The organism is Amycolatopsis sp. lyj-108, from assembly GCF_046549005.1.
Taxonomy (GTDB): Bacteria; Actinomycetota; Actinomycetes; order Mycobacteriales; family Pseudonocardiaceae; genus Amycolatopsis.
In genome coordinates, this window is record NZ_JAJPWQ010000014.1 from 171,757 (window position 1) to 282,668 (window position 110,912).

Annotated in this window: 111 protein-coding genes and 1 riboswitch (1 of these 112 running past the window's edge); of the genes, 47 read left to right on the forward strand and 64 right to left on the reverse strand. The window is 69.3% G+C overall.

The genetic code is table 11. The annotated features are described in order from the left end of the window. Positions 1 to 19, reverse strand: the beginning of a protein-coding gene (locus ACLJO0_RS37910; RefSeq protein ID WP_410584250.1) for a hypothetical protein. It extends 1,220 nt beyond the left edge of the window; the window shows 19 of its 1,239 coding nt (coding positions 1-19); it begins with the start codon at positions 17 to 19; its stop codon lies off the left edge, out of view. Between the two features lie 171 nt (positions 20 to 190). On the opposite strand from ACLJO0_RS37910, the gene ACLJO0_RS37915 reads away from it, so the two are divergent. Beyond that, complete coding sequence (locus ACLJO0_RS37915) at positions 191 to 1,846, forward strand: glutamate--tRNA ligase (protein ID WP_410584252.1); 1,656 nt, start codon at positions 191 to 193, stop codon at positions 1,844 to 1,846. A gap of 292 nt (positions 1,847 to 2,138) precedes the next feature. Here the strand turns inward: ACLJO0_RS37915 and ACLJO0_RS37920 are convergent, their stop codons facing one another. Continuing rightward, on the reverse strand, positions 2,139 to 2,852 hold the full coding sequence (locus ACLJO0_RS37920; protein ID WP_410584254.1) for a hypothetical protein: 714 nt from the start codon (positions 2,850 to 2,852) through the stop codon (positions 2,139 to 2,141). Positions 2,853 to 2,867: 15 nt separating this feature from the next. Next, entirely contained in the window at positions 2,868 to 3,701 is an 834-nt protein-coding gene (locus ACLJO0_RS37925; RefSeq protein ID WP_410584256.1) for a hypothetical protein, read from the reverse strand. A gap of 232 nt (positions 3,702 to 3,933) precedes the next feature. Between ACLJO0_RS37925 and ACLJO0_RS37930 the strand changes: the two genes are divergently transcribed. Beyond that, positions 3,934 to 4,158 (forward strand): hypothetical protein, encoded by a 225-nt coding sequence (locus tag ACLJO0_RS37930; RefSeq protein WP_410584258.1) that lies wholly within the window; start codon positions 3,934 to 3,936, stop codon positions 4,156 to 4,158. 4 nt (positions 4,159 to 4,162) lie between these two features. Here ACLJO0_RS37930 and ACLJO0_RS37935 read toward each other — a convergent pair whose 3' ends face one another. From ACLJO0_RS37935 to ACLJO0_RS37950, 4 genes are all read right to left on the reverse strand, one after another. Continuing rightward, positions 4,163 to 4,396: a hypothetical protein gene (locus ACLJO0_RS37935; RefSeq protein WP_410584260.1), complete on the reverse strand. Its 234-nt coding sequence runs from the start codon at positions 4,394 to 4,396 to the stop codon at positions 4,163 to 4,165. Positions 4,397 to 4,536: 140 nt separating this feature from the next. Then, positions 4,537 to 4,833 (reverse strand): hypothetical protein, encoded by a 297-nt coding sequence (locus tag ACLJO0_RS37940; RefSeq protein WP_410584262.1) that lies wholly within the window; start codon positions 4,831 to 4,833, stop codon positions 4,537 to 4,539. A 114-nt stretch (positions 4,834 to 4,947) separates the two neighbouring features. After that, positions 4,948 to 5,580, reverse strand: coding sequence for a hypothetical protein (locus tag ACLJO0_RS37945; RefSeq protein WP_410584264.1), 633 nt, complete (start codon positions 5,578 to 5,580; stop codon positions 4,948 to 4,950). 21 nt (positions 5,581 to 5,601) lie between these two features. Next, a complete protein-coding gene (locus ACLJO0_RS37950; protein ID WP_410584266.1) occupies positions 5,602 to 6,258 on the reverse strand; it encodes a TetR/AcrR family transcriptional regulator in 657 nt (218 codons plus the stop codon). 115 nt (positions 6,259 to 6,373) lie between these two features. Between ACLJO0_RS37950 and ACLJO0_RS37955 the strand changes: the two genes are divergently transcribed. Both ACLJO0_RS37955 and ACLJO0_RS37960 read left to right on the forward strand, forming a co-directional pair. After that, a complete protein-coding gene (locus ACLJO0_RS37955; protein WP_410584268.1) occupies positions 6,374 to 6,997 on the forward strand; it encodes an SRPBCC family protein in 624 nt (207 codons plus the stop codon). A 30-nt stretch (positions 6,998 to 7,027) separates the two neighbouring features. Further along, a complete protein-coding gene (locus ACLJO0_RS37960) occupies positions 7,028 to 7,387 on the forward strand; it encodes a hypothetical protein (RefSeq protein ID WP_410584270.1) in 360 nt (119 codons plus the stop codon). A 565-nt stretch (positions 7,388 to 7,952) separates the two neighbouring features. On the opposite strand, the gene ACLJO0_RS37965 is transcribed toward ACLJO0_RS37960, so the two are convergent. From ACLJO0_RS37965 to ACLJO0_RS37990, 6 genes are read right to left on the reverse strand one after another with little or no spacing between them, the layout of a single operon-like run. Further along, the gene (locus tag ACLJO0_RS37965; protein ID WP_125795272.1) at positions 7,953 to 8,786 is read right to left on the reverse strand and encodes an ECF transporter S component; all 834 of its coding nucleotides are present in this window, start codon (positions 8,784 to 8,786) and stop codon (positions 7,953 to 7,955) included. Next, positions 8,783 to 10,378, reverse strand: a complete 1,596-nt coding sequence (locus tag ACLJO0_RS37970) for an ABC transporter ATP-binding protein (protein WP_125795271.1) — start codon at positions 10,376 to 10,378, stop codon at positions 8,783 to 8,785. The genes ACLJO0_RS37965 and ACLJO0_RS37970 overlap by 4 nt, the downstream gene beginning before the upstream one ends. Further along, positions 10,375 to 11,487 (reverse strand): energy-coupling factor transporter transmembrane component T, encoded by a 1,113-nt coding sequence (locus ACLJO0_RS37975; protein WP_410584273.1) that lies wholly within the window; start codon positions 11,485 to 11,487, stop codon positions 10,375 to 10,377. Before ACLJO0_RS37975 ends, ACLJO0_RS37970 begins: the two co-directional genes overlap by 4 nt. After that, a complete protein-coding gene (locus ACLJO0_RS37980) occupies positions 11,487 to 12,416 on the reverse strand; it encodes an ABC transporter substrate-binding protein (protein ID WP_410584275.1) in 930 nt (309 codons plus the stop codon). Before ACLJO0_RS37980 ends, ACLJO0_RS37975 begins: the two co-directional genes overlap by 1 nt. Then, the gene (locus ACLJO0_RS37985) at positions 12,413 to 12,991 is read right to left on the reverse strand and encodes a flagellar hook-length control protein FliK (RefSeq protein WP_410584277.1); all 579 of its coding nucleotides are present in this window, start codon (positions 12,989 to 12,991) and stop codon (positions 12,413 to 12,415) included. The genes ACLJO0_RS37980 and ACLJO0_RS37985 overlap by 4 nt, the downstream gene beginning before the upstream one ends. Further along, positions 12,988 to 15,429, reverse strand: a complete 2,442-nt coding sequence (locus ACLJO0_RS37990; RefSeq protein ID WP_410584279.1) for a hypothetical protein — start codon at positions 15,427 to 15,429, stop codon at positions 12,988 to 12,990. Before ACLJO0_RS37990 ends, ACLJO0_RS37985 begins: the two co-directional genes overlap by 4 nt. A 90-nt stretch (positions 15,430 to 15,519) precedes the next feature. Continuing rightward, positions 15,520 to 15,587, reverse strand: a riboswitch (cobalamin riboswitch). A 186-nt stretch (positions 15,588 to 15,773) separates the two neighbouring features. Between ACLJO0_RS37990 and ACLJO0_RS37995 the strand changes: the two genes are divergently transcribed. Beyond that, positions 15,774 to 16,778, forward strand: a complete 1,005-nt coding sequence (locus ACLJO0_RS37995; RefSeq protein ID WP_410584281.1) for a prenyltransferase/squalene oxidase repeat-containing protein — start codon at positions 15,774 to 15,776, stop codon at positions 16,776 to 16,778. A gap of 95 nt (positions 16,779 to 16,873) precedes the next feature. Here the strand turns inward: ACLJO0_RS37995 and ACLJO0_RS38000 are convergent, their stop codons facing one another. The 3 genes from ACLJO0_RS38000 to ACLJO0_RS38010 form a co-directional block, all read right to left on the reverse strand. Continuing rightward, positions 16,874 to 17,701 (reverse strand): LLM class F420-dependent oxidoreductase, encoded by an 828-nt coding sequence (locus ACLJO0_RS38000; protein WP_410584283.1) that lies wholly within the window; start codon positions 17,699 to 17,701, stop codon positions 16,874 to 16,876. 69 nt (positions 17,702 to 17,770) lie between these two features. Further along, positions 17,771 to 20,137 carry a helix-turn-helix transcriptional regulator gene (locus ACLJO0_RS38005; protein WP_410584285.1) on the reverse strand — a complete coding sequence of 789 codons (2,367 nt, stop codon included), beginning with the start codon at positions 20,135 to 20,137 and terminating at the stop codon, positions 17,771 to 17,773. A 48-nt stretch (positions 20,138 to 20,185) separates the two neighbouring features. Beyond that, a complete protein-coding gene (locus ACLJO0_RS38010; protein WP_396554959.1) occupies positions 20,186 to 20,782 on the reverse strand; it encodes a QsdR family transcriptional regulator in 597 nt (198 codons plus the stop codon). Positions 20,783 to 20,922: 140 nt separating this feature from the next. Here ACLJO0_RS38010 and ACLJO0_RS38015 point away from each other — a divergent pair, with 140 nt between their 5' ends. Genes ACLJO0_RS38015 through ACLJO0_RS38040 form a run of 6 tightly spaced genes read left to right on the forward strand, consistent with a single transcriptional unit; the run spans position 20,923 to position 26,498 of the window. Then, complete coding sequence (locus ACLJO0_RS38015) at positions 20,923 to 21,780, forward strand: alpha/beta hydrolase family protein (protein WP_410584288.1); 858 nt, start codon at positions 20,923 to 20,925, stop codon at positions 21,778 to 21,780. A gap of 59 nt (positions 21,781 to 21,839) precedes the next feature. Beyond that, on the forward strand, positions 21,840 to 22,610 hold the full coding sequence (locus ACLJO0_RS38020) for an ABC transporter ATP-binding protein (RefSeq protein ID WP_410584290.1): 771 nt from the start codon (positions 21,840 to 21,842) through the stop codon (positions 22,608 to 22,610). Then, the gene (locus tag ACLJO0_RS38025; protein WP_410584292.1) at positions 22,597 to 23,301 is read left to right on the forward strand and encodes an ABC transporter ATP-binding protein; all 705 of its coding nucleotides are present in this window, start codon (positions 22,597 to 22,599) and stop codon (positions 23,299 to 23,301) included. The genes ACLJO0_RS38020 and ACLJO0_RS38025 overlap by 14 nt, the downstream gene beginning before the upstream one ends. 11 nt (positions 23,302 to 23,312) lie before the next feature. Next, complete coding sequence (locus ACLJO0_RS38030; protein WP_410584294.1) at positions 23,313 to 24,191, forward strand: branched-chain amino acid ABC transporter permease; 879 nt, start codon at positions 23,313 to 23,315, stop codon at positions 24,189 to 24,191. Between the two features lies 1 nt (position 24,192). Next, the gene (locus ACLJO0_RS38035; RefSeq protein WP_410584296.1) at positions 24,193 to 25,194 is read left to right on the forward strand and encodes a branched-chain amino acid ABC transporter permease; all 1,002 of its coding nucleotides are present in this window, start codon (positions 24,193 to 24,195) and stop codon (positions 25,192 to 25,194) included. Further along, positions 25,191 to 26,498 (forward strand): ABC transporter substrate-binding protein, encoded by a 1,308-nt coding sequence (locus ACLJO0_RS38040; protein WP_410584298.1) that lies wholly within the window; start codon positions 25,191 to 25,193, stop codon positions 26,496 to 26,498. Before ACLJO0_RS38035 ends, ACLJO0_RS38040 begins: the two co-directional genes overlap by 4 nt. Before the next feature lies 1 nt (position 26,499). Here ACLJO0_RS38040 and fahA read toward each other — a convergent pair whose 3' ends face one another. From fahA to ACLJO0_RS38055, 3 genes are all read right to left on the reverse strand, one after another. Further along, on the reverse strand, positions 26,500 to 27,675 hold the full coding sequence (gene fahA / locus ACLJO0_RS38045; protein WP_410584300.1) for a fumarylacetoacetase: 1,176 nt from the start codon (positions 27,673 to 27,675) through the stop codon (positions 26,500 to 26,502). Beyond that, the gene (locus tag ACLJO0_RS38050) at positions 27,672 to 28,514 is read right to left on the reverse strand and encodes a hypothetical protein (protein WP_410584302.1); all 843 of its coding nucleotides are present in this window, start codon (positions 28,512 to 28,514) and stop codon (positions 27,672 to 27,674) included. Before ACLJO0_RS38050 ends, fahA begins: the two co-directional genes overlap by 4 nt. 80 nt (positions 28,515 to 28,594) lie before the next feature. Then, complete coding sequence (locus ACLJO0_RS38055; RefSeq protein WP_125787490.1) at positions 28,595 to 29,137, reverse strand: MarR family winged helix-turn-helix transcriptional regulator; 543 nt, start codon at positions 29,135 to 29,137, stop codon at positions 28,595 to 28,597. 249 nt (positions 29,138 to 29,386) lie between these two features. Between ACLJO0_RS38055 and ACLJO0_RS38060 the strand changes: the two genes are divergently transcribed. Genes ACLJO0_RS38060 through ACLJO0_RS38070 form a run of 3 tightly spaced genes read left to right on the forward strand, consistent with a single transcriptional unit; the run spans position 29,387 to position 31,985 of the window. Continuing rightward, a complete protein-coding gene (locus ACLJO0_RS38060) occupies positions 29,387 to 30,001 on the forward strand; it encodes a DUF1989 domain-containing protein (RefSeq protein WP_410584304.1) in 615 nt (204 codons plus the stop codon). Further along, on the forward strand, positions 29,998 to 31,119 hold the full coding sequence (locus ACLJO0_RS38065) for a tRNA-dihydrouridine synthase (RefSeq protein WP_410584306.1): 1,122 nt from the start codon (positions 29,998 to 30,000) through the stop codon (positions 31,117 to 31,119). The genes ACLJO0_RS38060 and ACLJO0_RS38065 overlap by 4 nt, the downstream gene beginning before the upstream one ends. Then, the gene (locus ACLJO0_RS38070) at positions 31,116 to 31,985 is read left to right on the forward strand and encodes a polysaccharide deacetylase family protein (protein WP_410584308.1); all 870 of its coding nucleotides are present in this window, start codon (positions 31,116 to 31,118) and stop codon (positions 31,983 to 31,985) included. Before ACLJO0_RS38065 ends, ACLJO0_RS38070 begins: the two co-directional genes overlap by 4 nt. A 233-nt stretch (positions 31,986 to 32,218) precedes the next feature. On the opposite strand, the gene ACLJO0_RS38075 is transcribed toward ACLJO0_RS38070, so the two are convergent. Next, positions 32,219 to 33,784, reverse strand: coding sequence for a PucR family transcriptional regulator (locus ACLJO0_RS38075; RefSeq protein ID WP_410584310.1), 1,566 nt, complete (start codon positions 33,782 to 33,784; stop codon positions 32,219 to 32,221). A gap of 117 nt (positions 33,785 to 33,901) precedes the next feature. On the opposite strand from ACLJO0_RS38075, the gene ACLJO0_RS38080 reads away from it, so the two are divergent. Genes ACLJO0_RS38080 through ACLJO0_RS38090 form a run of 3 tightly spaced genes read left to right on the forward strand, consistent with a single transcriptional unit; the run spans position 33,902 to position 36,389 of the window. Next, positions 33,902 to 35,119 (forward strand): serine/threonine-protein kinase, encoded by a 1,218-nt coding sequence (locus ACLJO0_RS38080; protein ID WP_410584312.1) that lies wholly within the window; start codon positions 33,902 to 33,904, stop codon positions 35,117 to 35,119. Positions 35,120 to 35,175: 56 nt separating this feature from the next. Further along, positions 35,176 to 35,802 (forward strand): ClpP family protease, encoded by a 627-nt coding sequence (locus ACLJO0_RS38085; RefSeq protein WP_410584314.1) that lies wholly within the window; start codon positions 35,176 to 35,178, stop codon positions 35,800 to 35,802. Further along, positions 35,799 to 36,389 (forward strand): ClpP family protease, encoded by a 591-nt coding sequence (locus ACLJO0_RS38090; protein WP_125795249.1) that lies wholly within the window; start codon positions 35,799 to 35,801, stop codon positions 36,387 to 36,389. The genes ACLJO0_RS38085 and ACLJO0_RS38090 overlap by 4 nt, the downstream gene beginning before the upstream one ends. A 160-nt stretch (positions 36,390 to 36,549) precedes the next feature. Here ACLJO0_RS38090 and ACLJO0_RS38095 read toward each other — a convergent pair whose 3' ends face one another. Continuing rightward, the gene (locus ACLJO0_RS38095; protein ID WP_125787482.1) at positions 36,550 to 36,882 is read right to left on the reverse strand and encodes a helix-turn-helix domain-containing protein; all 333 of its coding nucleotides are present in this window, start codon (positions 36,880 to 36,882) and stop codon (positions 36,550 to 36,552) included. A 45-nt stretch (positions 36,883 to 36,927) separates the two neighbouring features. Continuing rightward, a complete protein-coding gene (locus ACLJO0_RS38100; protein ID WP_410584317.1) occupies positions 36,928 to 37,872 on the reverse strand; it encodes a GlxA family transcriptional regulator in 945 nt (314 codons plus the stop codon). A 71-nt stretch (positions 37,873 to 37,943) separates the two neighbouring features. Here ACLJO0_RS38100 and ACLJO0_RS38105 point away from each other — a divergent pair, with 71 nt between their 5' ends. Continuing rightward, positions 37,944 to 38,279 (forward strand): cupin domain-containing protein, encoded by a 336-nt coding sequence (locus ACLJO0_RS38105; RefSeq protein WP_410584319.1) that lies wholly within the window; start codon positions 37,944 to 37,946, stop codon positions 38,277 to 38,279. Here the strand turns inward: ACLJO0_RS38105 and ACLJO0_RS38110 are convergent. The 4 genes from ACLJO0_RS38110 to ACLJO0_RS38125 all read right to left on the reverse strand — a co-directional run bounded on the left by ACLJO0_RS38110 (position 38,264) and on the right by ACLJO0_RS38125 (position 40,048). Beyond that, positions 38,264 to 38,839, reverse strand: a complete 576-nt coding sequence (locus tag ACLJO0_RS38110) for a dienelactone hydrolase family protein (RefSeq protein ID WP_410584321.1) — start codon at positions 38,837 to 38,839, stop codon at positions 38,264 to 38,266. The genes ACLJO0_RS38105 and ACLJO0_RS38110 overlap by 16 nt on opposite strands. Beyond that, a complete protein-coding gene (locus tag ACLJO0_RS38115; protein WP_410584323.1) occupies positions 38,836 to 39,495 on the reverse strand; it encodes a pentapeptide repeat-containing protein in 660 nt (219 codons plus the stop codon). Before ACLJO0_RS38115 ends, ACLJO0_RS38110 begins: the two co-directional genes overlap by 4 nt. A gap of 93 nt (positions 39,496 to 39,588) precedes the next feature. Further along, on the reverse strand, positions 39,589 to 39,765 hold the full coding sequence (locus tag ACLJO0_RS38120) for a CsbD family protein (RefSeq protein ID WP_125787480.1): 177 nt from the start codon (positions 39,763 to 39,765) through the stop codon (positions 39,589 to 39,591). Positions 39,766 to 39,841: 76 nt separating this feature from the next. Then, on the reverse strand, positions 39,842 to 40,048 hold the full coding sequence (locus tag ACLJO0_RS38125) for a hypothetical protein (RefSeq protein ID WP_410584325.1): 207 nt from the start codon (positions 40,046 to 40,048) through the stop codon (positions 39,842 to 39,844). Positions 40,049 to 40,421: 373 nt separating this feature from the next. Between ACLJO0_RS38125 and ACLJO0_RS38130 the strand changes: the two genes are divergently transcribed. From ACLJO0_RS38130 to ACLJO0_RS38145, 4 genes are all read left to right on the forward strand, one after another. Beyond that, positions 40,422 to 41,318 carry a hypothetical protein gene (locus ACLJO0_RS38130; protein ID WP_410584327.1) on the forward strand — a complete coding sequence of 299 codons (897 nt, stop codon included), beginning with the start codon at positions 40,422 to 40,424 and terminating at the stop codon, positions 41,316 to 41,318. An 82-nt stretch (positions 41,319 to 41,400) separates the two neighbouring features. After that, a complete protein-coding gene (locus ACLJO0_RS38135; protein WP_410584329.1) occupies positions 41,401 to 41,928 on the forward strand; it encodes an EF-hand domain-containing protein in 528 nt (175 codons plus the stop codon). A gap of 57 nt (positions 41,929 to 41,985) precedes the next feature. After that, the gene (locus ACLJO0_RS38140) at positions 41,986 to 42,702 is read left to right on the forward strand and encodes a hypothetical protein (RefSeq protein WP_410584331.1); all 717 of its coding nucleotides are present in this window, start codon (positions 41,986 to 41,988) and stop codon (positions 42,700 to 42,702) included. After that, the gene (locus ACLJO0_RS38145; protein WP_410584333.1) at positions 42,699 to 43,787 is read left to right on the forward strand and encodes a hypothetical protein; all 1,089 of its coding nucleotides are present in this window, start codon (positions 42,699 to 42,701) and stop codon (positions 43,785 to 43,787) included. Before ACLJO0_RS38140 ends, ACLJO0_RS38145 begins: the two co-directional genes overlap by 4 nt. Positions 43,788 to 43,796: 9 nt before the next feature. On the opposite strand, the gene ACLJO0_RS38150 is transcribed toward ACLJO0_RS38145, so the two are convergent. From ACLJO0_RS38150 to ACLJO0_RS38180, 7 genes are all read right to left on the reverse strand, one after another. Beyond that, positions 43,797 to 45,050, reverse strand: coding sequence for a CHAT domain-containing protein (locus tag ACLJO0_RS38150; RefSeq protein ID WP_410584335.1), 1,254 nt, complete (start codon positions 45,048 to 45,050; stop codon positions 43,797 to 43,799). Then, the gene (locus ACLJO0_RS38155; protein ID WP_410584337.1) at positions 45,047 to 45,295 is read right to left on the reverse strand and encodes a hypothetical protein; all 249 of its coding nucleotides are present in this window, start codon (positions 45,293 to 45,295) and stop codon (positions 45,047 to 45,049) included. The genes ACLJO0_RS38150 and ACLJO0_RS38155 overlap by 4 nt, the downstream gene beginning before the upstream one ends. 1 nt (position 45,296) lies before the next feature. Next, complete coding sequence (locus ACLJO0_RS38160) at positions 45,297 to 47,225, reverse strand: hypothetical protein (RefSeq protein WP_410584339.1); 1,929 nt, start codon at positions 47,223 to 47,225, stop codon at positions 45,297 to 45,299. Positions 47,226 to 47,250: 25 nt separating this feature from the next. Beyond that, the gene (locus ACLJO0_RS38165) at positions 47,251 to 48,762 is read right to left on the reverse strand and encodes a hypothetical protein (RefSeq protein WP_410584341.1); all 1,512 of its coding nucleotides are present in this window, start codon (positions 48,760 to 48,762) and stop codon (positions 47,251 to 47,253) included. Between the two features lie 140 nt (positions 48,763 to 48,902). Next, positions 48,903 to 49,601, reverse strand: coding sequence for a Crp/Fnr family transcriptional regulator (locus ACLJO0_RS38170; protein ID WP_410584343.1), 699 nt, complete (start codon positions 49,599 to 49,601; stop codon positions 48,903 to 48,905). Positions 49,602 to 49,686: 85 nt separating this feature from the next. Continuing rightward, positions 49,687 to 50,379 carry a Crp/Fnr family transcriptional regulator gene (locus ACLJO0_RS38175; RefSeq protein WP_410584345.1) on the reverse strand — a complete coding sequence of 231 codons (693 nt, stop codon included), beginning with the start codon at positions 50,377 to 50,379 and terminating at the stop codon, positions 49,687 to 49,689. A gap of 92 nt (positions 50,380 to 50,471) precedes the next feature. Beyond that, positions 50,472 to 54,767, reverse strand: a complete 4,296-nt coding sequence (locus tag ACLJO0_RS38180; protein WP_410584347.1) for a hypothetical protein — start codon at positions 54,765 to 54,767, stop codon at positions 50,472 to 50,474. Between the two features lie 135 nt (positions 54,768 to 54,902). On the opposite strand from ACLJO0_RS38180, the gene ACLJO0_RS38185 reads away from it, so the two are divergent. Both ACLJO0_RS38185 and ACLJO0_RS38190 read left to right on the forward strand, forming a co-directional pair. Next, positions 54,903 to 55,268: a hypothetical protein gene (locus ACLJO0_RS38185; RefSeq protein WP_410584349.1), complete on the forward strand. Its 366-nt coding sequence runs from the start codon at positions 54,903 to 54,905 to the stop codon at positions 55,266 to 55,268. A 93-nt stretch (positions 55,269 to 55,361) separates the two neighbouring features. Next, positions 55,362 to 56,288, forward strand: a complete 927-nt coding sequence (locus ACLJO0_RS38190; RefSeq protein WP_410584351.1) for a hypothetical protein — start codon at positions 55,362 to 55,364, stop codon at positions 56,286 to 56,288. Here ACLJO0_RS38190 and ACLJO0_RS38195 read toward each other — a convergent pair whose 3' ends face one another. Then, on the reverse strand, positions 56,289 to 56,924 hold the full coding sequence (locus ACLJO0_RS38195; RefSeq protein ID WP_410584353.1) for a response regulator transcription factor: 636 nt from the start codon (positions 56,922 to 56,924) through the stop codon (positions 56,289 to 56,291). It abuts the gene before it with no gap. 82 nt (positions 56,925 to 57,006) lie between these two features. Then, positions 57,007 to 57,258: a hypothetical protein gene (locus ACLJO0_RS38200; RefSeq protein WP_125795227.1), complete on the reverse strand. Its 252-nt coding sequence runs from the start codon at positions 57,256 to 57,258 to the stop codon at positions 57,007 to 57,009. Between the two features lie 162 nt (positions 57,259 to 57,420). Here ACLJO0_RS38200 and ACLJO0_RS38205 point away from each other — a divergent pair, with 162 nt between their 5' ends. The 5 genes from ACLJO0_RS38205 (at position 57,421) to ACLJO0_RS38225 (ending at position 67,144) form a co-directional block, all read left to right on the forward strand. Next, positions 57,421 to 59,463, forward strand: coding sequence for a BTAD domain-containing putative transcriptional regulator (locus ACLJO0_RS38205; protein WP_410584356.1), 2,043 nt, complete (start codon positions 57,421 to 57,423; stop codon positions 59,461 to 59,463). Between the two features lie 60 nt (positions 59,464 to 59,523). Further along, complete coding sequence (locus tag ACLJO0_RS38210) at positions 59,524 to 63,177, forward strand: BTAD domain-containing putative transcriptional regulator (protein ID WP_410584520.1); 3,654 nt, start codon at positions 59,524 to 59,526, stop codon at positions 63,175 to 63,177. A 32-nt stretch (positions 63,178 to 63,209) separates the two neighbouring features. After that, complete coding sequence (locus ACLJO0_RS38215) at positions 63,210 to 64,469, forward strand: ABC transporter substrate-binding protein (protein ID WP_410584358.1); 1,260 nt, start codon at positions 63,210 to 63,212, stop codon at positions 64,467 to 64,469. 11 nt (positions 64,470 to 64,480) lie between these two features. Continuing rightward, entirely contained in the window at positions 64,481 to 65,842 is a 1,362-nt protein-coding gene (locus tag ACLJO0_RS38220; protein ID WP_410584360.1) for a GH1 family beta-glucosidase, read from the forward strand. A 63-nt stretch (positions 65,843 to 65,905) separates the two neighbouring features. Further along, a complete protein-coding gene (locus ACLJO0_RS38225) occupies positions 65,906 to 67,144 on the forward strand; it encodes a DUF222 domain-containing protein (protein ID WP_410584362.1) in 1,239 nt (412 codons plus the stop codon). Between the two features lie 444 nt (positions 67,145 to 67,588). On the opposite strand, the gene ACLJO0_RS38230 is transcribed toward ACLJO0_RS38225, so the two are convergent. The 7 genes from ACLJO0_RS38230 to ACLJO0_RS38260 all read right to left on the reverse strand — a co-directional run bounded on the left by ACLJO0_RS38230 (position 67,589) and on the right by ACLJO0_RS38260 (position 74,242). Continuing rightward, positions 67,589 to 68,416: a carbohydrate ABC transporter permease gene (locus tag ACLJO0_RS38230; protein WP_410584364.1), complete on the reverse strand. Its 828-nt coding sequence runs from the start codon at positions 68,414 to 68,416 to the stop codon at positions 67,589 to 67,591. Positions 68,417 to 68,418: 2 nt separating this feature from the next. Beyond that, complete coding sequence (locus tag ACLJO0_RS38235; protein WP_125795222.1) at positions 68,419 to 69,312, reverse strand: carbohydrate ABC transporter permease; 894 nt, start codon at positions 69,310 to 69,312, stop codon at positions 68,419 to 68,421. A gap of 71 nt (positions 69,313 to 69,383) precedes the next feature. Continuing rightward, positions 69,384 to 70,571, reverse strand: a complete 1,188-nt coding sequence (locus ACLJO0_RS38240) for an RNA polymerase sigma factor (protein ID WP_410584367.1) — start codon at positions 70,569 to 70,571, stop codon at positions 69,384 to 69,386. A gap of 5 nt (positions 70,572 to 70,576) precedes the next feature. Then, positions 70,577 to 70,930, reverse strand: a complete 354-nt coding sequence (locus ACLJO0_RS38245; RefSeq protein ID WP_410584369.1) for a YciI family protein — start codon at positions 70,928 to 70,930, stop codon at positions 70,577 to 70,579. Positions 70,931 to 70,958: 28 nt separating this feature from the next. Further along, a complete protein-coding gene (glmS, locus tag ACLJO0_RS38250) occupies positions 70,959 to 72,779 on the reverse strand; it encodes a glutamine--fructose-6-phosphate transaminase (isomerizing) (RefSeq protein ID WP_410584371.1) in 1,821 nt (606 codons plus the stop codon). Positions 72,780 to 72,836: 57 nt separating this feature from the next. Next, complete coding sequence (locus tag ACLJO0_RS38255) at positions 72,837 to 73,109, reverse strand: hypothetical protein (protein WP_125795218.1); 273 nt, start codon at positions 73,107 to 73,109, stop codon at positions 72,837 to 72,839. A gap of 56 nt (positions 73,110 to 73,165) precedes the next feature. Further along, positions 73,166 to 74,242, reverse strand: a complete 1,077-nt coding sequence (locus tag ACLJO0_RS38260) for a M20 family metallopeptidase (protein WP_410584373.1) — start codon at positions 74,240 to 74,242, stop codon at positions 73,166 to 73,168. Positions 74,243 to 74,323: 81 nt separating this feature from the next. Here ACLJO0_RS38260 and ACLJO0_RS38265 point away from each other — a divergent pair, with 81 nt between their 5' ends. Continuing rightward, positions 74,324 to 75,298, forward strand: a complete 975-nt coding sequence (locus tag ACLJO0_RS38265; RefSeq protein WP_410584375.1) for an XRE family transcriptional regulator — start codon at positions 74,324 to 74,326, stop codon at positions 75,296 to 75,298. Here the strand turns inward: ACLJO0_RS38265 and ACLJO0_RS38270 are convergent. From ACLJO0_RS38270 to ACLJO0_RS38285, 4 genes are all read right to left on the reverse strand, one after another. Next, positions 75,285 to 76,058, reverse strand: a complete 774-nt coding sequence (locus tag ACLJO0_RS38270) for a hypothetical protein (RefSeq protein WP_410584377.1) — start codon at positions 76,056 to 76,058, stop codon at positions 75,285 to 75,287. The two genes, ACLJO0_RS38265 and ACLJO0_RS38270, sit on opposite strands and share 14 nt — an antisense overlap. A 9-nt stretch (positions 76,059 to 76,067) precedes the next feature. Continuing rightward, positions 76,068 to 76,739, reverse strand: a complete 672-nt coding sequence (locus tag ACLJO0_RS38275) for a papain-like cysteine protease family protein (RefSeq protein WP_410584379.1) — start codon at positions 76,737 to 76,739, stop codon at positions 76,068 to 76,070. A 213-nt stretch (positions 76,740 to 76,952) separates the two neighbouring features. Further along, on the reverse strand, positions 76,953 to 78,515 hold the full coding sequence (locus ACLJO0_RS38280) for an adenylate/guanylate cyclase domain-containing protein (protein WP_410584381.1): 1,563 nt from the start codon (positions 78,513 to 78,515) through the stop codon (positions 76,953 to 76,955). Positions 78,516 to 78,577: 62 nt separating this feature from the next. Then, positions 78,578 to 79,381 (reverse strand): class I SAM-dependent methyltransferase, encoded by an 804-nt coding sequence (locus ACLJO0_RS38285; RefSeq protein WP_410584383.1) that lies wholly within the window; start codon positions 79,379 to 79,381, stop codon positions 78,578 to 78,580. Between the two features lie 69 nt (positions 79,382 to 79,450). Between ACLJO0_RS38285 and ACLJO0_RS38290 the strand changes: the two genes are divergently transcribed. Beyond that, entirely contained in the window at positions 79,451 to 79,912 is a 462-nt protein-coding gene (locus tag ACLJO0_RS38290; RefSeq protein WP_410584385.1) for a peroxiredoxin, read from the forward strand. A gap of 186 nt (positions 79,913 to 80,098) precedes the next feature. On the opposite strand, the gene ACLJO0_RS38295 is transcribed toward ACLJO0_RS38290, so the two are convergent. Continuing rightward, positions 80,099 to 80,803 carry a MerR family transcriptional regulator gene (locus ACLJO0_RS38295; protein ID WP_410584387.1) on the reverse strand — a complete coding sequence of 235 codons (705 nt, stop codon included), beginning with the start codon at positions 80,801 to 80,803 and terminating at the stop codon, positions 80,099 to 80,101. An 80-nt stretch (positions 80,804 to 80,883) separates the two neighbouring features. On the opposite strand from ACLJO0_RS38295, the gene ACLJO0_RS38300 reads away from it, so the two are divergent. From ACLJO0_RS38300 to ACLJO0_RS38310, 3 genes are all read left to right on the forward strand, one after another. Beyond that, positions 80,884 to 81,360 carry a DUF6194 family protein gene (locus ACLJO0_RS38300; RefSeq protein WP_410584389.1) on the forward strand — a complete coding sequence of 159 codons (477 nt, stop codon included), beginning with the start codon at positions 80,884 to 80,886 and terminating at the stop codon, positions 81,358 to 81,360. 21 nt (positions 81,361 to 81,381) lie between these two features. Further along, complete coding sequence (locus tag ACLJO0_RS38305) at positions 81,382 to 82,086, forward strand: TioE family transcriptional regulator (protein ID WP_410584391.1); 705 nt, start codon at positions 81,382 to 81,384, stop codon at positions 82,084 to 82,086. A gap of 220 nt (positions 82,087 to 82,306) precedes the next feature. Further along, positions 82,307 to 83,467 carry a S1 family peptidase gene (locus ACLJO0_RS38310; protein WP_410584393.1) on the forward strand — a complete coding sequence of 387 codons (1,161 nt, stop codon included), beginning with the start codon at positions 82,307 to 82,309 and terminating at the stop codon, positions 83,465 to 83,467. A 50-nt stretch (positions 83,468 to 83,517) separates the two neighbouring features. On the opposite strand, the gene ACLJO0_RS38315 is transcribed toward ACLJO0_RS38310, so the two are convergent. The 4 genes from ACLJO0_RS38315 to ACLJO0_RS38330 form a co-directional block, all read right to left on the reverse strand. Next, positions 83,518 to 83,997, reverse strand: a complete 480-nt coding sequence (locus ACLJO0_RS38315; RefSeq protein WP_410584522.1) for a DinB family protein — start codon at positions 83,995 to 83,997, stop codon at positions 83,518 to 83,520. 61 nt (positions 83,998 to 84,058) lie between these two features. Then, the gene (locus ACLJO0_RS38320) at positions 84,059 to 85,030 is read right to left on the reverse strand and encodes an alpha/beta fold hydrolase (protein WP_410584395.1); all 972 of its coding nucleotides are present in this window, start codon (positions 85,028 to 85,030) and stop codon (positions 84,059 to 84,061) included. Between the two features lie 13 nt (positions 85,031 to 85,043). Further along, the gene (locus tag ACLJO0_RS38325; RefSeq protein ID WP_410584397.1) at positions 85,044 to 85,508 is read right to left on the reverse strand and encodes a DinB family protein; all 465 of its coding nucleotides are present in this window, start codon (positions 85,506 to 85,508) and stop codon (positions 85,044 to 85,046) included. Next, complete coding sequence (locus ACLJO0_RS38330; RefSeq protein WP_410584399.1) at positions 85,505 to 86,098, reverse strand: class I SAM-dependent methyltransferase; 594 nt, start codon at positions 86,096 to 86,098, stop codon at positions 85,505 to 85,507. The genes ACLJO0_RS38325 and ACLJO0_RS38330 overlap by 4 nt, the downstream gene beginning before the upstream one ends. A 67-nt stretch (positions 86,099 to 86,165) precedes the next feature. On the opposite strand from ACLJO0_RS38330, the gene ACLJO0_RS38335 reads away from it, so the two are divergent. Next, entirely contained in the window at positions 86,166 to 86,738 is a 573-nt protein-coding gene (locus ACLJO0_RS38335; protein WP_410584401.1) for a helix-turn-helix domain-containing protein, read from the forward strand. On the opposite strand, the gene ACLJO0_RS38340 is transcribed toward ACLJO0_RS38335, so the two are convergent. Then, on the reverse strand, positions 86,735 to 87,337 hold the full coding sequence (locus ACLJO0_RS38340) for a response regulator (RefSeq protein WP_410584403.1): 603 nt from the start codon (positions 87,335 to 87,337) through the stop codon (positions 86,735 to 86,737). The genes ACLJO0_RS38335 and ACLJO0_RS38340 overlap by 4 nt on opposite strands. Continuing rightward, on the reverse strand, positions 87,334 to 88,437 hold the full coding sequence (locus ACLJO0_RS38345; protein ID WP_410584524.1) for a histidine kinase: 1,104 nt from the start codon (positions 88,435 to 88,437) through the stop codon (positions 87,334 to 87,336). The genes ACLJO0_RS38340 and ACLJO0_RS38345 overlap by 4 nt, the downstream gene beginning before the upstream one ends. Before the next feature lie 119 nt (positions 88,438 to 88,556). Between ACLJO0_RS38345 and ACLJO0_RS38350 the strand changes: the two genes are divergently transcribed. From ACLJO0_RS38350 to ACLJO0_RS38360, 3 genes are read left to right on the forward strand one after another with little or no spacing between them, the layout of a single operon-like run. Next, positions 88,557 to 89,435 (forward strand): ABC transporter ATP-binding protein, encoded by an 879-nt coding sequence (locus tag ACLJO0_RS38350; protein ID WP_199749061.1) that lies wholly within the window; start codon positions 88,557 to 88,559, stop codon positions 89,433 to 89,435. Positions 89,436 to 89,461: 26 nt separating this feature from the next. Further along, positions 89,462 to 90,181, forward strand: coding sequence for an ABC transporter permease (locus tag ACLJO0_RS38355; protein ID WP_410584526.1), 720 nt, complete (start codon positions 89,462 to 89,464; stop codon positions 90,179 to 90,181). A gap of 2 nt (positions 90,182 to 90,183) precedes the next feature. Next, positions 90,184 to 91,677: an alpha/beta hydrolase gene (locus ACLJO0_RS38360; RefSeq protein ID WP_410584528.1), complete on the forward strand. Its 1,494-nt coding sequence runs from the start codon at positions 90,184 to 90,186 to the stop codon at positions 91,675 to 91,677. On the opposite strand, the gene ACLJO0_RS38365 is transcribed toward ACLJO0_RS38360, so the two are convergent. The 5 genes from ACLJO0_RS38365 to ACLJO0_RS38385 all read right to left on the reverse strand — a co-directional run bounded on the left by ACLJO0_RS38365 (position 91,632) and on the right by ACLJO0_RS38385 (position 96,602). Continuing rightward, positions 91,632 to 93,080 (reverse strand): alpha/beta hydrolase, encoded by a 1,449-nt coding sequence (locus tag ACLJO0_RS38365; RefSeq protein ID WP_410584406.1) that lies wholly within the window; start codon positions 93,078 to 93,080, stop codon positions 91,632 to 91,634. The two genes, ACLJO0_RS38360 and ACLJO0_RS38365, sit on opposite strands and share 46 nt — an antisense overlap. A gap of 328 nt (positions 93,081 to 93,408) precedes the next feature. Then, on the reverse strand, positions 93,409 to 94,197 hold the full coding sequence (locus tag ACLJO0_RS38370) for an ABC transporter permease (RefSeq protein WP_410584408.1): 789 nt from the start codon (positions 94,195 to 94,197) through the stop codon (positions 93,409 to 93,411). Beyond that, positions 94,194 to 95,144 (reverse strand): ATP-binding cassette domain-containing protein, encoded by a 951-nt coding sequence (locus ACLJO0_RS38375; RefSeq protein WP_410584410.1) that lies wholly within the window; start codon positions 95,142 to 95,144, stop codon positions 94,194 to 94,196. Before ACLJO0_RS38375 ends, ACLJO0_RS38370 begins: the two co-directional genes overlap by 4 nt. 33 nt (positions 95,145 to 95,177) lie before the next feature. Next, positions 95,178 to 96,023 carry a DUF4097 family beta strand repeat-containing protein gene (locus ACLJO0_RS38380; RefSeq protein WP_125795199.1) on the reverse strand — a complete coding sequence of 282 codons (846 nt, stop codon included), beginning with the start codon at positions 96,021 to 96,023 and terminating at the stop codon, positions 95,178 to 95,180. A 51-nt stretch (positions 96,024 to 96,074) separates the two neighbouring features. Then, complete coding sequence (locus ACLJO0_RS38385) at positions 96,075 to 96,602, reverse strand: toxin-antitoxin system HicB family antitoxin (RefSeq protein ID WP_410584412.1); 528 nt, start codon at positions 96,600 to 96,602, stop codon at positions 96,075 to 96,077. Positions 96,603 to 97,055: 453 nt separating this feature from the next. On the opposite strand from ACLJO0_RS38385, the gene ACLJO0_RS38390 reads away from it, so the two are divergent. Continuing rightward, positions 97,056 to 97,622 carry a response regulator transcription factor gene (locus ACLJO0_RS38390; RefSeq protein ID WP_410584530.1) on the forward strand — a complete coding sequence of 189 codons (567 nt, stop codon included), beginning with the start codon at positions 97,056 to 97,058 and terminating at the stop codon, positions 97,620 to 97,622. Between the two features lie 9 nt (positions 97,623 to 97,631). Here ACLJO0_RS38390 and ACLJO0_RS38395 read toward each other — a convergent pair whose 3' ends face one another. After that, positions 97,632 to 98,276, reverse strand: a complete 645-nt coding sequence (locus ACLJO0_RS38395; protein WP_125795198.1) for a helix-turn-helix transcriptional regulator — start codon at positions 98,274 to 98,276, stop codon at positions 97,632 to 97,634. A 93-nt stretch (positions 98,277 to 98,369) separates the two neighbouring features. On the opposite strand from ACLJO0_RS38395, the gene ACLJO0_RS38400 reads away from it, so the two are divergent. The 3 genes from ACLJO0_RS38400 (at position 98,370) to ACLJO0_RS38410 (ending at position 102,148) form a co-directional block, all read left to right on the forward strand. Next, positions 98,370 to 100,610: an ATP-binding protein gene (locus ACLJO0_RS38400; protein WP_410584415.1), complete on the forward strand. Its 2,241-nt coding sequence runs from the start codon at positions 98,370 to 98,372 to the stop codon at positions 100,608 to 100,610. 53 nt (positions 100,611 to 100,663) lie between these two features. Then, positions 100,664 to 101,311, forward strand: coding sequence for a TetR/AcrR family transcriptional regulator (locus ACLJO0_RS38405; protein WP_410584417.1), 648 nt, complete (start codon positions 100,664 to 100,666; stop codon positions 101,309 to 101,311). Between the two features lie 171 nt (positions 101,312 to 101,482). Further along, positions 101,483 to 102,148, forward strand: coding sequence for a helix-turn-helix transcriptional regulator (locus ACLJO0_RS38410; protein ID WP_410584419.1), 666 nt, complete (start codon positions 101,483 to 101,485; stop codon positions 102,146 to 102,148). Between the two features lie 52 nt (positions 102,149 to 102,200). Here ACLJO0_RS38410 and ACLJO0_RS38415 read toward each other — a convergent pair whose 3' ends face one another. Continuing rightward, positions 102,201 to 102,782 (reverse strand): TetR/AcrR family transcriptional regulator, encoded by a 582-nt coding sequence (locus ACLJO0_RS38415; RefSeq protein ID WP_410584421.1) that lies wholly within the window; start codon positions 102,780 to 102,782, stop codon positions 102,201 to 102,203. An 81-nt stretch (positions 102,783 to 102,863) separates the two neighbouring features. Between ACLJO0_RS38415 and ACLJO0_RS38420 the strand changes: the two genes are divergently transcribed. Then, entirely contained in the window at positions 102,864 to 104,441 is a 1,578-nt protein-coding gene (locus ACLJO0_RS38420) for an MDR family MFS transporter (RefSeq protein ID WP_410584423.1), read from the forward strand. Positions 104,442 to 104,448: 7 nt separating this feature from the next. Next, positions 104,449 to 104,922, forward strand: coding sequence for a universal stress protein (locus tag ACLJO0_RS38425; protein ID WP_410584425.1), 474 nt, complete (start codon positions 104,449 to 104,451; stop codon positions 104,920 to 104,922). Here ACLJO0_RS38425 and ACLJO0_RS38430 read toward each other — a convergent pair. Beyond that, positions 104,836 to 105,804 carry a DMT family transporter gene (locus tag ACLJO0_RS38430; protein ID WP_410584427.1) on the reverse strand — a complete coding sequence of 323 codons (969 nt, stop codon included), beginning with the start codon at positions 105,802 to 105,804 and terminating at the stop codon, positions 104,836 to 104,838. The two genes, ACLJO0_RS38425 and ACLJO0_RS38430, sit on opposite strands and share 87 nt — an antisense overlap. A 72-nt stretch (positions 105,805 to 105,876) precedes the next feature. On the opposite strand from ACLJO0_RS38430, the gene ACLJO0_RS38435 reads away from it, so the two are divergent. Next, the gene (locus tag ACLJO0_RS38435) at positions 105,877 to 106,791 is read left to right on the forward strand and encodes a LysR family transcriptional regulator (RefSeq protein WP_125795192.1); all 915 of its coding nucleotides are present in this window, start codon (positions 105,877 to 105,879) and stop codon (positions 106,789 to 106,791) included. A gap of 65 nt (positions 106,792 to 106,856) precedes the next feature. Here ACLJO0_RS38435 and ACLJO0_RS38440 read toward each other — a convergent pair whose 3' ends face one another. Together ACLJO0_RS38440 and ACLJO0_RS38445 are read right to left on the reverse strand one after the other, a co-directional pair. Beyond that, entirely contained in the window at positions 106,857 to 108,014 is a 1,158-nt protein-coding gene (locus ACLJO0_RS38440; RefSeq protein WP_410584430.1) for a serine hydrolase domain-containing protein, read from the reverse strand. A 92-nt stretch (positions 108,015 to 108,106) separates the two neighbouring features. Beyond that, a complete protein-coding gene (locus tag ACLJO0_RS38445) occupies positions 108,107 to 108,466 on the reverse strand; it encodes a nitroreductase/quinone reductase family protein (protein WP_125795191.1) in 360 nt (119 codons plus the stop codon). 62 nt (positions 108,467 to 108,528) lie between these two features. Here ACLJO0_RS38445 and ACLJO0_RS38450 point away from each other — a divergent pair, with 62 nt between their 5' ends. After that, positions 108,529 to 109,170, forward strand: coding sequence for a TetR/AcrR family transcriptional regulator (locus ACLJO0_RS38450; RefSeq protein ID WP_410584432.1), 642 nt, complete (start codon positions 108,529 to 108,531; stop codon positions 109,168 to 109,170). 1 nt (position 109,171) lies between these two features. Here the strand turns inward: ACLJO0_RS38450 and ACLJO0_RS38455 are convergent, their stop codons facing one another. Continuing rightward, positions 109,172 to 109,807, reverse strand: a complete 636-nt coding sequence (locus ACLJO0_RS38455; protein ID WP_410584434.1) for a TetR/AcrR family transcriptional regulator — start codon at positions 109,805 to 109,807, stop codon at positions 109,172 to 109,174. 76 nt (positions 109,808 to 109,883) lie between these two features. On the opposite strand from ACLJO0_RS38455, the gene ACLJO0_RS38460 reads away from it, so the two are divergent. After that, positions 109,884 to 110,840 carry a zinc-dependent alcohol dehydrogenase family protein gene (locus ACLJO0_RS38460; RefSeq protein WP_410584436.1) on the forward strand — a complete coding sequence of 319 codons (957 nt, stop codon included), beginning with the start codon at positions 109,884 to 109,886 and terminating at the stop codon, positions 110,838 to 110,840. The last annotated feature ends 72 nt before the right edge of the window (positions 110,841 to 110,912 follow it).

The following is a 110,912-nucleotide window of genomic DNA, read 5'->3' on the forward strand; positions in this document are numbered from 1 at the left end:
GCGAGCTATCGGTGGTCACCGATTTCCTCCCCGAATGTCCGGCAAGCCCATTTTACCGGGAGGCACCGACGGAAAAGCACGTCTCGATCCGGCTTCGGTACCCACCCTCACCAGGCCGGGAGGCCGGACGGTTAGGCTCTTCGGTGGCGAAAACCGCCATGCACCACGACGCCGGGAGATCTGAACCGCCATGCTGGACCGAGCAGTCATCGACGCCCTCTTCCCCGCCGACCTGCCCGAGCCCGAGCACTGGGAACAGCGTTACCCCGCCCGCGAGCTCCCCGAGGGCGCCATGGTCACCCGGTTCGGCCCCTCGCCGACCGGGTTCGTGCACATCGGCGGCGTCTACGTCGCCACCATCGACCAGGACGTCGCCCGCCGCAGCGGCGGCCGCTACCTCGTCCGGGTCGAGGACACCGACCGCTCCCGCGAGGTCGAAGGCGCCATCGACCAGTTCGAGCGCGGCTTCGCCTACTTCGGCCTCGCCGCCGACGAGGACATCCACCGCGGCGGCGACTACGGCCCGTATCAGCAGTCCGAGCGCGAGCAGATCTACCTGACCTACGTCCGCCACCTGCTCCGCTCCGGCCGCGCGTACCTCGACTTCGCCACCAAGGACGAACTGGCGGCGATCACCGCCCGGCAGCAGGCGACGAAGCTGCCGACCGGCTACTACGGCTCGTGGGCCATCTGGCGCGACGCCGACCCCGCCGACGTCCAGGCCAAACTCGACGCCGGCGACCCGTACGTCGTCCGGTTCCGCGCGCCGGACGACACCGGCGCCCGCGCCCGGTTCACCGACGCCATCCGCGGCCCGCTGGAGGCCGAGGCCAACCGCAACGACGTCGTCATCCTCAAGAGCTCCGACCAGAGCCCGCGGCTGCCGACCTACCACTTCGCGCACGCCGTCGACGACCACCTCATGCGCGTCAACCTGGTCATCCGCGGCGACGAGTGGATCTCGTCGGTGCCCGTGCACCAGCAGCTGTTCGACGCGCTCGGCTTCGACCCGATCACCTACGCGCACATCGCCCCGCTGATGAAGCAGGAGGGCGGCAGCAAGCGCAAGCTGTCGAAGCGCAAGGACCCGGAAGCGAGCGTCGACTTCTACATCGAGTCCGGCTACCCCACCAAGGCCGTCCTCTACTACCTGCGCGGCCTCGCCAACGGCAGGCTCGCCGAAATGCCGCTCGACCAGGCCCTGGCCGAGCCGATCAACCTGGACGAATGCGGCGTCGCCGGCCCGCTGGTCGACCTGGTCAAACTCGACGACATCTCGGCCGACCACATCGCCACGCTGTCCGGCGCCGAGATCCTCGAAGAGGTCCGCGCCTGGGCGGAGCGGTTCGACCCCGAGCTGAAGACCGTCCTCGACGCCGAGCCGGACCTCGCGCTCCGCGCCCTCGCCGTCGAACGCGACGGCGCCGAGAACCCGCGCAAGGACCTGAAGAAGTGGAGCGAGTTCCGCGCCGTCTACGGCTTCTTCTTCCCGCAGCTGCACGCCGCCGTCGCGGGCCCCGACGACGAGCGGATCACCGCCCTCGGCGTCGACCGCGAGGTCGTCCAGGCCGTGGCGCGGGACTTCGTCGGCAGCTACCAGCAGCTCGACGACGGCCAGGAATGGTTCCAGCAGATCCGCGAGGTCGCGGCGAAGCACGGCTTCGCGAAGAACGCCAAGGAGTTCAAGAAGAACCCCGAAGGCTTCCCCGGCTCCATTCGCGAGGCTTCGCAGATCATCCGGATCGCGATCACCGGCTCGACCCGGAGCCCGGACCTGCACTCGATCACGCAGGCGCTGGGCCGCGAGGAGACGCTGGGCCGGTTCGCCGGCCTCGTAGGCGAGTGACTCGTAACCGGTAAGGACGGTTATTGAGGGGTAAGGCAAACGTGTCGTGTCTCGGGCGAGACGGCGGGCCGGGTGACGAGTGCGGCATCCAGACACGCGAGTCACGCCCTACCGAAGCCACAACCGCCCCACCGTCACCAGGAACCACATCCGACGGTAGCGAAAGCCTCCTTCACTACCCTCAGAGTAGGCAAAGAGGCCCTCACTACCAGGAGAACGCCCACGCAGAAGCGACACCGGCCCCACGCCACGACACGTTCGACTTTCCCCTCAAGAGAACCGTCCTTACCGGTTACGAGGCGGGCAGGAACTGGTCGTAGAACGCCGTCTTGATCGCGACGACCGCCTGTTCCGTCTCCCGGAACCGCTCCCGCGCCTCACTCGTGTCGATCAGCTGCACCAGCCGCAGCCCGAGCTGATCGGAATGGGTGAGCGAGAGCGGGGACGCGGCGGCGAGCGGGCGGGACTTCGCGTCGTGCACGTGGTGCGGGTAGTAGAAGACGGACCGGTCGCCGAGTACCGGGCCGATCCGGCGCCACAGTTCGCCGTACTCGACGGAGACCAGCACCTCGCCCCAGAAGCGCAGAATGGTCAGCAGTTCGACGTCGGCGTACTTCGAGTCGCCCGCCGAGGCGATCAGCTCCATCGTGGTGTCGACGCAGGCCGTCGTGGCCAGTGACTTCCGCGACCGCACCAGCGCTTCCCGCGGGACGCCCAGCGCGAGGATGTCCGCCATCATGTCCTCGCGATGCGAAGGCGTATTGCCGGGCGAAGTGGTGTCCGGGTACTCCTCACGGACGATGACGCGGGCGATCCGTTTGGACTGCTCGTCGGTGAGCAGGTCGATCGCCAGGTCGTAGGCCATGGTGAACGCCAGCGACAGGAAACGCCGCTGCAGCAGGACGGTCTGCAGACCCTCCTGCGACAGCTCGGTGACGCCACGCAGCGTCGGGTGGTTCCGGAACCGCTCGATCAAACCGTCTTCGAACTCGTCGAGTTCGCGCATCACTACACCTCTTGCTCAGAAACGGATCATGTCGATGCTTCGGTTCCAGTCGCCGAGGTCCACGTCGCGGCCGATGTCCCACAACGTGTCGAGCTCGCGCTGGATCTGTTCGCCGAGCACGGTGTCGTGCGTGCCCTCGATTTCGAACTGCGGTGAATCGATCGCCAGTTGGCCGTGCAGGAACATGCTGACCAGGTAGCGCCCGTCGGCCCGGTACACCGAAACCGAGGCCTGCGAGTTGAAGACTCGCACCTTCAGGTTGGTCTGCCGCTTCGCCAGCCGCCGGTGCAGGCGGGAGAGGGTCTCCAGGCACTCCCCGATCCCGGTGCTCACGAAGGTCTTGCCCGCGCCGTCGCTCCGGTCCAGTGCCGCTTCCCGCAGCCCCACGAGCATCGAGTTCGGGTGCAGCAGCATGATCCGCACCTGGGCGCGCCGGTCGACGATCGCGGCTTCCAGTTCCTTTTCCAGGCGTTGCAGGTTGGGGATCCAGGTGTTCAGGATCGTCACCTGCTTGGCCTTCGCGATATGCGCGGCGAACTCGTCGTCCGGGAAGCGTTTGTGCACCTCGACCACACCGCCGTAGTGCGAACGGCGGCGGCTCGCGGCGATGGTGTCGATGTCGAGGCCGGCGAGGCGATCACGGATGTCTTCCAGCGCGCGCAACGGGGTCAGCTCGATGAGCAGCACCACGACCACGCCGCTGACCATGATCAGGGTCAGGGTGCTCACGCCCTTCGGCGCCACTTTGTCCAGCAAGCCGAGTTGTTCCGCGATCCCGACCGCGAAGCCGACCACCGCCAACCCGCCGAGACTGAGCAATTCGAGCCAGCGACGCATTCTGCGGAGCATTCACCCTCCGGGATCCGGCAGCCTTGGCCCTTATGTTCCCACGATCTTCGACAGTGATTGTGATCGGGGTCACCGCTTTGGCGCTTTGCCATTCTTTCTGCGGATTCATCCGAAGAATCGAATTCGACGCGGGAATCCGCAGCACGAAGGGTGCACGTCACAAAGAAGACGTGAAACGCGCGGGCCCCGACAGGCGACTTACCCGGTACGCAAGTACGGAAAGTTGTGGTCGATGAGCGCTGATCGTGTTGTCCAGTTGCACTGGGAGTTCCGCCACGTGGCCGGCGACGGCCGCACGGCGCTGTCCTACCCGGGGATCTCCGTGACCCGGAGCAGGTTGGGCGAGATCGTCGACCGTACTTGGCTACCGGTCGGGGAAGAACCCACCTTCGACGACGACGAGGCCTTGATCGCCGTGCTGCACGCCGCGTGGCGTTGGACCAGGCCGGCCGCGTAGGTCTTTACCCCTCGCCGGATTTGTACCGGCGCTGGAGTTCCTCTTCCTGCTCACGCGGTGACTTCTCCACCCAGCGCCCGTGGACGAGGTCGTTCTCCGTGTAGTCGGCACGTCGTGAAGCCCAGTCCGGCAACATGAACTTGCGGCTCCCGCCGCGTCCGCGATCGCGCAGATCGGTGAGAACGGCGATGCCGATCACCAGGACGAGTACCCCGAGCGCTATCCAGATTCCGACCATGTCCGCTCCCCCGCAGATGAAGTCGTTTCCGTCAGGTTAGCGCCGAACGACTCGTGAGCGGACATCTTTTTCGGGAAGTGCCGAAATGGAGCATGACGGTCTCCCCGATATCCATGGGATACCGGGGAGACCGGGGGCGGTCAGCCCCGGGCGTTCGGGTCGATCGCGTCGCCGGCGAGTCCGGTGGCGGTGTCACCGAGGGCACCGGTGGAGTCGACGACGCCCTGACCGGCCGCGGTGGCCGAGTCGACGGCGTCCTGGCCCGCGGCGGTGGCGTTCTCGGCGAGCCCCTGGCCGGTCTCGGCCAGTCCGCCGGCGGACTGGGTGACCTGGTCGGCGGCGCCGGAAAGGTCGACGCCGGTCAGTTCACTGACCTTGTCGCCCGCGCCGCCAAGGAGTTCGGCGGCCTTTTCCTTCAGCGAGTCGAACAGGCTCATCTGGGGTACTCCTCGGATCGATCGTGCAGAGGCGGCTGAAGGTTCACCGTACAGGACAAATCGGTCACGGTGCGCTGCCCCCGCCGCTCCGGACAGGTGAATACCGCGAGGAATTCAGCGGCAGGGCGGCCGGTAGCGGTCGATCGAAAGACCACGGAAGTCGAGCTTGTTCGGGGTCTTGCCGACGAAGACCAGCCCTCGCGCTTCGGCCAGCGCCGAGGCGAAGGAGTAACCGGGCGCACCCAGCTCGGGCAGCGTCGTCCACGCGTCGGCCTTGAAGCTGAAGAACTTCTTCACGATCTTCCCGCCGGTCGACGGCACCTTCGTGAGCCACTTGTCGCCGCCGCTCCAGTGCGAGGCCGGGCGTAGCTGGACGTAGAGATCGTCGGTCGCGCTGTAGGTCATCCAGAAACCGGCGGATTTCGAGAGATCCGCTTGCGCTTCGAACTGATTCCCCAGCCACACCACGACCACGTGCCATTCGGCGTTGAGGAAGGTCACCTTGGCCGCGTAACCGCCGCGTTCGCGGACGAGCAGGCTGCCGGTCGGCGGAATCGTGGTGCCCTCACCGGAAGCGAGCCAGTGCTGCAACCGGTCGATCGAGGGGGTGGCGCATTCGCAGCCGTGCCGCGGCGGATGCCCGCCGGACGCGTTCGCGACGACACCGGGGCCGATCAGCGAAGCCAGGAGCACCGACGCGATCACCGCGAGCGTACGACCGAAAGGAACCCCGGATCCTTTGCGCATCCGCGGAAGTTAGCACAACGATCACGAGGATTGGGGCGCTCCGGCGAGCAGATCGTCCAGCTCCGCGGCGAACAACAAGGCGGGGTCGAATCCCATGCCGTCGAAGTGCCCGGCCAGTTCGAGGGACAGGACACCGTGGAGCCGGGTCCAGAACGTCACGGCACGGCGGAGAACAGCGGACCGCACCGGCGAATCACCCGCCCATTCGCGATGGTCCTCGAGATGACCGTCGAACGGCGTCACCCGTCCGTCGTCCGGGCACGCGGCATGGACCTCGATCAGCGCGGCCATGATCTCGTTCGAGATCGCCGTCGTGTCGCCGGGCGCGCGATAGCCGGGGATCGGAGTTCCGTAGATGAACAGGTATCGCTGTGGATCCGCCAGCGCCCATTCCCTGACGGCGTAGGCGACTTCGGCCACGCCACCGGACGCGGCGGCCGCCTGGACGGTGTCGGCGAGGCTTCGATAGGCGTCGCGGATGAGGTCCGTGACGAGGTCGTCGCGGCAGGCGAAGTACCGGTACAGCGCAGGGCCGCTCATGCCGACGTGTCTGGCGATCGCGTTGAGGGACAACGCGGACACGCCCGCCGTGGCCAGTTGCTCCCACGCGTACCGCTTGATCTCCGCGCGCACCTGGGCCCGGTAACGCTCACGCGAGGTCTTCCCATCCGTGTCCATCGACCCCTCCCTCCTGACGGTTAGAGGTTATCACTTTCCCTATTGACACTCACCCTGTCACGGTTATAGCTTCTAACTATCGCAAGAGTCACTAAGCAGATGATGGAGAAGGACCATGCCGGACACCAAGACCCGCCGCCGCACCGTCGCCAGGGCCGCCGCGCTCGCGCTCCCCTTGGCGATCGGCCTCCTGGGCGGCGCCGTCACCCCCGCTCAGGCCGCCACGCCGACGCCGCTTTCCTGCCAGGGCAAGACCATCGACACGAAGGCCCCGATCCACTACCGCACCGAGACCCTGATCAACGCTCCCCTGAGCAAGATCTGGCGGCTTCAGACCGACGTCGAACGCTGGCCGTCGTGGCAGGAGCCGGTGCTGAGCAGCAAACGCCTGGACCGGGGCCCGCTCCGGAAGAACTCCCGGTTCCGCTGGACCACCCCGGCACCGCCCACGGCCACTACGCCCGCCACCACGTTGTCGATCACCTCGACCGTCCACCAGCTCCAGCGCGGCAAGTGCATCCGCTGGAGCGGGCCCGCGATCGGCGAAGGCCTCAGCATCGACAACGGCATCCACGTCTGGAACTTCACCGAGGTCAAGGGCGGTGTCCTCGTCCGCACCGAGGAGAACTGGTCCGGCGCCCAGGTCGAGGCCGACGTGCCCACCGCGACCAAATTCCTCGGCTGGGGCCTCGAAGCCTGGCTGAAGGACCTCAAAGCCACCGCCGAATCCCACTGCTGACCCGCACCCGCGAACCTCCGGAGGAAACCGATGTCCACCCAGACGCTCGACCGCGAAACCGTCACCCGCCGTGCCCCGCGCTCCGTCCTCATCTCGGCCTGGGCCGTGCCGATCATGATCCTCGGCCAGTTCGCGATGATCGCCATCGTGCCGGTCGCCCTCATCCTGATCGGCACCCTGCGCGACGCCAGACTGAAAGTGCTCCGCTGGGGCGCGATCGCCCTCACCGCGGCCTACGCCACGCCGTTGGCGCTCTGGGCGATCGGGCCAGAACGCGCACAAAGCCTGTCCAAGGACATGCATCCCGTGTTCGCCGCGATCATCGTGGCCGCGGGCGTGGCGTTCGCCGTCGCCTTCCACGTCCTGCCCCGGAAACCCGCAAGCAGGTGAGGGGGAAAGTCAAAAGTGGCGTGATCGAGTCAGTGGTGGAGCAGGGTTCTATTGAGGGGTAAGGCAAACGTGTCGTGTCTTGGGCGAGACGGCGGTCTGGGTGACGCGACACCGCACTCGCGTGCTCAGACCCGGATCTCGCGTGTTCAGAGACGTAACTCGCGTGTTCAGACTCCGCACTCGCGAGTGCGGCATCCAGGCACGTGAGTTACGTCCCCAAGCACGTGAGTTACGTCCCCAAGCACGCGAGTCACGCCTTACCGACCGGCCCCGCCGAGGTCACAGCCGTCCCACCGTCACCAGGAACCACATCCGACGGTAGCGAAAGCCTCCTTCCCTACCCTCAGAGTAGGCAAGGAGGCCCTCACTGCCAGGAGAACGCCCACGCAGAAGCGACGCCGGCCCCGTGTCACGACACGTTTGACTCTCCCCTCAATAACCGCCATTGCCACTCACGACCCCCATCGAAAACCGCACATCTAGCCATCAACCAGAAATTTCACCGCTCGAGAGTGTCCCTTGTGGACGTTCGAGGCACGGTTTGCCCTTCGGCGCAAGTAGGTGACTAATTGCGGGGCACGCTGTCGGTGAACGAGGGGATCACGCCGAAGGATGCCTTCCGCGAAGCCCGGCGCAACGTGGCGAGCACGGCGGGTCCCAGCACCAGGATCGCCACCGCGTTGGTGATCGCGCGCCCCGTGTCCCATCCCGCGGTCGAAGTCAGCAGCGTGAACACGGCGAACCGGTGCAGGTTCTCCAGCACCGGGGCGCCGGGGACGTACGAGATGTGCCCGTCGTGATACGGCACTTCGACGTCGGTGATGAACGGCCAGAACCACAGGTTCATCAGGAATCCGAACACGTACGCGACGAAGATCCCGAACACCACCAGCATCGCGATCTCGGCCTTGCCGGTGACGCGGCGCGGCAGCAGTCCCGCGCCCATCCCGATCCACGCCGAGCACATCATCTGGAACGGCAGCCACGGTCCCACCCCGGCGGTCAGCAGCGCCGAGGCGAACATCGACGTACAGCCGAGCACGAAACCGAACCCGGGCCCGAACACCCGCCCGGCCAGCACCAGCAGGAAGAACACGGTCTCGATACCCGCGGTCCCGGCGCCGAGGGGCCGCAGGGCCGCGTTCACCGCCGAAAGCACGCCGAGCATCGCGAGGGCCTTGGAATCCATGCCTCCTTCGGACATTTCGGCCAGCACGATGACGATCAGGATCGGCAGGATGCCGAGGAACACGAACGGCGCGTCCGTGCCGTGCTGCATCGACTGGGGTTCGACGCGGACCAGAAGCGGCCAGAGGAACATCATCAGCCCCGCGAGCGACGCGAGGCCGAGTACCGTCGCCGAGCGCGGCCCCAGCCGGACCGCGGGCGCCGTCTTCACGGGACCTCCTGCGGCAGCGCCGATCGGACCTCTTCGACGGTGAGCCAAGGCTCGCCGAGGATCTTGGCGATCTGCGTGGCGAACGCCGGCGAACCGCCGAGCACCTCGCCGGTCGGGCCGTCGGAGACGACCTCCCCTTCCGCCATCACGAGCACGCGGTGCGCGATCGTCGCGACGAACTCGACGTCGTGGGTGGCCACGACGACCGCCCTGCCCTCGGCGGTCAGCGACGCGATCATCCGCGCCAGCGCCGACTTCGCGGTGTAGTCGAGGCCGCGGGTCGGTTCGTCCAGCAGCATGATCCGCGGCGCGGCGGACAACTGCACCGCGAGCACGAGCGCGAGCCGCTGGCCTTCCGAAAGGTCCCGGGGATGAGACGCGGGATCGATGCCCGGAGCGAGCTTGTCGAGCAGATCCCGGCAATGCCCCGGCTCCGCGCCCGATTCCGCGTCGGCGGCCTCGCATTCGGCGGCGACGGTCTGCAGGTACAGCAGGTCACTCGCGGTCTGCGGAACCATGCCGACGAGTGTGCGGGCCGCGGCACTGCTCAGCGTCTTCGGATCCTGGCCTTCGACGGTGACCTTGCCACCCTGCCGGGGGCCGGAGCCCTGCACCGCCCACAGCAGCGACGACTTGCCGGAACCGTTGCGCCCCATCATCGCCAGTACCTCGCCGGCGCGCAGGGTCAGGTCGACCTCCCGCACCGCGACCTTCGGCCCGTACCGCACGACGACCCCCGACGCGGTCAGCAACTCTTCGCCGTCGGTCGTGCTTCGCGCGGGTGGGGTACCGAGGGACAGCGACGACGCGCGCCGCCGGGCGTCACGCACCGACATCGGCAGCGGATCCCAGCCCGCCAACCGTCCCAAGTGGACGATCGGCGGCGCGATGGGCATGTCCCGCAACACCTCCGGCGGCGTCCCGTCGATCACTCCCCCGGTGCCGGGGACATGGATCATCCGGTCCGCGAACGGGATCACGCGTTCCATCCGGTGCTCGGCCATCAGCACCGTCGTGCCGAGGTCCTCCACCAGCCTGGCCAGAGTCGCCAGCACCTCCTCGGCGGCGGTCGGGTCCAATGCCGACGTCGGCTCGTCCAGCACCAGCACCTTCGGATGCGTGGTCAGCACCGAGCCGATCGCCACCCGTTGCTGCTGCCCGCCGGACAGCGTCCGCAGCGCGCGCCTGCGCAGCTCCGCGATGCCGAGGAGATCGAGGGTCTCTTCCACCCGGCGGCGCATCACCTGCGGGCTCAGGCCGAGTTGTTCCATGCCGTACGCGAGTTCGTCCTCGACCGTGTCGGTGACGAAACCCGCGAGCGGGTCCTGGCCGACGACGCCGACCAGATGCGCGAATTCGCGCGGCGGCCGGGATCGCGTCGTGACACCGTCGACGGAGACCGTTCCTTCGAGGTGGCCGCCGGTGAAATGCGGGACGAGACCGTTGATCGTGCCGAGCAGTGTCGACTTGCCCGCCCCCGTCCGGCCCGCGAACAGCACGAGTTCGCCTTCACCGATGGACAGGGTCACGTCGGCCAGCACCGGTTCGGAGCGGCCGTGATAGGTGAAGGAGACGTTCTTCAGTTCGATCATGCGTGCACTTCTTTTTCTAATGCGGCGTAGGGAGGTTCGGGTACCGGGGTCAGGAAGGCGGGCAGCACGCCGATCAGGACTCCGAGCAGCGGCCCCCACGAAAGCGACGGCCAGGACAGGTCGATCAACGACGGGTTCATGTTCATCGAGTTCACGCTGGAGGTCACGAACAGGATCACCGCGACCCCGATTCCGCTGACCGCGACGAGGATTTCCGGCGGCTGCCAGCGATCCGGCCGGTAGCGCGTACGCCGCACCCGCTTGCCCGCCGACCAGAACCCGATCAGCCCGATCACCAATCCCGCCGAAAGCACCGGTGCGGCGAGGTATCGGGGCGTCGAACCGTCCAAAGTGGCGTAAACGCCGACGCAGACGCCGATCAGGCCGACGATCATCAGCGTTCCCGTGATCAGCCTCGCCCGAGCCTCGACCAGTCCCGCGCGGCCGTAGCCGCGGGAGTCCATCGACGCGGCGAGCTGCAGTGAACGGGAAAGCGCGTCCTCCAGCACCGGGATGAGGACGGTGTGCAGGACCTTCACCTTCTTCTTGCCCGAACCGCCGCGCAGCTTGCGTGCCCGTCGGACCCGCAACACGCTTTCGGCGAGCTGTGGGAACACCGACAGCGCGACGATCACCGCCGTGCCCACCTCGTACAACGCCGGCGGCATCGTCTTGAGCAGCCGTTTCGGGTTCGCGAGCGCGTTGGCCGCACCGAGGCAGATCACCATCGCCGCCAGCCGCATCCCGTCGTAGAGCCCGCCCAGCAACGATTCCGCGGACACGTCACCGAAGAGCCGGATCCCCGCCGCCCATTCCGGCAGCGGGATCTCCGGCAACCGCAGGAGGATCGTGGAACCCTCGGCGCCGCCGAACACGACACGGAAGAACACGCGGATCGCGACGATGAACGCGCCGAGGTACAGGTAGAGCCGGAACGCCAGCGCCCACGGCGCTTCACTGCGCCGGGCGACGACGACGTATCCCGCGACGGCCACGATGGTCAGCAGCAGCCACGGGTTCGTCGTGCGGGTCGCCGCGACGGCGAGCCCCAGCGCCCACACCCACCAGGCGGCCGGATGCAGGTCGCGCGGCAGGAAGTAGGACGTCATCAAACTCCTTGTGCGCGTTTACGTCTGCGTGCCACCAGGAATCCTGCCACGCACAACGCCAGTACCGCGCCGCCGGCGGCCCAGGGCGCCCAGTCGCTGGCTCCGGACTCGCGTTCGATCACCGCGTTGACGTCCTCGGCGTTCTCGCCACCGGTGAACGCGACGTTCGACGACGGGTCCTTCGCCTTCGGCCGTGCCGACGCGCTCGGACGCGGCTTCGGCGGCGGCAGCGCCCCGGAGCTCGGCCCCGCCGTCGGGACCTCTCCCGCGCCGGATCCAGTGCCGGCCGTCGCTTGCGGATCGTCGGCCTGACCGCTCCCCGGCTGCGGCCGCTGCCGCTCGCCGGGGTCTCCGGTGACCGGCTTGGCCTCCTCGCGCGGCACGCACGGCCGGCCTTCGGTACCCGGCCGCACCGCGGAGATCCGCGGGACCGGGTTGTCGTCGGTCGTGGCGTTCAAGGAGAACGACCAGCCTTCGAAACCACCGGGGATGAAGTCACGGTTCTTGACGCCCCACTGGCTATAGTCCCACGCGCAGTTGTTCGAGGCGTTCCAGTAGGACCAGTAGGCCTGCGCGGGAGGCGTGTCGACGCACAGCTCCCGGTACGTCTCGCGGCCGCTGACCGGGATGTTCTCCGCCGCCGAAGGACGGTTCTCGACCCGGCAGACGAATGACTCGCCCCAGCGCTGCACCCCGGCGATCTGGAAACCGGCGCCCTTGAGCGCGTCCAGCCCGGTGCCGCGGGTGGTCTGCGGATTGCAGCGCACGATGGTCGTGCCGCCGAGTTGCTGGAAGTCGACCACCACGGTGACCCCGGTGCCGTCCTTGCAGAACCCGGGATATCCCTTGCCCTGGTCGACGGCGTGCGCGGACGGTGCCGTGGCGGCGATCAGGAAGACCGCCGCCACCACGCCGAGGATCCTCCTCACGGGACGGCCGGGTTCCTCGGCGTGACACCGGGCGGCGGGTTGGTCGTCGCCGACTTGTTCAGCGAGAACGACCAGCCCTCGAAGCCGCCGGGGGTCACGTTCCGGTTGACGGCGCCGGAGGTGCTGTAGGTCCAGGCCGAGCCGGAACCGTTCGCATGCCAGTAACCCCAGTACGCGCCGGTGGGCGGAGTGGTGACGCACGCCTCCTTGTAGCTGGGGTTGGTCGACAGCGGGAGGGTCTCCGTCGCGGACGGGCGGCCTTCCACGCGGCAGACGAAAGCGAGCCCCCAGCGTGCGGTGCCGGCGACCGCGATTCCCGCGTCCTGCAAAGCCTTGATGCCCGTGCGGGCGGTACCCGGCGCGGCGTTGGGCGAGCAGCGGGTGATCGTCGGCGCGGCGGTCCCGCCATTGCCGTCCAGTTCCTGGAAGTCGACCACGACGGTGACCCCGGTGAGCGCGTCGGCGCCGGTGCAGATCCCGGCGTAGCCCTTGGTGGTGTCGACCGCGTTCGCGGGTGCGGCGGAAAGCCCGATCAGTCCGATGAGGACGGTTGTCACGGCCAGCGTTCTCTTCATGGTGTTGCCCCCTTTTTCTTGGTGGAACGGCGAAGTACGAAAACCAGTGCGATCACGGTGAGCAGCAGCAGGACGGCCAGCCCGGCGAGCCCCCAGATCAGCCATGACGGCGGGGAGCCGGACTGCTCCGCGGCCAGTACCGGTGCGCCGGACGGATTCGCCTCGGTCAGCGGCAGCCGGATCGCGGGCGAGAGCGGCGAATCAGCCGCGGTCAGCCACGATCGGCCCGCGACTCCTTGCGCGGCGGCCAGACTGGCCGGGAAATCGGTCTCCCCGGCGGATCCCTTGGCCAAACCGCCGTCGGGCTGGACCAGTTCGCCCAGCGATCGCGCGGTTCCGCTCGCATCGAGTCCGGCGGTCTGCCGCGCGGCGGCGACGGCGGCGCTCAGCGCGACGTCCGGCTCGCCGCCCTCTCCGGTGACCATGCCCTCGCCGGTCGGCCGGACGCCGAGCGCGCCCACCGCGGAGACGAACGCCGACACGCGCCGCTCGCTCCAGCCGTCCGGGCGCCTTGTCGAGGGCGCGGCGTCGGTGTGCGGACGGGCGGCCAGCGCGGTGACCGCGGCGGCGGTCGCGGCGAGGTCGCCGGAACCGCACTCCACGGTGTCAAGGTGCTTCGGAAAGGTTCCGTCGGCGCACTGGCGCGAAAGGAGCAGTTCGACCGCGGGACCGGGGTCGGCGGCGGTGGCGAGCACCGCCCAAGCGTGCCGCTCCACGGTCTCGTCGGCGTCGGCGAACGATCCGGTGTCGGTGAACTTGCCGTCGCTGCCACGCAGTTTCACCAGATCGGCGCGCAACTGCCCGGCGATGTCCGCCTTGGCGAATTCGGCGACGAGCACGAGTTTCGCGAGCGGTCCGGCATACGACGCCTCACGCTGCTCGTACGGCGCGCCGTGGGCATAAGCCTGTACGGCTTCCGGCTTCACCAGGAACTGCGACGCGCGCGCGACCGAGTCCGGCTGCTGGTCCAGCGCTCGCAGGGCCAGCACCACGTCGGCGGTGGAGTCGTAGTCGACGTAGGTCTTGCCGTCCTCGGTCACCTCGACGTGGTCACCGTCGGTGAGCCGGTTCGCCAGGTAGGCGCCGAGGCGGGCGGCCGGTGTCGCCGTGTCCGGCGTGGCGATCGCCGTCGATGTCCGCACCCGGACGCCGGTGGACGTCCCTGCTTTCTTGGGTTTGGGCGGCGGCGTCACCGACGTCGTGATGGTGGTCGTCGCGGGAGCCGGGACGCTGCTGGCCGGCGGCTGAGTTTTGCCCTTCGCGAGCGCGTAGAAGCCGATCTGGGACAACCCGAGCGAGGCCTGGGCACCCGCGCGGATCCAGGTGTCGGCCCCGCCGATACCCGAGGTGCGCGCGGCCTCGTAGGAAGCCGGGTCGTAGGCGATCGCGCCGAGGTCTCCCGCGAGCTTGGTGCCGGAGTCTGCGGCGTTCGCCTGCGCGGATTTGAGATACCGCACGCCCTTGTCCACCGCCGCCTCCGCGCCGCCCGCGTCGGCGAGCGCCTGGACGATCATTCCGGTGCTGTTGGTGTTCGGCGCCTCGGTGCTGACGCCACCACCCCAGCCGCCACCGGAAGTCTGGTTCGCCTTGAGCCACGAGACGGTCTTGGCGATCGGGGCGCCGAGTCCGGTCGCGCCCGCCTTCCGCGCGGCCAGCAGCGCAGAGAGCGCGAGGCCGGTGGCGTCGCCGTCGGTCGGGGAACGGCCGAGCGGCTTGCCTTCGTCGCAGGTCGAGACCTTGCGGCCGTCCGGGGTGACGTGGTCGCCGGTCTCCTTCGTCGGAATGTATTCGAACACGAGGCGGAAGTAGCCCTCGGAACATTGCTGGGCCAGCAACCTGTCGATGGCGATCCGGTCGTTCTCGCCCGCCGCGGCGAGCCCGATGACGCCGAGCGCCTGGCCGAACGAGTTCGCGTCGTTGTTCACCGCGCCGGCGAGGTCCGGATCTTTGGAGTAGTCGCTGATCCGGCCCTTGTCGGGGCCCTTGCGCATGATCGCGGCATGGGTCTCGGCGACCAGGTCGTACCCGTCGACGTTTCGCGGGTCCCTGCCGGAAACCTGGGCGGCGACCAGCGTCTTGGCGAGCGAGCCCCCGACGATGACCTTGTCGTATCCGGCACCGGGAACCAGTCCGTCCCAGGTGAAGTAGTCGGTGGCGTGGCCTTCGTCGTCCAGGAACTTCATGATCGGCTCGGCCTTGGCGCCGTCGCCCGACGCATACAGCGCGAAGAGCACGTCGAGCATCAGCCCGTGGTCTGGCAGTTCGCCACCGTTGGGATTCTCGAGCGTGCCGTCCGGCTTCAGCTTCGTCGCGAGCCAGCGGGAATTCGCCTTCGCGGCGCCGGGATCGTTCGCGGCGGTGGCCGTCCCGGTGAGCAGCGCGGCGAGTACGCCGACACTGACGGCGAACGCCACTGCGGCGAGGGACCGGCGGCGCATGACTCCTCCTAGCGGCATGACGGAGGACAGGCGTGAGACGCCGCGGTCACCCCTGTTTATCGCGACAGTGGTTCGTTCATCCGCCCGTTCGGTATCCCGGCTCGCCCTGGTGAAGGGCCCACGGTTGCGCGACAGCGCCGGATTTCGACCGGCTTCCCCGTCACGGGCGGCGGTATTCGGTTGTCGAGCCAGCCGAGGTTAACACCCGATCACCACCGGCAGGCACCGCTGACCAGGTCGGTCGCCAGGATCACATCGGCTCTTCGCGCCCGGCGGTACCCGGACGCTCGGCCGGGGTGAGACTCTTCGGTTCGTTCATCGCGGTCGTTGGGGGAAGGGTTCTCATGAGACGTTTGATTTTCGCTGTCGCCATGGTGTGCGGCATCGGGCTGGTCGCCGCTCCGGCAGCGGCCGCGGCCACCCACAACAAGGCGGACGCCGCCGCGGGCTGGCTCGCGAGGCAGCTGGCCGACGGGGAAAGGTTCGAGGCCGACTTCGGCGGCCAGAAGTTCCCCGACCAGGGTTTGACGATCGACGCGATCTTCGCGTTCGCCGCGGCCGGGGTGTCGGACACGAACGCGGGCAAGGCGACCGCCTGGCTGGCCAAACCGGAGATCACCACGGGCTACGTCGGCAGCGGCACCGAGGCGTACGCGGGCGCGCACGCGAAACTGCTGCTCGCCGCGCAGGTTCGCGGCAAGAACCCGGCGTCGTTCGGCGGCGTCGATCTGAAGGCGGGTCTGCTTTCGTTGCTCACGCCGTCCGGCCGGTTCTCCGACCGCTCCGAATACGGCGACTACTCCAACGCTCTTTCGCAGTCGCTCGCCCTGCTGGCGCTGGACCGCACCGGCGACGTCCCGGAGCAGGCCGTGACGTACCTCGCGGGCACCCAGTGCCCCGACGGCGGCTTCCCCCTGAACTTCGGCGAAGCGACGTGCACGAGCGACGTCGACGCGACCGCGACGGTCGTGCAGGCCTTGCGCGCCACCGGTGACCCGGTGAACGCCGGCGAGGGCACCTCCTGGCTGGTCACCAAGCAGCACCCGAACGGCGGCTTCGGTTTCGCCACCAACGCGCCGAACGCCAACAGCACCGGACTCGCCGCGCAGGCGCTGGCCGGGCACCGTCCCGCCGCCGCGGTCAAGGCGCGGGAATTCCTGCGGTCACTGCAGACCGGCTGCGCCGGCGCCGAGGCGGACCGCGGCGCGATCGCCTACGACGCCACGGGCCTGAACCCGTCGACCGCCCCGCGCGCGACCGCGCAGGCGATCCTCGGCCTGGCCAGGGTCCCGCTGAGCGACCTGCACGGCGGCGGCCGTCCGCAGGCCCCGGTCCTCGCCTGCCCGTAACTCGCGTGATCAGAGACGGAACTCGCGTGATCAGAGGCGTAACACACGAATCACGCCTCTGATCACGCGAGTTACGCCTTCGAGGGCAGGTCCGGTCAGCGGAGCGCCTCGACGGTCTTGGCCAACTCGTCGAGACGCTCCAGGGTTTCGGCTTCGGGCAACGTCGGCAGGATGAGCGAGACCTCGTCGGCCCCGGCGTCGGCGAGGCGTCGCAGCAACCCGGGATCGGCCGGGGCGCCGAACACACTGATCCGGACGTCCTCGCGGCCCTGGTCGGCGAGCCAGGACCGGACCCGGCGCAATTCCTCCGGCGGTGTCACGGAATGCGGCAGCCAGCCGTCGGCGTGCTCGGCGAGCCGTTTGAGGCCCGCAGGCCCCTGGCCCGCGACGTAGATCGGCGGATGCGGTTTCCGCACCGGTTTCGGCCAGGAGTAGACCGGGTCGAAGTCGATGTGCTTTCCGTGGAACTCCGCCTCGTCCTTGGTCCAGATCTCCTTGAGCGCCTGGAGTTGTTCGGTCAGCAGCGCGCCCCGTGTCCGCGGCTCGACGCCATGGTTGCGCATCTCCTCGATGTTCCAGCCCGCTCCCACGCCGAAGATCACCCGTCCGTTGGAAAGCAGGTCAAGGCTGGCGATCTCCTTGGCCGTATAGAGCACATCTCGCTGGATCATCAGGGCGACCGCGGTGCCGAGGCGGAGGGTCGAGGTGACGGTCGCGGCGGCGGCCAGCGCCATGAACGGGTCGAGATTGCGGAGGGCCCCTCGCGGCAGCTCACCGCCGGGGTACGGACTCTCCCGGCTGACCGGGATGTGGGAGTGTTCGGGGAGGTAGAGGGAGTCGAAGCCTTTCTCCTCCAACGCCGCGGCCAGTACGTGCGGCCGGATTCCTTCGTCGGTCACTGAAGTCGCGATACCGAAGTCCATACTCGGCTACGACTCCAGGACCGGGGTGAGTATTCCGCCACGCCGAAAGACGCCGGTCCAGGTGGCGTGTCATTCGCCGGCGGCGACGCGGCGCGCGAGTTCCACGCGGGACCGGACGCCCAGTGCGGTGAAGATGTTCCGCAGGTGGTGATCCACCGTCCGGTGGCTGATCACCAGCCGCCGCGCGATCTCCTTGTTCGTCTCCCCCGCCGCGACCAGCCGGGTGATGGCGTCCTGCTGCGGCGTGAGCCCGGCGAGCGATCGGTGCGGCACGTCGACGGTCTCGCCGGTGGCGCGCAGCCCGGCGCGAGCCCGTTCGGCGAACCGCTTCGCGCCGACGTTTTCGAAGCCGCGCAGGGCATCGCGGAACTGGTCGCGCGCGTCCCGGGTCCGCCGGTGACGGCGCAGCAGGGTGGCGTACGCGAACCGGGTCCTGGCGAGTTCCACCGCGCCACCCGCCCGCCGGTGCGCGTCGATGGCCAGCCGGAAACGCCGTTCCGCGGTCTCCGGATCCGGCGTGGTCAGCGCGTGGCAGCGGTGGCTCAGCGCGAGCCAGCAGGGTTCCGCTCCGGCCAGGGTCCAGCGGTCGAACACCTCCAGCGCGGCCAGGGCCCGTTCGGGCCGTCCGGAACTGACGGCGGCCTCGACGAGTTGCGGAGTGGCCAGCACCCGGATCACCGGCTGGTCGCCGGAGACGCCCGAAGCGAGATCTTCGAGCCTGCTCAGGGCGTCGTCGGGCCGGTCTTCGGCCAGATCCAGACAGGCGTTCGCCCACGCGGCGACGGCGGCGGGCCTGCCGAGACCGCGTTCGGCGATGCCTTCGGTCGCCTCGTCCAGTTCCGGTACGCGGTCGCCGAGGAGCGCGGCGGCCAGCCCCAGCAACGTCAGATGTTCCATCCGCAGGTTGTGGGGCGCGTGCAGACCGTCGCGGGACGCCGCCCGCGCGCACGGGATCCGGTCGAGCGCGATGGCCGAAAGCGACAGGTAGATCAACGCCCACGGCAGTTCCGCGTGCCGTTTGCCGAGCCGCGCGCGGCTCACGGCGGCGGCCGCGTATTCGTGCGCCCGTTCGGCATGCCCGCGGGCGAAGGCCGCTTCGGCGGCCCAGACGGCTCCGGCGACGTCCGCTCCGGCCATCCCCCGGCCGACGGCCTCGTTCAGCGGGACGACGGCGTCGTCGTGACGTCCGGCGTAGACCGACGTCAGACCACGGAAATGCGAGAAGGCCAGTCCCTCGCCGACGGGGACCGTCCGCGCGAGCGCCCGGTAGCCGCTCAGGTCGCCGCCGAGCCGCCGTGCCTCGCCCGCCAGCAGGAGCGCGGCGGCCGGATCGGGCAGGAGTTCCGCAGCCGTCCCGAGTTCGTGGGTGGCGACGGCGGGATCGCCGTCGCGCAGCTCGATCTCCCCGTGCAGCAACGCCACCGCGCCCGGCTTTTTGTCCACTTTGGACAGCAGCAGACGAGCCCACCCTGGTCTTCCCGCCTGCCACGCCGCGTCCGCGGCGGCCAGCAACCGGTCCGCCCGGGTGGCCGGATCGGCGGTCAGGGCGGCGGCGCGTTCCAGCTGCCGCGCCGCGGCCGCGTGATCCGCCGCCGGTGCGGCGGCGAGCGCGTCGGCGAGTGGCGCGGACGGCGTGGCGGCCGCCATCGCGCGATGCCACAGCGCGTCGGGCCCCTCCTCGGCGGAGGCCAGCCGTGCGTGCGCCGCCCTGCGGTCGGCCGGTGACGCCGCCGCGTACCACGTCGCCTTCCTCGCGGAAGAGTCCATGCAGGTGGCGAGGAACCGGAGACGCTCGTCGAGCGGCATCGCGCCGAGCTCGGCCGCGTAGCGAGGCAAGCGCTCCCGAAGGATCGGCGACACCGGCTCCCGTCCCGCCGCCTGCGCGGGCGTCAACGAAGCCGCCAGCGCGACGAGATCGGCGGGGTTCCCGTCGCCGAGCTCGACCAGCTGCGGGCGTACCCCGGCGGGCACGCCGCGATCGCGCAACACCAGGTCGGCGGCGGATTCGGTCAACGGCGGCAGCTCGACGGAGTCGAACTCGTCGGATCCGGATCGCGACGCGAGCACCATGCCGACCGGGGCCCCGGCCAACCGCCTGCCCGCGAAACCCAAGGCCGCCAAGGATTCCGGATCGACCCACTGCGCGTCGTCGACCCAGCAGATCGTCGGCGCCGAAACGGCACCGAGCCGGTCTCTGGCCTCCGCGCCGCTGGAGACGGACGCGCCGAACATCCGATGCAGGGCGCCATACGGCAGCGTGCTTTCGGCCCGCAGGCCCCGCACCCCGACGAGACGGACGCCGAGGGTGGCGCGCAACGCGGTGAGCAGGGCCGATTTACCGAGCCCCTCCGTTCCGTGGACCAACACGGCACGGCCGGCGGGCGACCGCAGCCCGCCGAAGAGGTCGTCCCTGCCCCGCAGCGGGTACACAGGCATCGGCGCCTCCTCGAGATCCCTCTCGATGAAACACCAGGCGCAAGTGTTTCACAAGGTCCTGCTCGGCACCCGTCCTTCCACGAGGGCTCCGAGCAGTGTCGACGCCGCGTCGAGATCGGGTGTCCTGGAGGCGAGGACGTCCGAGTACAGGAAGGCCTCCCCGAGCCGCACGATCGCGTAACAGAGGCTGTCCAGGCCGACCGCGGGCACGAAACCGCCGTCCTCGACGTCGCGGCGAAGCAGCTCGACGTGGGCCGCGATCACCCTCGGCTGGACGCGTCCGTCCGGGTCGGTCAGCAGCCGGATCGCCAGCACCGGCTCGTCGTCGAGGAAGCGCCGGAACCCGGCGCTCGCCGCCAGCACGGACCGGTACTCGCGCATGATCGAAAGACAGCGCAGTTCACCGGCCGCGTTGCGCACCACGTCGCCCTCTTCGCGCTCCCAGGTGCGCGCGGCGGCCGTCAGGGTGCGCTCGGACAGGTAGTAGAGGGCATCACCGAGCAGGTCTTCCCGGTTGCCGACGCGGCGGAACAGGGTGCTGCGCGAGATGCCGAGGTCCTGGGCGAAGGCGGAGGTGTCGACGCGGACACCGCGATCGATCCACCGCGCCGCGGTGCGGACTATGTCCTCGGCTGAGGGGTTCACGATCGCCGATCGTACGGGCGACCGGCCCGGCGGGGGCGGTCGCGGATCAAGACTGGCGATTTCACCGATGCAGCCCCCTCCGGCCGTTTGCCACAGTCCATCACCACGGACTGTGTTCAACGGCGAACGGAGAGGGCACCATGCGTAGTACGACCCGGATCCTTTGTGGACTGGCCACCGTCGCGGCACTCACTATCGCTCCCACGGCCTACGCCGCCGAGAATCCCTACGAACGAGGCCCGGACCCGACGGAAAGCACCATCGAAGCCTCCCGCGGCTCGTTCGCGGTGTCGCAGACCTCCGTTTCGAGCCTGGCCGTCAGCGGGTTCGGCGGCGGCACCATCTACTACCCCACCAGCACCACGCAGGGCACGTTCGGCGCGGTCGCCATCTCGCCGGGATACACCGCGTCCCAGTCGAGCATCGCGTGGATGGGCCCGCGACTGGCGTCGCAGGGCTTCGTGGTGTTCACGATCGACACCAACACGATCTACGACCAGCCCGAGAGCCGCGGCGACCAGTTGCTGGCCGCGCTCGACTACCTGACCCAGCGCAGCACCGTCCGGTCCCGCGTCGACACCACCAGGCTCGCGGTGGCGGGCCACTCGATGGGCGGCGGCGGTTCGCTCGAAGCGGCGCAGGACCGGCCTTCGCTGCAGGCCGCGGTGCCGCTGGCGCCGTGGAACACCCAGAAGTCGTGGTCCTCGCTGCGGGTGCCGACGTTCATCGTCGGCGGCGAGTCCGACTCGGTCGCGCCGGTGTCGTCGCACTCGATCCCGTTCTACACCAGCATTCCCGCTTCGGCGGAGAAGGCGTACATGGAACTGGACAACGCGAGCCACTTCTTCCCGAACACCGCGAACACGACCATGGCCAAGTACACGATCTCGTGGCTGAAGCGGTTCGTGGACAACGACACCCGCTACGAACAGTTCCTCTGCCCCGCCCCGGACGACCGCACGATCAGCGACTACCGGGACACGTGTCCGCACGCCTGAGTGTCTTGGGTCCCGGCGCACCCGCGCCGGGACCTCCTCTCTCCGTTGGGAGTTCCTGCGTGACCCTGTCGACCTTCGAGATGTCCGGCGTGTCGGTGACCTTCGGTGGTCTCGTCGCCCTGTCGGACGTCTCCCTGAGCGCCGCACCCGGCCGGGTGCTCGGCGTGATCGGCCCGAACGGGGCGGGCAAGACCACGCTGTTCAACGTCGCGTGCGGGTTCGTCCGCCCGGACACCGGCACGCTGACCTGGCGCGGCACGGAACTGCGGCGGCTGCGCCCGCATCACCTCGCCGGCCTCGGCATCGCCCGCAGCCTGCAGGAACTCGGCCTGTTCGACCGGATGACCGTGCTGGAGAACGTGCTCGTCGGCGCGGGAAGGCATGCGAAGTCCGGCTTCTGGACTTCGTTGCTGGGAATGACGAAAAGCGAGAAGGCGCTGGCCGAACGGGCGATGGCGCGGTTGGAGGAGTTCGGCATCGCCGACGTCGCGCATCGCTATCCCGCCGCTCTTCCTTATCCGGTGCGGAAAAGGGTCGCCCTGGCGCGAGCGCTGGCTGCCGAACCGGATCTGCTGCTGCTGGACGAACCGGCGGGCGGCCTGTCGTCGGCGGAGATCACCGAGGTCGGCGAACTGGTCCGCGGGCTGACCGAACGCATGTCGGTGATGCTCGTGGAGCACCACATGGATCTGGTGATGGGCGTCTGCGACGAGATCGTGGTGCTGGACTTCGGCAGGGTCATCGCCCGCGGGACACCGGACGAGATCCGCGCGGACCCGGCGGTCCAGGCGGCGTACCTCGGCGAGGAGGTGGCCGGTGCTGACCGTTGAGAACCTTTCGGCGAGCTACGGCCCGGTGCGCGCGCTCGATTCCGTGAGCCTTTCGGCCGCGGAAGGCGAGATCACCGCGGTGCTCGGCGCGAACGGCGCGGGCAAGACCACCTTGCTGCGGACCATCTCCGGACTCGTACGCCCGACGGGCGGCAGCGTCTCACTCGCGGGCCGGGATCTGAGCCGAGTGTCCACAGAGGACCTTCCCGCGCTCGGGCTCGCGCACGTGCCCGAAGGCCGCGGCGTACTGGCTGAACTGACCGTCGAGGAGAACTTACGGCTCGGAGCCCTCGGGGCACGCGGCCGCGCGTCGGCGGCCGATCTCCGTCGGATCTACGACCTCTTCCCGGCGCTCGCCGACCGCAAGAACGGTTCCGCGCACGTCCTTTCCGGCGGGGAACGGCAGATGCTGGTCATCGGCCGCGCACTGCTTTCCCGGCCGAAGGTGCTGCTGCTGGACGAGCCGTCCTTGGGGCTCGCGCCCCGGATCGTGGCGCGGATCTTCGGCCTGCTGCGCGGTCTCGTCCACGACGAGGGACTGGCCGTCGTGCTGGTCGAGCAGAACGCGCGCAGCGCGCTGTCCATCGCCGACCACGGCGTCGTGCTCAACCTCGGCGAGGTCGTCGTCCGGCGGGACGCGGCCGCGCTCGTCGCGGACGACGACCTCCGGCACGCCTACCTCGGATTCTGAAAGGGAGCACTGTGCAGCAACTGCTCACCACCGCGCTCACCGGCCTGACACTGGGCGTGGTGTACGCCGCGTTCGCGCTGGCGCTGGTGCTGATCTGGCGGGCGACGCGGATCGTGAACTTCGCGCAGGCGCCGATGGCGATGATCACCACCTACCTGGCGCTGGTCCTGATCGACGCCGGCTGGTCGTACTGGGCCGGTTTCGCCGTGGCCCTGATTTCCGGGCTCGTGCTCGGCGCGCTGGTGGAACGCTTCGTCGTCCGGTTCGTCGACGGCAAGGCCGAGATCAACGCCGTCATCCTCACCCTGGGGTTGTTCATCGTGTTGCACGCGCTGGCGGCGCTGGTGTTCGGCTCGCGGTACCGCTCGTTCCCGGCGCCGTTCGGGCTCACCGGGTTCCGGGTCGGCGACACGACGATCGCGCTGACCGGATTCGGCGTGTTCACCATCGCCGCCGTCGGCGTCGTGCTGATCGGGCTCGTGGTGCTGTTCCGTGGTACCGACCTCGGCCTGCGGATGCGGGCCGCGGCGTTCGACCGGGAAGTGGCCCGCCTGCTCGGTGTGCGGGTCGGGCGGATGCTCACCCTCGGCTGGGCGCTGGCCGCTCTCGCCGGTTCGCTGTCGGGCCTGCTGATCGCCGGCGGCGGCCTCGTCCATCCGTCCTATATGGACGGTGTGGTGGTGTACGGCTTCGTCGCCGCCGTGCTGGGCGGGCTGGACAGCCCGGTCGGCGCGGTCGTCGGCGGTGTCGTCCTCGGCCTGTCGTTGAGCCTGGTGAGCGGTTACGTCGGCGCGGAACTGGTGCCGCTCGCCGCGCTCGTGCTGCTCATGGTGGTGCTGCTGCTCAAACCCGGCGGCCTCTTCGCCGTCGTCCGTGAACGGAGGGTCTGACTTGCTGCGCGGTCATCTGCTGGGCGCGCTCGCCGCGCTGGTCGTCGTCGTACTCGTCCTGGAGACTTCCGGGCCGTTCCTCACCGCGCAATTCACCACGATGGCGTATCTCGCGATCGCGGCGGGCGGCCTGACCGTCCTCACCGGACTCAACGGGCAGCTCTCGCTCGGGCACGGTGCTCTGATGGCCGTCGGCGCGTACTCGACGGCGCTCCTGCTGAAGTCGGCGGTCTTGCCGCTGCCGGTGATCCTGCTGCTCGCGGTGGTGATCACGCTCGCCGTCGGGGCGCTCGTGGGGGTCGCCGCGGCCAGGCTGCACGGTCCGTACCTCGCCGGGGCGACACTGGCGCTCGCCGTCGCCGTACCCGGGATCCCGTTGTTCTTCGGTGAGGCGCTCGGCGGCGAGCAGGGCTTGCCCGTGCGCATGCCGGGGATACCCGGCTGGCTGGCCGACGCCGCGTACTTCGTCACCGGCCAGGATCTCACGTCGATCCGCTATCTCGCCTACCTTTCGTGGCTCGCGGTGATCGTCGTGTTCGTGCTGCTGGCGAACCTGTCCCGCAGCCGTGTCGGACGTGATTGGCGGGCGGTGCGCGACGAGGACGTGGCCGCCGAACTGGCCGGGATCGACCTCGGCCGCACGCGGGTGCGGGCGTTCGTCGTCAGCGCGGGCTGCGCGGGGCTGGCCGGAGCGCTCATGGCGTTGTCGGCGCGGCTCGCGGCGCCGAGCGGGTTCGCGCTGACGTTGTCGCTGCTGCTGGTGTCCGCGGTGGTGCTCGGCGGTCTCGGGAGCCTCACCGGAGCACTCGCCGGGGCGGCGCTGCTGACCTTCCTGCCGCCGCTGGTGACCGGCGCGGGCACGGATCTCGGCCTCTCCGACGTGCAGGCCGCGCATCTGGCGCCGTTGATCTACGGCCTGGTCACCGTCCTGATCGTGCTGCTCGCACCCGCCGGCCTCGCCGGCGGGCTGCGGAAACTCATCCACTCTAGGAGAAGTTCATGAAACGCTGGACCAAGGCCGTGGCCGTCTTCCTGGCCGTCACGGTCACCGCCGCCTGCGGCGCGGGCGGCAGACCCGAGGGCGAACAGAAGGGCTCGACGGTCGGCATCACCGACACGACCATCAAGATCGGCGCGCATTTCCCGCTGACCGGCGTCGCCGCGCCGGGCTACAGCGAGATCCCGAGCGGACATCAGGCCTACTACGACTACGTGAACGCGAACGGCGGCGTCAACGGCCGCAAGATCGAGTTCGTGGTGAAGGACGACGGCTACAACCCGACCAACACCAGCGCCGTCACCAACGAACTGGTGCTCAAGGACGAGATCTTCGCGATGGTCGGTGGGCTCGGCACGCCGACGCACAGCGCCGTCGTCGAGTTCCTGAACACCTCGAAGGTGCCGGACCTGTTCGTGTCGTCGGGTTCGCTGCGCTGGGGCGACGATCCGAAGAAGGCGCCGGTCACCTTCGGCTGGCAGCCGGACTACGAGATCGAAGGCAAGATCATCGGCGACTGGGTGCGGAAGAACCTGCCGAACGCCAAGGTCGGCCTGTTCCTCCAGGACGACGACTTCGGCCGCGACGGCGAGAAGGGCGCGCGGCGGTACCTCGGCGACCAGATCGTGGAGGTCGCGAAGTACTCCCCCGGCAACACCGACATCGCGCCGCAGATCGCGAAACTCAAGGCCGCGGGCGTGGATCTGGTGCTGGGCTTCACCGTTCCGTCGTACACCGCGCTTTCGCAGCTGGCCTCGCTGAAGATCGGGTTCAAGCCGAAGTGGGTCTACAGCAACGTCGGCTCCGATCCCGCGCTCGTCGGCTCGCTGCTCGCGCGGTTCTCCGAAGGCAAGGTCACCAACGGCGCGTCGCTCATCGACGGCGTGATCACCACCGAGTACCTGCCGGGTGTCGACGCGCCGGACAACGCGTGGACGAAGCTGTGGCAGAACGTCTGGAAGGCGCACGGCAAGGGCGGCGACCTGACGAACTACCGCGTCTACGGGATGGCGCAGGCGTACACGTTCGTCCAAACGTTGCAGGCGGCCGGAAAGGACCTGACGCGCGAGCGCCTCGTCGAGGCGGTCCAGCAGTCCGGGAAGACGTTCGAGGGACCGGGTCTGGCGCCGTTCCGCTATTCCGCCGACAGCCACCTCGGCATCTCCGGGATGTCGGTGGTCGAGCTCAAGGGAGGCGTCGGCAAGGATCTGACACCGGTACTGGTGACCGACCTCGGCGACGCGCCCATCAAGGCGGACGACTCCGCCGCGAACGACGGGCCGCCGCCCAACGGGATTCCGGGTAGCTGAGTCACCCCGCGGGCAGCACGCGTCCCCGCACCTCGCCGAACCCGATCCGCGAGCCGTTCGCGCCGGGCGCGGTCCCGGTGATCACGACCTCGTCGCCGTCCAGCAGGAAGGTGCGCTCCTCCCCCTTGACCGTGAGCGGTTCCTTGCCGCCCCAGGACAATTCGAGGAACGCACCGCGCTGGTGCTTCTCCGGTCCGGAGATCGTGCCGGAGCCGTAGAGGTCGCCCGTGCGCGAGGAGGCGCCGTTGACCGTCAGGTGGGCGAGCATCTGCGCGGGCGACCAGTACATCTCGCGGAAGGGCGGGCGGCTGACCTCCTCGCCGTTCCATGCGATGACCAGGTCGATGTCGAGGCCCCAGGGGTCGCTTTCCCGCAGGTACGGCAGCGGTTCCGGATCCGTCTGGCCGGGCAGCGGGATCCGCGCGGCCTCCAGCGCCAGGATCGGCACCACCCAAGGCGAGATCGACGTCGCGAAGCTCTTGCCGAGGTGCGGGCCCAGCGGAACGTATTCCCACGCCTGGATGTCGCGGGCCGACCAGTCGTTGAGCAGGACGGCGCCGAAAACGTGGCGGGGGAAGGAATCCGGGGTGATCGGGGCGTTCAGCGGGGTTCCGGTGCCGACGATGAAGCCCATCTCGGCCTCGATGTCCAGCCGCGTGCTCGGGCCGAACGCCGGCGCCGTGTCGGCGGGGGCCTTGCGCTGGCCGCTCGGGCGCACGATGTCCGTACCGGAGACCAGGACCGTGCCGGACCGTCCGTGGTAGCCGACCGGGAGGTGTTTCCAGTTGGGCAGCAACGGTTCCGCGTCCGGGCGGAACAACCTGCCGACGTTCGAGGCGTGATGCTCGGAGGCGTAGAAGTCGACGTAGTCCGCGACCTCGATCGGCAGGTGGAGGGTCACCTGTTCGATCGCGTGGACCGCGCCGTCGGGGACCTCGCCGGCGACCAGGCCGCGGATCCGCTCCCGGACCGCCACCCAGCGGTCGTATCCCTGCGCCATGAACGGGTTCAGCGTCGGCGCGGCGAAGACGTCATCGCCGAGCGCCGCGGCCAGGTCGAGAACGGAGTCGCCGACGCGCACGCCGACGCGCGGGGAACCGCCGTCGACGGAGAACACGCCGTACGGCAGGTTGTCGATCCCGAACAGCGAGCCTGCGGGGATGTCGATCGTGGTCATGCCTCTCCTCGGGGCGCCTCGAGCAGGCCGAATCCGGCCAGTTCGGTCAGGGGGTCGGTGATGCTGCAGGTGCCGAACGACGTGAACGCCGCGCGGACGGCGGCGACGCGATCCGCGTCCAGTGCCCGAAGCCGTCCGGCGATGACGGCGCCGTCTCGTTCGGCGAGAACGGCTTCGACGTCGCCATCGGTGAGGACGGCGTCCGCGGCGAGCATCAGGTTGAGGAAGCCGTGCTGTTCGAAGCCGGTCTCCGGATCGGTGTTGCGGAGGGCGTGGTGCAGCCCGGCGGTGGCCTTGAACGGAACGCCCGCCCCGACGGCCGCCCGGACCGCGGCGGCGAGTTCGGCTTCGCCCGGGTACAGGTCGGCCCGGACGCCGCCGGTGCGGAACTTCGCGCGGTGGCCGGTGCCGGAAAGGGCGGTCAGCAACGGAAGACGCCGGTCGTCACGCGGGATCTCGACGAAAACCGGTGCGGTGGCGCCGGAAATCGCGGCGAGCACCTCGTCCGGGCCCATCCCCTCCGGGACGGCGATCTCGAGCGCGTCGAGGTTCACCGGGAGCTTCTCCACTGCGTCGAGCACGCCGTCGAGCTGCGCGGGCCCGCCGGGCAGGGTCACCGAGACCGGCAGTGGCGTCTCCCTGTCACCCAGGACTTCGGCGAGGTCGCCGAGCGCGGTGGCGGCTAGGACGAGCGGGCCGACCAGGCCGGAGTACCAGGCGGAGACGTGCTCGTCGTGCGCCGCGACGGCGTCCGGCAGCGGGGCCAGCCCCGGCGGGAACACCGCGGCGTCGTCGCACAACCCGGCGAAGAGCGCGGGAATCCGTCCGCCGTCCACCATGGTCTCCTCCTCGCCGATTTAGTTCACACTTTGACTACCCCTCGGGCAGCGTAGCCCGGTCTTCGTCGCGACGGGAAGGCCTACTTGCGGCTCCGCGTGCCGAACTCGGCGCGGCTCGTGATCAGCTTGCCCAGCAGCATGACGAGGATGCGCTGTTCGGTCTCGGTCAACGCGTTCGTCCAGCCGAACTCGCGCTCGTTGTGCTCGCGGAAGACCGAGACCATCTCCTCGTGCCCCGCCTCGGTCAGCGAGAGCTGCACCGAACGGCCGTCGCGCTCGTCCGGGACCCGGTGGAGCATCCCCTCCGCGACCAGCGTCTTGACCAGATTCGACACCGCCGCCCGGCTCATCCCGGTCAGCCGGGCCGCGCTGGTCGGTTCGAGCGGCCCGGCGAGCCACACCACGAACAGCAGCCGGAACGCCGACCACGACCGGCCGCGTGGCCGGTGCACCGCGGCTTCGAGATCGTAAGTCACCAGGTCGGAGGCACGATTGAGGGTCAGCAGCACCTCGGTTGCCAACTGGTGCCGGAAGCCGTACTCCTGCGCGAGCCGCCGGTTCGCCAGCGCCACGAACGACCAGAAGTCGAGCCCGGCCGCGTCCACAGCGTCCACGTCTTCCATCACCGAACACTAACCCGGCTTCGCGAAAATAATCAAAGTCGAAACTATCGCTGGCCGTAACTCGCGTGATTGGAGCCGTAACACGCGTGTTTCCCGCCGTAAGACGGTGTTCCGCCTTCAATCACGCGAGTTACGCCTTCAATCACGCGTGTTCAACCTTTGCCTACCTGGAGATTTCTCCATCCAGCCTCGTCGATCATGGAGGAACCTCCATGGCGAACCGCAAGTCGTCACCTGTTTGCTGAAGGCATGAGCAGAACGCAAGTCCCACCGGGCACCGCCAAGGCCGTCCGGGTGGCCGCCGGAGACCTCGTCCGGGTGATCGACGTCGAAGGAGGCCAGGTCGGCGACGCGTTCGCGTTCACCGACACCGGGGCCGAACTGACCGAGCACCACAGCGCGGCGCACACCCGCGCCGGGATCGACCGGCTGTTCCCCGCGGTCGGCGAGTCCTTCCTGACCGGCCTGCGCCGCCCGATCCTGACTCTGGTCGAAGACACCTCACCCGGCGAGCACGACATGCTCATCCCGGCCTGCGACCCGGCCCGTTACGCCGCGCTGGGCGCTCCGGGTCACCGGTCCTGTGCCGCGAACCTGCGTGAGGCGCTGGCAGACGAAGGCCTGAGCTTCGCGGGTCCGACGCCGCAGCCGATCAACGTCTTCATGCGTGTCCCGGTCGGCGAGAGCGGACACCTGAGCTGGCTGACCGCGAACTCGCGACCCGGCGACGCCGTGACCCTGCGCGCCGAGATGGACTGCGTTGTCGTGGTCTCCGCCTGCCCGCAGGACCTCGTCCGCATCAGCGACGCCGGACTCACCCCGCTCGCCATCGAAATCGTCCACAATGGAGGAACTCAGTCATGACCACGACCGTCGGACACCCCGCGCTGGCCCCCACCACGCTCGGCGGCCTCGCGCTGCGCAACCGGTACGCCGTCGCCCCCATGTCCCGCGTCTCGGCGAGCCCGGACGGCACCCCGACCGGCGAAATGGCCGACTACTACGCCGAATTCGCCCGCGGCGGCTTCGGGCTGGTGTTCAGCGAGGGCACCTATCCCGACAGCTCGGCCAGCCAGGGCTACCTCAACCAACCGGGCCTCGCGCGGGACGAACACGTCGCGGGCTGGCGCGTCGTCACCGCCGGAGTACGCGCGGCGGGCGGCCGGATGATCGCCCAGCTCATGCACGCCGGGGCGATCTCCCAGGGAAATCCGCACCGGGACCACACCGTCGCTCCTTCGGCCATCCAGCCGCGCGGGGAGATGATGCCCGCGTACGGCGGCTCCGGGCCGTGGCAGGCCCCCCGCGAACTGACCACCGCCGAGATCGACGACGTCGTCGACGGTTTCGCGGCCGCGGCCGTGCGTGCCCGTCAGGCCGGGTTCGACGGCGTCGAGGTGCACGCGGCCAACGGGTACCTCCTCGACCAGTTCCTCACCGACTACACCAACCATCGCACGGACTCCTACGGCGGACCGGTCGCGAACCGGATCCGGCTGACCGCCCGCGTCGTGACCGCCGTCGCCGAGGCCGTGCCGGAGCTCGTGACCGGTGTGCGGCTGTCGCAGACGAAGGTCAACGACTTCACCTACCGCTGGCCCGGCGGGCGCGACGACGCCGAGGTGATCTTCGCCGCGGTCGCCGAGGCGGGCGCGCAGTACCTCCACATCGCCAGCGAGGGCCGGAACTGGCTCGAGACGGCGAAGCTGGCCGACGGCGGCACCATCACCGCCCTCGCCCGGCAGGTCACCGGGCTGCCGGTGATCGCCAACGGCGGGATGCACGACCTCACCCAGGCGCACGAGGTCCTCGCCGGCGGGCACGCCGACCTGCTCTCCCTCGGACACGGCGCGCTGGCCAACCCCGATCTGCCCGCCCGCGTCGCCGCGGCGCAGCCCCTGGTCGAGTTCGATCGGGCGATGGTCTCCCCGACGGTCACGGTGGCGAACGCGCGCCGCTGGCGGGAGAGTCGGCAAGCGTGACTGAACCCAGCTGGCATGGCGGCGCGGCCGCCGTGGCGACCCTGACCTTCGACGTGGACGCGGAATCCCCGATCCTCGCGCGAGGACGGGGCTACGCCGAACACCTGTCGACCATGTCCCATCAGGCGTACGGGCCCAGGGTCGGGGTGCCGCGCATCCTCGACCTGCTCGACGAACTTGCCGTGCCCGCGACGTTCTTCGTGCCGGGCTGGGTCGCCGAACAGCGGCCCGGCCTCGCCGCCGCGATCGTGGAGCGCGGGCACGAGGTGGCCCACCACTCCTACAGCCACCGGCCGCCGACCACGATGACCGCCGCCGAGCAGCGCGCCGATTTCGAACGGGGCATGGCGGTCTTCGCCGCACAGGGCATCGAGATCAGCGGGCATCGCGCGGCGGGCTGGGAGTCCACTTGGGACACTCCGGCGCTGGTGGCCGAGCACGGATTGAGCTACGACTCGTCGCTGATGGCCGACGACCGGCCGTACCTGATCGAGACCGGGGCGGGCCGGATCGCGGAACTGCCGGTGCACTGGTCGCTCGACGACTGGGAGCAGTACGCGTTCCTTCCCGCGCCGCAGATCGGTTCGGTGATCACCTCTCCGGTGCGGGTGCTGGAGATGTGGCGCGCGGAGCTGGACGCGATGCGCCGCTATCGCTGCCTGTTCAACCTGTGCCTGCATCCGTTCCTCTCGGGCAGGCCCGGGCGCCTGGCCGCCGTGCGCTCGCTCATCGAGTTCGGGCTCGGCCTCGGCGACGTGCGGTTCGCCCGGTGCCGTGACGTGGCCGCCGCGGCGCTGGCCGACCCGGCCTTGCCCGTGGAACCGTTGCGGCGACTCGAAATCGATCCGGCGGTCTATCCGGACTAGGCCGTGTCCTGTAAGTCATGTTCGCGGTCTTCGCGCCCAGGCGGTCCTTGACGGCACGGGCGATCCAGCCGCCGACGGTCTACCTGTCGATAGCTGTGGACTGGGGCCGGGTGGACCGGCCCGGAGGCGAGAGCAAAGGTCCCTTGCTCCCCCCTCCCGGTGACCGTGTGGATTTCGGGTCATCCAACGCACCAAAATCCACACGGTCAGCAATGGCCCTGACAGGACACGGCCTAGTCAGTCGGCATCTGAGCTGCTTCCAGCGCGAGGAACAGGTCGACCCGGTCCGCGGTCCGCCCGACGTCGCGGCCGGTCAGCTCGGTGACCTTGGCCAGCCGGTTGCGCAAGGTGTTGACGTGCACGTACAGCGCCGCGGCGGTGGCCGCCCACTGGCCGTCGTGGTCGAGGAACGCCCGCAGGGTCGTCTCCAGGTCGCCGTCGCGGAGGCGGTCGTGCTCGCGCAGCGGGCCGAGCAGGGCGTCGGCGAAGGTGTGCCGCCACTGCTCGTCGTGCGACTCCAGCAGCAGCCGGTAGCTGCCCAGTTCGGCGAAACTCGCCGCCACCGGGCCGCCACGCCTGCCCCGGAGCACGCGGCAGGCTTCACGGCTGCGCGACAGCGGCACGCGCAGTTCGGCCGCGCCGGAAACGGGATCGGCGAGCCCGACGACCACGCGCCCGCCGCCGAGCCGGTGCGACACCGCCGCCGCCAGCCGGGGCGCGAACGCGGCGGGCGACTGCCTTCCCGACCGGAACGGCAGCACCGCGACGACGTCTCGGCTGCCCGCCGCCACGACCGCGGGCAGCCCGTCCGCCAGCAGGAAATCCGTCACGGCCTCCGCCATCCCCGCCCGCGTCGCGGCGTCGTCACCCGCGAACGCCAGCGCGATCACCGCCAGCGGCCCGTCCGGATCGACCCCGAACGCCCGCAGCCTGCCGGGCACCTCCGCGACGCGTTGCGCGCCGGAGAGCACCATGTCCAGCAGTTCGACGGCGAACCGCATCTCGATCGCCTGCACCGCCTGATGCCGGGCCACCTCCAGGCTGAGGTAGCGAGCGGTCTGCTCCAGCGCGTCCCGCTCCTCGCGCGTCAGGTCGGCCGCGGGACGCAGGCACAGCAGCGCGGCGTCCGCGTCGCCGATCGCACCCACCGGGAACAGCGCCGCCCGGGTGCCCGCGCCGAGATCCGCCTCCAGCGGCGGCGGATGCCCGGCCAAGGCCTCCGCCGCGGCGCGCGACTGCCCGGCGTCCAGTTCGGCGCCGTCGGACGCGAGCTCCCGGCCCATGCGGTCCACGACCGCCAGCGGCAGTTCGTGCTCACGGCGGAGGACCGCGAGCACCCCGGACGTGCCCGCGCCCCTCGACAGCGCCGAGGTGAGCTCGTCCCCTCGGCGCACCAGCGACATCAGCGCGTTCTGCCGGTCCGCGGCCTGGATCGCCGCCGCCGCGCGGGTGACCGCCGTGAACGGCACCGCCACCGAGATCTCCAGCAGCGGCAACCCGGCTTCGCGGCACGCCTCGGCGAGCACCGGAGGGGTGTCGCGTTGCTCCACGCGCAGCCCGAAGATGATCCCCGCCGCTCCGGCGCCGACCACCCGTGCGACGAACTCCGCCGGCTCGACGCGGTCCAGCCACAGGCCGTTGGTCAGCACGACCTCGTGTTCGCGCACGTACGGCCCGGGATCGGGAAGCTCGGTGTTGTGCACCCACAGCACCTGCTCGGAGAGCGCCCCGTCGCGGCCGGGGACGACCACCCGCAGTTCGAGATCCGGGTCGTCGGCCAGGGCCGCGAGCGTCAGCATGACTGTGAATATATCCAGCCACGTACGTCCTTTATGGATGAACGGCCATTTCATCGTTTTGTCATGAGCGCTGGTTAGCGTGCCTCGGAGACCCTTCAGGATTCGAGGAGAGCCACTGTGACGGCAGTTTCCCGCACGATCGCCGAGCGCTACACCCTGTTGGAGGAGCTGGGTCGCGACGGGACGGCCGTGCTGTGGCGTGGCGAGGACGGGCCGGACGGCCGCCGGGTCGCGATCAAGGAACTGCCGTTGCCCACCCACGAGCCGGCCGTTGTGGAACGCCTCCAGCGGGAGGCCCGCGTCGCGGTGGATCACCCGTCGGTGGTGCCCGTGCACGACGTCGTCGCCGACAACGGGACGGCGTTCATCGTGATGGACCTGGTGGAGGCACGGACCTTGGAGGAGCTGGCGTCGGCGGGTCCGATGCAGCCGCGGTTCGTGGCCGAAATCGGCGGAAAGGTGCTCGGCGCGCTCGCCGCCGCGCATACCGCGGGCATCGTGCACGGGGACGTGCGGCCCGCGAACATCCTGGTGGCTCCCGACGGCGCGGTGAAACTGACCGGTTTCGGGATCGCCAAGGCCCTCGATCCGACAGGCACCCCCGCGTTCCTCGCCCCCGAAACGATCGCGGGGCACGAAGGCACTCCCCACTCCGATCTCTGGTCGCTCGGCGTGACACTGCTCAGCGCGAGCGAAGGCGGGAACTTCTTCCAACGGGCGAACGTCGCGGCCACGCTGTACGCCGTCGTCAACGAGCAGCCGTCCTTCGACCGGACGTACGGGCCGCTCGCGGACGTCCTCCGCGGGCTGCTGGCGAAAGCGCCGCAAGCGCGCCTGCTGCCGGATCACGCGCTCCCGCTGCTGGCCCAGGCCGCGAGTGGGGTCGCAACCCCGGTGCCGATCCTGCCCGCGCCGCGGCGGCCCGGGCTGACCCCGCCCTCCGTGTTCGCGGTCCTGGCCGGAGTGGCGGGTATCGTGCTCGGCTTCGCGCTGCTCGCGAACGCGATGCTGGTGCACCAGGCGTACTACTTCTTCGAGTTCGCGCATCTGCCGATCACCGTGGGAGACCTCAGCTTGGTCCTCGCCGGAGTGGCCGCGGTCGCGGGTGGCGCGAGCCTGCTCGCCAAGGTCCGGGCAGGGCAGATCATGCTCAGCGTCTCCGCGCTGCTGACGCTGTTCTCGCTGTGCCTGCTGACCTTTCTCGGCGACGATCGGGAGCACCTCGGCCTCCCGGTTCAGCCGGGGCTCACCATCGATGTCCTCGTTCTCGTCTTCGCCGTCGTCCTGGCGGGAGTCGTCTGGCTGGTCCCGGCCAAGCGTCCTGCTGTCGGCTGATCCGCTCACAGCAGAGAAACCGGCGGCCGCCCGCGCCCCGGCGGCATGGTCGGGGCATGACCGACTACGAGAAACAACCACTCTTCGACCAACGGCTCCGGGAACGGTTCTTCAGCCAGCGTGTGCTGGTCCTCGACGGCGCGCTCGACGACGACAACGGCACGGTCCTCACCACCCAGCTGCTGTCCTTGGCGAGCGAGGATCCCCGCAAGGACATCGCGTTGTGGATCCACTCTCCCGGCGGTTCGGTCCCCTCGATGCTCGCCATCCGCGACGTGATGCGGCTCGTGCCGTGCGACGTCGCCACCCTCGCACTCGGGCTGGCGTGCAGTGCCGGGCAGTTCCTGCTTTCCGCGGGCACCCCTGGCAAACGGTTCGCCCTGCCGCACGCGCGGATCCTGATGCACCAGGGCTCGGCGGGCATCGGCGGTTCGGCCGTCGAAGTGGAGGTGCAGGCGGACGACCTGCGCTACACGCGGGACACGGTGCTGGGCCTCATCGCCGACGACACCGGGCAGCCCATCGACCGGATCTTCGCCGATTCCCTCCACGACCGCTGGTTCACCACCGGGCAGGCGCGCGAATACGGCTTCATCGACCACATCGTCGAAAGCCTCGACCAGGTCGTCCCCGTCCGCACGCACAGACTCGGCCTCGGCACGGAAAGGGGTGCGGGCGCATGAGCACCTACACCATCCCCAACGTCATCTCCCGCAGCCCCGCCGGCGAGCGGATCATGGACGTCTACTCGCATCTGCTGTCGGAGCGGATCATCTATCTCGGGACCGCGATCGACTCCGGCGTGGCGAACGCCCTGATCACGCAACTGCTGTACCTGGAGGCGGACAACCCCGAGCAGGAGATCAACCTCTACATCAACACCGAGGGTGGCGACCCGTCGGCGATGCTCGCGCTGTACGACACGATGCGCTTCATCAAGGCGCCGGTGGCGACGACCTGCGTCGGCCAGGCCGTCGCGGCCGGCGCGATCCTGCTGGCCGCGGGCGAGGCGGGGCACAGGTTCGTGCTGCCCCACACCCGGGTGGTGCTGCACCAGCCCGCCGCGCAGGGCCGCGGCACCATCCCGGACCTCATCCTGCAGGCCGACGAGGTGGTGCGGGTGCGGACGCAGCTGGAGGAAATCCTTTCCGCGCACACCGGCCGCTCCGTCTCGGATCTCCGGCACGACACCGACCGGGACCGCGTGTTCGACGCGGCGGGCGCGGTCGCCTACGGACTCGCGGACCGGGTCCTCGACGAACGTGCCTAGGCGCTGTCCTGTGAGTCTGTTCGATGGGCTTCGTGATCCAGGTGGTTCCTGACGGTGCGGGCGGATCGGCCTCGTACCGGGTCGTACTCGGCCGCATCCGCCCGTGCCGTCAGGGACCACCTGGGCGCGAAGACCGCGAACATGACTCGCAGGGCAGCGCCTAAGCAGCCATGAGCACGGGCCCTCGCGGGCGGCGGCCGACCGCGAGACCCGTACTGCCGCCCCGGCTGATCGTCCCCGCGATACCGAAGAGGAGGTCCGCCAGGTCGATCCCGAGCGCGCCGGTGACCGCGGCGATCATCTCGCTGGACGGTTCCTTGCGGCCGCGCTCGATCTCGGAGAGGTACTGCGGCGAGATCCCGGCGCGTTCCGCGATGTCGACGAGGCGGCCGCCCTGGTCCTCCCGCGCGGCGCGCAGGCTCTTGCCAAGCACGTCACGCCACAGCGGCTCCGGTTCGGGGCGCTTCTGCTGGAAAGGGAGGATGTCCGCCATACGATCATCGTGACATCGCGCCGGGACGCGCGGGCGACGTTCCGCTCAAGGCGAAACCGAGCCCCGGAACGCGCGCCGGTACGCGCCCGGCGTCGTGCCGACCTGATCGCGGAAGCGCCGCCGGAGGTTCACGGCCGACGTCAGCCCGACGCGGGTCGCGATCACCTCCACCGGCAAGCCGGTCTCCTCCAGCAGGGTGCGCGCCTCGGTCACGCGGCGCGTCAGCAGCCATGCCCCCGGCGTGGTGCCCAGCTGATCGGCGAAGCGCCGGGCGAGCGTGCGAGGCGAGACGTTGAGGTGCGTGGCCAGATCACCCACCGACAACGGTGTCCCGAGGCGGTCGCCCGCCCACTCGAGGAGACCGTCCAGCTCGTCGCCGGGCGGCGCGGCCGGAACGAACTGCGCCTGACCACCGTCGCGGTGCGGCGGCATCACCATATGCCGGGCGACGAGGGCGGCGTGCGCGACGCCGTGGTCACGCCGGACCAGGTGCAGGCAGAGATCGATCCCCGCGCCCGCCCCGGCACTCGTGGCGACGTCGCCGTGGTCCACGTAAAGCACATCCGGTTCCACGCGTATCCGCGGGAACTCCTGCTGTAGCTGAGAAGCACGCGCCCAGTGCGTGGTCGCCGCCCTGCCGTCCAGCAGCCCGGTGCGGGCCAGCGCGAAAACGCCGGAACAGATCGTGACGAGCCGCGCTCCCCTGGCGTGCGCGCGCAGGAGCGCTTTGCGCACGGGGACCGACAGGGGTGCCTCCACCGGGGACCAGCCCGGGATGAGCACGGTGTCGGCGCCCGCCAGCGCGGACAGGCCCCGGGTCACGGACATCGCGTATCCGGCCGTGGTGGGGACCGGGCCGGGTTTCTCCGCGCAGACGTCGAATTCGTAGTACCGCGGCACCCCGGCGCGCTCCGTGCCGAAGACCTCGGCGGCGATCCCGAGCTCGAAGGTCGACTGCACGGGCCGCACCAGTGCCACCACGCGATGCATGGCAAGAAAGTACCCCATGGTGTCTTCCCTGACACTGTCCGGCGGCCCGGCGGTCGCGGCACCATGAGGTCATGCACCCCGAGATCCTTGCCCAAGAGGGCTACCTTTCCGTCCCTGTCGAGGAATCCCCCGTTCGCGAACTCTTCCCCGGGATCCGGCTGCGTCCACTGTGGACAAGATCGGACGGCGCGCACGCCAACGTGCTGGAAATGGATCCCGGCACCTCGTGGCCGCATCGCGACGTCCACGAACCGGGCCCCGAAGAGGTGTTCGTCGTCTCCGGCACCTTCAACGACGGTGCGCGCGATTATCCGGCAGGGACCTTCCTGCACGCTCCGGCCGGTTCGTGGCACGTGCCCGCCTCGGCGACCGGGTGCACGCTCTTCCTCTTCTACCCCGAGGGCTGAATCGCCAGGAACTCCAGAACTCGTCGCCAGGTAAGGGCCGCGGCGTCCTCGTCGTGGTCGGGCAAGCTGCTGTCGGTGTAGAAGTGGCCCGCTCCGGGGTACGTGAACAGTCGCGCGTCAGCGCCGGAGCGGGTCGCCGCCTCGAGCCAGCCGGGGAGCGCGGCCGGCGGCGCGAAGCCGTCCGGGTCGGCCGCGTGAAGCTGGATCGGCAGCCCCTGGCGGACTTTCGGCGGAATATCGGCGATGGCGTGGAGCAGCAGGACACCGGCGGTGGCGGGCCGGTGCGGGAGCAGGCCGGCGGCCACGACCGCGCCCATCGACAGCCCGGCCAGCACGGTGTCGCCGGGCAGCTCGCGGGCCGCGTCGAGCGCACGTCCGGCGATGGTGCCCCACCCGATCCGGTCCTTCACCGCGAATCCGTCTTCGAGCGTGGACGCGGTCTCGCCGCGGTACAGGTCAGGAGTGGTGACCACGTGACCGGCGGCGCGCAACCGCTCCGCCGCGGCCAGCTCCGCCTGCCGTAACCCCAGTACCGAGTGGAACAGCACGACGTGGGTCATCCGACGACCGACAATCCGCTCTCGGCCGCCAGGATCCCCGCGACCGACACGGCTTGTTCGCCGGTGATCTTCGCGCCGCGCAAAGTCACCAGCCCCCGGACACCGGACAACCGCGAGCCGCGGAGATCGCAGTCCAGCGCGCCGGTCGCGGCGAATTCCGTATCCGTGAACTCACAGTCCACAAAGGTCAGACGCGACAGGTCGCCGGAGAACACCGTTTCCCGGAACGAACAGCCGGAGAACACGACCGGACTCTTCACCCGCTCGACCGTCACCGACGCGTAGTCGAACCGCGCGTTCTCGACGTACAGATCGACGGCCGACGTGATCGCGACCCCCAGCCCGATCGCCCGGCAGCGAAGGATTTCGACCCGGCGTGCGGTCAGTTCGCGGATCGCCGCGTTCGACAGGTCGGCCCCTTCGAGGATCACGTCGGAAAGCGCCAACCTGTCGAGACGGGCGTTGGCCAGGCTCACGTCGGAGACGAGGGAATGCGCGATCTCGCCGCCGCCACGGACCCCGTCCTGGTCGCCGCCGTCGAGATGGACCAAGTCGAAGTCGAAGTCGCCCCGGAACACGGCAGGTTCACTTTCGAGGCCGTCGCGTTCGACCGAAGGGCGCCGCACCTTGATGCCGTCGAAATCCCGGAGGTCCATGATCCGGACCGTACCGCAGGGCTCGCGCGTGAAGGCCCCCTTCCCTTCGCTGAGCCGAGGGAAGGGGGCCTTCACGCGCCGGCGGCCCGCAAGTCAGTCGCGGACGCCCTTCACCGCGTCCTTGATCTTCTCGCCTGCCTGCTTGACGTTGGCCTTGCCCTGCTCGGTCTTGCCTTCGGCCTGCCACTGCTCGTTGTCCGTGGCGTCGCCGACGGCCTCCTTGGCCTTGCCCTTGAGCTCTTCGACCTTGTTCTCGGCCTTGTCGTTCATCAGGGCCTCCCTTCGTTGTCGGCCACCCCTGAGTACCCGGCCTCCGCCTCCGGAAACGGCGTATCCGCTGTGGCCCTCATCTCTCGCCACCCGAGTGGCCGCACGGGAACACCGTCTTCGCGACGAGGGCTTCACACGCCGGGCAGTTGTTCACCGGCCGTTCGCGACGGCCCCAGTAGGGATGGACGGCCCCGCAGAGCGCGGTGACCCGCTCACCGAGTCCGGGATCCGGGTTGCAGACGGGGCAGTAGGCGTGCGCCGCCCGCTCGACTTCGGCTGTCATCCGCCACCTCCGGGTTCGGCTCGACGTACGGCCGTCTAGGTCGTTATACATACTTTCGCGCCTGTACGCCCGTCATCGGGTTGCCTGAGGACACGCGGTCCGCGCGGGGCGGCTATGGCATCGACGCACGGTCGGCCCTCACCGGGTAACGATCCGGGCCCGCACGCAACGCCTGGGAGCGGATCGCCGACTGCCAGGCAAGCCATTCTCCGGATGCGAGGCGCACCATGTCCGACAACGAAAGCTCCGAATTCAGCGAGCGGAACGAGCATGAACGGCGCTGGAGCGGTTCCGGGGAATGGACACCGCGAGGCAAGCGAGGTGACGCGGAGGGTGAGAGCGCCTACAACCCCCGCCTGACCGTTCTCGATCAATGCCTGGCGATGATCCGCTACGGCACGAAATGGGCTTGTCCCTTCCCGCCGAAGCTGTCGATCTCGTGGACGCGGCGCGGAGACAGGCAGCTCTTCAGCCCGACGACGTGTCCTACACGGTGCTGCCGCTCAGTGCGTTGACCGAGGCCCACAAGCAACTCGTGACCGCCGTGGCACCGGCCAATCCGAATACCATCGAACTCCTCGCCGACGAAGAAGCACACGGCGTCCGGCGTTACTTCGGCGCCACCAAATACGCGCGCTCGCTCGCCTTCCTCGCGATAGCGCTGTTCACCGCCTTCGTACTGCTTCAGGTCTGGCGGACGGGCGCGGGTGCCCCGTTGTGGCTGGACATCGTCATCACCGCGCTTGCCTCGGTCATCGGCGGGATCTTCTACGTGATGTTCGCCCTGAGCCGTCAGCTCACACGCGGTTCCTTCGAACGAGGTCTGGAAGGCAGGTACACCAACCTCATCATCCTCGGCGGCCTCGCCGGGACGGCGCTGGCGTTCCTCATCGTGGAGCCGGCGGCGACCACCACCACTCCCGATTCCACGAGTATCAGCGTGCTGCTGACCCGTCCACTGCTCGCGCTTCTCGGCGGGTTCTCGGCACGGGCGGTGTACCGCATCCTGGAGCGTCTGGTCGGCACCGTCGAAGCGCTGATCAAAGGCTCCGGCGACGAACTCGTCGCGGCGCACGAACTCGCCGCCAAAGCCCGCGCGACCGCGGAGATCTTCGACCACAAGACGGAAACGGTGACGGACCTTCTGCGGATCAGCCGAGGTATCGCCAACGGCTCCGGTGTCGACCAAATCCGGTCCGAGATCGAAGCCCTCGTCGCGAACATCATCAAAAGCCTTCCGCCCTCGGCACTGCCGCCGCAGACCGAGTGAACAGCCGTCCCCCGATCGTGGCTCGCCGGGCCCCTGAATGGCCGATATGCCTTTAGTGCGTGCGGTTCTATCGTTCGGACGCATGGCTAGCGACTTGCAACGGCGCAAGATCTCGGGCGTCTTCGCCGCGATGGATGCCGACGGCGACGGTTTCCTTCAGGAACAGGACTTCCAAGAGCTGGCCGAGCGCTGGGCGCGGCGGCGCGGGCCGGGTGACGAGCGGCTCCTGACCGGCATCATGCTGAGCTGGTGGACGACGTTGCTCGCAGCCTCGGATCTGAACCGCGACGACAAGGTGACCCTCGACGAGGTCCTGCTGGTGGTGGACAAGCTGCCGGACACGCCCGAGGCCGTCACCGCGACCGCCGACGCGATGTTCGAAGCCATCGACGAGAACCGCGACGACCTCATCTCCGCGGAGGAGTACCACCAGCTGATCGAGGTCTGGAACGGCCGCCCCACCGACACCGACACCACCTTCCCGCTGTTGGATTCCGACGGCGACGGAATGCTGTCCCGGGACGAGTTCGCCGCGCTGTGGCTGGAGTTCTGGGCGGGTGACGACGCCGAAGCGCCGGGCACCTTGGTCTTCGGACCGCTCGCGGCCTGACGTCGCGGCTCTCTGTTCCAGCCGCTGTGCGTTCCACCGCTCTGTGACATCGTGGAGATGACAGGGTGGGAGGAGCTGATCGTGACGTTTCGAGCGGTCTTCGGAGCCAGGAAACGACATCATCCGATACGGGTTTCCTTCAGTGCCCTGCTGCGGGTGACCGATGACGATCGGTACGTCCTGTTCGATTCACCTGCCCGGCCCAGTTCCTACGGGCCACCCGGCGGCGTGTTCAAGGTTCATCCTCCCGCCGGGCGGATCCTCGAGTCCTGGGGGTTCCAGCCCGATCGTACGGCCGAAGGTGCCGACCGGATGAAAGGCGACCTCCGGGGACTCCTCCCTGCCGACTCCTTGCGATTCTTCCAAGAATGGTTCGACACCGGCGCGTACCGGGAAACCGCCGCCGAATGTCTGCGCCGGGAGTTGCGGGAAGAGATGTCGGAAGTGGGCATCGGCGCACCGGGATGGTCCCTCGGGTCGCTGACCTTCGACCCGATCCGGACGGTACGGGAAGGACCCGGCGCGGTACCCGGGAAGCCGTATCAGCAACTGCGTAATTTCGAGGTGTACGAACTGTCCACGCGGTCGCCCGAAGCCGTCCGGTTGCGCCGGGAACTGGTCGAGGCCGGACACGACGACGGTTGTCCAGGAGTGATCTGTGCGAGCTTCGACGACATCGCGCACGGCCGCCTCGGCCGCGCTCTCATCGCACCGCAGAGCGCGTTCCTCGCCGGTTCGGCGCGGCTCGCCGCCGACCTTCCCTCGCTGCGATGATCAGCATCGTCAGCAGTGACGTGCACCTCGGCGCGGTCCGCTTCGAACCGCCACACACGCGCCCGGCGTCCGCACCCGCCGGCCCGGGGTACTTCGAGGTGCATGGACGGTTCACGCTCGAGCAGGCACGGAGCGAGATGCCGTTCGTGGCGGCGCACCTCGTCATGGGATTCGACGACCCGCGCATCGAAGTACCGGAAGCGGCGGGCGAGGCCGTCGAACCGAGCAGCCCGATGGCGGTCGGCGAACCACCCGGAGGTTGTGGCTGGCTGCTCGGCGATCCTCTGGGTGACACGCCGATACCGGCAGCCGGAACGGTGCGAGCCCTGCTCCGCGCGCCGTCGGATCTGACCGCGTTGTCGGGATTCCTCCGGCTGGACGCCACGGTCCTGACCGGCCGCGGCCGCCCGCGCCGCGCGCACGGCGGTTGCCCGCCGGTCCGGTTCGAAGCCCTGCCACCGGAAGGCTGGGCACCGGCCGTCGTCTCTCCCGCGCCCACGGCCGGTCTCGCGACACCGGCCGTGCGCTTGTGCGTCGCGGTGGACACCGAGTCCTACAGCCGGTTCACCACGAGCGAAGCCGCACGTTCCCAGCAACGGCTTCTCGACGTGCTCGTCCATGCGCGGGAGCACGCCGGGGTTCGCGAGGCGAACATCGACCTCCAGCACTCCGGCGACGGGCAGTTCGCGATCTTCCCCGCCGGAATCGACGAATCGGTGGTCATCCCCCGATTCGTGGCCGGGCTGCGGACCGCGCTCGCCGCGACCAACGCGGACCTCAGCCCGCATGCCCGGCTTCGACTGCGCGTCGCCCTTCACCGCGGGCATGTGGCCGCGGGGGTCAACGGCTGGATCGGCTACGCGCCGATCGCCGTGCACCGGTTGCTGGACAGCGCTCAGGTCCGCGCCGCGCTCCTGCGTGAAAGCGACGCGGACTTCGCGTTGATCGTTGCGGAAGTCCTCTTCACCGACATCATCGCGGACGGATCGGCCTCACTGGACCCGGCGAGGTTCGAGCCGGTCGAGGTACGGGTACCGGAAAAGAACTTCGCCGAACGGGCGAGGGTGTACGTGCCGGGATGCTGAGAGCCTCGCTCAGTGTTCTTTGCGGAACAGCACCGGGACCTCCCCACCCCGCCCGTGACCGTCGCCGGTCATCATCGAGGCCCTGGCCATCCGGTACGCCGGTTCGATCTCCAGCCCGGCCCCCAGCGCCTGATAGAAGCCCACGCTGAAGTCCATCGCGGACTGGTCCCCGATCCAGCTGCGCATCCCGATCACGTAGGCGATGTGTTCGGACAGCGCCTTCGCCATCGTCTCGCTGTGGCAAGCGTTGACGAGGACGCACTCGACCGTGCCTGCCATCTCCGCGAACAACGCGGCGACCCCTGCCACCGGAAGCGGTTGTTGTCCGCCACCCGCGTTCTCGGCGATGAACCGGCCGTCTTCGTCACCGTGGCCGGAGAAGTGCACGATCCGCGGCTTGTGATCGAGCAACGCCTGAGTCAGGTCCCGAGTTTGCAGCGCTCCGTGATCGTCCAGTTCGAAGCGCTCGCGATGGGCGCTCTTGCGCAAGGTCTCCTTGATGTCCCGGACTTCTCTCGCCAGCCTGAGCCGCTGTTCACTGTCCGGATTCGCGGAGAGGTAGAGAATCCGGATCTGCCCGGAGCCCACCTTCCCCGCCTGACTGACCTGCACCGTGAATCTCGTGGAGATCTGGGCCCGCTGCGCGGCCTTGTCGGTACAGACCGCCGTCACGTGCACCGGCACCTCGCGTCCGGCTTCACCTGCCAGCAAAGGAAACTCGAACGGTTCCTGCTCGCCGGGCGGCAAACTCACAAGCTCGACGAAAGTCCCGCCGGGGTCCACCGTGAACGGCCCTCGCAGGCTCACCCTGCCCCATTCGATCGGCGTCTCACCGATGTTGGTCAGCGACCCGCGCAGGATGTCCCACTCACCGTGGGCCAGGACCGGCGTGGCCAGCGCGACCTCGAACCGCGGCGGCGGCACCTTGATCTCCTCGACCGGCGGAGCGACCACCAGCGCCGCGCTGAAATCCGGAATCCGGCACGCGGCGCCGCGCGGGTCACGGAACGAGAAGTTCGCGCCCGCCGTCCAGGATCCGGCCCGCAACGGACGGACCCGGACGACGCCGCTACAGCTCTCTCCTGGTGCCAGTCTGCCCACTTCGAGCTCTTTGCTGCCGCGCACAGCCGAAACCTGTGGCGGCAACCTGAGCGTGAACACGATGTTGGTGCAGACACCGGCCCCGTGATTGGTCAGCCGGACGGTGAGGTCGGTGGCCCGGCCGACGTTCAGCCCGCCGGTGAGTACCTCTGCCGTGATCATCCTTGGATCCCTTCGAGCAGGGTCGCCCGCACGTGATGCGTCTTGTTGCAGCTGTCGCAGTGCACGGCGGACCGGTTCCCCGGGATCGGCAGGGCATCCGGAGGCGCGGCGAAGGCTTCGTCGATCGCCACGATCACCTGATGTTCACGGCACAACGGTTTGCCGCAGTGGTGGCAGACCGCGTCGACGGCCACCCCCTTCTCCTCGTCCTCGCGGACGTTGCAGTCGCCGCATTCCCAAGCCATCTCAGTCCTCCTCTTCCCACGAGCCGCCTTGCCGGTCGGCCTCGGCCTGCTCGTTCTCGAGTTCGGCGTCCAGTTGCCGGAAGAGCTGTTCCGAGATGCGTCCCTCCAGCACGGCGATCCTCAACTCCCTCCGGCGCCGCTGTATTTCGTGCGACCCGGTGGACGCATCACCGCTGTTCCGTCCGGCGTGCCGAGGCTGATACGAATCGTCCGTGGTGCGGCCGTTCACTTCCGGGCGTTTGCGTTCTTGGAGGGTGTCGCTGACTATGTCGCTGAGCCCGTACCAGACGGACTTGATCCGTTCCTCCATTTCCTCGCTCGCGTAGGCGCCTTTGACCGAGAGACGGACCTTGCTGTTGCCCGCGATCGCGTGGATGTCCCCGCCGTAGATCTCATCCCCCGCGAGCCCGACGTAGAAGTCGACCGGGTAGACGCCTTCGTAGAGCCGGCCACCGATGTCCCAGGCCCGGGTCAGGGCGTTCGCCCGATCCCCGCTGCGAGGGGAATGGCCGATGACCCACTTGACGTAGTAACCGCTTTCGCTCATCGCGTCGGTCAACGCGATCAGTGTTTCGTGGTCGGGGATCACGCCAGGGAATTCACGGCTTTCCGGACACTGCACGAGGTCGTCCCGCTTCTGGTCCGGTACGACCCGTACATCCTGGTAACGCACTCCGCGCAAACTCAGCGAAATGCCGGCCGTGACCTCGGTCTTCACTTCCTTGTCCCGGTTGTCACCGTTCCGGGGACCGCCCATCGGGTGGTGGAAGTCGACGCCCTCGAGTCCGGAAAGCGCCCCTTTGAACGAGACGACCATGGAACCGGTGATCACGTCGCTCAACTGGATCCGGTCCTCGAACCGCACCGACAGCGTGAGCCGGTGATCGGCCTTGGCTCCCAGCGGCAGCTGCTTCCACTCGATCAGCCGTCCACCGGTCTCCGGGTCTGCCTGGCTGCTCACCGTCGGACCTTCGGAAGCGAATTCGATGTTCCCCCAGGAAACGGGAACGTACAAGGTCAACCGCTCCACGCGGTCCGCCTCGAGGGTCACCTCGTCCGACGGCCAGTTACCCAGCCACTGCAGATCCAGTTGCAGCGCCCGCTGATCCGATTCGGGGACCAGCGCGGGAGTCAGCCACAGGGGGATCTTGTCGACGTCCAGCCCGCCGGACAGCCGGTGAGTGAGCCTGAACCGCCACTTCGCACCCGCGCGGCTGTCTCGTCCGGCCAGGAAGGGATGCTCGCTCGCGAAACCGGACAGCGGCAGCACCGGGGGCCGGAACCCCGGGTCGACGAACTCGAGCCCGGCCCTGCCTGCCAGGACCGCGTACCCGGCCGAGAACTCGATGTCCTGGCTCTCGTCGAGCCGGAACTTGTCGCGGTAGGCGCGGAGGCGGTCCTGATCAGGACGGCCGAAGGTCATGTCCAGGGCGATCTCGCCTTCGACCGGGGTCATGGAACTGTGATAGGCCCCGTTCTCGTCGAGGGCGAGACTGCCCTGCACGACCTCGCGGACCCGGATGGAATCGATACTCGGCACCACCGGCAACGGCGGCCGGTTCGCCAGCGCGGTGGCGACCCTGCGGTGGTTTTCGTACCAGGCCAACGCGCCGCCCGCCAACCCCAAGAGGAGCAGCGTCAGCCCGAGTGGCATCCAGACGAACAAGAGCAGGAAGCCCAGCCCGGCTGTCGCACCCCCGAGCCAGATGTACTTGTCGATCGGCGGTTTGACCACGTGTTCATGGTCTTCGCAGTGCTGGGGCTCGGCCTTCCGGAAGCCCAGGTCGCCGAACTCGCTGGTGATGATGGGGCCCGAACGATGCTCAGGGCACAGTGGGCGTCCACAGTGGTGGCACAGCGCCGCGATGTCCGGTGAACCGCAACGATGACACCGCGGCCGGGGCGCGCGAGCCTGGATCGTGATCGACATTTCTCGGCATTCCTCTCGTGACGGGTCAGTGCGTGGCGCGGATACTGGCGAAGCGGTCCCGGAGGATGGCGTGAAGCGCGTTCATCTCCCTGGTGATCACCCGGCTCGTCCGCGGCAGCGCACCGGACATGAACAACCTGAGCTCGCCACTCGGGAACGTCGTTTTGTACGTCTTCCCTCCGCGTTGGACCCGTCGTTCGGTTTCGTGCCGGGTGCCGTCGACGTACAACGTCAACTTCATCTTCTCCGGCCCTTCGGAGCGTTCCGCCTCCCCCGTCCACTGACGATTCGTCCCGTTGTCCGAAATACTCCGGAATCGGACGGTGAAACCACGGGTCCGAAGCGCGTTTTCGATATCCGCGATCCGCGCGTCCTCCGGGATCACCTCGTCGAAGTACAGATGCTGATGCGGTTTCAGCGGGCGACGGGCGAACGCGTCGTCGAGGATGAGGTGAACCCGCGAGCCGATCCAGCTGACCTCTTCATGGCCCTCGCAGTCGGCCTTGCGCCCGGCACCGTCGAACACCCTGCTTCTCATTCCCGAAAGCAGGCAGTCCGGGATCTTCACTTCGACCCTGCCGTCCAGGCTCGGTTGCTGGTACAACTCGCCGGGTTGCTCGATCGACAGGAACATCTTCTCGGTGACGAACTCGAGTTCGCCTTCACGCCCCTCCGGCCGTTGCCTCGGCCTCATCGGGATGTTCCGCCACTCGATGCTGCGGCCGACCGGGTTGTAGGTGATCGGGACCGATTCCCGTCCGCTCTCCGGAAGGCTGAGCGTGAGCGCGTGGAGCGAGGTGATCGACGGCCAATCGAGCGCTATCCGGTCGATGACCGGCCTTGGCGCCTCTCGCTCGTTCTTCCACGGCAGGACCAGCCTGACCTGCAGCATGAGCAGGAGGAACGACTCGAAGTTCGGCTGCTGGCTCAGCTTCGCGAAATCCACGCCGCCTTCGCCGCTCATCGGCAATCCCCGGATGTCGCTGATCGTGTCCGGGTCGATCAGTTCGACCTGAACGTCGATCGGGATCAGCTCGAGCTGCCCCGGCGCGTAGTCGTGCCTGATCGTGCAAGCGTGCCGGTCACTGCTCAAATCGGTCACCTCACCCGGGCCACCGCCCCCGGTCACCGGGACGCGGATCGGGAGCGAGCCATAGGTGTCGTCGAGGCCCAATCGCTCGCCGAGATCGGTCTGCTGGTGGCGGGCGAAGACCACGTGCCCGATCAGCGCGCTGACCGCCTCGCCGGAGGGCTGTCTGAGGAGGGCGGCCGCGACATCCTCGCAGGCCTCGCGAGTGAAGTGATCCGCCCCATCGAAGGGCACGACGATCTCGATCTCCCCGTCGGGGGCCTGGCTGTGTCCCATCGACGAGTTCCGGGAGATCTCCTGTTTGTAGTAGTACCTCTCGGTCACCTTGACGGTCTCGGGATGGGCGCGGGCGAAGACCTCCGTCCCGGGCCCCGGCCCCGCCCGCCGCGGATCGAACTTGCTGACCACCTTGCGCACGATCTGGAAGCTGTCGCGGGAAGCCGGCATCAAGAACCCTTTCGGCGCGGTCTTGCGCGTAACACCTTCGCCCGGACGGACGCGCCCGGATGCGGGCAAAGTCCATCGTTTGGCGGTGGCGGAACGATGACGGCCCCACTGTGTGACACAACGCGCCGAGTGACCCCGTACTAGTACGGGATCTCGTCAGAAAGTTCGCCGAATCGCCGCAGACGGTCCACATCGGTGATCAGGACACGGCGATAGAGCCGGTCGAGGGCTCCGCCTTCCTCCAGTTGACGGAAGGCCTTCTCCACCGAGCTCAGCCCGGTTCCCGCCAATGAGGCGATATCCTTCTGGGACAACGGAATCGCGAGCCCTTGGCCGACGGCCGGGGATTCGCCCCATTTCCCCGTTACCTCGAGCAGCGTCCTGGCGATCCGGACCGGGGCCGGGCACGCGATCAGATCGACACCTCGGCGGTCCGAACCGCGTAAGCGGCCGCTCAGCACCTTCGCCAGGGCAAGGGAGGTCTCCGGGCTCCGTTCGAGGAACTCCACCAGATCCCTGCTGTGGATCACTTTCGCCTGGACCGGGACGCAGGCGATCACATGCGCCGACCGCGGTCGCCGTTCGAGCGCGGCCATTTCCCCGATCAGGTCGCCCGAGCCCCGGACGGCTATCACCACGTCCTTGCCGCGCTCGGTGTCGACGACGATTTTGACCAGACCGGCGAGGATGAGGACGGCGTACCGCGCCGATTCGCCCTGGCGGACGATGCGCTGATGGGCCGCGTACGTGGCCGACGTGCCGAGACCGAGCAGTGCTTCCTTGTTCCGGCGACCGAGCACGCCCAGCAGGGAACGCTGTGGCCATTCCTCGACGTTCACCGGCTGCACTTTGCCGAATGGATTCCCGCCGAACCCCGTTCTGGCACGGGATTCGGCGGGTTCACCGCAGTCGGGCGGACTCGCCTCAAGCCGGGAGGACCGCGGCCGCCCGCAGCGCGGGTAGATCCACGATCGTCATGCGCCGATAGCCGGTATCGAGGATTTCCCGCCGTCGCAACTCGGTGAGCGATTTGTGCACCGTCGGTTCGGCGGCGCCGATCAACGCGGCGATTTCGGGCTGGGTGAGCGGGAAACCGATCTCCCATCCCCGCGAAGTGTGGGTGCCATAGGCCGAAACGAGGGCGACGAGGACGCGCGCCAAGCGTACCGCGACGTCGTAGCCGCTGAAGTCGACCCGCCGTTCCGTCGACCACCTCAGCTTGGCGGCCATCAGCCTGCCGACCGCGACCGCCGCGTCAGGATGCTCCACAAGGAAACGGTGGAACTCGGCTCGCGGCGCTACACGGGCGCACAGCCGCCCGACCGCCGTCACGGTGGCCGAACGAGGTTCACCGTCGAACCCGGCCAGTTCGCCGATCAGGTCACCGGCACCCCGAATCGCCAGCAGCGCCCGGCCACCGTCGGCGGTGGTCGCGGTCACCTTGGCGCAGCCATCCAGCAAGAGCAGGACGAACGTCGTCGATTCCCCTTCGCGTACCAGCACATCCCCGGGCCGGAAGACGCGTCCCGTGCCGATCCGCATGAGGCCCGCAGCGGTCCCGGGGTTCACCGCGGCGCACAGCCCTCGATCCGGCGGGATCGGAGCGCGGACGGTCATCGTTGATCCCGGCCCTTCCCGAATATCCGATTTCACGCCAGTAAGCTCGCAGAAAACAGGGTAGGCGTTACGGTCCTCCCCGATCGGCCCAATCAGCAGGGGCGGGGCAGAAGTTTTCCGTGTTTTCGTTCCGCTTCGTAAGTCAGTTCTTCGAGGAGCGCCCGTCGCTCCGGTGTCGTTCCCGGTTCGGCCGCTGACCGCAGCAGTCTCGCCGCGATTTCCCTGGGATCGTGCGATTCGGCCGGCGTGCACGGCCCCGGCGCCCAGTGAAGGATCGCCTGGCGTGCGGCGGTATCCAGTGGTCCGCCATCGCCCTTCGCCGCGCGGAGCAACGGTTCCCAGTCACCCAGGAATGCCAACCCCGTCGAACGTCCCGCGTCGACGGTGGGATGCAGCCCGGCTGTGTCGAAGCCGACGAGAACACGATGGGCGTCCGCGTATTCTCCCGTTTCCCGGGCGAAGCCTCCCAGTGCCGCCAGAACCCGTGCGTGTGGCGCGATCCCGACGATTCCGTGACGCCCTGTCGAAAACGTCTCCGTCGCGGTGGCGAGCTTACGATTTCCGGCGATTTCGATTACCTCGGGAAGCGCGTTCGTCAGCTTTGCCGCCGCGACTGCCAGCACCCAGTCCACGACGTCGTCGCGCCGCTCGAGTACCGCCTCGCGAGCTGCCACGCTCAACGGCGGGACGGGAGGACAGGTGCCGTCCCACGATGGCGCATACAGCGCCAGTTCTTCGATGGCACCGTCGACGCCGTCGGCAAGAAGGCGGTCCAGCTCGTCCGGCGCCGGACTGGTGTGCGCCATCATCGTGCTCCACGGCCAATACAGACGAGCCGCCAGATCACGGTCGCGGAGGATTCGCGCCGAACTCCTGGTCAGGGCGAACCCCCGGCGTGGGTCGGCGCGCACCACGGCGTGACACAGTGCGGCCAGCCCTTCGATCCGGTCCGCCTCGACGACGGGAGCGAGTGCGATGACCAGTCGCTCCACATGATCGACGGCAGCGGGCGAAGCCGCCGCGCCGGCAGCGATCAGCAGGAGATGAAGCGGCGACGTGGCCAGGACGGGAAGGACCAGTGCGTCGCGAGCCTGCGGACCACCGGAAAGCAGTTGGTGAGCCGACAAAACGGCCTCGGACTCGGGCAATTCCGTCAGCAGGCGAACTGCATCGAGAGAAGGCGGCTCGAAGGAGAAGCCGGACAACAGATCACCGACGTCGTAAGCGATCCCGTAGGAGAATCGTCTGGTGATCAGTTCCGCCTGCGAGCTCGTCCGCTCCAGCAGGCGCACTCGCGTTTCATTCGCTTTCCGGATTTCCCGGCTGCCGGACATGGTCGGAAGCCTCGCTTCGACATCGCGGAGACCGCTCGCCGTCAACTCGTCCCGCACTTCGCCCAGTCGTGGTGGCACCACCACTTGGAATCGGCGCAAGAGGCCATCGGCCGCGAGGGCGACTCGCGGATCACCTGTCTGGAGCAACTCCCCCAGCAGCATCTCGAGGCCTCTGATCCGCGCCGCGCCGATCACCGCGATGGCCGCGAGCACCGTTTCGGCCGGATGTTCCCCGGAGGCCAGGACTCCGCCGAGGACGTGGCGGGCCCAGACGGCGTATGCCCAGGTGGGTCCTGCCCGCGTCGCGGAGAGTTCGAGCGCCCCCAGGATTTCGAGCTGAGCCGCGGCAGGGGTTCCGGGGTCGAGAAGAACGTCGGAGATGGCCTGACGCGCAGACGGAATCCCGGTCAGCAAAAGGGCTTCCGCGACCGAGCGATGGGTGTGGGAACCCGCGCCGGCATCGGCGAGCGAGGCCCTCCAGTCCCGCACATGGCCGAGCGCCAGTACCGGTCTCAACGCCAGCATCCGCGCCGCGAACCGCGGGTCGGCGGAGATCACGCTTCGCACCATGAGGTCGACGACGGCGTCCGGCGTACTCGGCAACCTCGCCCCGAGAACGCAGATGTCGCGCCACGCGAAGGTCCGCGCCCGATCCTCGGCGAGATCACCGGACAACGCCCGCGCGGCGAAGTAGTCGCGCTCGGCGAGCCTGAGGAAGCGCACACCCCGCGGCGACGCTTCCAGGATTCCGTGCGCGAGCAGGCCGCCCAGCTCGAAACCCGGCCGGACGGGCTCAGCGGTGTCGACGGCCATGGCCGCCACGGATGCCAGCGCCGTCGTCTCCGCTTCGGTGAGATCGCCCGCGAAATACCGTTCGTACAGGGCACCGATCGACGCGGACGATCCTTCTTTCATCGCGGCCTCGGCGAGCATCGCGACCAGGCCTTGGGGTGCTCCTCCATCGGCGCGATGCGTCTCGGCGAGTGTGGACGCCAGCTCTCGCCGCACGGTCATCGGGATCGGACGCCTGCTCAGGAACCAGGTGATGTCGTCTTCGTCCCAGAGAGCCAGCCTGTGCACCGGAAGCTCGAATGCCTCCGCCGCCCGGCCACCGTCGCGAACGGCGACCGACAGGCGAACTCGGGGAAAAAGGGTGAGCAGCGAACGAGCCCACTCCGCGATCCGTTCGTAGCCCGCGTCGGGTACCTCGTCGAGGCCATCGAGCAGCAGGTGGACGGCACCGAGCACGAGCGCTTCACGAGGGACGTCCAGGCGCGGCCCCTCCGGATCCGCCAGGAGTTCGGCCGCCGAGAGGAGCAGAGGGAACCGCAGTGGACCGGAGCCCGGCCCGGGGCCGGCGATGTCGATGGCGCGCCAGTAGGCCAGCTCCAGCAGAAGACGCGATTTTCCCGCCCCCGGCCCGCCGGTCACCACCGCCGAGTCCTCGTGGTCGGCCGCGAGAGGGAATTCGCCGTGCTCGCGGGAAAGACGGACGATCAGTGCACGCGCTCGGTCGGCATAACACGTTCGAGTGAACCGATCACGCAGTTCGTCGACCTCCGGGGCCGCCAACCCCGGATGTCGCGCATCCACGGCGGCGAGCAGGCCCGCCATCAGTGAAGCCGCTCCCGGCCTGGCAAGGTCGATCGCCGGGGCGACCCTGCTGAAGAGTTCGGTAAGCCGATCCCCGTGGGAGAAGGGGTTCTCGGCTGCCAGCCACTCCGTGGCGACCGCGGCGACCGCATGTGTGGCGCGCAACGCGTGCTCGGGGTGCGCGGACCATTTCACCGTGCGGTAGGCCGACAAATGCAGCACTGCCGCGTAGTCGAGCCAAGCGGTGTCACCTGGGTATAGGTGCTGGGAGGCCAGCCTCACCTCGTAGAGGATCCGAAAGGCCACGAGGGCCTGATCTTCGAAGAACCCCTCGACGATTCGGTCGAATTCGGCGACGTCGGTCGCCACTGCCCTGGCTCGGGTGGCGAACGCGAGCGAGCGCTGAATCCGGACGAGGTCCGCGTACGGGAGTCCGGCGAAGACGTCGCGCATCAGGCTGACCTCCAGCCAGGCGGCGTCCGATAACACCGGCCGGTCCTCGGCCGTCCGCGCGAAATCGATCAGCACCGGACGGCTTTCGACGCACATCACGTTGCGCGCGTTGAGATCGCCGTGCACGATACCGCGCACCCGACCGAATCGCGGATCGGTCAACGCGGGCCGGAGCCCGGCCGCGGGATCCGCCGTCCGGACACCGTCCGCGATGACCGCGCCCTCTTTCCGCTCAAGAGAAGCGAAAGCGCCATCGAGTGTACGGCGCTGTTCGGAGAACCTGCTCCGGATCACCCGTCCGGAAAGAACAGCGTCCTTGCCCTGCCCCGATGTTTCAATTCGGACTTCGCAGCCTCCGGAATCAGCGATCCGGAGCTCTTGCCCGGAAACGAACTCACCATGTCCAAGAGAAACTTCGAGAACGTCCTCCGCATAGATCGGTTCTCCTGGAACCGTTCCGGCACTGAGTACGAGATCAGGCCCCAAAGTCGGGTTGAGATCTCGCAAGCTCCGCGAAGAAAAGAATTCCCTCCGGTTGTGAAACGGAGTAGCCATGTGAGCGAAGAGATCGCCGATCACCCGCCGGACGGCCGATACCGAGGCGGAATCTCCGAGCGCCGTCCGGACGAGATCTTCCAAGGTCGGCACCGCAGCCTGCGGCCTGCCCGCGTACTCGGCGACGTGCGTGTACACAACGGCCTCGATCTCGCCGTCACGCTTGCTTCCGATGTCCAGGGCACCTTGCGTCGCCTCTTGAATGGGCGCGCACACCGCGGCCGGATACGGAACGAGCAACCGCCGGTAATTGCCGTACTCGGCCGCCATTTCCTCGGCGGCGCCGATCTTCACCACACGCTGCCGGTACTCCGCACCAGCACGCAGGGCGACTTCGAGCACGAATGCCCCGCTCCGGCCGCCGTCGATCACTCGGGTTATCTCGATGCTTTCGACAGGTCCTTGCCAGCCCTGACCGGATCGGCCGATCCGGTACAGCGCATGCCAGAACATGCCTTTCCTGCCCGGCGGTATTTCAACGTTTCCCGAAAGGATCTCGACGTTGGCCACCTGAACCTCCCCGGCGAGGCGCCATGCGTAGGGTGACACTCTAGCGAGATCTTGGTGCCTGGCAACACCGGAGGTGGCATGTCGCAAGACCCTCGTCGCGAAGAGTGGGCAGCCGTTTGCGCGCGCCTGAGACGGCTCGCCGGTGACGCGAACTGGTTCGCGCTCCGTCCGGATTTCGATGATTTGACGGCGGCGACCCGTGCCGGAGAAGACACCCTCGACGGTTGGCGAGCACTCGAGACGAAGCTCGCTCGCCTCGCCGAGGCGGAACTGAACCAGGTGTACCGCCACGCCGAAGGCGGCAACGTGCGGACGCGTCCGGACACCGGCTCGGAGGCGAGGCACGGCTGCCCACGCGAGATCTGCGATCGCGTCGCGCCCGCACCCGCTGGCGCACCGCCGCAGTGCCCTCTCTTCGGTGTTCCGATGCATGAGCTGCCCTGACCGTCGCGGCTTTCGGGCCGACCCGGCGTCCATACGGGCGAGACCCCGCCGGGTAGCACGTCTTGGACGCCCTGTCGGCTCACGATGGCAGGCGTGGACGCCGTACAGGAAACCGACTCGACGGTCTCGAGTGCGATCGCGCTGTGCCTGCGGGACCGGTGGGCCGAAGCGGCGGAACTGTTGGCGGAGAACGATTCCTGGCGCACCGAGTCGGCGGTTTCCACCATGTTGGGCGAGCTCTTCGGCGGCCTGGCCGAGCTCTGGGACGGCCGTTGCGCGCGGTTCGGCGCGAACCTGACCGAACGCGAGCGGTGGCCGTTGAGGACGGTGCCGCGGCACCGGAACGTGCAGATCACCTCATACGTCTCCGCGTTGCTGGTGCTGGGCGAACGAGCCCGCGCGGAAAAGCTGCTCTCCGACGAGGCCTTCCCCGAATCCGGCCTGCGGGACAGCGAACGTTCGATGCTCGAAGCCATGCGCGGCCAACCCGCCAGGGCGATCGACTTCGCTCGCCGCACCATCGCCGACCGCTCGCCGCGCGGCTACGACATCGGCTCGGCCGCGATGCACCTTTCGACCGTGTCGATCCTGCTGTCACAGGGGCGGCCCGCCGAGGCACGGGAACTGCTGGCCTCGGCCCGCGCCACGGCGCCGACGCTGGCGCATCTGCTCGACATCGCGGAAGCCCGTGTCGACATCGCGACAGGCGAAACCGACCGCGCCGCCCGGCGCCTGCACGCGGCCACCCGCGGACTCGCCGTCGGCACGGACATCGCCTGGGCCGATCTCGCCGAACTCGCGTTGCGGAGGAACGACCGGGCAGCGGCGAAACAGGCACTCGACGCGCTGGAGACTCTCGCCACCGCGATGCCGACGGGACGTGTGTTGCTGCATCGCCACCTCGTCCGGGCCTGCCTCGGCGAGGAGCCCGCCGGAGAATGCCTCTGGCTGGCCCGCGAACGCGCCCAGCCGCTCGAACTGGCCGTCGTCACCGAACGTCTGGCCCGGCACAACCCGTGACTAGATGACTCCGGCCCGTACGGCGTAGGCGACGGCGTGCGGCCGGTTCTTCAGCTTCAGCCGTCCGGTGATGCCCTGGATGATGTGCTTCACGCTGCGTTCCGAGTAGCTGAGCTCGCCCGCGATCTCGACGGTGTCCTTGCCCTCGGCCATCAGCCGCAGCACGTCGATCTCCCGCGTGGTGAGCCCGGCGGTGTTGACGCCCATCGGGTCGAGCACTTCGCGCTGGAGCCGTTCGACGTGTTTGAGCAGTTCGCCGAGCAGGCTCGGCGGGAGTACGCCACCGCCGGTGGCCGCGGCGCGGACGGCGTGCGCCAGCCGTTCGCCGGTCGTGGCCGATCGCGGCAGCACCGCCACCACCCGGCATTCGATGGCGGGCACGAGTTCCGCCTCGCTGATCTGGCTCACCACGAGCACCACCGGCTTGCCGTCCTCGGCGGCGAGCCGCCGCAGCCAGAGCACCGTTTCGGGCGTCAGCCGTTCGGTGGCGAACACCAGTACGTCGGTCTCGGCGCGCCGGTCCCAGTCCCGGATGCCGATCCCCTGCTGCGTGCCCAGCTGGCTGGCAAGGCCCGCCGTGGTGATCGGGTCGGGCGCGTGCACCGCCACGGTGATCTGTCGGGTTTCCGTGTCCACTTCGTCCCCTCCGCTTGTTCGCGGCCCCAGTCGGATGGGACACAGTCTGCGAAGGAGCTCTTCACGAAGTCTCCACGAGTTCTCAACGAGGTGTGAAGGACTTCGTGGCCAGCTGAAACGCCTCCACGTACTTCGGCAGCTCGTCGAGGATTTCGCGGAGCCTGGCCTCGGGTCCGGTGTAGTCCGGGTCGGCGAGCAGGGCGTGACCGAAGGCCAGCGTGCGCCGAAGCTCGGTGATGCGTGCTTCGGCCTCGTCGGCGTCGAGCACCAGCCTGCCGTTCTCGGCGAGGCTGAGCAGGACATCTCCGGCGAACAGCTCCTGATCCTGGCTCACCGGCACAGCATGCACAGCCGCGCATACCCGCCACCAGCGCCGGACGACACTTTGCCCCTGCGAACGTCCGGGTTGCCCACTCGCCCGTTCCCACCTCGGCGCCACTAGGCTTTCCGCTGAGCAGGACCCCTTTTCGGCAGTCGGACGCACAGGCGGCAGGTCATGGACGAGGTTTCCTCGCTGACGGTGCGGTTGCTGGGCGGTCCCCCTGCCAGGTCCGACGCCGGCGAGATCGCCCTCGGGCCGGCTCAGCGGCAAGCGGTGTTCGCCGCGCTCGCCCTGCACGCGGGTCAGTTCGTCTCCCGCAAGGAGCTCATCGACGCCGTCTGGGGCGAACGGCCGCCGGACAGCGCCACCGGCATCGTGTACACCTACATCTCCGCGCTTCGCCGTGCCCTGGAGCCGGCGGGCGGACCGCTCGTCGCCTCCCGCGCCGGTTACCGCCTCGACCTGCCGAAACAGCAGGTCGACGTCCATGTCTTCGAAGCCGAACTGGAACGCGCCCGCGCGCATCGGCTCGCCGGCGCGCACCAGCGGGAACTGGAGTCGCTGCGCTCCGCGCTCGGGCAGTGGCGGGGGCCCGCGCTGGACGGGATCCCCGGTCCGTTCGCCGAGACCCAGCGCGCCCGGCTGGACGAACTGCGCATGAGCGCGCTCGAACGCCAGGCCGAGGTCGCACTGCATCTCGGCGGCTACCGCGAACTCGTGGACGAGCTCACGATGCTGGTCGAGCGCCATCCGCTGCGCGAAGGCCTGCACCGCATGCTGGTCACCGCGTTGTTCCGGGCGGGCAGGAGGACCGAGGCGCTGGCCGCGTTCGACCGCGCCCGGGAGACGATCATCGAGCAGTCCGGCCTCGAACCCGGCACGGAACTGCTGGCCCTTCGGCAGCGCGTCCTGGACGACGATCCCTCGCTGCACCACCGTGACCAGCCGGAACGCCACCGGCCGCCCGGACGGCCGCCCATTTTCGTCGGCCGCGAGTTCGAACTCGCCCGGCTGCGACGGCATCTGTCCGCCCTGGTGAACGAAGGCCGCGGCGGGACGGTCTGGCTCGACGGCGAGGCGGGCAGCGGCAAGAGCACGCTTCTGGCGGAGGCACTCGCGTCGGCGAGAACCCGCACGCGCTGGGTCACGGCCGACGAGCTGACCAGCGCGGTCCCGCTGAACCTCATCGCCGACAGCCTCGGCGGCGAAGCACTCGACGAGCTCGGCAAAACGGTCACTGAATTGTGCGAAGACGGGCCGCGGGTGCTCGTCTTCGAAGATCTGCACTGGGCCGACGAGGAAAGCCTGCTCGCCTGGCAGCGGCTTCAGCGGTTCACCGCGCGGCTGCCGCTGCTGCTGATCGGTTCGGCACGCCCGCTCCCCCGGCGCCGCCTGCTCGACGTCCTCCGCTCGGGGCTCGACGGCGAGATCGTCTCGCTGCCGCCGTTCGAGGCCCCCGCCGTCGCCGCGCTCGCCGAGGAGACGCTGGCAAGAGACCCCGGCCGGGACTTCCTCGAATTCGCCGCCGAGTACACCGCCGGAAACGTCGGCTACCTGTGCGAACTGTTCGCCGAGTTCGCCGACGGCCGGGAGACGACCACCGCGCCGCACAGCCGGATCGCCTCGATCGTGGAAGCTCATCTCGCCACGCTTTCCTTGGCCTGCAAGCGAACACTGAACTCGGCCGCACTGCTCGGCTCGTCGTTCACGGTCGCCGAGCTGGCGGACGTCACCGGCCGCGAACCGGCGGCGCTCAGCGAAGCGGTCGAAGAGGCGCTCGCCGCGCGTGTGCTGGAATCCGAGGCGGAACGCCTGCGGTTCCGCGTCCCGCTGGTGGCCTCGGTCTTCGCCGCGAACACCCCGCCCGCCATCCGCGCCGTGCTGCACCAGGAGATCGCCGCGACCATGACGGATTCCGGCGCGCCCGCGGACCGGGTCGCCGAGCAACTGCTCCAGGCAGGCGACGAACTGACGGCGCCCTGGATCCCGCGATGGGTGCTCGACAACGTCCGCGCGCTGCCGGCCGGACCCGCCGTCGAGTTGCTCCATTTGCTTTCTCGCCAACGGAATCTCACCGAGGAGCAGCATCAGGACCTGGCGGGCGAACTCGCCGCGCTGCTGCTGCCCGAAACGGACATCGCGCCCGCCCAGCCCTGGTGCACACCGCTGCACGCGCTCGCCCGGGTGCGCAACCGAACCGCTCCGGGGACGTCCTAAACTGCGGGGACACAGTAGTGATCCGGCCACTTTCGGTGCATGACGAGAAACGGAGCCGGCGTGACGAACGGGCTGCGCGTCGAGCTGCTCGGGCCGCCTCGTGCCTGGCTCGAAGACGTCGAGCTGAAGCTCGGGCCCGCCCGTCAGCGCGCGGTTTTCGCCACCCTGGCGGCGCGCCGCGGCCAGACGATCTCGCTCGGCGAACTGATCTCGAGCGTCTGGGGCGAGTCGGCACCCGCCAGCGCCACCGGCAGTGTCCACACCTACGTCTCCGGTCTGCGCGGGGCGATCCGCAAGGCGGGCGGCGACGCGCACGAAATGCTGCGTTCGTCCGGATCGAGTTACGCCCTGCGGCTGGACCGCGAGTCGCTCGACGTCCACCGGTTCGAACAGGACGCCGCCGCGGCCAGGAGGCTGCTCGCCCACGCCGACCAGCGCGGTGCGGCCGCACGGCTCACCACCGCGCTCGGGGTCTGGCGCGGCGAGGCCTATTCCGGCGTACCGGGCCCGTTCGCGGAGGCGGAACGCGTCCGGCTGACCGAACTTCAGCTGTCCACCACCGAACTGCGCGCCACCGCACTGCTCCGCCTCGGCGACCACCGCGAACTGGTGGCCGAGCTGACCGCGCTGGTGCGGCGGCATCCGTTGCGCGAGTCGCTGCACGAGACACTCATGCGTGCCCTGCACGCCAGCGGGCGCCAGATCGAGGCGCTCGCCGCGTACCGCGAGGCCAGGCGAATACTCCGGGACGAGCTCGGCGTCGAACCCGGAGCGCCGCTGCGTGACCTGCACCAGCGCATCCTGAGCGGCACCGAAATGCCGGTCACCGACGCGAAACCGGCCCCGATCCGGGTCGTGCCGCCGCCGGTGGCCAAGGCGATCGAACGCGGCGGCCAGAGTCACCTGCCCGGCCGGACCCGGCAGGTCGAACGGCTGGACGGGTTCGTCACCGACGTACTCGCCGGCCGCGGCCGTCCGGTCTGGCTCGAAGGCGAACCGGGCATCGGCAAATCGGAGCTGTTGATCGCCGGGCTGTCGGGCGCCGCGGCACGCGGCTGCCAGCTCGCCTGGACCGCGGCCGACGAGCTCCAGCAACGGTTCCCGCTGCAGGTGATCATGGAATGCCTCGGCGTGCACCACGGCGCGGCGGATCCGGCCAAGGCCAAGCTGGCAGGCGAGCTGCACGCCGAGCCCGCGCACGGGAACTGGGGCCCCGCCGACCCGATCCTGTCCACTGTGGACAAACTGCTGGCACTGGTCGACGACACCTGCGCGGCGGGCCCGCTGGTGCTGGTGATCGACGACCTCCACTGGGCGGACGAGGCCAGTGTGCTGCTGTGGCAGCGGCTGGCCGCCGCCACCCGCCAGCTGCCGTTGCTGCTGGTCGCCGCCACCCGCACCGGGCACGGCCGCCCGGATCTTGCCCGGCTGCGCCGCGGGGTCGAGGCGAGGGACGGCGAGATCATGCCGGTCGAGGTGCTGAGCGACGATGAGATCGCCGCCGTGTTCGAGGTGGTGCTCGGGGCCAAGCTGGGGCCGAGCCTGCGTCCGCTGGTCCGGCGCGCGGCCGGGAACCCGCTCTACGCCAGGGAAATCGCGCACGACCTGGTGCGCACCGGCTCCCTGCTGATCAAGGCGGGCGTGGCCGAGGTGACGCTGGACGGCACCGAGAACGCGCCCCGGTCACTGCTCGCCGCGGTGGCCCGCACGCTGGAATGCCTCGATCCGGCCATGACCGAGATCCTGCGCACCGCCTCGCTGCTGGGCGCGGAATTCGCCGTCGAGGACCTCGCCACGCTGGCCGGCAAGAGCCCGCTGGAGGTCCTGCGGGAACTGGAACCGGCCACCACCGCGGGCGTGATCGAGTACGCCGGCGACAAACTCGCCTTCCACCATCCGTTCCAGCGGCAGGCGCTCTACGGCGGCATCGCCGAACCGGTCCGCGCCGCGCTGCACCGGCGTGCCGCCGAGTCGCTCGCCCGGGCGGGCGCGCCGGTCAAACGGGTCGCCGAGCAGCTCGCGGCCGGGCCGGTGCCGTTCGACCCGTGGCTGGCGGGCTGGCTCACCGCCAACCACGTCGCGGTGTCCAACCGCGCCCCGCATATCGCGGCCGATCTCCTCCGCGGCGCGCTCGACAGCACGGTGCCCACCCGCGAACAGCGGGGGACGCTGATCGCGGCGCTGGTGCGGGTGCTGTTCCGCCTCGAACAGGCGCCGGAGGCCGAAGCCGAACAGGCGGTGAAGACGGTCGAAGACAAGGCGGATCTGGCGCAGATGCGGCATTTCCTCGCCGCGCTGCGCTACCGCCGGGGCGACACGCCCGGCGCGATCGAGGCACTCGCCGACACCGCGGACGACCCGTCGATACCGGAACTGTGGCGCACCAGCACCCGGACCCTGCTCGCCAACTTCCGGCGCGGCACCCTCGACGATCTCGACGAGACCGAACGGATCGCGCGGGGCCTGCACACCGAAGCCGTCGAGGCGGGTGAACGCTATCCCGCCGCGCACGCGCAGCAGACGTTGTGGCTCGTGCACTCGATCCGCCGCGAGCACGACCGGGCGCTGACCGCAATCGACGCCGCGCTCGAGACCACCGGCGACCAGGCCGAGCTGGCGACCCTGCGCTTCGACCTGCTCGACAACCGCCTCTTCACCCTGCAGAACCTCGACCGGCTCGCCGAGGCCGACGCCACGCTGCACGCCGGATACGAGACGGCGGCCCGGCACGGCTTGCCGACCGGTCCGCAGGTTTCGGCGGCCGTGCACTACTACTGGACCGGCCGCTGGGACGAGGCGCTGGCCGAACTGGACTCGGTCACCGAGGACGGCCCGGCGATCACCTTCTACGGGGTGCGCGAGCCGGGCGCCGCCGCGCTGTTGCTGCACGGAGTCGCCGCTCTCATCGCGGGCCACCGGGGCGAACGCGTCTCCGTCCGCGCCCATCTGGAAGCCGCCGAGGCGCATTCGCCGTCGAACTCGTCCGAGCGCGAGAGCTGCGACTTCTACCTCGCTGCCTTGGCGATGGCCGCCGAACAGCGCGGCGCGCTCGACGACGCGCTGCGGCTGATCGCGCCGGTGCTGCGCCCCGACTACGCCCGGATGATGCTGCGCCACCAATGGCTTCCCGACGTCGTCCGCGTCGCGCTCGCGGCCGGGAACGACGCCGTCGCAAGGGAAGCGCTCGCCGTCTGCGCCGAGGAGGCGGGCCAGGAGTCCGTGCCCGCCAGGGCGACTGCGGCCGCCGCCCGATGCAGGGCGTTGATCGACGGCGATCCCGAAGGCATGCTGTCCGCGGCCGATCACTACCGCGAGGTGGGCCGCCCGATCGAACTCGCCGCCGCGCTGGAGGACGCCGCCGAACTGCTCGGCCGCGCCGGCTACCTCGAAGCGGCCACCCGCTCGCTCACCGAGGCGTGCGAGGTGCTCGGGCCGGTCGGCGCCACCTGGAGCATCCGCCGGGCGGAAAACCGGCTGCGCCGCTACGGGGTGCTGAGCCGCGCCGAGCGCGGACCCCGGCACAGCGGCGCGCTGTCGCCGCTGGAACTGCGGGTCGCGCGGCTGGTGGCGGCGAAACTGTCCAACCCCGAGATCGCCGCGGAGCTGAGCCTGCCCAGGAGGACAGTGCAGTCGCTGGTGTCGAGGGTGCTGACCAAACTGCACGCGGATTCCCGGCTGACCGTCGGCGATCAGCTGCCGAGAAGACTGGCGTGAACGCGATCATCACCGTACGACCGAGGAGAACCATGACCCGCGTGCTGGCCGGCTTGACGGCCCTCGTGCTGCTGCTCACCGGCTGTTCGGGCACGCCGGAACCCGGCGACCCGATCAAGCTCACCGTCGCCACCTTCGGCGAATTCGGGTACGAGAAACTCTTCGACGACTACGAAAAGGCGCATCCGGGCATCACCGTCGAGGGCCGGGTCGCCGACTTCGAGACCCACCACCGGCAGCTCGCCACCGGCCTCGGCGCCGGACGCGGCAGCGCGGACGTCGTCGCGATCGAGGAGCAGTACCTCCCCAAGTTCCGCCAGTCCACGGACAAGTTCACCGATCTGTCCGAATTCGGCGCGCAGCGTCTCCGCGAGCAGTGGCCTGCCTGGAAATGGGACCAGGGCACCGCGGACGGCGGGAAGTTCGTGATGGGGCTCGGCACCGACATGGGCAGCCTCGCCCTCTGCTACCGCCGCGACCTGTTCGCGAACGCCGGCCTGCCGACCGACCGCGATCAGGTGGCCGCGCTGTGGCCGACCTGGGAGAAGTTCGCCGAAACCGGGGAGCGGTTCAGCGCCAAGGCGCCGGAAGACGTCAAATTCGCCGACTCGGCGGGCACGATCTACACGGCGATGCTCAACCAGGCGGAGGAGAACTACTTCGCCAAGGACGACACGTTCGTCGCGGACAAGAACCCCAACGTGCGCAAGGCCTTCGAACTGGCGGGCGGGATGGCGCTGAAGAAGGAGACGGCGGCGGTCACCACGTTCACGCAGCCGTGGACGGTGGCGATCAAGCAGAGCCGGTTCGCCGCCATCACCTGTCCCGCGTGGATGCTCACCCAGATCGAAGAGGCAGGCGGCCCGGAACTGGCGGGCAAATGGGACGTCACCGCGGTTCCCGGCAAGGCGGGCAACTGGGGCGGCTCGTTCCTGACCGTGCCGAAGCAGGGCGCGCACCGCAAGGAGGCCTACGACCTCGCCGTCTGGCTCACCGCGCCCGAACAGCAGAAACGGATCTTCCTGGAAAGCGGGCTGCTGCCCAGCGCGCTCGGCGCCTACCAGGACAGCGCCGTGCTTTCCCACACCAGCAAGTACTTCGGGGACGCGCCGGTCGGCAAGATCTTCGCCACCTCCGCCGAAGCGCTGCGGCCGAACTACCGCGGGCTGCGTGACGGCGAGGTGCGGCCCGTGTACGGGCACGCCCTCGGCCGCGTCGAGGAGGGGCGGCAATCGCTCGTCGAGGCCTGGAACCAGGCTTCGACGGAGGGCCGCGCCGCGGCCGCCAAATGAACGACGACGGCGTGACACGCGGATTTCCGGCCGGGTTCCGCTGGGGCACGGCGACGGCGGCGTACCAGATCGAGGGCTCGACGACGGCCGACGGCCGCGGACCGTCCATTTGGGACACTTTCACCGCGCGGCCCGGCCGGGTGCTCGACGGCGCCACCGGCGAACCGGCGTGTGACCATTACCGGCGCTATCGCGAGGACATCGGCCTGCTGAGCGAACTCGGTGTGCCGTACTACCGCTTCTCCGTCGCGTGGTCGCGGGTGATGCCCGACGGCCGCACGAGCGAACCCCGCGGCCTCGCCTTCTACGATCGCCTTGTCGACACGGTGCTGGAGCACGGGATCACCCCGATGGTGACGCTTTACCACTGGGACCTGCCGGAGGCGCTGCAAGCGGAAGGCGGCTGGCCCAACCGCGATCTCGCGGAGCTTTTCGCCGACTACACGCTGACCGTCCACAAAGCACTCGGCGACCGCGTCCGGCAATGGACCACGATCAACGAGCCGTTCTGCGCCGCCTTCATCGGCTACGGCAACGGTGACCACGCGCCGGGTATCCGGGACGAGGGCGCGGCGCTGGTCGCCGGGCACAACCTCCTGCTCGCGCACGGCCGGGCCGCGCAGGCGTTGCGGGCAGGTGGTGGCGAGCAGGAAGTGTCCATCGTGCTCAACTTCGCCCCCGTGCTGACCGATGTGGACGACGCCGCCCACCGCGAGGCCGCGCGCCGATTCGACTTCCTGCACAACAGGTTCTTCCTCGATCCCCTGCTCGGCCGCGGCTATCCGCCCGAACTGCTGGCGGATCTGGCGCATCTCGGCACACTGGAACCGGCGATCGCCGACGGCGACCTGGATGTGATCGCGCAGCCGCTGGACGTCCTGGGCGTCAACTACTACGCGCCCGCCCGCGCCGTCCCGCTCGACGACCCCGAAGCCGACAGCAACTGCCCGCTGCCCGGCCTGCGCGGGATGGACGTCCAGCGACCACGCGGCGAACTGACCTCGCTCGGCTGGGAACAGCGGCCGTCGTCGTTCACCGATCTGTTGCTGTGGCTGCACGAACACTGCCCCGGCCTGCCGCTCGTGATCGCCGAGAACGGCGCCGCGTTCGAGGACGAGGTCGTCGACGGGCGCGTGCACGACGCGAAACGCGTGCGGTACTTCGCCGAACACCTCGCCGCCGTGCACGACGCGATCGAACAGGGCGCCGACGTCCGCGGCTACATGGCCTGGTCGCTGCTCGACAATTTCGAGTGGGCCATGGGGTACACGCAGCGGTTCGGCCTCGTGCACGTCGACTTCGAGACGCAGGAACGGGTACTCAAGGACAGTGCCCTGTTCTACGCGGATGTGGTGGCGCGCAACGGGCTCTAGCGGTTCTGGGGGCTGATGTTGCTGTTGTCGGAAACTGTCGGTGGTCGGTCGTATGTTCTGCGTGTGGACACACGCAACGCCACTGTGGCGCTACTCAAGGAAATCACCTCTTCTGATGCGTTGAAGGAGGTCAATACCGCGCTGAATTCGTTGGAGGACAAGGATGCTGTCGACGCTGCGGTGGCGGCGTCGGAGGGGATCGCACGGTTGGAAGCGGTCCGGTTCCGCGCTCTCGCGCAACTGAACCGTCACCGTGACGGCGTGTCCAGTGTGACGCAGGAAGTCGCGTTCGCTCTGTCTGTTGTGGACGGTCACGCGGCAGGACTGGTGTCGACGGCCCAGGCGTTGACCACCCGGCTGCCACGAACACTGGGGCTCCTGGATCGCGGGCAGGTGGGCGGCTACGGGGCGATGAAGGTCGCCACGGCCACCGCGTGGCTGTCCGACGACGACGCACGTGCGGTGGACGAGGTACTGGAGGACCGGTTACCGGGCAGGAACTCCGACCAGATCCGGAAAGCGGCGAACCATGCGGCGATGATGGCCGACCGCGACGGGGCGGGTCTTCGGACCGAACGCCACCGCGCCGGGCGGCGGTTGTCGATCCGGCAGGGCGAGACCGGGGTCGCCTCGATCGAGGTCGAAGACGGCCCCGTCGAGAAAGTCGCCGCCGCCTACACCCGGATCGACCGCGAAGCACGCGCCCTGAAGACCGGCGACGAGACCCGCACCCTCGACCAGCTCCGCGCCGACGTCGCCCTCGACCTCCTGCTCAGTGGCCAAGGCGGGAAGAGTGAACGGTCCGAGGTGTTCCTCTACATGGATCTCAACACCTATCTGGGGGTGAACGAAGATCCCGCCGAGCTCGCCGGACACGGCCACATCCCGGCCTCGCTGGCCCGGCACATCGCGTCCGGGCCGGACACCGTGCTGCGCCGGATCATCACCGACCCACTCTCCGGACAGGTGCTGGATCTGGGCCGGGACCGGTATCGGCCCACCGCCGGGCTGGGCGAGTTCGTGCGGGTACGCGACAGGGAATGCCGAAGACCCGGCTGCCACCGCGTCGCCCAAGCCTGCGACCTCGACCACTCGCTGCCGTGGCAACACGGCGGCCACACCAGTGACACCGATCTGATCGACCTCTGCCGCCGCGACCACCGCCTCAAAGACGAACCCGGCTGGGTCTACCGGCTGGCTTCCGATGGGACTCTCACCATCACCACGCCCACGGGGCGGAGTTACGACAGCACACCGCCGCCACTGCACGAACCCCGCGCTGAGGAACCGCCACCGTTCTGAGCCGTTGCCGGAAAACGGCCACGGCGCCGTGACTGCGATCGGCGGCCTGGTTGCCGAAATACGGCCAGGCTGGAGTCCGCCTTCCAGACACGCGAATCAGCCTCGTGGCGCGCCACGCATGACGCCGTCGACCACTTCCTGGCCAGCACGATGAACAACACGATCACGGGCAGCACGCCGATCGTCGCCGCGGTCAGCACCGCCACCGTTCTGAACCATCGCCGGAAATCGGTCACGGCCCCGTGACTGCGATCGGCACTGGCCGGGTTGCCGAAATACGGCCATGACTCGACCGAGGCTCGAATCCGCTCATGGTCTCGCAGAGATGCCCCGCGTGACCACGCTCCGGTCCGGCCCGGCAGCGGCTGCGGAACCACTCGCTGCCCAACGACATCACCGAAAAACGGCTACAGACCGAACCCAGTAGCTCAACGCGACCCCAAATCAGCCCCGTGGCGCGCCACGCATCACCCCGTCGACCACCTTCCTCGCCAGCACGATGAACAACACGATCACAGGCAGCACGCCGATCGTCGCCGCGGTCAGCATCAGCGAGTAGTCGGTGAAGTAACCGCTCGCCAGCCGCGACAGCGCCACCTGCACGGTCGGATGCGCGTTGGGGTCGAGCACGATCAACGGCCAGAAGAAGTCGTTCCACGCCGTCATGAACGTCAACATCCCGAGCACGGCTGCCTGAGGACGGACGGCGGGCAGGGCGACGCTCCAGAACAGCCGCACCGTCGAACAGCCGTCGACGCGGCCGGCGTCGAGCAGTTCGCCGGGGATCGCCTCCTCGCACGCCTGCCGCATCCAGAACACGCTGAAGGCGCCGACCAGCCCCGGCACGATCACCGCCTCCAGCCGCCCGTACCAGCCGAGTTCGCCGACCACCAGGTAGAGCGGGATCACCCCGAGCTGGGCGGGCACCATGGCGGTGCCGATGACGACCAGGAAGAGCGAGTCGCGGCCGGGGAAACGCAGGCGCGCGAAGGCGAATCCGGCCATACTGGAGAGCAGCACGTTCGACACGGTCACCGTGCCGGCGACGATCAGCGAGTTCTGCATCGCCAGCCAGAAATCGACGGTGTCGAAGACCTTGCCCACGTTCTCGATCAGGTTGCCGCCGGGCAGCAGCGGCGGAGTCATCTCGCCGAGCGCGGAATTGTCCTTCGAGGACACCACGAACGACCAGTACAGCGGGAAGATCGACGCGACGGCGACGGCGAGCAGCAGCCCGTAGGCGACGAATCCGGTCCGTTCCCTCGCCGCCACGGTCACTCACCGCCCCGCATCCGGCGCACGAGCGAGAAGTTGACCAGCGCGAAGCCCGCCGAGAACAGGAAGAGCAGCCACGCGATCGCCGCCGCGTATCCGGCGTCGAACTCGCCGAACCCCTTCTCGTACAAGTACATGGCGAGCGTCTGGAACTGGCGGTCGGCGCCGCCGGTGCCGTTGGTGCCGGTGTCGTCGAACAACTGCGGCTCGGCGAACAACTGCAACCCGCCGATGGTCGAGACGACGACGGTGAAGGCGATGGTCGGGCGGATCGCGGGCACGGTGATCGACCAGAAGGTCCGCCAGCGCGAGGCGCCGTCGAGCATGGCGGCGTCGTAGCGTTCCTGCGGCACGGACTGCATGGCCGCGAGGTAGAGCAGCGCGTTGTAGCCGGTCCAGCGCCACATCACCATCACGCTGATCGCGACGTGCGCGGCGAACCGGTCCGTCCGCCAGTCCACCGGGTCGAGTCCCACCAGGCCCAGCACCCAGTTGACGACGCCGTAGTCCTCGGCGAAGAGCTGGCTGAACACCAGCGCCACCGCGACCACCGAGACGACGTTGGGCAACAGCACACTGGCCCGCCACAGGGTCCGCGCGCGCAACGGGCGGTCGAGGAGTGCCGCGAGCCCGAGCGCGGCCAGCAGTTGCGGGACGGTCGAAAGGACGAAGATGCTGACCGTGTTGAAGAGCGCGTTGTAGAACTTCGGGTCCTGGAGCAGGACGGCGAAGTTGCCGAGACCGGCGAACCCGGTGTCACCGTTGACCAGATGCCAGTGGTGCAACGCCACCCAGGCGGTGTAGAGCAGCGGGAAGAGACCGAACACGCCGAACAGGACGTAGAACGGCGCGGTCATCAGATATCCGGCGAGTCGCTCGCCCGTACGCTTCAACCGGTGATCACCTTGACGCCTGTCCGGGTGATCTCGTCGGCGGTCACCGCGACAATAGTTGGTCGAGATCATCACGGGGACCCGAGGCGTGCCCGGCGGTTCTCCAGGAAGGCTCGCTCCGTGTCGTTGGTGGCCAAGGCGATCGCCTCGTCGTAGGCGGCGGTGGCTTCCGAAGCCCGGCCGAGGCGGGCGAGCAGGTTCGCGCGGGTGGCGGGCAGATGGTGGTAGCCCGGTAGATCCAGCTCGGCGATCCCGTCCAGTGCCGCCGCCGGGCCGTGCACCTCGGCGACGGCGACCGCGCGGTTGAGCGCGACGATCGGCGTCGGGGTGAGCCGCCACAGCCGGTCGTAGAGCGCCAGCACCTGCGTCCAGTCGGTCGACGATCCGTCCGTGTGCACGGCGTTGATCGCGGCCTGCACCTGGTACGGACCCGGCCGGTCGACGCGGAGGCATCGCCGCACCAGTTCGTGCCCCTCGGCGATCAGTTCCCGGTTCCACAAGGACCGGTCCTGGTCCGCGAGCACCACCAGCTCACCGGACGGCCCGACCCGCGCCGGCCGCCGGGCTTCGGTGAGCAGGAGCAGCGCCAGCAGCCCGAGCACCTCCGGTTCGTCCGGCATCAGCTCGGTGAGCGCCCTCGTCAGGCGGATCGCCTCCAGACAGAGATCCGTCCGCAGCAGGTCTCCCGACGTGGACGTGTATCCCTCGTTGAACACCAGGTAGAGCACGGTGAGCACGGAGCCCAGCCGATCGGGGAGTTCGTCGTCCCGCGGCACCCGGTACGGGATGCCCGCGTCGCGGATCTTCTTCTTCGCGCGGACGATCCGCTGGGACACGGTCGCTTCCGGGACGAGGTACGCCCGCGCGATCTCCCCCACCTCCAGCCCGCCGAGCAGCCGCAGGGTGAGCGCGGTCCGCGCGAGCGGCGAAAGCGCCGGATGGCAGCAGGTGAAGATCATGCGGAGCTGGTCGTCACGCACCGGCCCGGCCTCGGCGGGCTCATCCGGCTGGTGCAGCAGCAAGGCCTGCGCGTGCCGGGACTCGCGGGTGGATTCCCGGCGCAGGCGGTCGATCGCCCGGTTACGGGCGGTGGTGACGATCCAGCCGCCCGGATTGGGCGGCGGCTCGGCCCACTTCTCGACCGCGGTCGCGAACGCGTCCTGAACCGCCTCCTCGGCGAGCGAGATGTCGCCGAGGAGGCGGGTCAGGGTGGCCACGCACCGGCCGTACTCCGCCCGGTAGATCCCGTCGAAATCCATCGACGTCAACGCCGCGGGTCGCCGAACGGCCGCACTTCGATCGGCTGTCCACAGGCGAGCGCGCATTTCTCGGCCCAGGCCAGCGCTTGGTCGAGGTCGTCGACCTGGATCACCCAAAACCCGCCGAGCTGTTCCTTCGTCTCGGCGAACGGCCCATCGGTGATCGTGGTCGTGCGGCCTTCGGGACGGACGACCGTGGAGACGTCCGAGTGCTCCAGGCCGCCCACGAAGACCCAGGACCCGGCGGCCTTCATCGCGTCGGTGACCTCGCCGGTCCTGGCCATCATCGCCCGGACCTCGTCCTCGGGTGCGTCCCGTGTGCTCTCGTCGAGCTGGACGGCGAGCAGGTACTGCCTCATGACTGAACCCCTTCGACGGCTCAGGAGATCATTCCACGGTGACGGACTTCGCGAGATTCCGCGGCTTGTCGATGTCGTGGCCGAGGATCAGCGCGGCGTGATAAGCCAGCAGCTGCAACGGGATCGTGAGCAGGATCGGGTCGAGTTCCGGTTCCGAACGCGGGACGACGAACCGCGGCACGTCGAGATCGCCGAAGTCCACGTCGTCGTGGGTGATCGCCAGCACCTGGCCCTTGCGTGCCTTGATCTGCTGCATCGCGGCCAGGTTGCGGTCGGCGAGGTCGTCGGACGGCACGATCGCGACCGTCGGCAGCTCCTCGTCGATCAGCGCGAGCGGGCCGTGCTTGAGCTCCGAGGTCTGGTAGGCCTCCGCGTGCCGGTACGAGATCTCCTTGAACTTCTGCGCGCCCTCCCGCGCCACCGGGAAGCCGCGAACCCGGCCGATGAAGAACAGGCTCCGCGCGTCCGCGCAGATCTTGGCGTGCTCGGCGATCCGGTCCTCCGCCTCGACGATTTCCGCGACCTGCTTCGGCAACGCGCGGAGTGCCGCGACGATCCGCTGTCCGTCCGCATTGGACAGATCGCGGACGCGGCCGAGCGCCAGCGCGATCATCGCGAAACCGACGGCCATGTTGGTGAGCGCCTTGGTCGAAGCGACGGCGATCTCCGGACCGGCGTGCAGGTACAGGCCGCCGTCGCAGGCCCGCGCGATGCTCGAGCCGACGACGTTCACGAGGCCGACCACCCGGCCGCCCTTGCGCTTGACCTCCTCGACGGCGAACGCGGTGTCCGCCGTCTCGCCGGACTGGCTGACCGCGATGTAGAGCGTGTCCGCTTCGATGATGGGGTTGCGGTAGCGGAACTCGGACGCGGCCTCCGCGTCGGCCGGGACCCGCGCCAGGTCCTCGATCATGGTCGCGCCGATCTGGCCCGCGTAGTACGCCGAGCCGCAGCCGAGGATCTTCACCCTCGCGAAACCACGCAGGTCACGGGGAGTCAGGTTCAGACCGTCCAAACGGGACACTCCGAACCGGTCGTCGAGACGGCCCCGGATCATGCGTTCCAGGCATTCCGGCTGCTCCTGGATCTCCTTGTACATGTAATGCCGGTGCCCGCCGAGGTCGAGGTCGTCGGCCTGGATGTCGATCGCCGTGGCGGCCTTGCCGGTGTCGCTCTCGTCGACGGTGAAGGTGCGGTAGCCGGTGGCCGAGACGCTGGCGAACTCGCCGTCGTCGAGGTGCACCACCTGCGAGGTGTGCCGGACCAGCGCGGACAGGTCGCTGGCCACGAACATCTCGCGGTCGCCGACGCCGATGATCAGCGGCGAACCGTTCCGCGCGACCACGACACGGTCGGGGTGTCCGGTATCGGTCACGGCGATCGCGTAGGTGCCGGTGACGCGCGAGACGGCCTCGACGACCGCGTCTTCGAGGGTCTTCGCGCCCGACCTCGCGATGAGGTGGGCGAGCACCTCGGTGTCGGTCTCCGACGTCAACGTCACCCCGGCCTGCGTGAGCTGCTCGCGCAGCGCGTCGGCGTTGTCGATGATCCCGTTGTGCACCACCGAGATCCGGCCGTCCTCGGAAACGTGCGGATGGGCGTTGGCCTCGGTCGCCGGACCGTGCGTCGCCCACCTCGTATGCCCGATGCCGACCTTGCCCGCGAGCCGTTTGGGCAGGGCCGCGGTCAGATTCCGCACCCGCCCCACGATCCGGTGCACCTGGGCGCCTTTACCGCCAAGGACGGAGATCCCGGCCGAGTCGTAGCCGCGGTATTCCAGCCGCGTCAGCCCCTCGATCAGGATCGGGGCGGCGTTCTGGCCGCCGATGTAACCGACGATTCCGCACATGACGAGTCAACCTCACAGAGAAAACGGACAGGGCACACGAAGACCGGGCGTGCTCCGTCAGCCGTAGACGATGCGGCGCAGTTGCCGCTCGGACAGGTCGGGAGGCGCGACGAGACGACGGCTCAGTTCGACGGCGATCCGGGGGAAGATCTCGGGATTCTTCCTGCCCTCGGCCTGCAACCGGGCATGCCGCTCCCGGACGTACTGCTCGACCGGCTGCCGGTAGAACGCCAGGACGTCCTCGACGACACGGGCGGCGATGGCCGTCGACAGACCCGTCGACAAGGCAACCTGCTCGACGATGTCCGCGTCCTCCACGGAGCCCATCATGCACATCGGGACTCCGAAACGCCAGTTCTTGCCCGAAATCGGGCAAGACTTGCGGGTTAGCGCTCTCGGGTCGCCATCACCAGCCTGGTGACGAGGTCCGCCCGCTCCGCCATCGACTCGACCAGCAGGTACTCGTGGTCGGCGTGCGCGCCGCCGCCGACGGCGCCCAGCCCGTCGAGGGTCGGGACGCCGATCGCGGCGGTCAGGTTGCCGTCGCTACCGCCGCCGACGGCCACCCCGGCGACTCCGGGCAGTAGCCGTCCGGCGACGGCGAAGAGGTCCGCGGCGGCCGATTCGGGCATCGGCGGCCGGTGGATCCCGCCTCGCACCACGATTTCCGCCCCTTCGAGGCGCGGGGTCAGCGCGGCGAACCCCGCTTCGACGCGCTCCTTCTCCGCGGCGGACTCGACTCGCACGTCCACCACGACGGTCGCGGAGGCGGGCACGACGTTGCTCGCCGTTCCCGCCGAAGCGACGGTCGGGGTGACGCTCGTCCCGATCTCGGGCCTGCCGAGCGCGACGATGTCCAGTACCTGATGCGCGGCTTCGGTCAGCGCGTTCACGCCGGCCTCCGGCTCGAGGCCTGCGTGCGACGCCCGGCCGGTGATGACGACCTCGAACGTGCCGCAGCCCTTGCGGGCGATCTTGAGGCCGCCGCCATCGGCCGCTCCTTCGAACACCAGCACCGTGCCGCAAGCGCGGGCGCGCTCCTCGATGAGCGCCCGGGATTCGTGCGAGCCCGTTTCCTCGTCGGCCGTCACCAGGATCTCGACGCCGGTCAGGTCGTCGAGCGCCGCCAGGCCGTGGATCGCCTGCACCAGTCCGCCGAGCATGTCGAACACCCCAGGTCCGGTCACCCGGCCGTCGGTCACCGCGAACGGGCGGCGCGCCAAGGTGCCGATCGGGAACACGGTGTCGTGGTGCCCGAGGATCAGCACGCGCGGCTCACCGCCGCCGGACCACCGGACGTGCGGTCCCGCCGCGCTCTCCACCAGGGTCGCCGTTCCGCCGAGACGGGTCTCGACGAGAGCGGCGACGGCCTCGGCCGAGGCCGTCAAAGCCTTGATGTCCCCCGAAGGGGACTCGATCTCGACGAGTGTCCTGAGGTCTTCGATCATCGCGTCGGCTGTCATGCGAACACTTTCGCCTATGCGCCGGCGCCGCCGCTCACAGGCTCGAATTCGCCTGAAAGTCCGGTTTTCGACCTTAGGCGGTTGCCGACCGGCGCCGGACTGCGCATGCTTTGCGCCAACCCGGCGTCGGTGGGGGTGTGCATGTACCAGGAACGCGAGGTCAGACCCAGCCCGTTCCCCCGCGCGCTTTCCGAAGCGGTGGAGCACCGCGGGCTTTCCCTGTCCCGGATCCGCGCGCATCTGGCGGCACGCGGGGTTTCCGTGGCCGAATCGACCTTGAGCTACTGGCAGCGCGGGCTCCGGCATCCGTCGACGCCGCGCTCGCTCGACGTCGTCCGCGCGCTCGAAGCCGTGCTGGGGCTGCCCGCGGACAGCCTGGTCGTGCTGATCGGCCCGCAACGGCGGCCGCCCGGCGACGACCGCAGGCCGTCGTTGCCGGAGCTGCGGCAAAGCTGGGCCGAAACCTGCTCGCTGCTGGACGAACTGAGCGAAACACCCGGCGCGGCGGGAAACGCGAAGCTCGACGTCGTGACCGTCGTCGACGTGCTGACCATGACCGGGGAAGGCCGGATCTCGGAGATCGCCTCGACCATGGTGGTGCGGGCCCGGGAGCCCGGCGCGGACGGTTTCGTGGTGACCCATCAGGACGAACCCGGCACCGACATGGAGGCAACGACGGTCTTCGCCACCGACGGCTGCCGAAGAGGCAGAGTGCGCCGAAGCGCCTCTTCGCCGGGGATGGTGTTCGAGCTCCTCTTCGACCGCGGCCTGGCCGAAGGGGAAACCCATACCTTCGCGTTCACGTTGCGCCTGGCCGCGTCGGTCCGTTCGACCTGTTTCCACCGGACGGTGCGCTCCCGCATGTCGGCGTATCTGCTCCGGATGCGCTTCGACGCCGGCGCGATCCCGGCCCGCTGCGTCAAAACCGTGCGGGAGCGCGAAGAACTGGCCCCCGTGGTCAGCGAGCCGCTGCACCCCGGGCCGGGCGCGACGGTCAGTGCCTACTTCGAGGATCTCGGCGTCGGGATAGCGGGGATCGACCTCATCTGGGAGTGAGGCGGCGTTTCCGCCACACCGCGACCAGCACGACTCCCACCCCGGCGGCTCCGGCTGCGATCAGACCGGCCACGATCGCGACCGGCGGCCCGGTGTCGGCGGGCGGGGGCACGGCCTGCGTGAAGCCGAGCCCGCGGTCGCGCTGGTAGTCCGATCCCGGAAGTTTGTCGGCGTAGCGGCCGTGTACTTCACGCTGGTAGTCGGAAAGCGGGACGAACTTCCCCACCGGCGACTGCGGCAGGCTCGCCTGCAAAAGCACGACACCGTCGGGGCCCAGTTCGTACCAGCCGTTGATCTGGGGTTCGTTGAGCAGGACCGAACCGGGCTTCAGCCGCGCGCTCAGAGTTTCTTCGTCGTTGCCGGAGAACACGCTCGCCGCGACCCACTTTCCCCCGCCTTCGGGCATCGCCTGCAGCGTGGCCTTCTGGCCGGAATCCGCGGTGGCCGTCACGGCGACGGATCTCAGCACGCCCGCGGGCGCACCGGCGATGCCCCTGACGAAGTCGGGATTGAGGGTGTAGACCGGGATTCCCTTCTCCCCCATGGTGATCCGCTGGGGTTCGATCCGGGCGACCTGCCGGAAGTTCGATCTCGCGAGGCCGATCGCGTCCGGTTGCCCGGCGACACGCACGGCGGCCGCGAGATCGCCGTCCGAAGGCGGGACGACTCCCTCGCCGGCCGCGGCGGGAAGCGTGGCGGGCAGCAGCGTCGCGACGGCCACCGCGAGACAACCGGCGAACTTCCGGCAGATCGTGTTCATGACCGCGGCTCAGCCCTTCCGGATGTTGACGATGGTGTCGTTCCAGCGGAACTGGCCGTTGCTGCGGTACTGGTTGTAGTTCCAGGTCTGGTAACGCTGATACGTCGGCCACGGGTCGCCGACCATGATCGACTGGTTCGCCGAGTCGTAGCCGTAGATCACCTCGGCGTGGCCACCACCGGAGGTCCAGTAGATCCCCGTCAGGTTCAGGATCCCGGCGTCGATCTGGCTGACGACGGAGCTGAAACCGATGGGCCCGCCCGCGTCCTGCGAGGAGAAGCCGGTGCCGCGGAAACCGCGGACGATCTCGGGGATCTGGGCGGGCTGGTTCGGGCAGTACCCGGCCGACGTGCCCTTGCCCGCGGCGCAGAACTGGGCCTGGGTGGCGGTGCCGCCCATCGACCGCTCGATGCTCGAACCGTCCGCCGCCCAGCACCATTGGTTGTACTGCTGCACCTGCTGGGTGTAGTTCAGCTGCTTGGACGCGGCGGTCGCGGCGACCGTCATCGCGGTCCCGGCCACCGGCGCGACCTCGCGCACCTGGGTGTGGGTCTGGGTCTGGATCAGGCCGTGGGGCCGGTCCCCGGCGTCGCCGGGCTGCGCGAGGGCGGTGGCGGGCAGCATGCCCAGCGCGAAGACGGCGGCTCCGGTGGCCAGCGCGGCCCTCGAAAGGCTCTTCACAGATGTCTCCTTTGACACGGGGATGGGGAGATCACCGTGCGCCGCCCCGGCTTCGGGAACAACGCCCTCACCAGGCGCGAAGGAGCCGCTGTGATCGTTCACAGGGCCGGGACGCGCTCGCGTGCCAGGAAACATCGGGTCCGTGTGCGGCGGAGCGAGGGCCGCCGCGCAAGATTCACGGCCCCTTCACAAAGGCTGTGAATCCACCACGGGTCAGGCCTTGGGGGTCGCGAGTGTGGTGGGCCGGCTGCGGCCCCGCAAGGTGACGTCCTCCGTCGCCTTCCACTGCGCGGCCTCGTCTTCGGCCGCCGACTCGATCGCCGTCCACGAAGCGAGCAACCGGGCTTCGACGTTCTTCGCCAGTTCGGTCAGCCGGGCGGCTTCGTTGACCGGGTCGCCGATCACCGTGTACTCGAACCGCCGCGGGTCGCCGACGTTCCCGGCGACCACCTCACCCGTCGCCACGCCGATCCCGGCCGGGCAGTCGGGCACCTCGGCCGCCAGCCTTCGCGAAATCGCCCGGCCGGCGGACAGCGCGAGGGTCGCGTGGTCCTCCAGCCGCACCGGTGCGCCGAAGATCGCCAGCGCGGCGTCACCGACGAACTTGTTGACCAGCCCGTGGTTGCGGTCGACCTCGTCGACCACCACCGCGAAGAACCGGTTGAGCAGGCCGACGACCTCCTCGGGCGGGCGGCTCGCGGCCAGCGCGGTCGACCCGATCAGGTCGACGAACAACACCGACACCGTCCGCACCGTGCCGCCGAGTTCGGCGGACGTGCGCATCGCCTCGATCGCGACGTCCTCGCCGACGTGCCTGCCGAACAGGTCGCGCAAACGTTCGCGTTCCGCGAGACCGGCGGCCATCCCGTTGAAGCCCGCTTGCAGCAGACCGAGTTCGGTGCCGTCGTAGACCGGGATCTCCACGGCGAAGTCACCGGCCCGCACCCGGCCTAGCGCGTGCTGCACCGACCGGATCGGGTTCACCACGGCGCGGGCGGTGAACACGGTGACCAGCAGACCGAAGACCAGCACCACCAGGCCGAGCACGATGACCGAGATGGCGAGCTTCGTGGTCGACACGTCACCGCGCGCCCACGCCAGCACCGCCGTGACCACCAGTCCGGCCACCGGCACTCCGGTGCCGAGGCACCAGAACAGCAGCATCCGCAGATTGACCCCGCCGCTGAGCCGCCGTGCCGGCGAAGTGCCCGTCAGTGCCAAGGCCGCGTACGGCCGCAGGATGAACTCTCCCGCCAGATAAGCGATCGCGCAGACGACCACGCCCGCGAACGCGACGACGAGCAGTTCGGTGAGCACGACCTTCGGCTGCACCAGCGCGGCCAGCACGCCGAAGACCACGGTCGCGACGCCCCACAGCACCGCCTGCACCAGCGTCAGGCGCAACGGGACACGAAGACTGGCCGCGCGCTCCTCGTCGGTCGGCGTCCGGCCGTCGGCCGCCCAGCGCAACGTCCGCAACGCGCCGCGGGTGCCCCACAACGCGCCCACGACCACGGCGGAGACCACGTAGACGGGGACCGCGATCGCGGTGACCCGGACGAGGTCGCCGGACATACCGGGCGCGGGCATGAGCAGGGCCGCCAGTCCGACCACGACCAGCGCGCCGATGACGTTGGTCGCGATCAGCGTCCCGGTGAGCAGTCCCTGGACGCGGCGCCGCAACACGGCCGAGTCCTGATCGAGCGGACCGAGCAGCCAGGAGCCGAACGGTCCTTGCCCGCGGCCCCGAACAGTGGAGTCGTTGTCTGGTCGCACCCGTGTCCCACCCGTTCACCCCGGTTTGAGTGAACGACTGTACACCGAAGCGGACGCGGTCGTCAGCGGACCGTGCCGGAGCCGATCAACGTCGTCGCGTCGAGTTCTGTCACGCCTTCGGCACGCAGGGAATCGAGGTAGCGCTCACGCACCTGCTCGACGGCGCCGGGTTCGAGGTCGGCGAGAAGACCGCGGAACCCGGAGCCGATGACGACCAGCCAGGCGACCTCCGGTGTCATGGTCAGCCGCAGCTCGTTGACCACGACGTCCACATCGGACAGATTCCGCTCGGAAAGCCATGCGGCGTATGTGTCGGCCTGGTCGACGCGGTCGATCAAACTCGGTTCCCGTTCCGGTGGCGGAGCGGACTCGGTCACCGCGGCCACCGCACGTCCGAGGTGACGGCCCGCCGCCACCATGGATCCACCGCGCCAGATGGTGAACACTGCCCGCCCACCAGACCGGGCCCGGGAGATCAGCCGCTCGGTGCCGTCCGTCATGTCGGGAAAGAAGAAGATGCCGAGCGCGGACTGCACGACGTCGTAGCCGCCCGTGTCCCACGCCGTCGCGTCGGCTTCGTGCGCGCGCAACTGCGGCAAATCCGCCGAACGACGGCGCAACTCGCCGATCATCGGACCGGAGAGGTCGATCGCGTCCACCACACCGCCGGCCCCGACAGCACGCGCCGCGGGAACCGCCGAGGCCCCGGTGCCGCAGCAGGCGTCGAGGACACGGTCACCTTCACCGAGTCCGGCGGCCGCCACCGTGGCCGCACCGATCGGCTCCCACAGATGACGGCCCAGCGCGGTGAAATCGGCGGCCGCGGCGTCGAAAGCGCGCCGGGTTCCCACTTCGCGAGAAGACATGCCGCGACGATATCCGGTTCGGCACCCGCTGACACCGATCCGGCGCGCCCACGGCTCCGAATACCGGACATGGACCAAGGAGACCTCGCCCCGGACTTCACCCTGCCCGACGACACCGGCCGGGATCGCACGCTGTCGGACTTCCTGTCCACCGGCCCGGTCGTGCTGTTCTTCTACCCCGCCGCGATGACCGGGGGCTGCACCGCCGAGAGCTGCCACTTCCGCGACCTGGCCACGGAATTCGGCGAGGTCGGCGCTCACCGCGTCGGGATCAGCCCGGACGGGATCACCAAGCAGCGGCAATTCTCCACGCTGCACGGCTTCGACTACCCGCTTCTGTCCGATACGGACGGAAACGTCGCCAAACAGTTCGGCGTATGGCGCCGGTTCAGCCCGCTGCACGCCAAACGACGCACCTTCGTGATCGGCACCGACCACCGGATCCTCACGGTGATCAAGAGTGAGCTGAAGTTCGACGTCCACGCCGACAAGGCGCTCGCGGCCCTGCGGGAACGGACGCCGACCACCTGACCTCCGCCTCGTAGGCGATGTCGCGTGACTGACCGGACGGCACACGTGATTCAGCGGACGACACGCGTGACTGGATGGACACCACGACCGCGGCCCGGGTTCCACCACGAGCCGTCCGCCCAATCACGCATGTCGTCCCTCCAATCACGCGAGTTCCGCCTCCAATCACGCGTGTGCGCCCTCCAATCACGTGTGTTCGCCGCCTGGACACACGGCCACCAAGCGGGACAGCTCGGCGGTGCCGTCGAAAAGCGCCCGCGAGCGGGCCGTGATCCCGGCGTCCCGCACGGAGAGCGCTGCCGCGACGTCTTCCAGCCGCCGGGATCGCCGCAGCTCCGGCATCAGGGCGCGAAGGGGCGCGACGCGGTACCCGGCCAGCCGCAGCTGCTGCACGATCCGCGCGTCCCGCACCTGGGACGGCGTGTACCGCCGCGTCCCCCGCTCGTCGCGGCCGGGGATGACGAGCCGTTCCGCGTCCCAGTGGCGCAACGTCGAAGGACGCACGCCGAGCGCCGACGCCAGTTCGGAGACGCTCATCGAGTCCGAGCCGCGGACGTCTTCGATCGGTTCGCGGGAGATCACCCGGACGGCTTCCCTGGCCTCCTCGAGGTCCGCGCGTTCGGCGTCGAGCCCGGCGTGGGCGGCGTCGAGGAGCGCGAGGACGTCGGGGAGCGGATCCCGATGCAGAGCGCGGACGATCTTCTTGGCCTCGACCGGCCCCACACCGGCGGCGAGCGCGCGATAGGCCAGCGCGGACCGGAGATGGATCTCCTCGTAGCTCCGGTAGCCCGAGGCCGTCCGCGTCGCCGCCGGGAGCACGCCGTCACGTTCGAGGTTCCGCACCTGCTGCACGGAGCAGCCCGCCAGGCGAGCGATCTCCGCTGTGCGCATCGATTTGAGACTTGACACCTTCACCCCGTCGAAAACGTACCCGAACCCTCCATGAGCACTTTAATGCGACGCTTGAGCACATGAACATCGACGACATCATCGGCTTCGTTTCGGACCTCGACGGCGTCCTGACCCTCACGCCGGGACCGGGCGACGAGTGGCCGGAGCTCAGCTGGGGCGACGCGTTCTTCTACTACTCCCCCGACGGCGTCGTCCCGACGAACGTCCAGCCTTTCGCGACGGTCGTGACCAAGAACTACCCCGGCGACGAGGCCTCGCGGCTGGACCGGCCGGACGCGTTCCGCGTGAACATCCACGCGGGCAAGGAGGACTTCACCCGTCTGCTCGGCCGCGCTCCCCGGGACGCGGCCGAAACCGACGTCGACCCCGCCGTCGAAGACACCGTGATCGCCCACCCCGTCTACGGGACGGCGGGCTGGCTGGCGGTGGTGAACCCGGCGTCGAAGACCGAAGCGGTCGTCCGCGAACTGCTCGGCACGGCCTACCGGCTGGCCCGCGCGCGGTACGAACGGCGCGCGGACTCCTCGCGCGGTTAGCGGACCGAATATCGTGGGGCGGTGGGCCGAAACCTTCACACCCGCGAGCGGCTCAGGCCGGTCGACCTGGCACGTGAGCACGGCCTGTCCACGCAGGCCGTCCGCAATTACGAGGCGGACGGCATCCTCCCCGCCGCCGAACGCGGTCCGCACGGTTATCGCACCTACACGCCCCGGCACGCCCAAGCCCTGCGGGCGTTCTTGGCCCTCGTACCTGGGCACGGTCACGCGACGGCGGCGTCGATCATGGAGGCGGTCAACCGGGACGCGGTCGAGGAAGCGCTCCGGCTCGTCGACGAGAGCCACGCGCAGCTGCTCGAGGATCGCCGCACCCTCCAGGCCGTCGCGGACGCGCTCCGCGATCTCGAACCCGTGCCGCAGGAGCGGGGCGAGATGTTCGTCGGTCCACTGGCCAGAAAACTCGGCGTCCGGCCAGCCACGCTGCGCGAATGGGAGCGTGCGGGCCTTCTCCGGCCCGGACGCGACCCGCGGACCGGCTACCGCGTCTACAGCGCGGCCGACGTGCGCGACGCCAAGCTGACCCGTCAGCTCCGGCGGGGCGGCTACCTCCTGGAGCGGATAGCGCCGCTGATCGACCAGGTCCGCTCGGCCGGGGGTGTCGTGCCGCTCGAGTCGACACTGAGCGACTGGCACTCGCGGCTCTCGGCGAGGGGCCGGGCCCTGCTCTCCGGCGCCGCCGCGCTGAACGCCTACCTCGACCGCTGACACTTTTCGGACAATGACACTCCCGCGCAATTGAATTCGCGGCGATTCACGCCTTTACGCCTACGAAAGTAGGAGCGTGATCACGGAACCTACTTTCGGCGCTACGGCGAGGAAGACGGGCGCTCGTACTGTGCGTGACATCGAGATGAACCGCCCGGTCCCTGCCTTTTAAACCATATCCCGGCGGTTCGTCGTCCCCTCCTTATCGAAGGAAATTCGCATGCGAATTCGCGGACCCGTCATGCTCACCCTGCTGAGCGTCTGCGCCGGAATCGGCGCTTTCGCCGTCCCGGCGACCGCCGCGCCGGTCACCGCCTACGACCAGACGATGCTGGAGACTCTCGCCGCCCAGCTGCGCGTCAGCCCGCTTCAGGCCGCGCAGAAGCTGGACCACGAGAAGAACCTGATCGCCTCGCTCGACAGCATCAGAACACGCGGTCTCCACACCGACGGCGCGTACTTCGACGACGCCGGCGCCCTCGTGGTGAACGCCGCCGACGCCGGGTCCGCCGAGGCGCTCCGCTCTGCCGGGCTGACCCCGCGCACCGGTGCCCGTGGCGAGAACGCGCTGAACGCCCTGTCCGCCACCGTCGGCAAGGTGATCGGCAAGGACGTCGGCCAGGTGCAGGCGTGGGGTCCGGAACTCGCGGCCGACAAGGTCGTCGTCACCGTGCAGCCGGGTGCCGACAGCGCCCTCGTCCGCCGCCTCACGGCACTGCCCGGCGTGGCGGTCCAGACCGGTGTCGCCAACGGCAACACCACGCAGGCCGACGTCATCCCCGGCCAGATCATGGACCTCGACCCCGGCACCAACTGCTCGCTCGGCTTCCCCGGCACCACCAGCAACGGCAACAACGTGCTGCTCACCGCCGGGCACTGCGTCGAAGGCAACCCGGACATCCTGAACCGCAACGGCGTCCACATCGGACGCGGCGTCGCCACCCAGTTCCCGTCGGCCGACATGGGCCTGATGGACATCGACGCCGAGGACACCGGCCGCGGCTACGTGGACACCCGCAAGGGCACCACGGTGCGGATCACCGGCAGCTCGAAGGCGCCGGTCGGCACCACGCTGTGCAAGGCGGGCAACACCACCGGCTGGACCTGCGGCAAGATTACCGCCTACAACCAGACCGTCCGCTACAGCGGCGAAAGCGTCGCCACCTCCGGGCTGGCGAAGTCGACCGTCTGCACCGAGGGCGGCGACAGCGGCGGCGCCTACATCGCGGGCAACACCGCGCAGGGCATGACTTCCGGCGGCCCCGCCGACGGGCACGACTGCGGCTACAACGAGGGCGCCAACGCCACCGGTTCGTACTCGTACTACCAGCCGGTCGTGGACGCGGCGAACAAGTACGGGGTCACGCTGACCCGTTCCTGACGAAGAACGCCCGATGGCGGGGAGCGCCTGCTCCCCGCCATCGGGCTTTGTCACGCGCTCAGGATCTGCTCCCGCAGGATGTCCGCGTGGCCGCCGTGCTGGGCGAGCTCACGCAGCAGGTGCAGGTACACCCACCGCAGCGGAAGCGGACCACGCCGGTTGCCGTGGAGCAGGTCGTCCAGTTCGAGGGCCGAAGCCGCCTTGCGCGACGCCTCGCAGGCTTCGCGATACGCCTTCCGCACGGTGGCGATCGTGTCCTTCTCATCGAGGATGAACGATTCGTCAGGCGTGGCGGGGAGCCCGATCTCGGTGCGCGGGCGGCAGGTGACGGCTTCGTCGAACCACACCTTTTCCACGAAGGTCGCGTGCTTCACCAGACCGAGCAGAGTCGTACGGGAGGGAACGAGCGACCGGCGCGCCTGCTCTTCGGTCATCCCCTCCAAACAGTTGTCGAGCACCCGACGATGTTCGTCGAGGAACACCTCGAACTGTTCACGGAAAGGATGGTTGAGGACGTCCAACGAGCGCATCGGAGAAGAGGACACGGGCGAAGCATCGCAAAAGTCCTCGATCATGGGCAACCGAGTTGCGCTACTTCAGGAACTTGACCAGTTCGGCGCTCACGAACTCCGGATTCTCCTCGGCGAGCCAATGTCCAGCCCGCGGCACGTCGACCGCGCGGGCCAGGTTGGCGACACGGGGTGCCAGGGTGGCCTTCTGCGGTTCGAGCAGTCCTTCGGCGGTCATCAGCAGGGTGGGCGTGGTGATGGGTTTCGCGACGGTGTTCGCGGTCGCGTCCTGGCCGAGCGTGCGGTAGAGCTCGAAGCCGCCGTGCAGGACCTCCGGCCGGGTGTAGGTGCGGGCGTACTCGTCGATCTCGGCGTCGTCGAAGGGCGACGGCGCCCCAGGACCGCCGAACGCGGTCCCCGAGTAGGCGACCTGGGGGTAGAACAGGGACAGGTACTCGCGGACGTCGTCGCCGACGACGGCCTCGGGGACCGTCTTCTGCGTATGGAAGGCGATGTGCCAGCTCAGGTTCCGGTAGGCCGTCGCGTCGAGCGCGGGACCTGGCAACGGCAGGTCGAGATACGCGAGCTTGGTGAGGTCGCCGGGGAACTGCGCGGCGTACTGGAACGCCACCGCGGCGCCGAGGTCGTGGCCGGCGATCCGGGCATCGCGCAGGCCCAGCCGTCCGGCGACGAGGCCGTGGACGTAGCGGGCCAAGGTGGCCTTGTCGTAGCTGGGCGGAGAGCCGGCGCTGTCGCCGAGACCGGGCAGGTCGAGGGCGTACACCGTGAAGTGCTCGGCCAGCGCGGGCATGACGCGGTGCCAGCCGTACCAGGTCTGTGGCCAGCCGTGCAGCAGGACGAGCGGGGCTCCCTTGCCGCCGGTGACGTAGTGCATCTTCACCCCGTCGACGTCGGCGAACTCATGGCGGAACTGTTGCGCGAAAGCCGCGTCGCCGCGGGTGATGTTCTCGTAGGGCGGAGCGGCGGCCGAGGGCGAACCGCAGGCGGTCAACAGGATGAGGGCCACGGCGAACGCGGCGGCTCGGTGAAGCATGGAAGTCTCCGTTTCAGCGCCCGGTGGCGCCGTCGATCAGTTCGCGCAGGATGTCGGCGTGCCCCGCGTGCCGTGCGGTTTCTTCGATCAGATGGGTCAGCGTCCAGCGCCGCGATCCCCGGCGGGGCCCCGCCGCGGCGAGGTCGTCCCAAGACGCGATTTCGGCGTTCGCCTCGGCGATGGTTTCCCGGTACGCGGTGAGAATCGACGCCGCCGTGTCGTCGGGGCCCGGATGGAACGTCGCCTTCCAATCGGCGACGCGGTGGCCGAGCAGCCAATGCCGTTCCACCTGGGTCAGGTGGTTGACCAGGCCCAGCAGATTCGTCCCCGACGGCACGCCGGGGGTGCGGGCTTGCTCGTCCGGCACTCCTTCGGCCTTCGCCACGACCGCGGAACGCAGGTAGTCGAGAAACCCGGCGAGCACGTCCTTCTCGCCAGGGCCCGTCGAAGGCGGCCCGGCGTCGCGTTTGCGGCTCATCGCCCGGACCTCCGGAGGATCAGGACGTGGTCGATGACGATCGCGGTCCGGCCTTCCGGGCCGGTGGCCAGGCGTTCGGCCGCCTCCGCGCGGTCGATCGACCATTCCGCCTGGTCGAGATCCAGTCCGGCCGCCACGTCACCCGGGGTGGGGTACTCGCCGTCCTGGTCCCACGACCAGGGCGCGGCGGAGCCGTGATCGACGACGACCAGCCGCCCGCCGGGATTCAGCGCGCCCGCGGCGGTGCGCAGGACGCGGTCACGATCGAGGGCGAAAGGAGTGTGGAAGTACTGCGCGGACACCAGATCGAAGGTGCCGTCAGGGAAGTCTTCGGCGAGATCGACGCGGAGCGCCGTGATCGGCCCACCGCGTTCGCGGAGCGCGCGCACGGCCGCTCCGGAGATGTCGACCGCGGTCACCCGCCAGCCCCGGGCGGCCAGCCATAACGCGTCGCCCCCGCCACCGCAGCCCAGGTCGAGCGCGGTGCCCGGGGTCAGCGGCTCGGCGATCTCGGCCAGCCTCGCGTTCACCTTCGGCGTTCCGGCGGCACGCCGTTCGTGGAGTTCGTCCCAGAATTCCGTCGCGTTCATGACCACACCTTCGCCTCAGCGCAGCCGAATTGGCACGAAAACTTGCCGACCTGGCAAGATCGACGGCATGGCGGACGAGACGGACGAGGTACTGGACTCGGTGGGCCCCCGGTTGCGTGCCCTGCGCAAACACCGTGGCCTGACACTGGCCGAACTGTCAGTGGCGACCGGGATCTCGGAAAGCACGTTGTCACGGCTGGAAAGCGGCGGACGGCGGCCCACGCTGGAACTGCTGCTCCCGCTGGCCCGCGTGCACGGCGTGCCGCTCGACGACCTCGTCGGCGCTCCCCGTACCGGCGACCCGCGCATCCATTTGCAGCCGATCCACCGCCACGGCATGACGTTCCTGCCGCTCACCCGGCGCGCCGGCGGGGTGCAGGCGTTCAAGATGCTCATCCCCAGCCGCGACGAACCGGCGGAACCCAGCCCGAAGACGCACGGCGGCTACGAATGGGTGTATGTCCTCAATGGACGGTTGCGGCTGGTGGTCGGCGACCGCGACCTGGTGCTGCCGCCCGGCGAGGCCGCCGAGTTCGACACCGCGCTGCCGCATTGGCTCGGCTCGGCCGACGGTCACGCCGTCGAAACCCTCGTCCTGTTCGGACCGCAGGGCGAGCGCGCCCACGTCCGGCCACGCTAGAGCCAGTCGTGCTCGCGGGCGTACCTTGCCGCCTGGTGCCGGGTCTGCGTCTGGGTCTTCTGCATGGCGTTCGAGAGATAGTTCCGCACCGTGCCCTGCGCGAGGTGGAGCCGGGCGGCGATCTCGGCGACGGAATAGCCTTCGCCGGTCACCCGCAGCACCTCCAGTTCCCGCTCGGTCAGCGGGCAGTCGTCGACGACGGCGAGCGCGGAGACGTCCGGGTCGATCCAGCGTTTGCCCTGGTGCAGGGCGGCGATGACGAAGGTGATGTGCGAGGGCTCGGCCGCCTTGCTGACGAAGCCCTGCACCCCGAGTTTGAGTGCTTTGCGGAGGACGCCAGGTTTCGCGTGCCGGGTCAGCATGAGGATGACCTGGTTCGGCCGGGTGCGGCGGATCTCCGCGACCGCGCCGAGGCCGTCCACGCCGGGCATTTCGAGGTCGATGACGAGGACGTCGGGCTCGTGCCGCAGGGTGGCCTCGACGGCCTGCTCGCCGTCTTCCGCTTCGGCCAGGACGGTGATCTCGCCTTCGAGCGGGAGCAGCGCGGCCATCGCCTTGCGCAGCAGGGCTTCGTCGTCGGCGAGCACCACCGTGGTCATGATTCCTCCCTGGCCGGGAAGGACGCGGCCGTCACGAACTGCCCGTCTTCCTGTTCCACCGTCAGTTCGCCGCCGTCCGCGGCGACGCGTTGCCGGAGCGCGGCGAGCCCTCGGAGTTCGGGCAGCGGCCCTCGCTGAGCACCGTCGTTGACGATACTGATGCTCCATTCCGACAGGGTGATCCGCACTCGGGTCGCCTGCGCGTGGCGGAGGATATTGGTCGTGGTCTCACGCAGCACCTGGCCGAGCAGCCTTCCCGCCTCCGGATCGACGTCGGCCTCCCGGTTGACGCGCACGCGGATCCCCGCGGCCTCGAAAAGGTTCCTCGCGTTCTCCAGTTCGGCGGACAGGTTGAGCCGTCGCTGGGCATAGGCGAGCTCCTTCGTCTGGGTGATCGTGTCGGCCACGAGCGCGTGGATCTCCCCCAGTTCCTGTTTGGCCCGTTCGGCGTCGATGTCCACCAGCTTCCTGGCGAGCGCGGTCTTCAGCTTCACCACGTGCAGTGTGTGCCCCTGGATGTCGTGCAGATCGCCGGCGAACCGGACACGCTCGCGGATCACGGCCAATTCCGCCTCCCGCTCGCGCGACTCCTCTAGTTCCTTCACGACGTCGTAGAACCGCTTGTTGGGGAACATGAGGCCGAGCACGACGGCGGTGATCGCGGCCGGGACGAAGACGAAGCTGGTCAGCTCACCGGTGACGTCCTCGTCGGAGACCAGGAGCCGCATGGCGCCCACGCCCGCGATGTACGCGATGAGCGCGACAGCCGCCGCGACCCGGTGGCGGGGCAACTGGGGGACGACGAGCGAGCCCACGAGGAAGACGCCGAAGAACGCCGAACTGCCGCCCGCCACCAGCACCGAGAACGGCCACACGGCCGCCGTGACGATCAGGCACGGGATCGCGACCCGCAGGACCTCCCCCGCCGCCCACCGCACGAACGCGATCATGGCCGCCAGCACGCCCGCGCCCAGGACGAGAGCCTGCCACCAGGTCCGCGCGTCCGACGCCACCACGACCACCCCGCCGACGACGAGCAGCGGGAAGAACATGGTGAGGTTGAGCCTGCGCAGCTTTCCCTGCGCCGGCTCGGTGTCCACATCAGACATGGGACCAGTATCGGCCCTCCGCGACGGCGGGCACCAGTGACACCACGTCATGGGTCGGTGGTGACGTGACGGCACTGCCCTTGCCGGGCCCCGGCGGGTGAGATCTGGGTATGACACCAGTGATCGACGTTGAGCGGCTGAACCTGAAATACGGCGACTTCCACGCTGTGAAGGACCTGTCCTTCCAGGTCCGGCGAGGCGAATTCTATGCCTTGCTTGGCACGAACGGGGCCGGGAAGACCTCGACCCTCGAAACCCTGGAAGGACACCGGACACCGACCTCCGGCACGGTCCGGGTGCTGGGCAAGAGCCCGCGTGACCGCGCCGCCGTCCGCCCCGAGATGGGGATCATGTTGCAGGAGAGCGGATTCTCACCGGATCTGACGGTCAAGGAGTCGGTCCGCCTGATCGGGACGCTGACCCGGCGCACGGACCGGCTCGAACGGGTACTCGGCATCGTGGACCTGACCCGCAAGGCCGACACGAAAGTGTCACAGCTTTCCGGTGGCGAGAAGCGGCGGCTCGACTTCGCGACCGCGGTGTACGGCTCGCCGCGGCTGGTGTTCCTGGACGAGCCGACGACCGGTTTGGACATCCAGTCGCGGGACGCGCTGTGGGACGCCGTCGACAAACTGCGCGAGGACGGTTCGACGATCGTGCTCACCACGCACTACCTCGAAGAGGCGCAACAGCGCGCCGACCGCGTCGGCCTGATGCACCGCGGGACCTTCCACCGGGAGGGCACGGTCTCCGAACTGACGCGGACGCTGCCCGCCGTGATCCGGTTCTCGCTGCCGCCCTCGGCTCCGGCGCTGCCTCTGCAAGGCAGGCGTGAGACCGACGGGAAGTTCGTCATCGAGACCCACGGCCTGCAGAAGGACCTGCACGTCCTGTTGCGGTGGGCGCAGGACCACGCGATCGACCTGCAGGACCTCGAAGCGGGACCGACCCGGCTCGACGACGTGTTCCGCGCCATCGACAACGACTAACCGACTCTCCACAAAGGACTGAAATGATGCTTTCGATAGCCCGTGGCGAGCTGATCCAGATCTTCCGGAACCGCTCCGTCCTGATCACCAGCTTCGTGATGCCCGTCGCCGTCTCCGCGTTCTTCATCTACCAGCACGAAACCTTCGCCAAGATCGGCAGTCTCGGTTACATCGCGGCGATCGTGATGTTCACCGTCTGCGCTTTCGGTCTCTACGCCAGCTCGGTGACCACGCTCGCCTCGCGACGGCAGAACCTGTTCCTCAAACGGTTGCGCTCCACCGCGGCCGGTGACGGCTCCATCCTGGCCGGGCTGGTCCTGCCGGTCACCGTCATCGCGCTCGTCCAGGTGGCCGTGATCATGACCGTGCTGGGCGTGGTCACCGGAAAGCCCGCGAACATCGCCCTGCTGGTCGTGGCGGTACTCGCCACCGTCGCCATGATGATCGGCCTCGGCCTCGCCACCGCGGGCCTGACCAACTCACCCGAGCACGCCCAGGTCACCACCCTGCCGGTCAGTCTCGGTGTCCTCGCCGTGGCGAGCTGGGTCGGTATCTCCGGCACCGACGAGCTGCCGCTGCTCAAGCGGCTGCTTCCCGGGGGTTCGGCCACCGAACTCGCCGTCAACGCCTGGAACGGCGGCGTCGCGGTCACCGATTCGCTGCTCCTGCTCGCCCCGACACTGGCCTGGGTCGTCGTCGCCGTCGTCCTGGCTTCGAAGCTCTTCCGCTGGGAGCCGCGCCGATGAGCATGCGCAAAGCCCTGCTTCCCGTTCTCGCGGCCGCCTTGGTGACCGCGGCGACCCCCGCCGTCGCGTCCGCGGCTCCCCCGCCGAACTGGGGGCCGTGCCCCGAAGAGGCGGCGGGCCTCGGACTGGAGTGCGGCACCATCGAGGTGCCGCTGGACTACCGCGACCCCGGCGGGAAGACCATCGAGATCGCGATCTCACGGCTCGCGAGCACCAAGCCGGAAAAGCGCCGCGGCGTGCTGCTGACCAACACCGGCGGCCCCGGCGGTGAAGGCCTGGCCTATCCGGCCATTCTCAAGAAGCTGAACATCCCGCAGGAGGTGCTGGACACCTACGACGTGATCGGGATGGACCCGCGAGGCGTCCACAACAGCACACCGGTGACCTGCGGGTTGTCGACCGCGGAGCACCCGACCAACATCCCGAGGTACGCGCGCGACTCCGCCGACGTGACGACGGAGGCCCAGCGGGTGGCCGCCGTCGCCGCGAAATGCGGTTCGTCGGCCACCGCGCCGCTCCTGCCGTACATGACCACCGCCAACACCGCGCGAGACCTGGACCGCGTCCGCGAGGCACTCGGCGAGCGGAAGGTGAACTACTTCGGCATCTCGTACGGCACCTACCTCGGTTCGGTGTACACGTCGTTGTTCCCGGAGCGCAGCGACCGGTTCCTGATCGACAGCGCCACCGGCCCCGGCGGCTGGGACGCCTCCTTCTCGCGATTGTTCGGGCAGGGTGTCGATGACCGGTTCCCCGACTTCGCAAAGTTCGCCGCGTCGAAGCCCGAATACGGCCTGGGCCGGACGCCGGCGCAGGTGACGGCGAAGTACTTCGAGCTCGCCGCGCGGCTGGACAGGACGCCGAGCCCGGACGGCTACAACGGCCAGGTGTTCCGCCACGTCACCTTCGCCGAGCTCTACTACGACAACAGCTTGCCGCATCTGGCCGAGACCTGGCGCGCGCTCGACACCGGGAAACCCGTACCGCCCGCCGCCTCCAAGCGGTCGTCCACCGGCGTGCCTTGGCCGTCGGACAACTACCTCGCGAGCCAGCTGCACGTGATCTGCAACGACTCCGACTGGCCGGAGGACGTCGGGACGTACCGGCGCAACGTCGCGATCGACCGGTTCCGCCATCCGCTGTTCGGCGCGGCGGCCGCGAACATCACGCCGTGCGTGTTCTGGCCGTCGGAGCCGATCGAACCGCCGGTGAAGATCACCGGCCGCGGCCCGTCGAACGTGCTGATCGTGCAGAACCTCCGCGACCCGGCCACGCCGCTGGCGGGAGCGCGGAAACTGCGTGAGGCATTCGGCGACCGCGCCAGGATGGTCACCGTCGACCAGGGTGGGCATCTGGCGTACCTGTTCAAGGACAACGAATGCGCCAACGACCTCGCGACGGAGTTCCTGGTCTCCGGCGCGCGGCCGTGGCACGATCTCGCCTGCGGGAGTCAGGGGCAGGTCCGGTCCGCGGGGAGCGCTCCGCTCAGCAAGTAGTCCCGCACCGCACCGTCGACGCACGCGTCGCCCTTCAAGAAGACCGAGTGGCGGTACGCGCCTTCCACCGTTACCAGGCGCGATCCGGCGAGCGCCCTGCGCATGGCGAGTTGCCCCGCGTAGGGCGTCGCGGGGTCGCCGGTCGAGCCGAGGAGCAAGGCCGGTGAACTGTTGTGGATCCGGGTGGCGGGTTCGGCGGGGGCCACGGGCCAGAACGCGCAAGGCGTGATGTTGCGGGCCAGCGGGCCGAACAGCGGCTCGGCGGACCGATGCGCCTGGATGTCCCGGTAGTACGTCGCCGGGGCACGGGAAGCCGCCCGATCCGCGCAGACGACCGGCGTCCCGGCTCGGTCGGTGGCGGCGCCGGATCCGGTCGTCAGGCCGTCGAGGAGCGCGTTCAACGCCGCCGAAGGCGTGACGGGAAGACCCCCCACCGCATCGCGGAGTGTCCGCACGGTGGTGGCGAACTCGGCTTGCGACTTGGGCCGGTCGTCATAGAGGCCGGCGAAGAACAGATACGGCACCATATGACCGTCCACTGTGTACTTCCCGACCTTGAAGGGCCGCCGCTCCGCCGCTCGGGCGATGTCCCGCACGGTCTGCTCGCCCAGTCCTTGTCCCGCGGCGGACTTCGCCCAGTTCCTCAACGCCGCGTCGAGCACCGGAGCGGTCGGGCGGAGCAGACCCGGCCCGAACACTTCGGGATCGACCGACGAATCGAGCACGAACCGATCGGCCCGCGCGCCGAACATCTGGAGATACACCGCGCCGAGGTAGGTCCCGTAGGAGGCACCGATGTAGGAGATCTTCCGTTCGCCGAGCGCGGCACGCACGACATCCATGTCCCGGGCGGTGTTACGGGTGGAGGCGGCCCGCAGAAGCTCGTGATCATTGCCGGAACAGCCGCGCGCCAACTCTTTCGCGAAAGCAACACTCTCACCGAACGACCTGACGTCCGGCCCGGCCGAACGCGTGAACGTGTCGGTGTTCCAAACGCACCGCAGCGGCGAACTACGCCCGACGAACCGGGGATCCATGCCGACGAGGTCGTACTCCGCCGCGATCTCCGGCATCGACGCCCCGGCGAGGACCAACTCCATCGCCGGACCACCCGGCCCGCCCGGATTGAGCAGCACCGCGCCGCGGCGGCGCGCGGGATCGGTGGCCTTGATCCGTGCCAGCGCGACGGTGATCTCGCGGCCCCGCGGCCGCCGGTAGTCGACCGGCACGCCGACCTCGCCGCATTGCGCACCGGCCTTGTCCAGTTCGGCGCCGAGACTGTCACCGGGACCGGTCGTGCAGCCGTGCCAGGTGATCGACGGCGTCGACGCGGTGGCGGGCGTTGCCGGGGCGAGGGCTGCGGCCAGGACGAGGGCCGCCACGATGGCTGTCTTCTTGGGCAACCCGGGCTCCTTGCTGATGGGCGGAAATCGTGGGTTCAGGCTAGGAGTGGGAGCCGTGTGCGGGCGTCCGTCCGGGGTCGGATGCGTCTAGCCCGCTGGGGGGTTCTTTTGGGGGCGTCGTTCTCTTGCTGCAGGGGGCCTTCACGCGCTCCCGAGTACATGAAGGACCCCTTCATGTACTTCAAGCCGGGCATGACGAGGGCCCGTCGCCGGTGTGGCTGGCGGGCTCCTCGGATCACACGTGGTGGAGGGTGATGGCGCCGAGAAAGAACAGCGCCCCGGACCGGAACACCAAGGTTCCGGCCCGGGGCGACCCCCAGTCGACCTCTCAGCGGTCGCGTTCCTTCGCGAACAAGGACTTCGACCACACATACCCGACGACCGAAAGCAGCACGCACCAGCCGACCGCGAGCCAGCCGCTGCTGCCGATCGGGGTGCCGAGCAGCAGACCGCGGATGGTTTCGATGACCGGAGTGAACGGCTGGTAGTCGGCGAACCAGCGCAGCCAGGCGGGCATGGAGTCGGTGGGCACGAAACCGCTGCCGAGGAAGGGAAGCAGCATGAAGACCATGGGCGTGTTGCTGGCCGTCTCCACGCTCTTGGCCGCCAGGCCGAGCGCCACCGACAGCCAGGTGAGCGCGACGGTCAGCAGCAACAGCAGGCCGACGGTGGCGAACCATTCGCCGACGCCCGCGGTCGGCGAGAAGCCGATGAGCAGGGTGACGCCGAAGACCACGGCGAGGGCGAACGCCGTCTGGATGAGTGCGCCGACGACGTGTCCGGTCAGTACCGAAGCCTTGCTGATCGCCATCGTGCGGAACCGGGCGATGATGCCTTCGGTCATGTCCGTCGCCACCGAGATGGCGGTGCCGAGGGCGGCACTGCACACGGTGAGGAGCAGGATGGCGGGCGTGACGTAGCCGACGTATTCGGCCCTGCCGCCTCCTCCGCCGAGGCCGTTCCCGAGTGTGCCGCCGAAAACGTAGACGAACAGCAGCAGGAACACGATCGGCTGGCCGATCAGCATGATGGTGAGCGACGGATAGCGTCGCATATGCCGGATGTTGCGGCGCAGCATGGTCGCCGAGTCGCGCATCGAGAGGGACAGGGCGGTCATCGGGCCATCTCCTTGGTCGCTTCGGTCCGGTGACCGGTGAGGCTGAGGAACACGTCGTCGAGGTCGGGGGTGTGCACGGTGAGGCTGTCGACGGAGACCGCTTCGGCGTCGAGCCGGTCCAGCACGGCGCGAAGGGCGGTGACGGTGCCGTCGGTCGGCACGCGGAGCGCCAGGGCTTCTTCGTCCGAAGTGGACACTTGAAGGACGCGGGTAGCGTCGCGCAGCGAGACGGCGTCGGGGAACTTCAGCTGCATGTGCCCGCCGGGCACGCGGCGCTTCAGTTCGTCGGGGGTGCCCAGTGCGACGATCCGGCCGCCGTCGAGCACGGCGACGCGGTCGGCGAGCTGGTCGGCCTCCTCCAGGTACTGCGTGGTGAGGAAGATCGTCACACCGCTGTCGACGAGGTCCCGGATGATCTGCCACATCGTGCGGCGGCTGCGCGGGTCGAGGCCGGTGGTCGGCTCGTCGAGGAAGATGACCTTGGGGTCACCGATCAACGTCATCGCCAGATCGAGTTTCCGGCGCATGCCACCCGAGAAGGTGGACGGCGTCTTCTTCGCGGCGTCGGTCAGCTCGAACCGTTCCAGGAGTTCGGCGGCCCGTTTGCGTCCCTCGCGGCGGGGCAGATGGTGCAAGTCCGCCATGAGGAACAGGTTTTCCTCGCCCGTGAGCAGTTTGTCGACCGCGGAGAACTGGCCGGTGAGGCCGATGACGGAACGGACCCCGTCCGGATCGGTGGCCAGGTCGGCTCCGGCGATGGTCGCGGCGCCGCCGTCCGGACCGACCAAAGTGGACAGGATGTTGACGGTGGTGGTCTTGCCCGCGCCGTTGGGGCCGAGCAAGGCGAAGACGGTGCCGGTCGGGACGTGCAGATCGATGCCGTCCAGGACGACCTTGTCGCCGTAGGACTTGCGCAGTCCGGTCGCGGAAATGGCCGGGTGTCTCATGTGGTTTCCCCTGAAGTGCAAGGACCCGTCGGGTCAGGAACGGTGGACGATGATGTCGCCGACGGCGGTGCCGGCGTGGATTTCGACCTTGTCGGTCGCGTCGCCGGGCGCGGTGGCGGCGGTCATGTCGTTGAGGACCCGGCCGAAGTTGGTGTTCACGTCGAGCCAGGCAGCACTGCCCTCGCGGATGCCGATCTCGATGTCCCCCAACGATGTCCCGAGCGTGAGCGTCCCCCTGGCGGCGTCGAGCACGCGGACCGAACCGTTGGCGGTCTTGGCTTCGACGCCGCTTTCGGCGCTTTCCACGGTGATGTCGCCGTTGGCCGAACGGAGGCGGATCGAGTCACCGGCGGCGCCGATCGTGGTGGACCCGTTCGAGTTCTTGACCACCGCGGTGCCCTTGATCCCGCCGACGTGCACGCGGCCGGAGCTCGTGCTGATGTCGGCGTTGCCGTCGACGTGCTCGACGACGATGTTCCCGGACGCGGAGTGCAGTTTCAGCTCACCCGCGTGGTCGAGCTGGATGTGCCCGGTCCCGGATTTGTAGCGGCAGGCACCGAGCCGCCCGGTCGCGGTCAGGTCGCCGAGGCCGGTGCTCCCCTGCACCCGGGAACCGGCGGGCAATTCGATGGTGACGTCGATCGACCTCGTCCGGTTGCTGAAGTCGAGCAGGCGCATCTTCGGCGCGCGGACCGTCAGGGTGCCGCCGGAGAATTCGACGACGGTCCGCTTCGCGGCGTCGACGTCGGAGGCGTTGTTCTCGTCGAGCGGGGCGACTTCGACGACCGTTTCGGTGCGGTCGCCCGCGACGATGCGGACGTTGCCGACGACCGGCTCGAGGTCCGCGAGAATGGGTTCCGGGGTGGCGAAAGAAGGCATGGTTGTCCCCTCAAAGGTGGTGTGATCGGTGTTTGTGCTGGTAAGCGGGGTCTAGCTGACCCAGCCGGTGTAACGCTGTGTGCCCCGGTGACCGCCGCTCACCGGGGCGGGCGGGGTGGCCCGTTCCGACGGCTGGAGCGCGGCGGACGCGGCCCGTACGAGCCACGCGTTGACCGAACGGCCTTGTGCGGCGGCGGCTTCCTCGACGCGTGCCTTGAGGTGCTCCGGAAGCCGGAAGTTGATCCGGGCGGTGGCTCCTTCTTCGTCCGGCAGCGGCGGCTGCGGGGGCGCCGGGGGTTCCGGTGTCGCGGCCGCGACCGGCCCGTCCTGCTCGGCCGCGGGAAGCGTGACGGCGAAGCTGGCTTCCCCGGCGCGCAGCCGCACTTCGACCGAACCGGGCGCGAGGTCGCGGGTGATCTCGTCCGACGCCGCGGACAACGCGTCCAGCAGCGCCAGACGGATGGCCGACGCGAGCGGCGCGGTCAGGCGTTCGGCGAGCGCGCTCGCCTCCGCTCCCCCCGCCTCGGCGGCGACGGCGAGCTCCCGGCGAACGGTGTCCACAAAGGGCGTCAAGTCCATGATGCCATCATGGCACCACGGTGGCGCCATGGCAAGTGCCAGATGGTGCCATCTTGCGCCAAAGTGGCGTTTGCACAGGTCGGAGGCCTGATTCTTGGGGCACGGGTCATGGTCACGGCGAGGGGATGCCCCTTCGGCCATTCTCGGCTGGCGCGGGAAACAGGACGCGGCCGATTGCGTTGCCGGGGCAGGCACGGCGGGCGAGAATCGCCGCGAGCCGCGCGGGAAAAGGGAGCGACCCACCATCAGGTGTGGGGGTCACCGAGGCGGGCCGCCACCCGATTTCCACCGTACAAGAGGTGCGCTCGCTCATGCGGGCAACGCTTTCTGTACCGGCGGCCCTTGACAAATCGAGGATCCACAGTGGACAGCAGGCCGTCCGCGACAGAAGAGGGACACATGCGAGCAGTTCGGGTGAGTGTCTGCGCCCTGGACCCCATCACGAAGGCCGGGATGGTCGACCTACTCGACACCCGCGCGTCCGTGGCGGTGGTCGAAGGCCGGGCACGGGACGAAACCGATGTCGTCGTCGCGGCCTTCGACCGGCTTTCGGCCGACGCGGTCGCCGCGTTGCGCGAGGTCGCCGTCGAACTCGGCAAGCCGATCGTGCTGGTGACCGACCTGATCGAGGAGGGCGGGCTCGCGGCCGCGGTGGCGTGCCGGGTGGTCGCCATCCTGCCGAGGTCGGCGATGACCGATTCGCGGGTGGCCGACAGCGTCCGTGTCGCCGCGTCGGGCACCGTGAGCCCGACGTCGGCTCTGCTCGACAGGCTGACCGAACACGCCGAGCGGCTCAACCGGGTGCTCGCGCCGAGCACGCCCGCCGGATCGGCGCTCTCGTCACGGGAGATCGACGTCCTCCGGCTGATGGCCGACGGATTCGACACCCAGGAGATCGCCACCGAACTGTCCTATTCGGAACGAACGGTGAAGAACGTCATCTACGCGGTCACCGACCGGCTGCGCCTGCGGAACCGATCGCACGCGGTGGCGTACGCGATCCGCGAAGGGGTGATCTGAAGCCGTTCGTCAGATGAGGCCTTCGCGGAGCGCGTACGCCACGACGTGAGTGCGGTTGCGCAAACCGAACCGGCTGAGCAGGCCGTGCAGGATGTTCTTCACGGTGCGGTCGGAGTAGGCCACCCGCCGGGCGATCTCACCGGTGTCGAATCCGTCCGCGAGCAGCCGGAGCACTTCGGTCTCGCGCGGCGAAAGGCCACTGAGGGTGAGCTCACGCGGCTGGAGAACTTCCTTGTGCAGCCGCGAAATCCCCCGCAGCAGGCTGCCGAGCTGATCGGCGGGCAGATCGCCCCGGCCGGCGTGGGCGTCGGCGACCGCGCGCAGCAGCCGTCCCGGCGTCGCCTCGGAGCGCGCGACGACGACGGCGAGCCCGCGTTCCACCGCGGCCCACAGTTCGGCCTGGTTGGGCTGATCGGCCACCAGCACCAGCCGGGTGGATCCGGCGGGGATCCGGCGCGGCTCGTCCCCCGCGACCGCGACGAGGACATCGGCCTGCGCCGGGTCGTCCCGCAACGTGATGCCGGGGCCGTCGCCGAGCGCGCTGCGCAGGCCCGCCCGGACGAGCGGGTCGTCGGCGTGCACGGCGACCAGGATCTCCCGGCGCCCTTCGGTCCTGGCGACCGGGCGGACGGGCGTCGTCATGATCGTCGACATGGGTTCCAGGTAACCGGCCGCGGCGAAGCCGGGACAAGCGGAAGCAGGGGGCAGCTTTTCGACGGCGGAAGCCTGCCGGTTGAATGGACCGCGGTGGAACCCGTGGAGGCGAGCGAGACGCGGTCGGTGTTCGGCAAGCTGCTGCTCGAACACCGGCGGGCCGCGGGCTGGACACAGGGACGGCTGGCCGAGGCCTCCGGGATCAGCGTCCGTGCCCTGCGCGAGCTGGAACGCGGCCGCGCGCGAGCCGCCCAGCAGCGCTCCGCCGAGGTGCTGGCCGACGCGCTCGGCCTCACCGGCGGTGACCGGGAGTTCTTCCTGACCGTCGCCAAACAGGGACGCCGCCGGAATCCGGCGCTGGCCGCCCAGGTCGCGGCGACCTGCGCGCTGCCCACGCCGCCGCCGGATCTGTCCGGCCGCGAAAGCGAACTGGCGCAGCTGTCCGCGAAGGCCGCCGAGGGTGGTGGCGTGGTCGCGATCGTCGGACAGGCCGGGGTCGGGAAGACCGCGCTCGCGGTGACCGCGGCGGATCTCTGGCGCGCGGAGTACCCGGACGGGGTCTTCGCGATGGATCTGCGCGGCATGGACGAAGAACCGTTGAGCGCCCGTGCCGCGCTCGACCGGCTGCTGCGCGCGCTGGACGTCGCGCCGGGACAGGTACCCGCCTCCGAAGACGACCGGTCGGCGTTGCTGCGGATGCTGCTCGAAGGCCGGAAAGTCCTGCTGCTGCTCGATAACGCCGCCGACGAGGCGCAGATCCGGCCGCTGCTGGTCGCCGGGCCGGGCTCCCTCACCCTGATCACCTGCCGCCGCACGCTCGCCGGGCTCGAAGGTGCCCGGTGGCTGGGGCTCGAACCGCTTTCGGACGGCGGCGCGACCGGTCTGCTCACCAGGATCATCGGCGCCGACCGGGTCCGTGCGGAGCCGGCGGCGGCGCGGGAACTCGTCGAACTGTGCGGCTTCCTTCCGCTCGCCGTCCGGATCGCGGGCAACCGGCTCGCGACCCGGCCACAGTGGTCACTGGCCCACCTGGCCGACCGGTTGCGTGACGAAGGCACCCGGCTGCGCGCGCTCGCGGCGGGAGATCTGCAACTGCGCTCGGCGTTCGACCTGTCCTATCGCGCGGTGTCGGCCGGGGCGCGGCGGCTGTTCCGGCGGCTGGCGACCGTGCCTGGCGCCGACTTCGGCCTCGAACTCGCGGGCGTCGTGTCCGGCGCGGCCCCCGCCGACGTCCGCGATCAGCTCGACGAACTCGTCGACGCCAGCCTCCTGCAGGCCACCGCGAATCCGGAACGGCACCAGTTCCACGACCTGATCCGCCTGTTCGCCGAGGAACGGTTCGAGGCGGAGGAAGAGCCTGCCGTGCGGGACATCGTGCTCGCCCATCTGCTCGGCAAGGCCGCCGAGGCGGCCAGGCTGTTCTACCCGCGGGCTCCGGAAACCGGCCGGTTCGGTTCGCGGGACGAAAGCGGGCGCTGGCTGGACATCGAGGCCGGGAACTGGATCGCCGCGCACCGGGTGGCGGCACGGAAGGGCTGGCACCGGGAGGTCGGCGACCTCGCCATCGCGCTGCACTGGTACTCCGACGGGCGGAGCTCCCAGCGGCCGTGGTGGGAGATCTTCTCCCTCGGCGCGGCCGCGGCGAGCGCGCTCGGTAACGCCGGGGACGAGGCGAAACTGCTCAACTTCGTCGGCTGGGCGTGCAGTGTCTGCCTCGACGACGCCGAAGGTGCCGTCGAGGCGCACCGGCGCGCGTTGGACATCGCCGTCCGGATCGGCGACCGCACCGAGCAGACCTGGGCGTCGATCTACCTCGGTCAGGTACTTCGGTACGTCGGGGAGGACGCCGAAGCGTTCGAATTCGCGAAACGCGGCTACGAACTGGCGGACGAATTACCGTTCTGGGACGGGCAAAGCTCGGCGCGGAACGTCTACGGGTACGCGTTGCGCGCGGCTGGGAAGCACGCCGAAGCGCTCGCCGTCCACCGTGGTGTGCTCGCCGACGCCGAACGGCTGGCGGCCGACACCTATCCCGGCCTCCGCCGGATGCTGAAGGCCCTGTCCCTGCGCGCCATCGGTGACGTGCTCGGGGATCTCGCCGAATGGCGGGAAGCGGCGGGCTACTACCGCACCAGCCGGTGGCTCTCGTGGGAAGGCGGTTTCGACGCGATGGAGGCGATCTGCGCGTTCCGCGAAGGGCGGGCCTGGCGGGAAGCGGGTGCTTTCGAGGAGGCAAGGGAATGCCTCACCCTGGCCGTCGAGCTGTCCCCCGAGCCGTCGTTCACCGCCCGGCGGGAGCAGGCTTTGGCCGAGCTGGCGCTGCTGCCCGAGTGACCACTCGCGGAGAAGCGCCAACTAAGCTGCGGGCCGACGGAGCGGGAGGGCCGATGACGGACGCGGACGGGCAGAGCCCGCGGGAGCGCTACCGCGACCAGGTGCGCGCGGAGATCAAGCAGCACGCGTGGGAGCAGATCGCCGCCGCCGGGGTGCCCGCGCTGTCGCTCAACGCGATCGCCAAACAGGTGGGGATGAGCGGTCCCGCCCTGTACCGGTACTTCGCCAGCCGCGACGACCTCATCACCGCGCTGATCCGTGACGCCTACCGAAGCCTGGCCGACACCGTCCGGGCGGCGTTCGACGCCGGTGCCGACCTGGCCGGGCTCGCCGTCACCATCCGGGACTGGGCCCGGAGCGACCCTCAGCGCTACTTCCTCATCTACGGCACACCCGTGCCCGGCTACCACGCGCCCGACGACACCACCGCCATTTCGAACGAAGTCATGACCGTGCTGCTCGAAGCGTCCCGCGCGATCACCGTCGACAAGCCGGAAACCCCGTTCGACGAGCATCTGGACGGCCACCGCGACTGGGCGGGCGACGATCCGGCCCCGTCCGCGACCCTGCATCGCGCACTCGCCTTCTGGACCCGCCTGCACGGCGTGCTCTCGCTCGAACTCGCCGGCCATTTCACCGGCATGAAATTCGATCCCGGCCTGTTGATCGCGGACGAACTGGACGACCTCACGACCCGGTGACCGGCCTTCGCCGAGTCCGATCGCGTGCGCACTGAACCTTTCCCGTCTTTCGGGCGTCTTGCCCTGTGACGTTGCCGGCGGTTGACATGCAACGTTGGAAGGTTATAGCTTCTAAGTAAAGCAAGAGCTACTCACGCTGAGTTCCGGGCGCTTCGGATGGGGACTTCGATCATGATTCACGGGGAGAAGCTCAGCAGGAGGACCGATCGCGTCAAAGTCGCCGTGCATGCGCCGGATCTACTGGCCGGACTGGGCACGACGAGCATCCTCGGCGCCGACGAACGGCTGGACGTGCTTGCCGAAACCGACCTCGGACCGGCCGAAGTGATCGTGACCGTCGGGGATTCGATCGGCGACGGGGTCTTCACTTTCCTGCGCCAGGTTCGCGCCGCGTCGTCGCTCCCGGCGCCACCGAGATGCGTGATCGTCACCGACCATTTCCCGGTCCAGGTCCTGATGACGGCGATCGAATGCGGCATGGCCGCGCTGCTGCCGCGGCGCGATCTCGACAGCGAGCATCTGGTGCGGACGATTCTCGCGGTCAGCCAAGGCGCCGGCGCCCTGCCGCCGCGTTTGCAGGGCAGCCTGCTCTCCCAGCTCGATCGGATACAGGAGGACCTGCTGATCCCCAACGGTCTCGCGTTGTCCGGCTTGTCCGACCGCGAACGTGAAGTGCTCCGCCTGCTGGCGGATGGCCATGGCACGGAAGAGATCGCGATCAAACTCGCCTATTCGGAGAGCACGGTGAAGAACGTGCTCCACCGGGTGATGTCGCGCTACGGCCTGCACAACCGCACGCACGCCGTCGCTTTCGCGTTGCGCACCGGCTCCATCTGAAAGGGTCCGTCCAGAGTGGACGGACTCCCGTGACGCCCGTGAACGCCCTCGCTCAGCGGAGCTGAACGCGGCCGAGCAACCGGTCCACGACCTCGGGCAGCGGCTGATCCTCGGAGCCTTCCAGCCACAGCACGTTCCCGGTTCGCAAGGTGGCGAGGAAGGTCGCCGCGGTGAGCCTGGCCAGCTCCTGATCGAGGCCGTGCCCCCTGGCGAGCAGCACCGCGATCAGGTCGCGTTCGAGGGCGAGCTGGTCACCGGCCTGCCGCGCGAGCAGCGACGGATGGCGTCGCAGCAGCCGTAGCTGCGCCACCCACTCGCGGTCGGGGACGGGGTGCGCCCGGTACAGCTCCCGGCACGCCGCGCGCAGGGCCTGCCACGGCTTCTCGCCGGACGGCCTGCCTTCGACGAGCGACACCAGCAGCCCGGTGCGCTCGCGGTCGGCGTGCAGGATCGCGTCCTCTTTGTTCGCGAAGTAGTTCGAGAAGGTCCGCCGGGACACACCCACCGCGTCGGCGATGTCCTCGACGGTCACACCGTCCAGACCGTGCTCCATCGCCAGCCGGAGCGCGGCCTCGTGCAGTGCTTGCCGCGTCGCCGCCTTCTTGCGGGTGCGGAGCGTGTCGAGGGTGTCCACCAGGACAGCGTAGCGAGGGGAATAAAGTTCCCACTGTGCAAGTTTGCACAATGAGCAACAATTGTCGCTCGAAAGGACGCCATGAAGACCGAGGGAACGACGGCGGAGGCACCACCGGGGGCGATGGGACACCGGCAGGTGCTCGAGTCGCTGTCGGGTCTGCTGCTCGCGCTGCTCGTGGCGATGATCAGCTCGACGGTCGTGTCGACCGCCCTGCCGTTGATCATCGGCTCGCTGAACGGCACGCAGACGCAGTACACGTGGGTGGTCACGGCCACCCTGCTGGCTGCGACGGCCACCACCCCGATCTGGGGCAAGCTCGCCGACCTGTTCAACAAGAAGACGCTGGTGCAGGTCGCGATCGTGATCTTCGTGATCGGGTCGATGATCAGCGGATTCAGCCAGAACACGGGTCAGCTCATCGCCGCCCGCGCGTTACAGGGCATCGGCGTCGGCGGCCTGCAGGCACTGGTCCAGGTCGTGATCGCGGCGATCATCCCGCCGCGTGAACGCGGCCGCTACAACGGTTACCTCGGCGCGGTCATGGCGGTCGCCACCGTCGGCGGCCCGCTGCTCGGCGGGCTGATCGTGGACGTGTCGTGGCTGGGCTGGCGGTGGTGCTTCTTCGTCGGCGTGCCGATCGCGGTGGCGGCGTTCATCGTGCTGCAGCGGACTCTGAAGCTGGAGACCGTCCGCCGGGAGAACGTCCAGGTGGACTACCTCGGCGCGGGTCTCATCGCCGCGGGCGTGAGCGTGCTGCTGATCTGGGTCTCGTTCGTGGGGAACACCTTCGACTGGCTCTCGTGGCAGACGGCCCTCATGGTGGTGGGCGGCGTCGTGCTCCTGGTGCTCGCCGTGCTGGTGGAACGGAAGGTCCGCGAACCCGTCGTCCCACTGCACATCATCACCCAGCGCACCCCCGCGCTGGCGATCATCGCGAGCCTCGCCGTCGGGATGGCGATGTTCGGCGGCGCGGTGTTCCTCGGCCAGTACTTCCAGGTGGGCCGCGGCTACTCCCCCACCGAAGCCGGCCTGCTGACCATTCCGCTGATGGCGGGCGTGCTCGTCTCCTCGACCGTCTCCGGACGTTTGATCAGCCGCACCGGACGGATGAAGCCGTACATCGTGGCCGGCACGATCACCCTGGTGATCGGCTTCCTCGGCCTGGGCACGGTCGACCACGCCTCGCCGCTGTGGCTGGTCGGCATCGCGATGGCGGTGGTCGGCGTCGGTGTCGGCATGACGATGCAGAACCTCGTGCTCGCCGTGCAGAACACCGTGCCGCTGCGGGATCTGGGCGCGGCCAGTGCCTCGGTCACGTTCTTCCGGTCGCTCGGCGGCACCATCGGCGTCTCGGTGCTGGGCGCGGTGCTCGCGAACCGGGTCACCGCCGACCTGTCGGCCGCCTTGCACGTCCCGGAAGGCCAGGCGTCGACGGGAAGCGTCAGCGCGCTGAACCTCAAGGCGCTGCCGCCGGAGGTCCAGACGATCGTGCACACCGTGTACGGCGACGCGACCGCGCACATCTTCCTGATCTCCGCGGCGGTGGGCGTCGTGGGTGTGATCGCGGCGCTGCTGCTCAAGCCGCTCACCCTGCGCACCACCCTCGACGTGGAGCCGAAGACGGAAACCCCGGCGTCCGACCGGGTCAGCAGGTAGGCGCGCGATGAACGGGAACGCCGCCAGGGCCTTCGAGTCCACTGTGGAGCGTTTCGGCCCGCCCCGGCACCACGCGGGGCGGGCCATCCTGGCCGGGGTCGACGGCTCCGACACGGCGATGCGGGCGGCGGCGTTCGCGTTCGGCATGGCACGGCGCGAGAGCGGCAGGCTGATCGTCGCCTTCGTCTGCCGCCCGTCGCTCGGTCCCGCGGTCGCGGCGACAGTCGAACACGACACGGCAGTGCAGCTCTACGCCGAACTTCGCGAGCAGATCCGCGCGGCGGCCGAGGAACTCGAAGTGCCAGTCAGTTTCTTGAAGACCTTCGGCGACCCGTACACCGCGCTTCGCGACACCGCCGACCGCGGGCAGGTCGACACCGTGGTGGTCGGCGCGTCACAGAAGGCGGGACACCGGTTCGCGGGCTCCGTCGCGACCAAGCTCATCAGGCCCGGGCACTGGCCGGTGCTGGTGGTTCCCTGACGACCGGCCGCCCAGGAGCGACACGACACCCACCGCGACGACGACGAGCGCGCAGCCCGCCAGTTGCGACGGTGTCGGCCACTGGCCGAGCAGGGCGGCCCCGAACAGGATCGCGGCGGCGGGTTGCAGCATCAGCACGGCGGACCCGCCGCTCGCGGGCAGGGCGGACAGCGCCTTTCCGATCAGGAGCCAGCCGAGCACCTGGCCGGTCACGGCCAGCACGAACAACCACAGCAACGCCGAAGCCGGCGGCGTGACGTCGAGATTTCCGGCGAACAGGCCCGAAAGCCCACCCACGCTCGCGGAAGCCGCGGTCGCGGTGGCGAGCATCGTCGTGCGGCCGCCGCCTTCGGTTCCGGCGCGGCGCAACAGGATCAGGTAACCGGCGTAGGCCACGCCCGCCAGTACGGCCATGACCGTGCCGTACCAGGGATCGCTGCCCGCGGCACCGCCGTCGGCCAGTCCCCCGGCCAGCGCCGTCCCCGCCAGCATCACCGGGATCGACAGCCAGAACGACCGCGACGGCCGCTCGCCGAACCACAGCAGCCCGGCCAGCGGGACCAAGACCACCTGGACGTTGACCAGCGCCGTGGCGACCCCCGCGCCGACGGCGAGGATCGCCTCGCTCCACAGCACCATGTCGATCCCGAGCAGGACACCGGCCAGTACGTGGCGCCGCCGCGCGGCAGGCGAGGGACGGTGTCCTCGCTCCCGGGATCGGGCCAGCAGCACGAGGATCGGCAACGCGAACAGGCAGCGGAAGAACGTCGCCGTCGTCGAACTGACGCCGGACAGCGCGACGAGCGGGGCGGACAGGGCGATCGCGAGGGCTCCGAGTACTCCTTGTACGCGCGGATCGGCGAGAATTCCGGTGTGTCGCATGACTTCGATTCGATCGCACGGCAGCGGACAGGACCAGCGAGATCCTCTTACCGCCGGGGTTAAGCTCGGCTAATGAGTGGTGATCTGTCCAATGTGGAACGGCTGCGGATGCTGCACGCGGTGTGGCGGCGGGGATCGCTCGCCGCCGCGGCCGAACTGCTGCACGTGACGCCGTCGGCGATCTCCCAGCAGCTGATGAAACTGGAACGGGAGGCGGGCACCGCGCTCCTCGTCCGGCACGGCCGCGGTGTCCGGCTCACCCCGGCGGGACTGCTGCTCGCGCAGCGCTCGGACCGGGTCCTCGCCGAGCTCCGCGCCGCCCGCGCCGATCTGGACTCCCTCACCGGGGCGACGACCGGTGTCGTCGAGATCGGCGCCATCCCGTCCGGGGTGCACACGTTCATCGCGCCCGCGCTCACCGGCCTCGCCGTGCGCCACCCCGGCATCGAGGCGCGGCTGCACGAGGTCGAGCCGGAAGTGGCGCTTCCCGCCCTCGCCGACGGCGTCTTCGACGTCGTGGTCGTCGAGAGCTGGGAGAACCTGCCGCTCACCCGGCCACCGAACACCCGCTGGACCGTCCTGCGCGACGACTCGGCGATGATCGTGCTCCCCGCCGGACACCACCTGGCGGACGCGGACTCGGTGCGCGCCGAAGACCTCGCGGACGAGATCTGGGTCGCCTGGGCCCGCCCCACCCTGGCGAACGCCTGGATCCGCCACACCCTGCGCGAACGCGGCATCGAACCGGTGGTGCGGCATACGGTCAGCGGATTCGGCACCCAGTTCGCCGTCGTCGCCGGGCTCGGCGCCGTCACACTGGTGCCGAGTATGGCCACCACGATCGCGCCGCCGACCGTGGTGTGCGCGCCGCTCGAACCCGTCCTGCACCGGCAGCTCTACGCCGTGCAGCCCCAGGGGGAAACCCGGCCCGCGGTCGCCGAATGCGTCAGGGCCATGGTGGAGGCAGCCCGTACTTGGGGCTCGTGAGTGGTAGCGGTCCGTGGGTATGTCGTGAACGCCGGGCCATCGGGAGCGCTGAAGGAGCCGCCCGATCAGCCGCGGCCGCAGAGCGCGTGGTCGATCATCGGGTTCAGCAGATCGCCCGCCAGTGGTTCGACGCCGGGGTGGTATGGCGTGAGCGTGTTCAGCGAGACCATCACACTGCGCTTGCCGTCCTCGGTCACGCCGTTGCCGGTCAGGAAGCCGGGCAGCGCGCCACCGTGGCCCCAGTAGTCGCCACAGGAGGCGGTCGACTTCACCAAGCCGAGCCCGTACGCGCCGAGCCCGGGCGCGGGCACGGTCTTCTTCATCTCGGCCAGCATCGCCGGCGAGAGCACCTTGCCGCCCAGCAACGCCCGCAAGAACTTGTTGCCGTCCTCGGTGGTGCTGTTGATCGACCCGTCCGCTCCCCCGCCCATCGACGGATTCATCAGCGTCACGTCCACCCGTCGCCCGAGCACCGGCGGATTCGAGCCCTCGACGACGAAGCGGTCGTACCCTCGCGCATGCGGGCCCGGGATGAACGGCGACGTGTACGGCAGGGAGGTCTCACGCAGACCCAGTGGGCGGACGATCCGGTCGGCGATCTCCTGCTGCCAGTCCCGGCCGGTCACCTTCTCGGTCACCATCCCGGCGAGCACGTAGTTGGTGTTCGAGTAACCCCAGCTCTTCCCGGGCTCGAACGCCGGCGGCTTACCGACCGCCAGTTTCACCGCCTCGGCCGCGCTGAGCCTGTCGAACCGGTGGCGCAGAAAGCCTTTCTCGGTGAAGAGATCCAGTTCCGCCATGTAGTCGTGCAGGCCGCTGGTGTGCTGCAGCAGCTGCCGGACGGTGATGGCACCACCGTTGTTGCCGTTCCCGCTCACCACGCCGGGCAGCCACTTCTCCACGGTGTCTTCCAGGGAAAGCCTGCCCTCGCCGACGAGCTGGAGCATCGTCGCGGACAAGAAGGTCTTGCTGAAGCTGGCGATCCGGAAGTGCCCGTTCCACGGCACCGGGGTCTTGGTCCGCAGGTCACCGTGGCCGCTGCGCACCTTGACACTGCCCTTCGCCGTGCTCAGCTCGACCAAGACACCCGGCGAACCGTTCTCCACAAGTGTGTCGGCGTCGCGCTGCAGTGGGCCTTTCGAGTGCGGCGTCGCGGACGCGACGGCCGGGGAAACGAGCGTAGCCGCGCAGACTGCGGCAATGACCACTGAAATCCGTTTCATACCGGTAAAACTACGAAGGATCACCGTGGCGGGCATCAGCTTCGAGGACGACGTCGCCTACCTCCACGGTACTAGGCCACGGCAGGGTCGTCTCAGGGTTTCAGGTCCATCCGCAGGAATTCGGTGACGCGGAGCAGTTTCGGCGGGCGGCTCACACCGCCGGGGAACTCGTCCTCGCCGACGAGCCGCGGGCCGACGAGCTCCACTTCCCGTCCGTCGATCCGGAGCCGCGCCTCGCGCGCCGCCATGATGTTCCGCACCCAGTCCGCGTCCGGGCCGTACACCGGGACGAACAGGTAGCCGCCGTCGACGGGATGCGCGTCGAGCGGCGTGCGGTGGGTCTTCCCCGAGGCGCGGCCGACGTGGATCAGCACCGGGTACTTCCCGCCGGCGATCGCGCGGGGGTTGAACACCCGTTTGTTGACGTGGCCCCACCATCTCGGCATCGGCATCGGGCTCTCCTCTCGATGGCCTTACACTCGTAAGGCTGGCTTACACCTGTAAGGTTGTCAAGGTGCCGCCTCGCCGATCACTCACCAAAGAACGCGTACTGCGAGCCGCCATCGAGGTCGCCGATCGCGGCGGCGTCGAGGCGATGACGATGCGGCGAGTGGCGCAGCACCTGGGCGTCGAGGCCATGTCGCTGTACCACCACGTGCCGAACAAGGACGCGATCCTCGACGGCGTCGTCGACGCGGTGTTCGCGGCGATCGAGCTGCCCGGCCCCGAAGACGGCGATTGGCGCGACGCGATCCGCGCCCGCGCTTCGTCCGCGCGCGCGGTCCTGTCGCGGCACAGCTGGGCACTCGGCCTCATGGACTCCCGTCGCAATCCCGGGCCGGCGACGCTGCGCCACCACGACGCGGTCCTGGGTGTCCTCAGACGGGCGGGATTCACGCTCCCGATGGCAGTGCACGCCGTCTCGCTCATCGACAGCTACATCAGCGGATATGTGTTGCAGGAGTCGAGTCTCCCAGCGAGCGACGACCTCGCGAAGGTGGCGGACGACATCCTGGAGAACCTGCCAAGAGACGAGTTCCCTTATCTGGCCGAGGTGATCTCCGGCCACGCGATGCGGCCCGGCTACGACCACACGAGCGAATTCGCCTTCGGGCTGGAGCTCATCCTGGACGGACTCGAAGCCCGCCGGAAATGATTCAAAGGGTCTTTCCCGGCATCACGAGGGCCAGCCGCGCGACCGGCGGCAGCGGCACCTGTTCCGGCACGGCCTGGAAAGACTGGATCACCAACGCGGCGAACCGCCGGGACGCGGCGACCTGCGCGGCGGGCGAAGCGGCCTGGATCCCGTTGTTGGCCATGAGCATGAGGATCAGATCGTCGAGCACGAAGTCGGAACGGAGTCTCCCGGTGTCCTTGGCCCGGCCGGCCAACTCGGCGATCGCCTTGAGCGCGTAGTCGCGGTCCGCGGTGAAATCCACCGCCTTGGGAAAGGCCGACACGAAAGCCGCGGTGAAACCTCTGTCACGCGAGTGCAGCTCACAGATCTTCTCGATCACGGAACACAAGCCGCGCCAAGGATCCGGATCGGCGAGGCCCTCGTCGACGACGACGTGGCACATCCTCATCTGGTCGGCGAAGGCCTCCGTCGCCAGGATCTCCTTGGTCGGGAAGTGGCGGTACAGCGTGGCGGGACCGACTTCGGCGCGGCGCACGACCTCCCGCATCGGCACGTTCAACCCTTCGGCGGCGAACAACGCGCGAGCCGCTTCGAGGATGCGTTCGCGGTTGTCCAAGGCATCTGAGCGCGGGATCCGAGACAAACGACTGGTCACCACTCTCACTTTAGCCAAAACGGACGGGGGCGTCCGTTAGCGTCGGCCGCCGGTGATCAACGACCAGGAGACGAAGATGCGCGCAGTCGAGATCCGGAAGTTCGGTGCCCCCGAGGGCCTTGCCGTGATCGAGCTACCCTCCCCCGTTCCCGCCGCGGGAGAAGTGCTGATCAGCGTGGAAGCGATCGGCGTCGGCGGCGTCGACACCGTGATCCGGAGCGGGGCCCTCGCCGGTTTCGGCTTCCGGGAAGGACATGTTCCCGGCAACGAGGTGGCGGGCACCGTCAGCGCGGTCGGTGCCGGGGTCGATCCGGCCTGGACCGGGCGGCGCGTCTGGGCGTTCACCGGTGAGGGCGGCGGCTACGTCGAGCGAACGGCCCTCCCGGTCGAGAAGGTCTTGCCCCTCCCCGGCGACCTGTCCGCCACGGACGCGGTGGCGCTCGGGACCTCCGGCATGGTGGCCCATTTCGGTCTCGCCCACGCCCATTTCGCCCCCGGCGAGTCCGTGCTGGTGCGCGGGGCGGCGGGCAGCATCGGGATCATGACGGTGCAACTCGCGGCGGCCGGTGGCGCGAGCGCGGTCGCGGTCACGACGTCCTCGGCCGAACGCGGCGACCGCCTGCGCGAACTGGGCGCGACCCACGTGCTCGACCGTTCCGGTGACGGGGACGGCCCCGCGGGTTACGACGTCATCATCGACATCGTGTCCGGTGTGGACATGCCTTCCTTCTTCGACAGGCTGAATCCGAACGGCCGGATGGTGCTCGTCGGCGTGGTGGCGGGCATGCCACCGGCGGACTTCGGCACGAAGCTGATGGCGACGTTCCGGAAGTCCCTCTCCTTCGCGGCCTTCAGCGCGGATTCGATCCCGGAGGCGGATCGGCGCGTGGTAGAGGCGGAGCAGTTCGCCACGGCGGCCCGTGGTGAGCTGCGCCCGGTGGTGCACGAGGTGCTTCCGCTGGAGAAAGCCGTGCTGGCGCACCGGAAGATGGACGACGGCGAAGTGTTCGGCAGGATCGTGCTGACGCCGTAATCCTGTCCTTTGTGGAGGGCACGTCACCCGGTCAGTGCACTTTTCCCCATTGCGTGCGCGCTCGCACTAGGC

Bases quoted from the DNA above. Each gene is read 5' to 3' on its own strand.
- ACLJO0_RS38420 (WP_410584423.1), top strand. From the start codon at position 102,864: ATGAAGACCGAGGGAACGACGGCGGAGGCACCACCGGGGGCGATGGGA.
- ACLJO0_RS38370 (WP_410584408.1), bottom strand. From the start codon at position 94,197: ATGACCGCCCTGTCCCTCTCGATGCGCGACTCGGCGACCATGCTGCGC.
- ACLJO0_RS37920 (WP_410584254.1), bottom strand. From the start codon at position 2,852: ATGCGCGAACTCGACGAGTTCGAAGACGGTTTGATCGAGCGGTTCCGG.
- ACLJO0_RS38380 (WP_125795199.1), bottom strand. From the start codon at position 96,023: ATGCCTTCTTTCGCCACCCCGGAACCCATTCTCGCGGACCTCGAGCCG.
- ACLJO0_RS37930 (WP_410584258.1), top strand. From the start codon at position 3,934: ATGAGCGCTGATCGTGTTGTCCAGTTGCACTGGGAGTTCCGCCACGTG.
- ACLJO0_RS37950 (WP_410584266.1), bottom strand. From the start codon at position 6,258: ATGGACACGGATGGGAAGACCTCGCGTGAGCGTTACCGGGCCCAGGTG.
- ACLJO0_RS38105 (WP_410584319.1), top strand. From the start codon at position 37,944: ATGCACCCCGAGATCCTTGCCCAAGAGGGCTACCTTTCCGTCCCTGTC.
- ACLJO0_RS38055 (WP_125787490.1), bottom strand. From the start codon at position 29,137: ATGGAAGACGTGGACGCTGTGGACGCGGCCGGGCTCGACTTCTGGTCG.
- ACLJO0_RS38385 (WP_410584412.1), bottom strand. From the start codon at position 96,602: ATGGACTTGACGCCCTTTGTGGACACCGTTCGCCGGGAGCTCGCCGTC.
- ACLJO0_RS38255 (WP_125795218.1), bottom strand. From the start codon at position 73,109: ATGATGGGCTCCGTGGAGGACGCGGACATCGTCGAGCAGGTTGCCTTG.
- ACLJO0_RS38095 (WP_125787482.1), bottom strand. From the start codon at position 36,882: ATGGCGGACATCCTCCCTTTCCAGCAGAAGCGCCCCGAACCGGAGCCG.
- ACLJO0_RS38205 (WP_410584356.1), top strand. From the start codon at position 57,421: ATGGACGAGGTTTCCTCGCTGACGGTGCGGTTGCTGGGCGGTCCCCCT.
- ACLJO0_RS38290 (WP_410584385.1), top strand. From the start codon at position 79,451: ATGGACCAAGGAGACCTCGCCCCGGACTTCACCCTGCCCGACGACACC.
- ACLJO0_RS38440 (WP_410584430.1), bottom strand. From the start codon at position 108,014: ATGAAACGGATTTCAGTGGTCATTGCCGCAGTCTGCGCGGCTACGCTC.
- ACLJO0_RS37955 (WP_410584268.1), top strand. From the start codon at position 6,374: ATGCCGGACACCAAGACCCGCCGCCGCACCGTCGCCAGGGCCGCCGCG.
- ACLJO0_RS38100 (WP_410584317.1), bottom strand. From the start codon at position 37,872: ATGCATCGCGTGGTGGCACTGGTGCGGCCCGTGCAGTCGACCTTCGAG.
- ACLJO0_RS38165 (WP_410584341.1), bottom strand. From the start codon at position 48,762: ATGCCGGCTTCCCGCGACAGCTTCCAGATCGTGCGCAAGGTGGTCAGC.
- ACLJO0_RS38445 (WP_125795191.1), bottom strand. From the start codon at position 108,466: ATGCCGATGCCGAGATGGTGGGGCCACGTCAACAAACGGGTGTTCAAC.
- ACLJO0_RS38350 (WP_199749061.1), top strand. From the start codon at position 88,557: ATGACACCAGTGATCGACGTTGAGCGGCTGAACCTGAAATACGGCGAC.
- ACLJO0_RS38085 (WP_410584314.1), top strand. From the start codon at position 35,176: ATGACCGACTACGAGAAACAACCACTCTTCGACCAACGGCTCCGGGAA.
- ACLJO0_RS38130 (WP_410584327.1), top strand. From the start codon at position 40,422: ATGCCTGGCGATGATCCGCTACGGCACGAAATGGGCTTGTCCCTTCCC.
- ACLJO0_RS38300 (WP_410584389.1), top strand. From the start codon at position 80,884: ATGAACATCGACGACATCATCGGCTTCGTTTCGGACCTCGACGGCGTC.
- ACLJO0_RS38150 (WP_410584335.1), bottom strand. From the start codon at position 45,050: ATGATCACGGCAGAGGTACTCACCGGCGGGCTGAACGTCGGCCGGGCC.
- ACLJO0_RS38110 (WP_410584321.1), bottom strand. From the start codon at position 38,839: ATGACCCACGTCGTGCTGTTCCACTCGGTACTGGGGTTACGGCAGGCG.
- ACLJO0_RS38050 (WP_410584302.1), bottom strand. From the start codon at position 28,514: ATGGTGGACGGCGGACGGATTCCCGCGCTCTTCGCCGGGTTGTGCGAC.
- ACLJO0_RS38330 (WP_410584399.1), bottom strand. From the start codon at position 86,098: ATGAACGCGACGGAATTCTGGGACGAACTCCACGAACGGCGTGCCGCC.
- ACLJO0_RS38075 (WP_410584310.1), bottom strand. From the start codon at position 33,784: ATGCTGACGCTCGCGGCCCTGGCCGACGACCCGGATCTCGAACTGCGG.
- ACLJO0_RS38405 (WP_410584417.1), top strand. From the start codon at position 100,664: ATGACGGACGCGGACGGGCAGAGCCCGCGGGAGCGCTACCGCGACCAG.
- ACLJO0_RS37970 (WP_125795271.1), bottom strand. From the start codon at position 10,378: ATGATCGAACTGAAGAACGTCTCCTTCACCTATCACGGCCGCTCCGAA.
- ACLJO0_RS38435 (WP_125795192.1), top strand. From the start codon at position 105,877: ATGAGTGGTGATCTGTCCAATGTGGAACGGCTGCGGATGCTGCACGCG.
- ACLJO0_RS38140 (WP_410584331.1), top strand. From the start codon at position 41,986: ATGACAGGGTGGGAGGAGCTGATCGTGACGTTTCGAGCGGTCTTCGGA.
- ACLJO0_RS37985 (WP_410584277.1), bottom strand. From the start codon at position 12,991: ATGAAGAGAACGCTGGCCGTGACAACCGTCCTCATCGGACTGATCGGG.
- ACLJO0_RS37940 (WP_410584262.1), bottom strand. From the start codon at position 4,833: ATGAGCCTGTTCGACTCGCTGAAGGAAAAGGCCGCCGAACTCCTTGGC.
- ACLJO0_RS38430 (WP_410584427.1), bottom strand. From the start codon at position 105,804: ATGCGACACACCGGAATTCTCGCCGATCCGCGCGTACAAGGAGTACTC.
- ACLJO0_RS38425 (WP_410584425.1), top strand. From the start codon at position 104,449: ATGAACGGGAACGCCGCCAGGGCCTTCGAGTCCACTGTGGAGCGTTTC.
- ACLJO0_RS38155 (WP_410584337.1), bottom strand. From the start codon at position 45,295: ATGGCTTGGGAATGCGGCGACTGCAACGTCCGCGAGGACGAGGAGAAG.
- ACLJO0_RS38215 (WP_410584358.1), top strand. From the start codon at position 63,210: ATGACCCGCGTGCTGGCCGGCTTGACGGCCCTCGTGCTGCTGCTCACC.
- ACLJO0_RS38260 (WP_410584373.1), bottom strand. From the start codon at position 74,242: ATGACAGCCGACGCGATGATCGAAGACCTCAGGACACTCGTCGAGATC.
- ACLJO0_RS38090 (WP_125795249.1), top strand. From the start codon at position 35,799: ATGAGCACCTACACCATCCCCAACGTCATCTCCCGCAGCCCCGCCGGC.
- ACLJO0_RS38015 (WP_410584288.1), top strand. From the start codon at position 20,923: ATGCGTAGTACGACCCGGATCCTTTGTGGACTGGCCACCGTCGCGGCA.
- ACLJO0_RS38310 (WP_410584393.1), top strand. From the start codon at position 82,307: ATGCGAATTCGCGGACCCGTCATGCTCACCCTGCTGAGCGTCTGCGCC.
- ACLJO0_RS37990 (WP_410584279.1), bottom strand. From the start codon at position 15,429: ATGCGCCGCCGGTCCCTCGCCGCAGTGGCGTTCGCCGTCAGTGTCGGC.
- ACLJO0_RS38065 (WP_410584306.1), top strand. From the start codon at position 29,998: ATGACCACGACCGTCGGACACCCCGCGCTGGCCCCCACCACGCTCGGC.
- ACLJO0_RS38000 (WP_410584283.1), bottom strand. From the start codon at position 17,701: ATGGACTTCGGTATCGCGACTTCAGTGACCGACGAAGGAATCCGGCCG.
- ACLJO0_RS38120 (WP_125787480.1), bottom strand. From the start codon at position 39,765: ATGAACGACAAGGCCGAGAACAAGGTCGAAGAGCTCAAGGGCAAGGCC.
- ACLJO0_RS38295 (WP_410584387.1), bottom strand. From the start codon at position 80,803: ATGCGCACAGCGGAGATCGCTCGCCTGGCGGGCTGCTCCGTGCAGCAG.
- ACLJO0_RS37915 (WP_410584252.1), top strand. From the start codon at position 191: ATGCTGGACCGAGCAGTCATCGACGCCCTCTTCCCCGCCGACCTGCCC.
- ACLJO0_RS38270 (WP_410584377.1), bottom strand. From the start codon at position 76,058: ATGAACACGATCTGCCGGAAGTTCGCCGGTTGTCTCGCGGTGGCCGTC.
- ACLJO0_RS38160 (WP_410584339.1), bottom strand. From the start codon at position 47,225: ATGTCGATCACGATCCAGGCTCGCGCGCCCCGGCCGCGGTGTCATCGT.
- ACLJO0_RS38145 (WP_410584333.1), top strand. From the start codon at position 42,699: ATGATCAGCATCGTCAGCAGTGACGTGCACCTCGGCGCGGTCCGCTTC.
- ACLJO0_RS37975 (WP_410584273.1), bottom strand. From the start codon at position 11,487: ATGACGTCCTACTTCCTGCCGCGCGACCTGCATCCGGCCGCCTGGTGG.
- ACLJO0_RS38040 (WP_410584298.1), top strand. From the start codon at position 25,191: ATGAAACGCTGGACCAAGGCCGTGGCCGTCTTCCTGGCCGTCACGGTC.
- ACLJO0_RS38315 (WP_410584522.1), bottom strand. From the start codon at position 83,997: ATGCGCTCGTTGGACGTCCTCAACCATCCTTTCCGTGAACAGTTCGAG.
- ACLJO0_RS38320 (WP_410584395.1), bottom strand. From the start codon at position 85,030: ATGCTTCACCGAGCCGCCGCGTTCGCCGTGGCCCTCATCCTGTTGACC.
- ACLJO0_RS38460 (WP_410584436.1), top strand. From the start codon at position 109,884: ATGCGCGCAGTCGAGATCCGGAAGTTCGGTGCCCCCGAGGGCCTTGCC.
- ACLJO0_RS38325 (WP_410584397.1), bottom strand. From the start codon at position 85,508: ATGAGCCGCAAACGCGACGCCGGGCCGCCTTCGACGGGCCCTGGCGAG.
- ACLJO0_RS37960 (WP_410584270.1), top strand. From the start codon at position 7,028: ATGTCCACCCAGACGCTCGACCGCGAAACCGTCACCCGCCGTGCCCCG.
- glmS (WP_410584371.1), bottom strand. From the start codon at position 72,779: ATGTGCGGAATCGTCGGTTACATCGGCGGCCAGAACGCCGCCCCGATC.
- ACLJO0_RS38355 (WP_410584526.1), top strand. From the start codon at position 89,462: ATGCTTTCGATAGCCCGTGGCGAGCTGATCCAGATCTTCCGGAACCGC.
- ACLJO0_RS38115 (WP_410584323.1), bottom strand. From the start codon at position 39,495: ATGGACCTCCGGGATTTCGACGGCATCAAGGTGCGGCGCCCTTCGGTC.
- ACLJO0_RS37995 (WP_410584281.1), top strand. From the start codon at position 15,774: ATGAGACGTTTGATTTTCGCTGTCGCCATGGTGTGCGGCATCGGGCTG.
- ACLJO0_RS38135 (WP_410584329.1), top strand. From the start codon at position 41,401: ATGGCTAGCGACTTGCAACGGCGCAAGATCTCGGGCGTCTTCGCCGCG.
- ACLJO0_RS37935 (WP_410584260.1), bottom strand. From the start codon at position 4,396: ATGGTCGGAATCTGGATAGCGCTCGGGGTACTCGTCCTGGTGATCGGC.
- ACLJO0_RS38125 (WP_410584325.1), bottom strand. From the start codon at position 40,048: ATGACAGCCGAAGTCGAGCGGGCGGCGCACGCCTACTGCCCCGTCTGC.
- ACLJO0_RS38410 (WP_410584419.1), top strand. From the start codon at position 101,483: ATGATTCACGGGGAGAAGCTCAGCAGGAGGACCGATCGCGTCAAAGTC.
- ACLJO0_RS38390 (WP_410584530.1), top strand. From the start codon at position 97,056: ATGGTCGACCTACTCGACACCCGCGCGTCCGTGGCGGTGGTCGAAGGC.
- ACLJO0_RS38335 (WP_410584401.1), top strand. From the start codon at position 86,166: ATGGCGGACGAGACGGACGAGGTACTGGACTCGGTGGGCCCCCGGTTG.
- ACLJO0_RS38185 (WP_410584349.1), top strand. From the start codon at position 54,903: ATGTCGCAAGACCCTCGTCGCGAAGAGTGGGCAGCCGTTTGCGCGCGC.
- ACLJO0_RS38285 (WP_410584383.1), bottom strand. From the start codon at position 79,381: ATGTCTTCTCGCGAAGTGGGAACCCGGCGCGCTTTCGACGCCGCGGCC.
- ACLJO0_RS38060 (WP_410584304.1), top strand. From the start codon at position 29,387: ATGAGCAGAACGCAAGTCCCACCGGGCACCGCCAAGGCCGTCCGGGTG.
- ACLJO0_RS38240 (WP_410584367.1), bottom strand. From the start codon at position 70,571: ATGGATTTCGACGGGATCTACCGGGCGGAGTACGGCCGGTGCGTGGCC.
- ACLJO0_RS37925 (WP_410584256.1), bottom strand. From the start codon at position 3,701: ATGCTCCGCAGAATGCGTCGCTGGCTCGAATTGCTCAGTCTCGGCGGG.
- ACLJO0_RS38175 (WP_410584345.1), bottom strand. From the start codon at position 50,379: ATGACCGTCCGCGCTCCGATCCCGCCGGATCGAGGGCTGTGCGCCGCG.
- ACLJO0_RS38245 (WP_410584369.1), bottom strand. From the start codon at position 70,930: ATGAGGCAGTACCTGCTCGCCGTCCAGCTCGACGAGAGCACACGGGAC.
- ACLJO0_RS38395 (WP_125795198.1), bottom strand. From the start codon at position 98,276: ATGTCGACGATCATGACGACGCCCGTCCGCCCGGTCGCCAGGACCGAA.
- ACLJO0_RS38340 (WP_410584403.1), bottom strand. From the start codon at position 87,337: ATGACCACGGTGGTGCTCGCCGACGACGAAGCCCTGCTGCGCAAGGCG.
- ACLJO0_RS37945 (WP_410584264.1), bottom strand. From the start codon at position 5,580: ATGCGCAAAGGATCCGGGGTTCCTTTCGGTCGTACGCTCGCGGTGATC.
- ACLJO0_RS38360 (WP_410584528.1), top strand. From the start codon at position 90,184: ATGCGCAAAGCCCTGCTTCCCGTTCTCGCGGCCGCCTTGGTGACCGCG.
- fahA (WP_410584300.1), bottom strand. From the start codon at position 27,675: ATGACCACGATCGACATCCCCGCAGGCTCGCTGTTCGGGATCGACAAC.
- ACLJO0_RS38005 (WP_410584285.1), bottom strand. From the start codon at position 20,137: ATGCCTGTGTACCCGCTGCGGGGCAGGGACGACCTCTTCGGCGGGCTG.
- ACLJO0_RS38375 (WP_410584410.1), bottom strand. From the start codon at position 95,144: ATGAGACACCCGGCCATTTCCGCGACCGGACTGCGCAAGTCCTACGGC.
- ACLJO0_RS38180 (WP_410584347.1), bottom strand. From the start codon at position 54,767: ATGTTCTGGCATGCGCTGTACCGGATCGGCCGATCCGGTCAGGGCTGG.